This is a genomic window from Limosilactobacillus urinaemulieris (assembly GCF_014838745.1).
Classification (GTDB): domain Bacteria; phylum Bacillota; class Bacilli; order Lactobacillales; family Lactobacillaceae; genus Limosilactobacillus; species Limosilactobacillus urinaemulieris.
Map to the genome: position 1 here is coordinate 57,672 of NZ_JABUXR010000003.1, position 115,343 is coordinate 173,014.

At 40.1% G+C, this 115,343-nt stretch carries 103 protein-coding genes, 4 tRNA genes, 2 pseudogenes and 2 other annotated features (2 of these 111 cut by a window edge); of the genes and pseudogenes, 66 read left to right on the forward strand and 43 right to left on the reverse strand.

Annotation, left to right across the window (positions count from 1 at the left end; translation table 11 throughout):
* Window positions 1–438, forward strand: the 3' portion of a protein-coding gene (locus HUK45_RS02255) for a winged helix-turn-helix transcriptional regulator (RefSeq protein WP_191910905.1). 276 nt of this gene lie to the left of the window's left edge; only the last 438 of its 714 coding nucleotides appear in the window; the start codon falls outside the window, past its left edge; it ends in the stop codon at window positions 436–438.
* An 81-nt stretch (window positions 439–519) separates the two neighbouring features.
* On the forward strand, window positions 520–1,950 hold the full coding sequence (locus tag HUK45_RS02260) for a C69 family dipeptidase (RefSeq protein ID WP_191910906.1): 1,431 nt from the start codon (window positions 520–522) through the stop codon (window positions 1,948–1,950).
* Window positions 1,951–2,164: 214 nt separating this feature from the next.
* On the opposite strand, the gene HUK45_RS02265 is transcribed toward HUK45_RS02260, so the two are convergent.
* On the reverse strand, window positions 2,165–3,115 hold the full coding sequence (locus tag HUK45_RS02265; protein WP_098044465.1) for a ketopantoate reductase family protein: 951 nt from the start codon (window positions 3,113–3,115) through the stop codon (window positions 2,165–2,167).
* Between the two features lie 108 nt (window positions 3,116–3,223).
* Window positions 3,224–3,460 (reverse strand) — a binding site (T-box leader).
* Between the two features lie 542 nt (window positions 3,461–4,002).
* On the opposite strand from HUK45_RS02265, the gene HUK45_RS02270 reads away from it, so the two are divergent.
* Window positions 4,003–5,139 carry a 5-methyltetrahydropteroyltriglutamate--homocysteine S-methyltransferase gene (locus tag HUK45_RS02270; protein ID WP_191910907.1) on the forward strand — a complete coding sequence of 379 codons (1,137 nt, stop codon included), beginning with the start codon at window positions 4,003–4,005 and terminating at the stop codon, window positions 5,137–5,139.
* Window positions 5,140–5,242: 103 nt separating this feature from the next.
* On the opposite strand, the gene HUK45_RS02275 is transcribed toward HUK45_RS02270, so the two are convergent.
* A complete protein-coding gene (locus tag HUK45_RS02275) occupies window positions 5,243–5,479 on the reverse strand; it encodes a cytochrome b5 domain-containing protein (RefSeq protein ID WP_003716370.1) in 237 nt (78 codons plus the stop codon).
* Window positions 5,480–5,650: 171 nt separating this feature from the next.
* On the opposite strand from HUK45_RS02275, the gene HUK45_RS02280 reads away from it, so the two are divergent.
* Window positions 5,651–6,166, forward strand: coding sequence for a hypothetical protein (locus HUK45_RS02280; protein ID WP_191910908.1), 516 nt, complete (start codon window positions 5,651–5,653; stop codon window positions 6,164–6,166).
* Window positions 6,167–6,261: 95 nt separating this feature from the next.
* Here HUK45_RS02280 and HUK45_RS02285 read toward each other — a convergent pair whose 3' ends face one another.
* The gene (locus tag HUK45_RS02285; RefSeq protein WP_191910909.1) at window positions 6,262–6,918 is read right to left on the reverse strand and encodes an SDR family oxidoreductase; all 657 of its coding nucleotides are present in this window, start codon (window positions 6,916–6,918) and stop codon (window positions 6,262–6,264) included.
* Window positions 6,919–7,077: 159 nt separating this feature from the next.
* Window positions 7,078–7,386, reverse strand: a complete 309-nt coding sequence (locus HUK45_RS02290) for a winged helix-turn-helix transcriptional regulator (protein WP_191910910.1) — start codon at window positions 7,384–7,386, stop codon at window positions 7,078–7,080.
* Between the two features lie 113 nt (window positions 7,387–7,499).
* Here HUK45_RS02290 and HUK45_RS02295 point away from each other — a divergent pair, with 113 nt between their 5' ends.
* Complete coding sequence (locus HUK45_RS02295) at window positions 7,500–8,102, forward strand: nitroreductase family protein (RefSeq protein ID WP_191910911.1); 603 nt, start codon at window positions 7,500–7,502, stop codon at window positions 8,100–8,102.
* A gap of 64 nt (window positions 8,103–8,166) precedes the next feature.
* Window positions 8,167–8,598: a winged helix-turn-helix transcriptional regulator gene (locus HUK45_RS02300; protein ID WP_102167976.1), complete on the forward strand. Its 432-nt coding sequence runs from the start codon at window positions 8,167–8,169 to the stop codon at window positions 8,596–8,598.
* 59 nt (window positions 8,599–8,657) lie between these two features.
* On the opposite strand, the gene HUK45_RS02305 is transcribed toward HUK45_RS02300, so the two are convergent.
* From HUK45_RS02305 to HUK45_RS02325, 5 genes are all read right to left on the reverse strand, one after another.
* The gene (locus HUK45_RS02305) at window positions 8,658–9,356 is read right to left on the reverse strand and encodes a dihydrofolate reductase family protein (protein WP_191910912.1); all 699 of its coding nucleotides are present in this window, start codon (window positions 9,354–9,356) and stop codon (window positions 8,658–8,660) included.
* 88 nt (window positions 9,357–9,444) lie between these two features.
* Window positions 9,445–9,969 carry a DUF3278 domain-containing protein gene (locus tag HUK45_RS02310; RefSeq protein WP_191910913.1) on the reverse strand — a complete coding sequence of 175 codons (525 nt, stop codon included), beginning with the start codon at window positions 9,967–9,969 and terminating at the stop codon, window positions 9,445–9,447.
* Entirely contained in the window at window positions 9,966–10,160 is a 195-nt protein-coding gene (locus HUK45_RS02315) for a helix-turn-helix transcriptional regulator (protein WP_191910914.1), read from the reverse strand. The genes HUK45_RS02310 and HUK45_RS02315 overlap by 4 nt, the downstream gene beginning before the upstream one ends.
* A gap of 172 nt (window positions 10,161–10,332) precedes the next feature.
* Entirely contained in the window at window positions 10,333–11,463 is a 1,131-nt protein-coding gene (locus HUK45_RS02320; protein ID WP_191910993.1) for an MFS transporter, read from the reverse strand.
* A gap of 403 nt (window positions 11,464–11,866) precedes the next feature.
* The gene (locus HUK45_RS02325) at window positions 11,867–13,189 is read right to left on the reverse strand and encodes a C1 family peptidase (RefSeq protein ID WP_191910915.1); all 1,323 of its coding nucleotides are present in this window, start codon (window positions 13,187–13,189) and stop codon (window positions 11,867–11,869) included.
* A 159-nt stretch (window positions 13,190–13,348) separates the two neighbouring features.
* Between HUK45_RS02325 and HUK45_RS02330 the strand changes: the two genes are divergently transcribed.
* From HUK45_RS02330 to asnS, 9 genes are all read left to right on the forward strand, one after another.
* Window positions 13,349–14,029 (forward strand): NAD(P)H-binding protein, encoded by a 681-nt coding sequence (locus tag HUK45_RS02330; protein WP_191910916.1) that lies wholly within the window; start codon window positions 13,349–13,351, stop codon window positions 14,027–14,029.
* A 114-nt stretch (window positions 14,030–14,143) separates the two neighbouring features.
* Entirely contained in the window at window positions 14,144–14,758 is a 615-nt protein-coding gene (locus tag HUK45_RS02335) for a sugar O-acetyltransferase (RefSeq protein WP_191910917.1), read from the forward strand.
* 97 nt (window positions 14,759–14,855) lie between these two features.
* Window positions 14,856–16,037 (forward strand): acetyl-CoA C-acetyltransferase, encoded by a 1,182-nt coding sequence (locus HUK45_RS02340; protein WP_191910918.1) that lies wholly within the window; start codon window positions 14,856–14,858, stop codon window positions 16,035–16,037.
* A 147-nt stretch (window positions 16,038–16,184) separates the two neighbouring features.
* Window positions 16,185–16,685, forward strand: a complete 501-nt coding sequence (locus tag HUK45_RS02345) for a DUF2975 domain-containing protein (protein ID WP_191910919.1) — start codon at window positions 16,185–16,187, stop codon at window positions 16,683–16,685.
* A 13-nt stretch (window positions 16,686–16,698) separates the two neighbouring features.
* On the forward strand, window positions 16,699–16,902 hold the full coding sequence (locus HUK45_RS02350; protein ID WP_191910920.1) for a helix-turn-helix domain-containing protein: 204 nt from the start codon (window positions 16,699–16,701) through the stop codon (window positions 16,900–16,902).
* A gap of 147 nt (window positions 16,903–17,049) precedes the next feature.
* Entirely contained in the window at window positions 17,050–18,486 is a 1,437-nt protein-coding gene (locus tag HUK45_RS02355; RefSeq protein ID WP_191910921.1) for a PTS transporter subunit IIC, read from the forward strand.
* A 6-nt stretch (window positions 18,487–18,492) separates the two neighbouring features.
* Entirely contained in the window at window positions 18,493–18,999 is a 507-nt protein-coding gene (locus tag HUK45_RS02360) for a DUF1440 domain-containing protein (RefSeq protein WP_191910922.1), read from the forward strand.
* A gap of 68 nt (window positions 19,000–19,067) precedes the next feature.
* Window positions 19,068–19,323, forward strand: a binding site (T-box leader).
* A 64-nt stretch (window positions 19,324–19,387) separates the two neighbouring features.
* A complete protein-coding gene (gene asnA / locus HUK45_RS02365) occupies window positions 19,388–20,398 on the forward strand; it encodes an aspartate--ammonia ligase (RefSeq protein ID WP_191910923.1) in 1,011 nt (336 codons plus the stop codon).
* A 29-nt stretch (window positions 20,399–20,427) separates the two neighbouring features.
* Window positions 20,428–21,726 (forward strand): asparagine--tRNA ligase, encoded by a 1,299-nt coding sequence (gene asnS / locus HUK45_RS02370; protein WP_191910924.1) that lies wholly within the window; start codon window positions 20,428–20,430, stop codon window positions 21,724–21,726.
* Between the two features lie 313 nt (window positions 21,727–22,039).
* Here asnS and HUK45_RS02375 read toward each other — a convergent pair whose 3' ends face one another.
* From HUK45_RS02375 to HUK45_RS09495, 3 genes and pseudogenes are all read right to left on the reverse strand, one after another.
* A complete protein-coding gene (locus tag HUK45_RS02375; protein WP_191910925.1) occupies window positions 22,040–22,741 on the reverse strand; it encodes an EAL domain-containing protein in 702 nt (233 codons plus the stop codon).
* Between the two features lie 27 nt (window positions 22,742–22,768).
* A pseudogene (locus HUK45_RS09490) lies at window positions 22,769–23,284 on the reverse strand (GGDEF domain-containing protein); the annotation flags it as partial.
* A 15-nt stretch (window positions 23,285–23,299) separates the two neighbouring features.
* Entirely contained in the window at window positions 23,300–23,911 is a 612-nt protein-coding gene (locus HUK45_RS09495) for a hypothetical protein (RefSeq protein ID WP_235971934.1), read from the reverse strand.
* A gap of 258 nt (window positions 23,912–24,169) precedes the next feature.
* Here HUK45_RS09495 and HUK45_RS02385 point away from each other — a divergent pair, with 258 nt between their 5' ends.
* From HUK45_RS02385 to HUK45_RS02400, 4 genes are all read left to right on the forward strand, one after another.
* A complete protein-coding gene (locus tag HUK45_RS02385) occupies window positions 24,170–24,673 on the forward strand; it encodes an ABC transporter permease (RefSeq protein ID WP_191910926.1) in 504 nt (167 codons plus the stop codon).
* Window positions 24,673–25,995, forward strand: coding sequence for a glycosyltransferase family 2 protein (locus HUK45_RS02390; RefSeq protein WP_191910927.1), 1,323 nt, complete (start codon window positions 24,673–24,675; stop codon window positions 25,993–25,995). The genes HUK45_RS02385 and HUK45_RS02390 overlap by 1 nt, the downstream gene beginning before the upstream one ends.
* Window positions 25,988–26,782, forward strand: coding sequence for an EAL domain-containing protein (locus tag HUK45_RS02395; RefSeq protein ID WP_191910928.1), 795 nt, complete (start codon window positions 25,988–25,990; stop codon window positions 26,780–26,782). Before HUK45_RS02390 ends, HUK45_RS02395 begins: the two co-directional genes overlap by 8 nt.
* A gap of 102 nt (window positions 26,783–26,884) precedes the next feature.
* Window positions 26,885–27,751 (forward strand): NmrA family NAD(P)-binding protein, encoded by an 867-nt coding sequence (locus tag HUK45_RS02400; RefSeq protein ID WP_191910929.1) that lies wholly within the window; start codon window positions 26,885–26,887, stop codon window positions 27,749–27,751.
* A 37-nt stretch (window positions 27,752–27,788) separates the two neighbouring features.
* On the opposite strand, the gene rbsK is transcribed toward HUK45_RS02400, so the two are convergent.
* Complete coding sequence (gene rbsK, locus HUK45_RS02405) at window positions 27,789–28,718, reverse strand: ribokinase (RefSeq protein WP_191910930.1); 930 nt, start codon at window positions 28,716–28,718, stop codon at window positions 27,789–27,791.
* Between the two features lie 153 nt (window positions 28,719–28,871).
* On the opposite strand from rbsK, the gene HUK45_RS02410 reads away from it, so the two are divergent.
* Window positions 28,872–30,077, forward strand: coding sequence for a chloride channel protein (locus HUK45_RS02410; protein ID WP_191910931.1), 1,206 nt, complete (start codon window positions 28,872–28,874; stop codon window positions 30,075–30,077).
* 102 nt (window positions 30,078–30,179) lie between these two features.
* Here HUK45_RS02410 and HUK45_RS02415 read toward each other — a convergent pair whose 3' ends face one another.
* Both HUK45_RS02415 and HUK45_RS02420 read right to left on the reverse strand, forming a co-directional pair.
* Window positions 30,180–31,100: an L-lactate dehydrogenase gene (locus HUK45_RS02415; RefSeq protein ID WP_191910932.1), complete on the reverse strand. Its 921-nt coding sequence runs from the start codon at window positions 31,098–31,100 to the stop codon at window positions 30,180–30,182.
* 123 nt (window positions 31,101–31,223) lie between these two features.
* Entirely contained in the window at window positions 31,224–32,072 is an 849-nt protein-coding gene (locus tag HUK45_RS02420) for a DUF3737 family protein (RefSeq protein ID WP_191910933.1), read from the reverse strand.
* Between the two features lie 265 nt (window positions 32,073–32,337).
* Between HUK45_RS02420 and HUK45_RS02425 the strand changes: the two genes are divergently transcribed.
* Complete coding sequence (locus HUK45_RS02425) at window positions 32,338–33,498, forward strand: MalY/PatB family protein (protein ID WP_191910934.1); 1,161 nt, start codon at window positions 32,338–32,340, stop codon at window positions 33,496–33,498.
* Between the two features lie 55 nt (window positions 33,499–33,553).
* Window positions 33,554–34,576: a cation diffusion facilitator family transporter gene (locus HUK45_RS02430; RefSeq protein ID WP_191910935.1), complete on the forward strand. Its 1,023-nt coding sequence runs from the start codon at window positions 33,554–33,556 to the stop codon at window positions 34,574–34,576.
* 73 nt (window positions 34,577–34,649) lie between these two features.
* On the opposite strand, the gene HUK45_RS02435 is transcribed toward HUK45_RS02430, so the two are convergent.
* From HUK45_RS02435 to HUK45_RS02445, 3 genes are all read right to left on the reverse strand, one after another.
* Window positions 34,650–36,596 carry a mucin-binding protein gene (locus HUK45_RS02435; protein ID WP_191910936.1) on the reverse strand — a complete coding sequence of 649 codons (1,947 nt, stop codon included), beginning with the start codon at window positions 36,594–36,596 and terminating at the stop codon, window positions 34,650–34,652.
* A 128-nt stretch (window positions 36,597–36,724) separates the two neighbouring features.
* Window positions 36,725–36,796, reverse strand: a tRNA-Gln gene (locus HUK45_RS02440).
* A gap of 6 nt (window positions 36,797–36,802) precedes the next feature.
* A tRNA-Glu gene (locus HUK45_RS02445) sits at window positions 36,803–36,874 on the reverse strand.
* 178 nt (window positions 36,875–37,052) lie between these two features.
* Between HUK45_RS02445 and HUK45_RS02450 the strand changes: the two genes are divergently transcribed.
* On the forward strand, window positions 37,053–37,610 hold the full coding sequence (locus HUK45_RS02450) for a PepSY domain-containing protein (protein WP_191910937.1): 558 nt from the start codon (window positions 37,053–37,055) through the stop codon (window positions 37,608–37,610).
* A gap of 76 nt (window positions 37,611–37,686) precedes the next feature.
* Here the strand turns inward: HUK45_RS02450 and tpx are convergent, their stop codons facing one another.
* The 13 genes from tpx to rpmH all read right to left on the reverse strand — a co-directional run bounded on the left by tpx (window position 37,687) and on the right by rpmH (window position 52,631).
* Complete coding sequence (gene tpx, locus HUK45_RS02455) at window positions 37,687–38,181, reverse strand: thiol peroxidase (protein ID WP_191910938.1); 495 nt, start codon at window positions 38,179–38,181, stop codon at window positions 37,687–37,689.
* 64 nt (window positions 38,182–38,245) lie between these two features.
* Window positions 38,246–39,613 carry a branched-chain amino acid transport system II carrier protein gene (brnQ, locus tag HUK45_RS02460; RefSeq protein ID WP_191910939.1) on the reverse strand — a complete coding sequence of 456 codons (1,368 nt, stop codon included), beginning with the start codon at window positions 39,611–39,613 and terminating at the stop codon, window positions 38,246–38,248.
* 362 nt (window positions 39,614–39,975) lie between these two features.
* Entirely contained in the window at window positions 39,976–40,980 is a 1,005-nt protein-coding gene (locus HUK45_RS02465; RefSeq protein WP_191910940.1) for a DUF1002 domain-containing protein, read from the reverse strand.
* Window positions 40,981–41,199: 219 nt separating this feature from the next.
* Window positions 41,200–41,805, reverse strand: coding sequence for a signal peptidase I (lepB, locus tag HUK45_RS02470; protein ID WP_191910941.1), 606 nt, complete (start codon window positions 41,803–41,805; stop codon window positions 41,200–41,202).
* 75 nt (window positions 41,806–41,880) lie between these two features.
* Window positions 41,881–43,419, reverse strand: coding sequence for a UDP-N-acetylmuramyl-tripeptide synthetase (gene murE / locus HUK45_RS02475; RefSeq protein ID WP_191910942.1), 1,539 nt, complete (start codon window positions 43,417–43,419; stop codon window positions 41,881–41,883).
* A complete protein-coding gene (gene asnB, locus HUK45_RS02480) occupies window positions 43,420–45,327 on the reverse strand; it encodes an asparagine synthase (glutamine-hydrolyzing) (RefSeq protein ID WP_191910943.1) in 1,908 nt (635 codons plus the stop codon).
* A gap of 17 nt (window positions 45,328–45,344) precedes the next feature.
* Window positions 45,345–46,586 (reverse strand): carboxylate--amine ligase, encoded by a 1,242-nt coding sequence (locus HUK45_RS02485; protein WP_191910944.1) that lies wholly within the window; start codon window positions 46,584–46,586, stop codon window positions 45,345–45,347.
* Window positions 46,587–46,735: 149 nt separating this feature from the next.
* Window positions 46,736–48,634, reverse strand: coding sequence for a tRNA uridine-5-carboxymethylaminomethyl(34) synthesis enzyme MnmG (gene mnmG, locus HUK45_RS02490; RefSeq protein ID WP_206683753.1), 1,899 nt, complete (start codon window positions 48,632–48,634; stop codon window positions 46,736–46,738).
* A 10-nt stretch (window positions 48,635–48,644) separates the two neighbouring features.
* The gene (gene mnmE, locus HUK45_RS02495) at window positions 48,645–50,033 is read right to left on the reverse strand and encodes a tRNA uridine-5-carboxymethylaminomethyl(34) synthesis GTPase MnmE (RefSeq protein ID WP_191910945.1); all 1,389 of its coding nucleotides are present in this window, start codon (window positions 50,031–50,033) and stop codon (window positions 48,645–48,647) included.
* Window positions 50,034–50,220: 187 nt separating this feature from the next.
* Window positions 50,221–51,000 carry an RNA-binding cell elongation regulator Jag/EloR gene (gene jag / locus HUK45_RS02500; protein ID WP_191910946.1) on the reverse strand — a complete coding sequence of 260 codons (780 nt, stop codon included), beginning with the start codon at window positions 50,998–51,000 and terminating at the stop codon, window positions 50,221–50,223.
* A 176-nt stretch (window positions 51,001–51,176) separates the two neighbouring features.
* Entirely contained in the window at window positions 51,177–52,007 is an 831-nt protein-coding gene (locus HUK45_RS02505) for a YidC/Oxa1 family membrane protein insertase (RefSeq protein ID WP_191910947.1), read from the reverse strand.
* Between the two features lie 3 nt (window positions 52,008–52,010).
* Window positions 52,011–52,367: a ribonuclease P protein component gene (gene rnpA / locus HUK45_RS02510; RefSeq protein ID WP_098044945.1), complete on the reverse strand. Its 357-nt coding sequence runs from the start codon at window positions 52,365–52,367 to the stop codon at window positions 52,011–52,013.
* Between the two features lie 129 nt (window positions 52,368–52,496).
* The gene (rpmH, locus tag HUK45_RS02515) at window positions 52,497–52,631 is read right to left on the reverse strand and encodes a 50S ribosomal protein L34 (protein WP_003665227.1); all 135 of its coding nucleotides are present in this window, start codon (window positions 52,629–52,631) and stop codon (window positions 52,497–52,499) included.
* A 495-nt stretch (window positions 52,632–53,126) separates the two neighbouring features.
* On the opposite strand from rpmH, the gene dnaA reads away from it, so the two are divergent.
* The 14 genes from dnaA (at window position 53,127) to HUK45_RS02585 (ending at window position 69,937) form a co-directional block, all read left to right on the forward strand.
* Window positions 53,127–54,446 (forward strand): chromosomal replication initiator protein DnaA, encoded by a 1,320-nt coding sequence (gene dnaA, locus HUK45_RS02520; RefSeq protein ID WP_191910948.1) that lies wholly within the window; start codon window positions 53,127–53,129, stop codon window positions 54,444–54,446.
* Window positions 54,447–54,620: 174 nt separating this feature from the next.
* On the forward strand, window positions 54,621–55,760 hold the full coding sequence (gene dnaN / locus HUK45_RS02525; RefSeq protein ID WP_191910949.1) for a DNA polymerase III subunit beta: 1,140 nt from the start codon (window positions 54,621–54,623) through the stop codon (window positions 55,758–55,760).
* Between the two features lie 211 nt (window positions 55,761–55,971).
* Window positions 55,972–56,193, forward strand: a complete 222-nt coding sequence (gene yaaA, locus HUK45_RS02530; RefSeq protein WP_102168016.1) for a S4 domain-containing protein YaaA — start codon at window positions 55,972–55,974, stop codon at window positions 56,191–56,193.
* Between the two features lie 8 nt (window positions 56,194–56,201).
* On the forward strand, window positions 56,202–57,326 hold the full coding sequence (recF, locus tag HUK45_RS02535; protein WP_191910950.1) for a DNA replication/repair protein RecF: 1,125 nt from the start codon (window positions 56,202–56,204) through the stop codon (window positions 57,324–57,326).
* Complete coding sequence (gene gyrB, locus HUK45_RS02540; RefSeq protein WP_191910951.1) at window positions 57,323–59,269, forward strand: DNA topoisomerase (ATP-hydrolyzing) subunit B; 1,947 nt, start codon at window positions 57,323–57,325, stop codon at window positions 59,267–59,269. The genes recF and gyrB overlap by 4 nt, the downstream gene beginning before the upstream one ends.
* Window positions 59,270–59,355: 86 nt before the next feature.
* The gene (gene gyrA / locus HUK45_RS02545; protein WP_191910952.1) at window positions 59,356–61,869 is read left to right on the forward strand and encodes a DNA gyrase subunit A; all 2,514 of its coding nucleotides are present in this window, start codon (window positions 59,356–59,358) and stop codon (window positions 61,867–61,869) included.
* A 198-nt stretch (window positions 61,870–62,067) separates the two neighbouring features.
* On the forward strand, window positions 62,068–62,364 hold the full coding sequence (gene rpsF / locus HUK45_RS02550) for a 30S ribosomal protein S6 (protein WP_003716304.1): 297 nt from the start codon (window positions 62,068–62,070) through the stop codon (window positions 62,362–62,364).
* 36 nt (window positions 62,365–62,400) lie between these two features.
* Window positions 62,401–62,946, forward strand: coding sequence for a single-stranded DNA-binding protein (ssb, locus tag HUK45_RS02555; RefSeq protein ID WP_191910953.1), 546 nt, complete (start codon window positions 62,401–62,403; stop codon window positions 62,944–62,946).
* A gap of 32 nt (window positions 62,947–62,978) precedes the next feature.
* On the forward strand, window positions 62,979–63,215 hold the full coding sequence (rpsR, locus tag HUK45_RS02560) for a 30S ribosomal protein S18 (protein WP_003716302.1): 237 nt from the start codon (window positions 62,979–62,981) through the stop codon (window positions 63,213–63,215).
* A 332-nt stretch (window positions 63,216–63,547) separates the two neighbouring features.
* Window positions 63,548–65,572, forward strand: a complete 2,025-nt coding sequence (locus HUK45_RS02565; RefSeq protein WP_191910954.1) for a DHH family phosphoesterase — start codon at window positions 63,548–63,550, stop codon at window positions 65,570–65,572.
* 5 nt (window positions 65,573–65,577) lie between these two features.
* Window positions 65,578–66,030 (forward strand): 50S ribosomal protein L9, encoded by a 453-nt coding sequence (gene rplI / locus HUK45_RS02570; RefSeq protein ID WP_191910955.1) that lies wholly within the window; start codon window positions 65,578–65,580, stop codon window positions 66,028–66,030.
* 27 nt (window positions 66,031–66,057) lie between these two features.
* Window positions 66,058–67,458 (forward strand): replicative DNA helicase, encoded by a 1,401-nt coding sequence (gene dnaB, locus HUK45_RS02575; protein ID WP_191910956.1) that lies wholly within the window; start codon window positions 66,058–66,060, stop codon window positions 67,456–67,458.
* Between the two features lie 158 nt (window positions 67,459–67,616).
* Window positions 67,617–68,819 (forward strand): MDR family MFS transporter, encoded by a 1,203-nt coding sequence (locus HUK45_RS02580; protein ID WP_191910957.1) that lies wholly within the window; start codon window positions 67,617–67,619, stop codon window positions 68,817–68,819.
* Between the two features lie 128 nt (window positions 68,820–68,947).
* On the forward strand, window positions 68,948–69,937 hold the full coding sequence (locus HUK45_RS02585) for an asparaginase (protein WP_191910958.1): 990 nt from the start codon (window positions 68,948–68,950) through the stop codon (window positions 69,935–69,937).
* 262 nt (window positions 69,938–70,199) lie between these two features.
* Here the strand turns inward: HUK45_RS02585 and HUK45_RS02590 are convergent, their stop codons facing one another.
* Both HUK45_RS02590 and HUK45_RS02595 read right to left on the reverse strand, forming a co-directional pair.
* A complete protein-coding gene (locus HUK45_RS02590) occupies window positions 70,200–70,430 on the reverse strand; it encodes a hypothetical protein (RefSeq protein WP_191910959.1) in 231 nt (76 codons plus the stop codon).
* Window positions 70,431–70,507: 77 nt separating this feature from the next.
* Window positions 70,508–70,580 (reverse strand) — tRNA-Lys (locus HUK45_RS02595).
* Between the two features lie 167 nt (window positions 70,581–70,747).
* On the opposite strand from HUK45_RS02595, the gene HUK45_RS02600 reads away from it, so the two are divergent.
* Window positions 70,748–71,392, forward strand: coding sequence for an HAD family hydrolase (locus tag HUK45_RS02600; RefSeq protein ID WP_191910960.1), 645 nt, complete (start codon window positions 70,748–70,750; stop codon window positions 71,390–71,392).
* 45 nt (window positions 71,393–71,437) lie between these two features.
* Here the strand turns inward: HUK45_RS02600 and HUK45_RS02605 are convergent, their stop codons facing one another.
* Entirely contained in the window at window positions 71,438–72,145 is a 708-nt protein-coding gene (locus HUK45_RS02605; protein WP_191910961.1) for a MerR family transcriptional regulator, read from the reverse strand.
* A 114-nt stretch (window positions 72,146–72,259) separates the two neighbouring features.
* A tRNA-Lys gene (locus tag HUK45_RS02610) sits at window positions 72,260–72,332 on the reverse strand.
* A 250-nt stretch (window positions 72,333–72,582) separates the two neighbouring features.
* On the opposite strand from HUK45_RS02610, the gene yycF reads away from it, so the two are divergent.
* The 12 genes from yycF (at window position 72,583) to HUK45_RS02670 (ending at window position 85,774) form a co-directional block, all read left to right on the forward strand.
* A complete protein-coding gene (yycF, locus tag HUK45_RS02615) occupies window positions 72,583–73,290 on the forward strand; it encodes a response regulator YycF (RefSeq protein ID WP_191910962.1) in 708 nt (235 codons plus the stop codon).
* A gap of 13 nt (window positions 73,291–73,303) precedes the next feature.
* Entirely contained in the window at window positions 73,304–75,172 is a 1,869-nt protein-coding gene (gene walK, locus HUK45_RS02620) for a cell wall metabolism sensor histidine kinase WalK (protein WP_191910963.1), read from the forward strand.
* A complete protein-coding gene (locus HUK45_RS02625) occupies window positions 75,150–76,442 on the forward strand; it encodes a YycH family regulatory protein (RefSeq protein WP_191910964.1) in 1,293 nt (430 codons plus the stop codon). The genes walK and HUK45_RS02625 overlap by 23 nt, the downstream gene beginning before the upstream one ends.
* Before the next feature lie 15 nt (window positions 76,443–76,457).
* Window positions 76,458–77,300, forward strand: a complete 843-nt coding sequence (locus HUK45_RS02630) for a two-component system regulatory protein YycI (RefSeq protein WP_191910965.1) — start codon at window positions 76,458–76,460, stop codon at window positions 77,298–77,300.
* Between the two features lie 14 nt (window positions 77,301–77,314).
* Entirely contained in the window at window positions 77,315–78,121 is an 807-nt protein-coding gene (locus HUK45_RS02635) for an MBL fold metallo-hydrolase (RefSeq protein ID WP_191910966.1), read from the forward strand.
* 91 nt (window positions 78,122–78,212) lie between these two features.
* Window positions 78,213–79,454, forward strand: coding sequence for a S1C family serine protease (locus HUK45_RS02640; protein ID WP_191910967.1), 1,242 nt, complete (start codon window positions 78,213–78,215; stop codon window positions 79,452–79,454).
* A gap of 128 nt (window positions 79,455–79,582) precedes the next feature.
* A complete protein-coding gene (locus HUK45_RS02645; RefSeq protein WP_191910968.1) occupies window positions 79,583–80,080 on the forward strand; it encodes a phosphatidylglycerophosphatase A family protein in 498 nt (165 codons plus the stop codon).
* A gap of 455 nt (window positions 80,081–80,535) precedes the next feature.
* A complete protein-coding gene (rlmH, locus tag HUK45_RS02650) occupies window positions 80,536–81,015 on the forward strand; it encodes a 23S rRNA (pseudouridine(1915)-N(3))-methyltransferase RlmH (protein WP_191910995.1) in 480 nt (159 codons plus the stop codon).
* Window positions 81,016–81,278: 263 nt separating this feature from the next.
* Entirely contained in the window at window positions 81,279–82,361 is a 1,083-nt protein-coding gene (locus tag HUK45_RS02655; protein WP_191910969.1) for a YSIRK-type signal peptide-containing protein, read from the forward strand.
* A gap of 59 nt (window positions 82,362–82,420) precedes the next feature.
* Window positions 82,421–83,710: a mucin-binding protein gene (locus HUK45_RS02660; RefSeq protein WP_191910970.1), complete on the forward strand. Its 1,290-nt coding sequence runs from the start codon at window positions 82,421–82,423 to the stop codon at window positions 83,708–83,710.
* A 202-nt stretch (window positions 83,711–83,912) separates the two neighbouring features.
* A complete protein-coding gene (locus tag HUK45_RS02665) occupies window positions 83,913–84,461 on the forward strand; it encodes an NADPH-dependent FMN reductase (protein WP_191910971.1) in 549 nt (182 codons plus the stop codon).
* A 140-nt stretch (window positions 84,462–84,601) separates the two neighbouring features.
* A complete protein-coding gene (locus HUK45_RS02670) occupies window positions 84,602–85,774 on the forward strand; it encodes an iron-containing alcohol dehydrogenase (protein WP_191910972.1) in 1,173 nt (390 codons plus the stop codon).
* A 109-nt stretch (window positions 85,775–85,883) separates the two neighbouring features.
* Here HUK45_RS02670 and HUK45_RS02675 read toward each other — a convergent pair whose 3' ends face one another.
* The 5 genes and pseudogenes from HUK45_RS02675 to HUK45_RS02695 form a co-directional block, all read right to left on the reverse strand.
* A complete protein-coding gene (locus tag HUK45_RS02675; RefSeq protein ID WP_191910973.1) occupies window positions 85,884–86,750 on the reverse strand; it encodes a DUF4097 family beta strand repeat-containing protein in 867 nt (288 codons plus the stop codon).
* Window positions 86,747–87,091, reverse strand: coding sequence for a hypothetical protein (locus HUK45_RS02680; protein WP_191910974.1), 345 nt, complete (start codon window positions 87,089–87,091; stop codon window positions 86,747–86,749). The genes HUK45_RS02675 and HUK45_RS02680 overlap by 4 nt, the downstream gene beginning before the upstream one ends.
* Before the next feature lie 18 nt (window positions 87,092–87,109).
* Window positions 87,110–88,599: pseudogene (gene cls / locus HUK45_RS02685) on the reverse strand (cardiolipin synthase).
* A 156-nt stretch (window positions 88,600–88,755) separates the two neighbouring features.
* The gene (locus tag HUK45_RS02690; protein WP_191910975.1) at window positions 88,756–89,214 is read right to left on the reverse strand and encodes an NUDIX hydrolase; all 459 of its coding nucleotides are present in this window, start codon (window positions 89,212–89,214) and stop codon (window positions 88,756–88,758) included.
* Between the two features lie 12 nt (window positions 89,215–89,226).
* Window positions 89,227–89,652: an OsmC family protein gene (locus tag HUK45_RS02695; RefSeq protein ID WP_191910976.1), complete on the reverse strand. Its 426-nt coding sequence runs from the start codon at window positions 89,650–89,652 to the stop codon at window positions 89,227–89,229.
* Window positions 89,653–90,079: 427 nt separating this feature from the next.
* Here HUK45_RS02695 and HUK45_RS02700 point away from each other — a divergent pair, with 427 nt between their 5' ends.
* The 3 genes from HUK45_RS02700 (at window position 90,080) to HUK45_RS02710 (ending at window position 93,046) form a co-directional block, all read left to right on the forward strand.
* Entirely contained in the window at window positions 90,080–90,301 is a 222-nt protein-coding gene (locus HUK45_RS02700) for a transcriptional regulator (RefSeq protein ID WP_102168518.1), read from the forward strand.
* 103 nt (window positions 90,302–90,404) lie between these two features.
* Window positions 90,405–92,591, forward strand: coding sequence for an ATP-dependent Clp protease ATP-binding subunit (locus HUK45_RS02705; RefSeq protein WP_328797128.1), 2,187 nt, complete (start codon window positions 90,405–90,407; stop codon window positions 92,589–92,591).
* Between the two features lie 104 nt (window positions 92,592–92,695).
* Complete coding sequence (locus tag HUK45_RS02710; RefSeq protein WP_191910977.1) at window positions 92,696–93,046, forward strand: type II toxin-antitoxin system PemK/MazF family toxin; 351 nt, start codon at window positions 92,696–92,698, stop codon at window positions 93,044–93,046.
* A gap of 75 nt (window positions 93,047–93,121) precedes the next feature.
* On the opposite strand, the gene HUK45_RS02715 is transcribed toward HUK45_RS02710, so the two are convergent.
* Complete coding sequence (locus tag HUK45_RS02715) at window positions 93,122–93,403, reverse strand: hypothetical protein (protein WP_102168520.1); 282 nt, start codon at window positions 93,401–93,403, stop codon at window positions 93,122–93,124.
* A gap of 38 nt (window positions 93,404–93,441) precedes the next feature.
* On the reverse strand, window positions 93,442–94,020 hold the full coding sequence (locus tag HUK45_RS02720; protein WP_191910978.1) for a GNAT family N-acetyltransferase: 579 nt from the start codon (window positions 94,018–94,020) through the stop codon (window positions 93,442–93,444).
* 128 nt (window positions 94,021–94,148) lie between these two features.
* Between HUK45_RS02720 and cls (HUK45_RS02725) the strand changes: the two genes are divergently transcribed.
* From cls (HUK45_RS02725) to HUK45_RS02770, 10 genes are all read left to right on the forward strand, one after another.
* On the forward strand, window positions 94,149–95,627 hold the full coding sequence (gene cls, locus HUK45_RS02725) for a cardiolipin synthase (protein WP_191910979.1): 1,479 nt from the start codon (window positions 94,149–94,151) through the stop codon (window positions 95,625–95,627).
* Between the two features lie 33 nt (window positions 95,628–95,660).
* The gene (locus HUK45_RS02730) at window positions 95,661–96,428 is read left to right on the forward strand and encodes a sulfite exporter TauE/SafE family protein (RefSeq protein WP_191910980.1); all 768 of its coding nucleotides are present in this window, start codon (window positions 95,661–95,663) and stop codon (window positions 96,426–96,428) included.
* Between the two features lie 129 nt (window positions 96,429–96,557).
* Window positions 96,558–100,334 (forward strand): PD-(D/E)XK nuclease family protein, encoded by a 3,777-nt coding sequence (locus HUK45_RS02735; protein ID WP_191910981.1) that lies wholly within the window; start codon window positions 96,558–96,560, stop codon window positions 100,332–100,334.
* Entirely contained in the window at window positions 100,334–104,194 is a 3,861-nt protein-coding gene (gene addA / locus HUK45_RS02740; protein ID WP_191910982.1) for a helicase-exonuclease AddAB subunit AddA, read from the forward strand. The genes HUK45_RS02735 and addA overlap by 1 nt, the downstream gene beginning before the upstream one ends.
* Window positions 104,194–105,129 (forward strand): LacI family DNA-binding transcriptional regulator, encoded by a 936-nt coding sequence (locus tag HUK45_RS02745; RefSeq protein WP_191910983.1) that lies wholly within the window; start codon window positions 104,194–104,196, stop codon window positions 105,127–105,129. Before addA ends, HUK45_RS02745 begins: the two co-directional genes overlap by 1 nt.
* A 211-nt stretch (window positions 105,130–105,340) precedes the next feature.
* Window positions 105,341–106,687: an SLC45 family MFS transporter gene (locus HUK45_RS02750; RefSeq protein WP_191910984.1), complete on the forward strand. Its 1,347-nt coding sequence runs from the start codon at window positions 105,341–105,343 to the stop codon at window positions 106,685–106,687.
* Window positions 106,688–106,784: 97 nt separating this feature from the next.
* The gene (locus tag HUK45_RS02755) at window positions 106,785–109,037 is read left to right on the forward strand and encodes a glycoside hydrolase family 65 protein (protein ID WP_191910985.1); all 2,253 of its coding nucleotides are present in this window, start codon (window positions 106,785–106,787) and stop codon (window positions 109,035–109,037) included.
* A gap of 20 nt (window positions 109,038–109,057) precedes the next feature.
* Entirely contained in the window at window positions 109,058–109,720 is a 663-nt protein-coding gene (gene pgmB / locus HUK45_RS02760) for a beta-phosphoglucomutase (RefSeq protein ID WP_191336922.1), read from the forward strand.
* 184 nt (window positions 109,721–109,904) lie between these two features.
* Window positions 109,905–110,408 carry an Lreu_0056 family protein gene (locus HUK45_RS02765; protein ID WP_191910986.1) on the forward strand — a complete coding sequence of 168 codons (504 nt, stop codon included), beginning with the start codon at window positions 109,905–109,907 and terminating at the stop codon, window positions 110,406–110,408.
* Window positions 110,409–110,584: 176 nt separating this feature from the next.
* Window positions 110,585–111,925, forward strand: coding sequence for a glutamate--cysteine ligase (locus tag HUK45_RS02770; protein WP_098045200.1), 1,341 nt, complete (start codon window positions 110,585–110,587; stop codon window positions 111,923–111,925).
* A gap of 41 nt (window positions 111,926–111,966) precedes the next feature.
* Here the strand turns inward: HUK45_RS02770 and HUK45_RS02775 are convergent, their stop codons facing one another.
* Entirely contained in the window at window positions 111,967–112,686 is a 720-nt protein-coding gene (locus HUK45_RS02775) for a gamma-glutamyl-gamma-aminobutyrate hydrolase family protein (protein ID WP_191910987.1), read from the reverse strand.
* A gap of 129 nt (window positions 112,687–112,815) precedes the next feature.
* On the opposite strand from HUK45_RS02775, the gene HUK45_RS02780 reads away from it, so the two are divergent.
* The 3 genes from HUK45_RS02780 to HUK45_RS02790 all read left to right on the forward strand — a co-directional run.
* Window positions 112,816–113,682 (forward strand): aldo/keto reductase, encoded by an 867-nt coding sequence (locus tag HUK45_RS02780; RefSeq protein WP_191910988.1) that lies wholly within the window; start codon window positions 112,816–112,818, stop codon window positions 113,680–113,682.
* 122 nt (window positions 113,683–113,804) lie between these two features.
* On the forward strand, window positions 113,805–115,331 hold the full coding sequence (locus tag HUK45_RS02785) for a Y-family DNA polymerase (RefSeq protein WP_191910989.1): 1,527 nt from the start codon (window positions 113,805–113,807) through the stop codon (window positions 115,329–115,331).
* 2 nt (window positions 115,332–115,333) lie between these two features.
* Window positions 115,334–115,343, forward strand: the start of a protein-coding gene (locus tag HUK45_RS02790; protein ID WP_191910990.1) for a hypothetical protein. It continues 410 nt past the right edge of the window; the window shows 10 of its 420 coding nt (coding positions 1–10); its start codon is at window positions 115,334–115,336; its stop codon lies beyond the right edge, outside the window.

Consider the following 115,343-nt stretch of genomic DNA (forward strand, 5'->3'; position numbering starts at 1 on the left):
TATAAAGCACGAGTGGATGATCTAATTTCATTTCCGTTTAATGAACGGATCATTCAACCACTGCTTGAGCAACGACTGTGGCTATATCAGCAGTTAAAACTCAAGGAGTCTGCGCCTACTAAAAAAATAATTTCACCACAAGTAGTTTCAATTGGTTCATGGCAAATCGATCAAAAAAATTACACTGTCACTAAAAATGATTTGCCAGTTGAGCTTACTCCTAAAGAATTTCAATTGCTTGCCTACTTAATTGAACACCACGATCAAGTACTCAGTCGTGAGCAACTCGTAAATGGCGTATGGGGATATGACATTCTTGATACTTCCCGAATTGTTGATATTCATATCAGCCACCTTCGAGATAAACTTGAAGATGATCCCCATAAACCAGATCACCTATTAACGGTGCGTGGCTTTGGTTATAAGCTAGTAAAATAAGTTTTTTAGATTTCAGCCCTGAAAGTGTAAAATAAAAGAAGATAGAACTTTGGGATTATTACACAAAGGGGATCTGATTTAATGACTCGTTTTAAAAATTCTGCATGTACGTCCATTATGGTTGGCAAAAAAGCCTCAATGGATGGTTCAACTTTTATTGCCCGCAATGAAGACCGAGTAGTTGCAATCGAACCAAAACGGTTTATTGTTCAACCAGCAGTTTCCGGTCGAAACGAGACATATGTTTCACCATATAATAAGTTAACCGTCAAATTACCAGCAACCGGAATGCGCTACACTGCAACACCAAGCGGCGATCAAAGCATGGGTCCAAATGAAGAAGACGGTTTTAACGAAGAAAACGTTGGCGAAAGTGCTACCGAAAGTGTTTACGCTAACGATCGCGTTCTTGCCTATGATCCATACGTTAAGAATGGTTTAGCTGAAGACTCAATGACTAACCTTGTCCTGCCATATATCCATAGTGCTCGTGAAGGAGTAGAATACCTGGGTAAATTAGTGGCAGAGTATGGGTCTGCTGAAGGTAACGGTGTTCAATTTAACGACCAAAACGAGGTCTGGTACATGGAAATTGCTACCGGACACCATTGGGTAGCAGTCCGGATTCCTGATGATTGTTATGCTGTCGCTGCTAACCAAATTGCCATTGAAAAGATTAACTTTGCAGATTCAGATAACTATATGTGGTCCGATGGAATTGAAGAATTCGTTAATCTTCACGGTTTAAATCCGGACAATGATCAATGGAATTTCCGTCATATTTTTGGAACCAACACCCAATTTGATCATCATTACAACACTCCCCGAGTTTGGTTTGCCCAACGCTACTTCAATCCTGTTGCTGCCGCTAGCCAAACACCTGAGTCTTCAGAAATGCCCTTTATCCGGAAGCCAGAACGGAAAATTGCGGTTGAGGATATCCAATATATTCTGAAGTCTCACTACAATGAAACAAAGTACGACCCACTCGGTGACGGTAATGAGCATGATCGAAAAGTCTATCGGGCAATCTCCCTTTCGCGAACTGCCCAGTCGCATATTCTTCAAATGAGAAATAATGTCAATTCAAAGCACGCTGCCGTCCAATGGATCGAAATGGGAGTTCCCAGCTTCAATGCCTATGTTCCATTCTTTGCTAACGCGGACGATACTGATGTTTCCTACCGTGAGCTACCAAAAAAGATGGATTTAAAGAGCGCTTTTTGGCTTAATGAAGCTCTTGCAATGGTCGTTGAATCCCATTACAGCGAATTTAATCAAGCCGATCTCGACTTCCAAAAAGAACTTGGCGAATGGTGCCGGCGAAAGATTCACGAGGTTGATGAACATGCCAAAAAGCTTGACGGTAAACAACTCACAACTTACCTTACTGGTCAAAACCATGAGATTGCGAGCCACTGTAACGCTAAAGCAAAAGAATTATTATTCGACTTAATGACTCAGGGAACCGAGTTATCAAAGTTAACTTTCAAAATGGATCCAAACTTATAGGATAATCACAAAAAATGAGGGCGAGAAAAAACGTTAAGTTTTTCCCGCCCTCTATATATACTTATTAATCTCCGAACTTAGAGAGTCTAATCGCGGGAATTAACTGAGGGACTCGAGCCTAACTACGAACGACTCTGATGATTTCATCATCATTCATCGTTCTAGGTTAGTCAACCGTCCCTCCGAGAAAGTTAATTCCCAGCTCCATCTTTTATTACTTTCGATGTTCCCGGGTTGCTTCTGCAAGGTGAACCAGATTAGTTACAAAGTTATGGGTTTTTGCTTCATAGTGGTACTTCCGCCCAAGTTTTACAAAGTAGCCATTGATATAGTCAACCTCAACTGGTCGATTATGACTCATATCTTGATACATTGATGGGTAATGGTGAGGGTTACCAACTTTTGAAACATAGTTAACACTCTCCAGTTCTTCTGCCCGACTATTAACTAACTGGACTCCTGCCCGCTCACAAACGTCATAGGCTTCATCAATTAGTTGCCGAGATAATTCATCCGCCTTCTCAAAGGAAGCATATTCCCCCATCGTGATTTCAAACATCGTACATAAAGTATTAACAACTGAATTAAAGACTACCTTGGCCATTAAAGTGCCCATGAAGTTATCCTTTAATGTTGGGTTGAAGTTTGCCTTTTCTAATTCTGCCATTAGCTCATCTGTTTTGGCATTCGGCTTCTCGGTATAGTTTGCCCAATTGGTAGTCCCCATCCCTGGCTTACCAACAAACTCGACTTCGCCCGGACCAGTCAAGATGGTTGCCACAAGTGCAGTTCCAGCAGTTAGCTTTTCTTTAGGGAAATATTTAAGTAATTTCTCGACGTGCCCCATCCCGTTCATCGCGGTTAAACAATACTGATCTTTGAAGAAATGTTTACACCGTTCCAACATATCATCCAATTGCATTTGCTTCAGTTCAAAGAACACAAAGTCAGCATCGGTTGCTTGATATTCTTCTGGAGTATAGACGTTTACCGGAACGAGGTGCTTGTTTTGGTGTTCACGGGTAACGTATACCCCACCCTGTTCCTTCATCTTGTCATAATGTGGTTGCCAACCTTCCACAAAGTCAACTTCATTTCCTTGTTCTTGTAGCAATACACCAAAGCGGAGACCCATTGCTCCAGCACCAACTACTGTAAACTTCATAATATCCAACTCCCTTTCTCTAGCTCACCAATAAGTCTCAGTGATAAAGCGTTCATGCTGATCGGTAATTCGTGAATAAAAAAAGCGCCCAAAGATTGATTAATCAACCTTAAGGACGCGCCTGCGTGTTACCACCTTTTATTCGTTAATAGCTCACACCATTAACCTCAAATGTTCAGTCATAATAACTAAACACGGTAGCGATAATGGGCTACTCCCACCGCAGATTACTAACTTCATCCTGGCACTCAAAGTGATTTTCATTAGCATCTAGTTATCCTTTTTCATCAACCAAGGACTCTCTGCAAACCCGATCCTAACTACTCTTCTTGTCAACGTGTTTTATAATTATTATTTAATTGTATTTTAATCTAACTCGTTATTTATTAATTGTCAACGTCCTTTTTAAATCCCTACTTTTATACACTCATTCGATGCGTTTATCCTGTCAACGAACTAATTAAACTTAATTTTTAAAATAATGATGATTAATCATTGACATTAAAATGAGAATATTCTAATATAATGACGATCAAATTTACAAATTGCATTGAAAAGATGAGTAGTCTTAGAAATCCAGCACAGAGAGTTGCGTTAGATGAGAAGCAATCTGGAGGACTTTGACGAAGATGGTCTTGGAGCATTTACGAACGATGAGCTAATCTAGTTAGTTGTTCACGATTGACGACCGATAAAACGTCTAGGTTTACCTTCGGGTGTACCTACTGAGGATTAGGTTGTGAGACCTGATCAAAATAGGGTGGTAACACGTTATTTCTAAATGATTGAAATTGACGTCCCTAGGAAAAGTTAAACTGCTTTTCCTAGGGACTTTTTATTTGCTCTTATTTCCTGAACTTATCTAAAAAAGAAAGGATGTATTCAATATGACTCAATTTACAACTCGCACTACTTCACCATTCCGTTATGATATTGTTGGTAGTTTTCTTCGTCCGCAAAAGCTAAAGGAAGCTCGTAATGATTTTGCCCAAGGAAAGATTAATCAAGAACAACTCACAGAAGTCGAAAATCAATGTATTACCGAACTAGTCAATAAGGAAGAAGCAGCTGGCTTAATCGCTGTTACAGATGGTGAATTCCGGCGAAGCTATTGGCACCTTGATACTTTCTGGGGATTCGCGGGAATTAAGCATACAACTCAGGAACATGGCTACCTCTTCCACGATGAGGAAACCCGTAATGACTCTGCACAAGTTGCTGGGAAGATTTCCTTCAAACCAGGTCATCCTGATGTTGAAGCATTCAAATTTCTGAAGAGTCTTACAGATGGTAAAGACGTCACTCCTCGACAAAGCATTCCAGCGCCGGCTCAATTCTATGCCGAATTAGTTCGTGGTGATGAAAACATTGCTGCTTTACGGAAGTACTACCCTACCGATGATGAACTCTTCCATGATATTGCAAAAGCCTACCACGATTTAATTCTGGCACTCTATGATGCAGGTTGTCGCGATGTTAAGATTGATGATTGTACTTGGGGAATGGTTGTCGATGATGAATTCTGGGCAACAATGGCTAAAGCTGGTTTTGACCGGGAAGCACTCGAAAATACCTACCTTAAGTTAAATAATGATGCGATTGCAGACCTTCCAGATGATCTAACCGTCACTACTCATATTTGTCGTGGAAATTACCACTCAACTTGGGCTGCTAAGGGCGGTTATGGACCAGTAGCCGATCACCTTTTTGCAAAGGAAAACGTTCAGGCCTTCTACCTCGAATATGACTCTGACCGCGCTGGGAACTTCGAACCATTAGCAAAGGTTCCTGATGATAAGTATGTCGTTCTCGGTTTGGTAACCTCTAAGAGTGGCGATCTCGAGGATCCTCAAACAATTATTGACCGAATCAAGGAAGCTGCTGAATTCCATCCCCTCGATCACCTCTGCCTAAGTACCCAATGTGGTTTTGCATCAACCGAAGAAGGAAACATCTTAACCGAAGATCAAGAATGGGCAAAGATTAAGCTTGTTAAAGAAGTTGCAGAACAGGTATGGGACTAGAAAGTACAAAGCCGTTAGCCTATAACATCAACTCCAGAATTATTTTAAAAAATTAAATCCCTGACAATCGTTACTTCTAGCGTTTGTTAGGGATTTTTATTTTCTATACTAACTTACCAACAACAGGCAAATCTTTTAATACCTTATCTCCATGAGGCGACTCATTATACAAAACATCTGTTAGATCCTGACCGGCCTCATTACCGTGGTGTTTACCACCTTTCCAAGCAGCCTTATTCGAGACATCATAAACTGTTCCAGAAATGGCAACATATGCTGGTTGACCATTTTGTCCATTAAACTTTGCTAATTCTTCGCGAGTAAAAGTCTTTTCTGCCATCAGCTACTGCCTCCTTAGTCAACAAATTTAATTATTTCATTTTCTAATTTGACTATAACACTATTAGGCCTTAAGCACTAATGTTTCGCTTCTGAACAACTACATCACCAAACACCTTTAAAAAAATTTAAGCTGTTATAATGAAGATAATGGTTTGAAAGGAGGTCGCCCATGAAGAAGTTCTTATTGCCAATTTTAGTTAGCATGATGACATTCCTTATTACTATAACTATTACAGATAAACCCGTTCAAGCAATGTCGCAAAAGTCATTAAATAACCGTGTCTACCTTGTTACTTTTATCAATTCAAATGGTTACACAACTGCGCATCAATACGTCTTCTTTACTACTAATGGCAAATCCGCTTACGTTAACGTTACTGATACTGATCAATCAGGCAAACCAGTAATTAACAAGGATTCCACGAAAGAAGAAAAGGCTGCCCCACGAACAATTAATCGCTATCTCGCTGACCGGACAATCCTTAACAAAGCTACTAGCAAGAAATATTACAAAATTAAGAACAATAAGGTTACAATCGATAATGGACTAGTAACAAAGAAGTCATCCGGAAAGATTGAAAAGGGTGGTAACCTTGAGAAATTCACTGTTAATTTCCCTGATGGTACTCAAAAATATGACCGCGTTTTATTCCAGATGGCCCAAAAAGACTATCAATATCGATAATATTACCTAATTTCAAAATAAGGCATCAGCAATCTTTTTTACAGAAGATTATTGATGCCTTATTTTATTTAACTAATTATCGTTAGTCCTTTTCATTAAAGCCAATTTGGCTTATCACCGTCAGTATTAGGTTTATTAACACCGAAATCCTTACGAGCATATGGAGCGGGATCAGAAATAATTTTTGCTACAAAATTACCAATTGATTTTCGTGAAACCTCAGTCCCCTTAAACGCTTCTCCTCGTTCTGTTGTCTCGTAATCAACCTCATCCTTATTTGTTAACCATGCTGGACGAATAATTGTGTAATCAAGATCAGAGGCGGAAATAACATCAGCCGCGCTCCGGTAAGTTCCAAGATAACTATCCTTTTGACCGCCACCAAGTTCAGCATTATTCCATTCACCAAATTTACCGGGAACTTCATCATAGATCCCAATTGATGAAATCCAAATTAGCTGCTTTACTCCATATTTATCCATTGCCTTAACAATATTTTCAGCTTGCTGTTTAATCTCGGGGTTCCGCAAATTAGCGTAAACAACATCTGCTTGTGACACAGCAGCGTCTAACTCGTCCGTCTTCAAGGTATCGCCCTTAATAACCTTTTCCCGACTTTCATCTATGTTTTTTAAATGTTGCGGGTGACGAGCAAAAAGCAATAGTTCTGCATCACTATTCTTTAATAACGCGTTAATTGCGTGTTGAGCGATTTGACCAGTTGCGCCTAAAATTAGTACTTGCTTTGTCATTTTATCTTCCTCCTCGTATTCTATCCTTTGTTCATTTTTAAGTATAAGGAAATTGAAGCTTATTAAAAGTAAGCACTTTTGTGTAAGGTAGTTACCCTCAAGTAACATTTACTTGGCGCTCAATCAAAGGCGGTATTTAAATTTTTTTACTAATCCAGACTAATCGCTACTTCTCCACTCTTGTAGCCCTTCAATTACTGGCTTAAGCTTTTTACCACGTTCAGTCAAAGAATACTCAGTTTTAGGTGGAACTACCGGATAAACTGTTTTACTAATTAGGCCATCATGCTCTAGTTCCTTTAACTGTAACGCTAGCATTCGCCGTGAGCACTCAGGGATTAGCTTTTGCAATTCATTAAATCGGCATCGAGGATGTTCTAAGAGACGAAAAATAATTACACTTTTCCATTTTCCTGAAATTTGTTTTAAGGTGGTTTCGATCGGACAATCTTCAACTTGTTTAGTCATCACTTTATCCCTCCTTTAATAATTACTAGGTGAAATAAAATTCCCCTCTTGTGTCATCAATCAATTATACTTATTATTAGTAAGTAATCAAACAATGAACGGAGGAATTACTTATGGAATCAGCATTTAACCAATTAACTGCCCAACGGCGTTCAATCTACGCTCTCGGCGATCAGCTAACTAACTCCCCAGAGGAAATTTATGATCTAATTATAACGGCAATCAAAAATTCGCCAACCGCCTTTAACAGCCAAACTGTTCGGGCTGTCGTCCTATTTGGCAAGTCTTCAGATAAAGTTTGGGACATTGTCGAAGCAGCATTAAAGGAAGTTGTCAAGGATCCACAGGCATTCGCCAAAACCCAACAAAAGATTGCTAGTTTTCGGGCTGGCTTCGGGACCATTTTATTCTTAACCGAAACTGATACTGTTCATGAATTGGAGAAACAATTCCCAGCTTATGCAGACAACTTTGCCGACTGGGCAGAACAAGGAATCGGTGGCACTCAGCAAGCCGTTTGGACTGCTCTTGCTGAACAACAGATCGGGGCTAGTCTTCAACACTACAACCCACTGATTGATGATGCAATTCACCAAGCATTCGACCTTCCTGATAGTTGGCAGCTTCGTGCTGAAATGCCATTTGGCTCAATCGAAGCATCCGCTGGCAATAAGGATTTTCTCAATGATGGTGAGAAATTTAAATTAATCAAGTAATATAATTAATTCTCTCTTTAGCGGTTTCATAATATAATGAAATTACTGAAGGGAGGATTTTTTTATGGCTAAACAGGTAAAAATGTTTAATACGGGTGCTGATTATGCTCTTTCCCTAATTGGTGGCAAATGGAAGCCGGTTATCCTCTACCTACTTGCTGGTCATCCCCGACGCACTGGCGAATTAGTTAAGCAATTGGGAACATCACATAAAGTATTGAGTGACCAGCTTCGTGAACTTGGCGATGCCGGTATAGTCGCCCGAAAAAGCTATAATACCATCCCGCCCCACGTTGAATATCGTCTAACTGATGAAGGGGAAAACCTTTATGCTGCTCTTCGATATTTAAATTACTGGGGTGAGCAACAAGTTAGTAATAAACAAGACGTTAAAATTATGTGTACAGACAAAATGAAGGAGCTTGGCGAAGATGGCCTGTGTGTAATTACCAAGCAACACCTTCATCACTGGAAGCAAGAAATTGTTAAAAAGTAATCAATAAAAACAGCGGAAGTTCTAACAACTGGAGCTTCCGCTGTTTTACGATAGTTCACCTAATCTCGATCGTAAATTAGGTGAACGCCACCATCACCTAGCTTTTTCGTTTGGGTAACATGGAAGCGTTGATTAACAAATTCCCCTAACGTGTTAAAGGTTCCCTTCTTCTTCGAATCACCTGAAATATACGGAGCAATTACTAATGAAATCTGGTCTACTAATTCAGCTTTAAGGAAGGCACCATTAATTAGCGCACCTCCGCCCAGAACCATTGTTTTAATATCAAAATATTTTTTCAGCTTAACCAGTGATTCAGCAAAGTTGATCTCTCGTTCACCACAAACTAAGTACGGGATCTCCATTGATTGAAGAAAGGCAAGGTAGTTTCTTGATGCTTGCTTGGTAATAACCTCAATTGCCCGGTTCTTTCTCCCGGCATACGGAAAGTAGTTTTTCTCCCACCCGGCACGGCCACGGCGATCATAGCTAACATCCCAGGTTGCTGATTTAATTTCGCTTGGTACCCAATCACGGTATTCTATCCGTTGACCATCATATTTACTTAGGTCCGGCTTCCCCTTAGCAGCATACATTACGATTGTATTGCTTCCATTGGCGTTCGCACTCCCTAACTTAAATAATTGATCATCATAGTAGTCACCGGAAATCTTATCGCCAGGAAGGCCATCCCAATCACCATCGATCTTTCCATCAATGGACATGTACATATGAATAATTACCTTTGCTCGTTCCATTTTCAGTCACTCCTTTAATGTTAGTTTACTCCTGTTGTAGATTGTTTAAAACGGCCAATGTTTCATATGAAATACTGACCGTTATTTATTATCCATTGAATTTTTTTAAGTTCTTCCAGGCAATTACCCCTGCCAGTACTCCAGCAAACAAACCAACAAGTATGGATACAATAATCACATTAACGATCAGTGCGTAGCTCCATTTGACTGAATAATTCTGGTAAATAATTATTAAACCAATACATTCAATCAAGGAAAAAACAATTCCTGTAATAATACCACGTCTAATGACTATTTTTCGTTTTTCTTTCAGTTCGCCCGAATCAACCTCATTTACTAATACTTTTTGCCGAATAGCAATAATGTAAAAGTACCAAGTAACAATAATAAATAAGGCAAATAAACTAATAATCGCGAACCAAAAGGCTATCTGGTAGGTAGTAACTAATGCCAAGAGAACCGCGATACATAGTAAAGCTGGCGTAACTAAAGTTAAGATTAAATAAGCTGAATTACCAAGGTGATCTAGTTGCTTTTCTTGGTATTCATCAATTGGGCCACTGATTCCGTATGAAAATTTAAGAAGACTATTACGTAGTTTTTCTTTTGTCATTTTGATTTCTCCCAAAAAAGTGAGTTTAGATCTGTTTTTAATGCAGTTGCTAACCGGCAACATAAGTCTAGTGACGGATTATATTTATCACTTTCAATCAGACTAATTGTTTGGCGCGCAACCCCGATCTCTTTTGCCAATTCAAATTGTGATAATTGTTGCTTCTTCCTAAACTGACGGACACGATTCAATAATTACTCACTCCTCTATCTGTCATATATAAATGACATTTGTTGGTATTATCTTACTAAGGTCATTTCATTTTGTCAACTATATATGACAAAAAATAAACTGGTGAGAAAATTAGTTTTTTCTCACCAGTCATTACTAGCCTTTCAACATTAAATAATTCAATTGTAGAAATTAATGATTGCCGACCGCACTATTCAACTTTCGCCGATTGAAGAAGTAAATCAAAAGAATCAGAGGAACAGTGACAAGCATTACTGGATAGAACCATTTAACTGGCATTGTACTATCAATAATCCCACCAAGAACCGGACCAAGCGTCATTCCAATATCTAGCCCTAAAAAGAAGGTCGAACTAGCCAGTCCTCGTTCATTTTCTGGTGCAAGCATCATTGCCGTAGACTGACAAACTGAATAGATCAGGCCATAACCAAAAGCCATTCCTGCAGCCGCTAACGCCATTTCAATATTAGTCTTCATTACCGTTAGCATAATGAGGTAAAAGACCGTGGCAACAGTACTGGTAACTAACCAGGGACCAAAACGAACAGTATCAAATTGGTTCCTTAAGAATAGCCGAATTGCCAATAAGACAATAGCATAGATTAAGAAGTACGAACCAACAGCAATCTGTAAATGACGCTGTTCAGTATAGGCAACAATGTCCGCTTGCGTTGCAAAGTACGGAATCGCAAATAATGCCGTTAAGGCGGCAACTGGTAGCGAATCTCGCTGAATAATCTTCAAATGAAACTTTTTGGCCTTTTGTGCTTGTGGTTCTGGTTTAGCTCGGTTACCAACGAACTGAACAGTAATTACCACCATCAGTGCTGATAAGGCCGAAATAATGATGGCATCTCGATAACCAATTACCCGGTAAAGGTTAATTGACACCGCTGGAGCAAAGGCCATTGCCAAAGCGTTCATCAGGCCATAAAAACTCATTGCTTCCCCAACATGGTTAAAAGGAACCAGGTATGAAAGCCAGGTAGTCATACATACGGTACAAAGAACATACCCCAAACCATTAATCAATCGAAAGAACAATAGTAAGCCACTATTAGGAGTAATTACATAGCCCATTACCCCAAGGAAACACAACGCGCCGCCAATGAATGATAGTGAGTACTTCGAAAAGTGGTCGGTCAAGTTCCCCGCGATCGGTCTGAGGAACATTGCGACAATACTCATCATCCCCACAATAATTCCAGCAAAGGCACTTGAAGCTCCTAATTCTTGTGCATAACCATTAATTAACGGGTTGCAGTACATATTACTAAAAATGAAGAAAAACGATGCTGCCATTACTAGGACAACATCCTTAGTAAAGATTGATTCTTTTTTCTGCTTTACCACGATTTAACCAACTTCTTTCTCTCTAAACTTCTCTTATAGCAATAATCATACCGCAAACGGTAGTTAATTTTTTAAAGAAAAATAAATCGCCAATGAGTTTTCTCATTAAGCGATTTATTCAGTAGCAAATTATCTTTTATTATTTTTAATGTACTAGATCTAGTGTTCTACTATCACAGAGTCTAGATCTGCTCGCCAGGGACTTGCTAGAGTTAGCGGTTCTAATGCAGCAGAGTCTAGATCTGCTCGCCCTAACCTTCCTCAAGCTAACGACCTCCACCTCCGACGGCAAGTCGTCGTTCGGTGGAGAAATCGTTAGCCACCGGAAGATCTTAACGGGCTCGCACTCTCTTTATTGCAACGAATCCCATGCTTTCAGGGTGACGGGTTCGCTGTCGGCGAGTTTTTTGAGGTCGTCGCTAAGGTATTTCTTGTTGATTACGGCTTCGTAGGTGTACTCTTCAAACCAGTCCTGGGTCATTACAAAGTAGCCGTTATCACCGTTATCCTTACCCCAACTGTTTTCAATCTTCCACCGGTTTGGCTCGCCATTTTGAAGGTTAAAACCAGTTAATGTCATGGCGTGAGATACCATTGCTTGCTTCGATTCGAGGCGATCCTTCTTATCCATTACGAAATCAACATCTAACAACTGGGCACGTTGGAACAACTTAGCATCCATTAAGCCGCGCTTTCGGTCCATTTGTTGAAGGACATCATTACCAACCCAAACGGTTTCACCTGCTTTTAATTGGTTCATTGCTGTTTCTTGAAGATCCTTAAATGGAACATTAACAAACTTAATTGGAATTCCCCCAGCAACACTATCTTGAGTTGGCATTGCATAAACCTTGTTATATTCGTGATCAGGTGCGTTAGTGATTACAACATAATCATTCAGGTTCGTATCAAAGTACTCACGATAGAACTTCAGTGGCGTAAGACCAAGAACTTGGTGGAATTTCTTATCATCGTCACGAAATTCAAGATCAAACTTTGTCGGTGGTTCACCAAAGGAGTAAGCAGCAACCTTATAAACATCAGCCATCATTCGTTGTTGTGCTTCTGCTAACTCCTTTTCGTCAGCACCATCATTAACCATGTGCCGTAATTCTAATGCATCTTTCCGCATTAAGTAATTCATTACTTCAGCAACGTCACTAGTATCACGAGTGTTATGTGTATCCGGCATTACGTATTCTGGAACAACACCGTACTTTTCAATGATTGAGGCTGCATTAGCCCATTGACCACCATCATTTAAGGCAAAGCTCAAGTAGAAATCAACGGTCCGATCATGAAGGGGCTTCTTCGCGGTTTCAATAATCTTTTGGAAATACATGTTTGCCCGTTCAATCCGGTCCCAGAAGAATAAGTAGTTTTGAGAAAGTTCAAAGTCCTTAAAATTGTACTTCTTAGCAAACTTGTGCCGCATCGTATTCAGGGTCGCAAATGACCAGCACCGACCACTATGGCGCTGGTTACTTGGCTTCCCTGTTTTAATCTCGTAAGAAAATGCTCTATGAAGGCGTTGACTAGCAATCGGGTCCTCACTGGCATTTTTAATTCCGTTCTTTTGAACCGCACGAGCAATTACTTCCGCATCTTTTCGCGTATGAAAAACTTTTTGATACTTCTTAACCATTTCTGTGGTCAAATGCTTTTCTTCTGTCACGATAATCCCTTCTTTTACTAAATTTTCGGTGACTATTACTCTTTAATCATAACTCACTTTTTCGTTAACCGTCTATTAATTGACCTAGAAGTGTTATCGCTTTCTTGAATTAAATCAAACCGTTAAAATTAGAATAGTAATACCAAAGGAGGAATTACCATGAGTAAAGTATTTATTGCTGGTGGTTCAGGTCGGGTCGCTACTGAACTAATTAAAGACCTTGTTAAAGATGATAATGAGGTCGTTGCTGGTTCTCGTAACCCAGAAAAGATCGTTAAACTTGAAGGAGTTTCTGCAGTCAAGCTTGATCTTCACGCAGATGTTGACGCAATTGCTAAGATTATGGATGGGTGCGATGCAGTTTACTTTGTTGCCGGCTCCAGAGGAAAAGATCTCCTTCAGACAGACGCATTTGGTGCCGTCAAAACAATGATGGCCGCCGAACGAGACGGCATTGAACGTTACATTATGCTGAGCTCAATGTACGCACTCCAACCGCAAATGTGGTCTAAATACAAGGCACTAGCTGCGATTACCGACTATAATATCGCTAAGTTCTTTGCAGATAATTACTTGATCCACAACACTAACTTAGCTTACACAATTATCCAGCCTGCATCCCTCACTGACGAGCCAGGAACGGGAATGGTTACACTAGGCGAAGGTGATGATACCACTAACCCAATTCCAGATGTTGCTAAGGTTCTTGCTGATACGCTCAAATATAAGAATACGATTGGTCATATTATCATGATGCGTTCAGGAAAGACTCCAATTGAGGACGCCTTGAGTAACATCGGTGATCCTGTTGCTTACAATGATGCTGGCTTGGCTGACTAAATTTCTAAAAGTCTATCTTAGCGAAAGCAAAATTATTAGTAAAACTAGTAATTTTGCTTTTTTGGTATAATAAATGTATCCGCTTACATAAATAATTAATTGGAGTTGATTAAGATGGATAACCGTAAATTAATGCATTCTGGGGATATCTATTCACCAGAAGATCCCGCAATCCTTGCTGAACAAACTCAAGCAATGTTACCAATGTATGAATACAATCAAACTTTACCTACTGAAGGGAAGAAACGGCAGGCACTGCTCAAAAAGATGTTTGCGGCGGTTGGTAAGGATTGCTATATCGAACCACCCTTTCACGCAAATTGGGGTGGTCACCACATTAAACTTGGTAATCACGTCTACGCAAACTTTAATCTAACAATTGCTGATGATACCTATGTAACCATTGGCGACAATACAATGATCGGTCCAAACGTCACTATGTCGTCCGCTGCTCATCCAATTTTGCCCGAATTACGAAAGCACGGTTATCAATATAATCTTCCCATCAAAATTGGTAGCAATTGTTGGCTCGGTGCCGGAGTAATCATCCTTCCTGGAGTTACTATTGGTGATAATTCTGTTATCGGTGCTGGAGCAGTTGTTACTCGCGATATTCCAGCAAATGTTGTTGCAATGGGAGTTCCAGCAAAGGTCTCTCGTCAAATCTCTGAACATGACCGTAAATTTTATTACCGTGATCGACGAATTAATTCTCAACTTTTAAAATAAGATTAATGATTCACAAAGTCGGTGCTAAAAGCTTGCGAGGGGGATTTTTTCTCGCTAAACTAATACAGTAATTTTATTTTATGGGGAGAAATAATTGATGGAAAAAGTTTTTATTGTTGCAGCTCAACGGACACCAATTGGTAAATTCGGTGGTGCTCTTTCATCAAAGTCTGCAGTTGAATTAGGAGCAACTGTAATTAAAGATGCAGTACACAAAGCCGGTATTCCTAATAAACAAGTTGATCAGGTATTAATGGGAAATGTTCTTCAGGCCGGTACTGGTCAAAATCCCGCTCGTCAAGCTGCCATCGCTGCCGGGCTAGATCAGTCAACTCCGGCAATTACAATCAATGATGTTTGTGGTTCCGGATTATCTAGCATTATCCTTGGGGTTTCACTAGTCCAATCTAAACAAGCTCAAGTGATTGTTGCTGGCGGAATGGAAAGCATGTCCCGAGCGCCATACGTTCTTTTAAATGCCCGTCATGGTTATAAATTCGGGAATGGTGAGTTAGTTGATACCATGCAAAATGATGCCCTCCAAGATGCTTGGGGTGGCTACGCGATGGGGATTACGGCCGAAAACGTTAATGAACGTTACCACATTGCCCGCTACCAACAAGATGAATTTGCTCTCCGGAGTCATCAAAAAGCTGTTCAAGCTCAAGAGGACCACGCATTTGATGATGAAATCACTCCGGTCAACGTCACTGTTCACCATCAAGATACGGCAATCGATACTGATGAAGCACCACGGGCTAATACTTCTTTAGCCGCACTTCAGGGGTTAAATCCCGCTTTTAAAAGGAATGGTTCCGTTACGGCCGGAAATGCTTCTGGATTAAATGATGGGGCAGCTGCGGTTGTCCTCGCTAGCGAGTCAGCGGTTCAAAAATACCACCTTACTCCGCTTGCGGAATGGCAAACTTCTACTACTGTCGGTCTTGATCCCGCGGTAATGGGCCTTGGACCGTATTATGCTATCAGTAAGTTATTTGCCCAAACTGGTCTTGATAAAAATGCCATTGATCTTTTCGAACTAAATGAGGCGTTTGCTGGTCAGTCAATCGCTTGTGAACAATTATTAAAGCTAGATGATCATAAGGTTAATCCCCGCGGTGGCGCAATCGCCCTTGGTCACCCTGTTGGTTGTTCTGGAGCCCGAATTGTTGTCACTCTTGTCCATGAAATGCAAGATCTGCAGAAGCAAACCGGTGTCGCTTCTCTCTGTGTTGGTGGCGGAATGGGAATCGCTGCTTTAGTAAGCCTACCTAATTAATATCTAAATACGGAGCCTGGAAAGGAATTTGCTTTTTCAGGCTTTTTTTATGATCAATTTATTGTTATTCAATATTAAATTATTGCTTTACAGTAATTTATTATCGTTTTATAATAAAACCACAATAAAATGAAAGCGGTGTCAATAATGAAAAAGGTTAATCAGTTTCTTCTTGGAGCTATTCAAGCATTGGTTGATTTGGGAATTATTTCAAACGGTCTTTTAGGAATTGGGTTTCTAATTGTCGGTCCAATTTATATTTTCACTAACGCTATCTCTTTCAAACAGATTGGTAATAACTGGGCAATTGAACTTCTCCTCTACTTCGATATTTTACTTTTTATGGCTGTTTTCTTGTACGGTTGCCTTGCTTTGCATCACATCCTCAACAATATTAATCTTCAGAAATACTTTGCTCCTGCAAACATGGTAGCTTTACGTAAATTAATGTTCTCGTTCCTTATCCTTACCATCCTTGACGGAATTAACACGGTCGTTAACCATTTTATTAATATAACAACACAGCTCGACTTCTTCCCGTGCGGTAATTATTACGCTTACTTTATTTCACTAATTATTTGCTACCTCGTTTACTTTATCTTTAAGCGTGGATTGACTTTACAAAATGAAAATAACAGTATTATTTAGAGGGTGAAAGTAGATGATTAAAGTTAATCTTGGAGTTGTTATGGAAAAGCAAGGAATCTCTTCTAAAGAATTGGCTAAGGAAATTGGGATCACACCAGCTAATCTCTCAATCTTAAAAACGGGCAAGGCAAAGGGAATCCGTTTTGCAACCTTAAATAAGCTCTGTCAAATTTTGCATTGTCAGCCTGGAGATATTCTAAGTTACGACCAGAACTAATTAATAAGCGTCTAAGCAAACTCTTTTCCTCTTTTGTTGTACAATAAAAAAGGATGATGACTAGTAAACCTATTTTGTTAATTATTAAGCTTATCTAGTAGTTGATTCTGCTATTATCTTTACGCTAAATAGAAAGAGGATGGCGTCTTGCTTTCATCTATAAGTCATTTTTTTAATGCTTTCGGCGCTACGGTTGTTGTACCAATTATGATCTTTATCATTGCCCTTTTTCTTAAGGTTAAATTAAAGACCGCATTAATGTCTGCACTATACGCCGGGGTTGGCTTAACCGGATTTTCTTGGATTATTAGCGAGTTTACTCCGGTTGTCACTAAAATTATTCATCAAATGGTTAATAATGTTGGTATCAAGCTTCCAGTGGTTGATATTGGCTGGCAAGCAGGTTCTTTGGCGAGTTTTAATTCTTCAGTTGGCTTGGCTTTTTTTGTATTCGGTCTGATTGCTGAATTTCTTCTTTTCGCACTCGGCATCACAAAAGTTTTTATGCCGTCTAACTTGTGGAATAATTTTGGCTTTATGATTTGGGGAACCCTTGCCTATTATGTTACCCATAATTTTTGGTTATCAATGGGGCTATCATTTTTCATGCTTCTTTACACTCTTGAACTAGCTGAAATTCAAGCCGATCGTTGGTCATCTTATTATCAAATTAAGAATACAACGGTCTGTGCTGCCCAAAATATCGTCCAAACAGTTCCGGCAATCTTACTAGATCCGTTATGGAACATGCTTGGTTTCAATAAAGTTCACTTAACTCCCAAGACCTTTCAACGGAAGTTTGGTGTCTTTGGTCAGCCAACCACTCTTGGGGCAATCCTTGGTCTGTTAATCGGAGTTCTCGGTAACCTTAACCGGCTCAGTAGCTATCATGCCTGGGGACAGATTTTCCAATTTGCCGTTCAATTAGCGGCCGTAATGACTATTTTCCCGTTAGTTACAGATGTCTTTGCTAAGGCATTTAAACCACTTGCTAAAAGTATTGACCAGCAACGAAGAGCGGCTGCTGATAAGCAGGCAATTGCCGATCCAATTAACGACCGGAAGCGCTGGTTCCTCGCTGTCGATGACGGTGTTGGTTATGGCGAATCAGCAACAATTATTTCAGGAATTATTTTAATCCCAATTATGGTTGTAATTGCCTTTATTTTACCTGGTAACCGTACTTTACCAGTGGTCGATCTAATCGCCCTGCCCTTCATGGTAGAATCAATCGTTGCTATCACTAATGGAAATATCCTTAAAGTGATTGCTAACGGAATTGTCTGGTTCAGCATTGGATTATACTGCTCTAGTTGGCTAGCTCAGATCTATACCGGAGCTATTTCACATTATGGAGCTGCCATTCCTGCTGGGATTGTTCTTGTAACAAGTTTTAACCTAATGGCACGACCACTTAATGCATTGGTTTTTGCTGCTTTTATTTCACAAGATCCAGTTTGGATTGGTTTATGTATTTTGGTTTACCTATTACTACTATACTGCCTTCGTCGCTACCGACCACAAATTTGGCACTATCTTAAACGAATGGCAGATAAGAATACTATTAAGCCATCAAAGGAGTGATTTAGAATGTCAAAATTAAATTTAAAGAATACTTTGATTGCCGGAACAGCTGCGGGAGTAATTTCTGGCCTTGTTAAACTCGGGTGGGAAAATATCCTTCCACCACGGACTCCAGAACGGGACAAGGTTAATCCACCGCAAACCCTGCTTCAACAACTCGGGGTTCCCGCTAAACTTACTCAAGCTACCTATACGTACTCTGGTCAGCAACTTCCTTGGGTATCATACCTAGTTCACTTTGGCTTCTCGATTTCATTTGCGACTACTTATGCTGTCCTACTAGAAAAGAAAGTTAAATTCTTGACTCTCGGTGAAGGGATTCCGTTTGGGATCGCTGTTTGGATCGCTTTCCACTTAGTAATTATGCCTGCAATGAAAACAGTCCCTAGTGCCAAGGAGCAACCTTTTGAGGAACACCTTTCCGAGAGTCTTGGCCATGCAATCTGGATGTGGACTAACCACGAAATTGCTGACGAAGTATTGAGACAGTTAAAGAACCGCACAAAATTTTAACTACTAAGAAAAAATTTTAAAAGTAGTTGCAATTTCTAAAAATTCGGTTAAAATACAATTAAAGAATTTCAAAAGCGATGAAAAAGACGAGTAAATAATTTTCAGTCTAACAGTGAGTCGGTGATAGTGGGAGACCGATAGCACCTGGATTATTGAAAAACCCTTTTTCCATGCTACTAACCCAAATAACCTCGTTTAAAGTAGGCTTAGTCGTCACCGGCACGTTATCTCACCGGAAAAGTATTTATGTACTTGATAAGATGGTCTAAAAGTATTTTAGACAATTTGGGTGGTACCGCGGAACAAAAGCCTTTCGTCCCTTAGATGTTGGGGATGAAGGGCTTTTTTATTTATCTCCGATTCTAAGCATATTAAGGAGTTGCTAATTATGAGTTTAATTATTCCAAAGGACTACGATCCAAAATTGTCAATTCGTGATACCGAAGCTGCCATTCGTTACATCCGAGAAAACTTCCAGGATGAATTTGGTCAAGAATTACACTTGCAACGGATGTCAGCACCAATGTTTGTTGATAAGAGTACCGGGTTGAACGATAACCTTAACGGCATTGAGAAGCCTGTTTCATTCGAAATGAAGGATCTTCCTGGTGAAACCATCGAAATCGTTCACTCCCTTGCTAAGTGGAAGCGAATGGCACTCAAGAAGTATGGCTTTGGCCTTCACGAAGGACTTTATACCAACATGAACGCCATCAGGAAAGATGAAGATTTGGATAACTTCCACTCGATCTACGTGGACCAATGGGACTGGGAAAAGATTATTACTAAGGAAGAACGGACTGAACAAACATTAAAGTCTACCGTTCGGCAAATCTTCAAGGTTATTAAGCGGATCGAAAAGGAATTATGGTACCTTTATCCTGATGCTGTTTACCAATTACCAGATGACATTCACTTTGTTACCACCCAAGAGCTTGAAGACCGGTGGCCAGATCTTACTCCAATGGAACGAGAAGATAAGATTGCCAAAGAAATGGGCGCTGTCTTTGTAATGAAGATTGGGGACAAGTTGAAGCGTTCTGGTAAACCTCACGATGGCCGGGCACCCGATTATGATGACTGGAGCCTTAACGGTGACATTATTTTCTGGTATAAGCCACTGCAAAAGAAGCTTGAAATTTCCAGCATGGGGATTCGGGTTAGTCCAGAATCAATGAAGTACCAACTCGAACAAGCTGGTGCTACCGACCGGGAAGAATTACCATTCCATAAGATGTTGCTCAATGGCGAATTACCATATACAATTGGTGGAGGAATTGGTCAATCTCGGCTCTGCATGCTCTTACTTGGCAAGGCACATGTTGGTGAAGTTCAAGCCAGCATTTGGCCAGAAGACATGCTCAAGAAGTGTGAAGCTGCTCATATTCAAATTCTATAAAAATTAATTGATTAAGGGAGAGTATTAAAGTGGAAACAATTACAATTAGTCAAGCCCCAGAACACGTTGGGGAAACCGTTAAGATTGGCGTTTGGTTAACTGATAAGCGGTCTAGTGGGAAGATCGCTTTCTTACAATTACGTGACGGAACTGGTTTTTTCCAAGGGATTATCCGGAAAAATGATGTTGATGAAGCTAAGTTTGATTCTGCCAAGCACGATCTTCACCAAGAAACCAGTTTTTGGGTAACTGGTGAAATCGCTGAAGACAAGCGTTCTAAGTTCGGTTACGAAATCCACATCAAGGACTTCAAAATCGTTAGTGAAAGCGAAGATTACCCAATCGGTAACAAGGAACACGGGATTGAATTCTTACTTGATCACCGTCACTTATGGCTCCGTTCTCGTAAGCCATGGGCATTGATGCGGATCCGGAGTCGGGTTAAACTTGCCACAATGGAATTCTTTGACAAGCACGGCTTTACTCAATTTGATGCCCCAATCCTTACCTCATCAGCACCTGAAGGAACAACTGAATTATTCGATGTTAAGTACTTCGACACTGATGCCTACCTATCACAATCAGGTCAATTATATGGTGAAGCTGGAGCAATGGCGCTTGGCAAGATTTACACGATGGGCCCAACTTTCCGGGCTGAAAAGTCAAAGACCCGGCGTCACATGACTGAATTCTGGATGATCGAACCAGAAATGGCTTGGATGCACCAAGATGAAAGTCTCAAGATTCAAGAACAATACGTTGCTTACCTCGTTCAAGACTTGATTGACCACTGTGCCCAAGAATTAGAAATGGTTGGTCGTTCAGTTGAAAGCCTGAAGCCATTTACTGAATTACCTTACCCACGGATCACATACAAAAAGGCAATCGAAATGCTTCAAGAAGGTGGCTTTGATTCTAAGTACGGTGATGACTTCGGTTCACCTGAAGAAACGTACTTGGCAGATCAATTTAACAAGCCAGTCTTCATCATGAACTATCCACGGGCAATCAAGGCCTTTTACATGCCTACTGATCCAGAAGATGACCGTCAAGTTATCTGTGCTGACTTACTTGCACCAGAAGGCTACGGTGAAATCATCGGTGGTTCTGAACGTTCATACGACTATGAATACATCACCAACAAGCTTGAAGAAAACGGCTTAAGCAAGGAAGACTACGGTTGGTATGATGATCTGCGAAAGTTCGGTTCAGTACCTCACTCCGGATTCGGAATGGGTCTTGAACGATTCCTTTCCTGGATTACTCTTCAAGAACACATTCGGGAAAACATTCCGTTCCCACGGATGATTAACCGGTTACGTCCATAATAATTAGAGTGCTCAACAGCAAAGGACTTGCGGAAAGCTAGCAATTTCTCCTGACGAAGGCGACTTGCGCCTAGGAAGGAGGTTGCTAGCTCTAGCAAGTCTCTGGCGAGCCGATCTCGACCATGTTGTAGTAATAAAATTTCTCCCGACTGAATGCTGAAAGCATCTGGGAGGGGGTCTATAGGGGCTTCCCTGCGAACATATTTCGACCATGTTGCAGTAAAAATAGTTTCAGAGCATAATCTTGCTATAAAGTTAAAAGCATCAGAAACCGACTTGTTAGTCGATCTCTGATGCTTTCTTCATATTATATTTAAATTTCCGCTGAACCCTTACCCCAGTAAAAGCCTTGCTGAAGAACAGTTGGGTTACCAGCAAAAGACTCCGCAAGCTGGCGATCAGCAATTCCCTCAATTACAAAATCGAGGTGGTGATGGGTAGCGAAGGTTAACCAGGCATTTATAAAGTCATTTGTTGTCTCATGATCTTCATTTTTAAATACTAATAGTGAAAGTTTAATTCGCTGAATAGCTGATAATTGACGAACAATAAACGCATAGCTATTACTTCCAGCACAAACGTCATCAATTGCTAATTCAAACCCCATCTTTTTTAACCGGAGAATCTCTCCATCAAGGTAATCAAGACTGTGGATTGTCTCTCGCCTTTCCGTAATCTCGATTGCTACTTGAGAGCCATATTGTTCATGAATCTCTTCAAGGAACCGCCAAATACAATCAAATTCCATTTGGCAGGGCTCAAGATTAATATAAATTTTGCGTTGCGGATGGTTAGTTAAAGCAGTGGCAAGTGATTTCTTACTAATGGTGATCCATTGATCGTTCCCTTCTTGGGTGGTCAACCCTTGCAAGAATTCCATTCCCGGAAATACTCCTGAAGAGTTCCGCATTAACATTTCATACGTATCCACTTTGGCGTTCATCTCGTGGTCAACCTGAAAAATCGGCTGAAAGATATTATGTAATTTCTCACTACTAGTTATAATTTTTATCACTCATTCACTTTACTTTTTATTGTCTTATCAATTTATTGCGACGTTCTCTTCTGGCATACTATGGTGATCGGTCACGATCCAACCACGCCCATTATTCTTTACACTATACAACATTTTATCAGCACGCTTCAAGGTCAAATCGAGCAATTCACCATTCAAATGATTAGTTAAACTACAAGAAAAGCTAATTGTGATTTTGACTCCTTCTTTAGTAACGATGGGTCGCTCACTAAATTGCCGTTCAATCGACTGAAGAAGCGCATAGACTTCCTCAATTGAATGATTTGAAACAACGATTGTAAATTCTTCACCACCAAACCGATAAACATACCCGTGATCAGGAAAAGCCTCATGAATTTCTTTACGAAATACCGTTGAAAAGTAATTAAGAACTTCATTCCCTACAAAGTGACCGTAAGTATCGTTAATTCGCTTAAAATGATCAATATCAAGTCCGCCAATCACAATACTATGAATATCCCGATTCTTGGTTAATGCACTAATTTCCTGACTAAGAGCCCGATAATTAAGTAATCCGGTGAGATCATCCCGCTCACTTTATCTTTGCAGAAGTTTTATCTTTTCCTCATTTCTAATTTCACTTTCATACCGCTGACTCTCAAAAATTAATATTATCAAGAGACCAAGCGTCGCCGCAGCAACATTAACAACGGTAAAGTTATTATCAATTCCTAATGAGATAATTTCAACCAAGCTTAAACTTAAAATTGCCAAGGGATAGCGAATCCGAATTGAGATTCCTTTCCATTGCACTAACATCCCACAAATTAGCAGAAAGATTGCTGATTCGCCAAGCCAAATCCACCAAGTATTTAGCGATTCAATTCCCATAAGAACTTCAACCGTATTCGCAAATAGCGGCGTAATCGCTAAGAGTCCCCACCAAAGCTTGTTTTTACTATTACGAAAGACCATTGTGACTGAAACAACCTGCATAAAGGCAACTTCATTAATATTAAATAGGGATAGCTGTAATAGACAGAACTCCTGAATAAAATATGTAATCATAATCGCCGCAACTAATCCGCAATTTGCTAGTTTATTTCCCTGAAACGATTCCCAATACCGTTCAAAGTAAATTTGACTAATAATCATACAGATAACAATTATTGGCAAATAAATAACTGCGCTAAAAAGTTGGATCGCCAAATTAACTTCACCTTTTCATTGTAATTTTTGATAACTTTCAAATTTTACTGCTCCTGGCTAATTTAATCTAGGAAAATCTCGGGAATAAATTCATATTCCACTTTAATCTTTGTAAAATAATCGACTGTCTATCAACGTTTATCTTATTAGCCATTTTATAGTAATTTTGTGATATAATCTTTTGCGGAAAATTTCTATTCATTTAACTAGGGGGAACGGTAATGATTATTATGGGGATTTCATTACCAATTTAATTTTATGAATACTAGCACACGTAATAATTATCGGGACCATTTCTTTGAACATGGTCACTGGGGAATTAAAATTCGCCAAGTACTGGTTGCACTAGCTTGTTGGTTAATCCTATTCATACCAATTATCATTACAAGCGCTACCTATTTAGCTTACCTGACTCATGGACGACACGGTCATTTCTTTTGGCATTACGCTGAAGGATTTCAGGAACTAAACTTCTTGGTAATCTTTTTAACCTTTGCTTTAGGAATGATCGCTGTTTTTTGTCTAGCAATGGGATATATCCAGTTTCAACGATCTCGCGGGTTAGTTAATAAGTGGCCGCTATTTGACATCACTAAAAATCAGTGGGAACGGCAAACAGCAGAGAAGTTCATGACCGCTCGTTTTGGTACTGAAAAGCAACGTCAAAATTTACGAAACTACACGGTAAAGCCTGAGCAAAACCTTACCAAGAACCAGCTTAAAAAAGTTATCGCCAATAAAAATATGGAGGCTGACAGTTAATGGTTTCTAATATTTTTGACGCTGCTTTGAATACTGCTACACCTTGGGAAAGCTTTCTCTTTGTTATCACCCTGATTCTTTGTCTCTACCCAATTTTGGGCGCAATGTTCTGGTTTTTCGGTGCGGTATCATACATGCTTTTCCGTCATCATGAGGAACTTCTTCCTGATACGAAATTAGAAAACGAACCATTCATTACGATCATGATTCCGGCCCACAACGAAGAGGTTGTCATCCAAAGCACCCTTGAATATCTCTTAACCAAGCTTCATTACCATAACTACGAAATCTTAGTAATGGATGATGGAAGTACTGATCGCACCCCAGAGATATTGCACCAAATGCAAAAGTCATTTCCCCGGCTCCGGGTAATTCGGATCGAAGAAAATCAAGGCAAAGCCCATGCCTTTAATATTGGCATCTTTTTTGCTAAAGGAGAATATATTCTTAGCAACGATGCCGATACAATCCCAGAACCAGATGCATTAATTAAGTACATGCAATATTTTACTAGTCCAAATAGGGTTAATTATGCTGCAATTACAGCTAATATGGATGTTTATAACCGCTCAACGCTCTGGGGAAAGTCACAAACCGTTGAATTTTCAAGCATTGTTGGGATTATCAAACGTAGCCAAACTGCCGTAAACAACACAATGTATGCCTATAGCGGAGCGAATACAATGTATCGACGAAACTTTTTAATTAACGTCGGCGGTTTTCGCCAGGACCGGGCAACAGAAGATATCAGTATTGCCTGGGATCATACTTTCATGAATGTTGTTCCCAAGTTCGCACCTGACATTGTCTTCCACATGAACGTTCCGGAATCGTTCCGTGATCTTTACCGCCAACAAACTCGGTGGGCCCAAGGTGGAACCGAAGTCTGGTTAACCAATTTTCCTAAGATCATCGCTCATCCTTGGCGCTTTCGCTTTGTTATCCCAATGTTAGTTGATACGACCCTTTCAATCGTCTGGTCTTTTTTCTTTTGGATTACAAGCTTAATTTTTGTTAGTTTAATGACGTCATTTTTCCTTACAGGTAATTACGAACGAGTCTGGCACGGATTTGTAATGAGCATGATTTTCGTTAGTTTCCAGTTAATTGCCGGCCTTTTCCAAGTTTTAGCCGCGTTAATTCTTGACTTTAACGGAACCAAACTACGCTACTTTGCTTTCTCGCCCCTTTACCTCCTCTTTACATGGCTCGTCAATCCCTTAACAATCGTTACCACCTTTGTTAAAGCAGTTAAGACGGTATTGGGCCACGGAAGCGGTAAATGGATTAGTCCAAAACGAAAGGTTAGTTCTGATGAATGATTTAAAAATATTTTTCTGGTGGATCTTTATCATTTTTACCCTCAGTTGCTGTTTACTTTGCGTTGAAGCACGGATTCGTTACAGGAATAAAAAGGGAATCGATCAGGATCAAGGATTTTCAAACAAATACAAATACTTTGGCCAACCAATTTATAATCACCAGCAAAAGATTCAGGGTTATGAATTGCTTCTCCGTGAATTTGATTCACAAACACAGCGTTGGCAACTACCATCCAATGTGAATAACTTTCCATTAAGTAAAATTGTTCACACTGTTCAAAAAATTGATCCCAAAATTATTGCCAATATTAGGTTCCTTTCTCTGAATATGACCGTTAGTCAAATATCTGATTTCCGTGCAGCTTACTTTTTTAAATGGCTTCTTGGGGTAATCAATCACCACCAATTATTAATTGAAATTGACGCTACCGATCTTTGCCAGGCTAATTTTGTTCAACGCTATAGAGTGTTAAAGATATTAAAGCAAATCGATCATCCTCATATTAAAATAACGATCGAAAACGTTGATTCTTCTAAAAAGACCTACCGGATTATTAAATCCTACCTTCCATATACTGATTTTCTTAAATTTGATATCCACTCGTTTAAGAAATCGCCTTCCCACTGGATTGACATTACGCTTGCTCAATGGCAGCGATTCGCCAGCAAAGAAGGAACTACCCCAATCGTAGGTAAAGTCGAAAATGCTGCTCAAGTCGCTCTAGCCGATCAGCTTAATATCAACTTGCGTCAGGGATATGCTTATGGAGAGCCGAAAAGAATTTAAATATTAGAGAGTGATAAAAGTTATAAATGACTTCTATCACTCTTATTTTGTTTGCTTTTCGTAACTTTAAAAGTTACAATTGTTTCAGAAAGGATGATTATCATGAAGTATTTAATTACCGGTGCTACTGGCCATCTCGGTCGTCTTGTTGTCCAAGAACTTAGTAAGCAGGTCCCTATCAACAATATCCGCTTAGGTGTCCACACTCCCGCAAAAGCAACTGATTTCAAAAGAGCAGGGTACGAACTTGCAACAATCGACTATCAGAACACCGCAACAATGAACCGCGCATTTCAGAACATTGATGTTTTAATCTATATCCCTAGTCTTACTTACAAGGTTCAAACACGAATTAATGAATTTGAAAACACCCTTACGGCGGTAAAAGAAGCTGGCATATCAACGATTATAGATGTTAGTTTCATCGCCGACCAAGCGAATAATCCATTTCAGATAGCTGGTTACTATGCCTACCTTCCAGCCCGCTTAGCTAGTACCGGACTCCAGTATGCAGTTATCAAGAATTCCCTCTATGCTGATCCGCTAATTCCCTATCTTCCCGAACTCATCAAACGCCAAAATATTATTTACCCAATTGGTGATCAAGCAATGAGCTTTATCAGTCGTCAAGATAGCGCTGAAGCAATTGCAAATGTTGCTGTAAAACCGTATCTCTATAATCATGGACAAAATTACCTTTTAACAATGAAACAAAATTACAATATGGTTGAACTAAGTCAGATTATGACTACCGTAACTGGTAACAAAATTGGTTACAACCCAGTATCAATTAGCAAGTTTGCTGATCTTTACCGTTCTGAGGGCGATGGTGATGAACTAGCTTCCATGTATAAAGCAGCGGCAATGGGATTGATGAATGATGTTACTAATGATTTCCAACATATTACGGGACATGAGCCCCAAAATATGAAAAACTTTTTAATAAGTAATTATCAACCGAATCATTAAAAAACAAAGTCTGTGGGACTTCAACTTCCCTCAGACTTTATTTTTGCGATCCTAATGCTTTCTCAACTTCCTCAGCAAGCGGAATCGATGGCATTGCGCCCATCCCCTGTACAGCTAAACTGGAAGCTCGCTGGGCGTATGTTATTGCCGACTCAAAGTTTCCCAGATTAGGACTTAACTGTGAGCTAAGTGCACCGATAAACGTATCACCCGCTGCTGTGGTATCAACTGGCTTTACCTTAAATGCCGGAACTAATCCATGGTGACCATCTGCCGTTACGTAAAAAACGCCTTGCTCGCCTAAGGTAATAATTGTGTTTTTTACCCCCTGTGACTTAAAGAACTTTGCATTCTGAAGCATTGATGGTTCATCATTAACCGAAATTCCCGTTAATAAGGAACTTTCAGTTTCATTCGGAATAATAATGTCGGTATACTCCAGCAATTCCGGAAGCAAGTCTGTTGCGGGAGCTGGATTAAGAATTGTTATTACATTTTGCTGCCTGGCAAGCTTGAAAGCAGCTAGCGTGACTTCTTGTGGTGTTTCCAGTTGGGCAACAATAAAGTCGGTGCCGGCTAATTCCTGCTCCAAATCATTAAGCTGGACCGTAGTCATTGCCTGATTAGCACCCCCATAAACCATAATATCGTTCTGGCCATTTTCATCGACCGTAATTACCGCACTGCCAGTTCCGTTATCCGGATCAACAGCAATCTTACTCGTGTCCACGTTATTTTCTGCTAATGTTTTGACCATTTCCTGTCCATCATTATCGGCACCAACCGCACCAATAAACGAAACTTTCGCTCCAGAGCGAGCTGCTGCAACAGCTTGATTGGCGCCCTTACCACCCGGTGCATAGCTTTTCTGCTTGACCGCAACTGTTTCTCCTGGTTGAGGGAACCGCGTTACTTGATAGATTGAATCAACGTTAATACTACCAAGAATCATTACCCGATTTACCATTTTTCCCACTTCTTTCCTAGATCTAATTACTATTATTATACGAATTCCAGCAATTACTCCACAACCAGTTGACTCTAACTTCCTTAAAATCAGCTATTAAGATATAGTAGAAGTTAAACTAATAGATTTTTCATTACTAATTAAGGAGCTACTATGAAATTCAAACTAGAATATTGGAAAATCAATATTGGAATATATGCCATTATCTGGAGTTTAATAATCGGGATCCTAACAGCGGGATATTTAAACTTGGTAAACTGGGTCATTAACATTATTTGGAATGAATTTTTTAGTTCTCCAACCGAATTTAAAACCTGGTACCCATTTATTATTTGTTTACCATTTGGCTTCCTAATCGGCTTCCTTAGTCATAAATTAGGCAATTATCCATTAACAATTGAGGAAGTTCTTACCACGGTCCGAATGCGGGGCAAGTTAGACTATCACAATTGGTGGAAGTCATTCACTTTAGGATTACTTGTTCTTGGCGCTGGTGGAAGTGTCGGTCCAGAAGCCTCCACCACTGTACTAACTAGCAGTATGATTAATTGGCTTGGTGACCGGTTAAGGTGGTCGATCTTTTGCCACCACAATGGTCAAGAAAATAATATCTGGCAAGATCGGCTTAATCGCCATCAACTAGAATCAGCGCCACTTTTTAGTCAATTATTTCGAAGTAAAAAGCAAAAAAATCTAATAGTATCTTTTCTTGTCATTATTGGCATTCTGGGAGCTGCCATTGTCTTCAAACTATTTCCTGAAGAGGGGGTCTTCGGCATTCACCACCACACAATTAACTGGCAATGGGAAAACCTGCTTACTGCTATTCCGATAATGATTGTCGGGATTGCCTTTGGTTGGTTATTTATCCGGCTTGAAAATTGGTCAGCATTGATCATTAACGTTAAACTAAGCAAAGTTTGGCAAGGAGGTATCTTTGGCTTAATTCTAGCAACTTGCTCTTTACTAAGTAATGATATCCTTTTTTCGGGTGAATTTAGAATTGTTCCTTTTAGTCATGAAGCATTAACTTTATCTGTTCCTCTTTTACTGTCGATTGCTTTTGTTAAAGCAGTTGTTACTAACCTTGGTTTTGCGATGGGCTGGCGTGGTGGAACTATTTTCCCGGCAATTTTTTCAAGTTTAGCCATCGGTTGTGCATGTGCACTAGTACTTCCCGGCGATGTTCGCGTTAATGCCGTTATTGTCTTAGCCACTAGTCTCACTGTCATCCTGGGGAAACCCCTGCTAACTAGTATCCTTTTGATTCTCCTAGTCCCAATTGAATTAACTCCGGTAATAATTACTGTTTCAATCGCTACTAACTGGTCAGTTAAAAAATTTCTCCCCAGCTCTTAAAAATTAATAAATCCTCCCTATTCTTCTTTCAAACAAAGATTAGGGAGGATTTTTAATTTCAGTTACTAATTAAATAGTACTCGCTTCACAAGGACTACTCTCTTATAGGCTTTCATTGTACTTTTGCTTAATAAAATTAGCAGAGTTCTGTAACTTTTGCAATTCTTCTTCAGTCAAGTCTAATTGACTTTGCTCAACGATTCCTTGACGGCCGACAATTGCAGGGTAAGAAAGGTAAACACCGTATTCTTCACGGAAATTCGATACAGGAAGTTCAGTTCGTGCATCACTTAAAATAACGTTAACTAACCGTACTGCGGCCGTAGCAACCCCATAGCTAGTGTACTTCTTTCCTTTGAATACATACCAGCCACCAAGCTTAGACTCCTTATCCAGTTCCGGTAAATCAATGTTCCGTTCTGCAGCAAGTTTAGTAATTGGCTGATCAAGGACCCGAACGGTTGACCAAGCGGTAAATTGTGAATTCCCGTGCTCACCAAGGTTGTACCCACTAACAGAACGCGGATCGACATTAAATTTATCCGCAACGACCCACTTCATCCGAGCAGAGTCAAGTAACGTTCCTGTTCCGATGACTTGATTCTTCGGCAGTCCCGTCAGTTTTTGGTATAAGGATGTAATCACATCAACTGGGTTTGAGATTACAACGAGCTTTCCAGAGAAGCCACTCGCCTTGATCTTTGGAGCAACATCCTTAACTGCGTCCCGCGTAAATGGCAATTCAACAAACCGGTCAGCTTGTGGCTGATCCTGAAGCTTGATATTCCCCACTGCTGAAACGACTACTTCAGCATCCTTTAACGCCGAATAATCATTAACCACAATATTGGTATGGTATGGCAAATTAGGCATTGCGTCCTTTAAATCAAGGGCATCGGCATTTACCTTATCCTCGTTGGAATCAATTAATACCAAGTCATCAGCAAACCCGTTAGCAACAATGTAGTGGGCAACCGTTGAACCAACGTGCCCCATCCCAATAACGGCAACTTTTCGTGACATTCGGAAAACTCCCTTCACACATTAAAATAAGATTAAAATTAACTTATATTAATGATACCACCTTTAATAATTCAGATCATTTAAAAACTGAAGCACTACAAATATGCTCCAGTTTTCTCTACACTATCCTTGATTATTTTGAATAATTTTAATCTTGCTTTGATCAATTTTCGGATCATCCATAATAATTTCATCGGCATGATCAACCTTAATTTGACCACTGATTGGGTTCTTAATGCTCATGATTGATCCCTTAATTTCCGCATCAATATTGCTGCACAGTTCAAAATCAAGATCAGTTCGGAGTGTCCGACAATTCTTCATTGTCAAATGGTCAACATAACATAATCCTTGATCACTCTCAATCGTACAGTTAATGAAGGTGATGTTCTTGGTATTCCAAGCGAGGTACTCACCGCTAATCTTCGAGTCATAAATGGTAACATTTTCGCAATTCCAAAAGGCATCCTTTGAAACTAACCGTGAATTATGAACCTCAACATTCTTAGCGCCATCAAAAACATAGTTACCTACCAGATCAAGGTGATCAACATAAATGTTCTCACTGTTCATCCCTAGATAATCTCCATTGGCATACACATCATGCATTTTAATGTTCTTACAGCTCCACATCGTCTCTTCAGCGTCAGAGAAGTGAACGTTATCAAGGATAATGCCGTCACACCGCCGGAATTCCTTTGGGGCTTGAATAGTGCTGTCAGTAATTTCAATGTCATTGGTATACCAAATCCCGGAACGCGACATCTCTTCAAAAATCGTGTCCGTTACCTTAATGTGATCAGAATACCAAAGTGGATACTTCCAAGTGAAAAGAACACCATCTAACGTTAAATTAGCTGTCTCCTTTAGGGGTGATTCACCCTTCCCAAATGTGGTGTTAATTAATTTTGTGTCGTGAATCCCGTAGAGTGGTCGTTCACCATCATAATAGTCATCTTTAATTTCTTGCATGTTAGTTATTCCCCTTTGCGATCCTCTTCTTATCAAGATCTCCACTAACTAAGAATAATCCTATAATATTAATTAGTGCAATTAATATCCTTATTTTAAAATAGCACTAACTAATTAAAAGTAAAAATACTTATACCTAATTACGTTATATTCGGTTCTTGAATAACTAATTGTCGAGAAGCATTACCTAGGGCGTCAATATAAATTGATGTACAATCAAGGATGAAGCAATTTTAGTTTAAGGATAGATAAAGGAATGATGATTATGAAGTACGATTTTGACACAATTCTTGATCGCCAGCATACTAATTCAGAGAAATGGGATGTTAAACCAGGCGAATTACCAATGACAACTGCTGATATGGACTTTAAAACGGCTCCTGAAATCATGCAGGCAATGAAGGATAAAATTAATGCCGGTGCTTTCGGCTATGAATACCCTAGCCAAGAATATTTTGACGCCGTTGCTCACTGGTATAAGACTGAACATAATGCAGATGCACAAACCTCCTGGATGCGTTTTGCTACGGGAGTAATTCCTTCGATTACTGCTAGCGTTAATCATCTAAGCCATACGGGTGATAATGTTCTCCTGATGGAACCAGTCTATAATACCTTCTATAATTCAATCCTAAATAGTGGTCGTCACGCCCTAGCAAGCCAATTAAAGTATGATCGTTCTACCTATACTTATTCCGTTGACTGGGATGACCTCGAAGAAAAGATGAGCAACCCGTTAACGACCCTGATGATTCTCTGTAATCCACACAACCCAACCGGTTATGTTTGGTCTCGTGATGAGCTAATGCGGATTATCAAATTAGCACAAAAACACGGTGTAGTTGTTATTAGCGATGAGATTCACGGTGACTTAGTTTTAAAGGGTCCTGACTATACACCAACTTTTTCTCTTCCCGAAGAATACCGCCAAAACCTAGTTACCCTAGTTTCAACAAGTAAAACATTTAACGTTGCTGCCCTTCACGCTGCAACAGGAATCGTTGCTAATCCGATCCTGCGTGAACGCTTTACCCGGGCAATTAATAAGTATGAAGTTGCTGAACCGAACCTTCTTGCCATTCCTGGTACCATTGCTGCCTATACTCAAGGTGCCGACTGGCTTCACCAACTCAAGAAATACTTACTGGGTAATCGAGAATACTTAGAACAATTTATCAGCGATAATTTACCTCAGCTTCACGTTGTTCCTGGTACAGCTACCTACCTTGTCTGGATTGATGTTAGTGAAGTCACCAATGATAGCAATGCCCTTGCACAAAAGATCCGTCAAGAAACTGGGTTAATTATTAATCCAGGAACTTACTACCATGGTAACGGTAATGAGTTTATCCGGATCAACATTGCTTACCCGCTTGTCCAAATCAAGGATGGGTTAAGCCGGTTAGCTAAGGCAATTAAAAACTAACTTCTTGAATTAGCGTTATGATAGAAGTTAATCGTATTTTAGGGAGTATCTAAGTTTGAGTAAGCTAAAAAAGCATATTAATCGTGAAATGGATCTTTGGGAACATAATCAAGCAAACGAGTTAGCAAAGATTCGTGCATCACAGCGTCACCTGATTTACAACTTAATTGCCTATGTTTCAATTTCAATTATTGAATATTGGTTAGCTGAAATCAGTAAGTCGCAAACTTTACGGGCCGATGCATTTAACAACTTATCTGGAATTATCTCAACATTTCTCTTAATGATGGGACTTCATATTGCACAAGACATTGACGATGATGATATTGCTGGTGTGGAAATGCCGGACGAAAATGAAAGCATTCTTGGTGGCGATCAACGGATGCAGTTTATTTGCTGGCGATATGAAACTGTCTTTTCCCTAGTAACCGCTGTTATCATGGTTGTGATTGCATTTGATGTTATTCTTGACGGAATTAAAGCTCTGTTGAATCCTGCTAGTCGGGTGGTTCCCCAACCAATTGCTCTTGTTGGGGCCGGAATTGCTTCGGTGATCATGCTTGTCGTCTGGTACATGAACCGTAAAGCTGGTCAACGACTACAAAACGCTGCCCTCCTAGCTTCGGCCCAAGATAGTCTTGCCGATGCCTTTACTAGTATTGGAACCATGGTTGCGATCGCTGGGGCCCTCCTCTTTGACCTGGCATGGCTTGATGGGGTTACCAGTATCATCGTTGGTTTCTTTATCCTCTATTCTGGATTAAAAATCTTCTTCCAGACGAGCTTAAACCTGGTCGATTATTTTGATCCAAAAGCCGAGCGGGAATATAAGCAAGCAATTTTGAAGGTCAAAAAAGTGAAAAACGTCGCTGAACTAAAAGCCCACTATAACGGGAATGTCGTTTCTCTCGATGCTACAGTTTTGGTTGATGCCAAAATGACCATCTTGGAAAGTTATCAGCTTTCTGAAAAGATTGAACGAACTCTGCGAAAGAAATTTGGAATCGTTGATACTGATATTTCCTTTATTCCCGCTCCCGGAACATTCTCTGATAAGGACGTTAAGGGGCACTTCTAATTTGTGATGTTTCATATGAAACAAAAAATGAGGTTCAATTTTGAACCTCATTTTTTTGTTATCAATATAATCTTTAGAAATTATCTCGTTTTCCTTTGAATCCTAGCAAGCTAAACAATGCTCCAAGGACAGCAAGCCCAATCAATCCTGTATGACGCTGATTACCGGTCTGTGGCAATTGACTTTGCGTTGTTGGAGTGTTAGTCACTACCTTGTCCTGGCTTTGTACAGGCCAGCTTGTTTTATTAACTAATAACTGATTATTAACCTGCTTGTCAGGGACAACCTGTTCACCGGGAGTTCCAGGAATTACCTTAACACCGTCCGTTGGTCCTTCTGGAGTTTCATTAGTTCCTGGCTCAGGAGCTGGGGTCTCTCCAGGAGTAGTCGGAGAAGTAGGAGTTTCTGGAGCAACTGGTGTGGTTGGTTGCTGAGGAGTTGTTGGCTTCTCCGTTGGCGTACTTGGTTGTTCTGGTGTCGTTGGCGTTTCTGTTGGCGTTGTCGGCTGTGCTGGTGTACTGCTATTCTTAGTGTAGTAAACAGTGATCGTAGTGTGTTTATTGGACTTAGCATCGACCAGCATTTGATCGATTAGCTTCTGATTGTCATCAACCAACCGGTACCCCGGAATCGTTGGTGAAACCACGTCAAATAGCTTTGACTTAGCTTGTTGTTCGTCTAAGTCTTGTGCCAAAATTTTACCGTGCTGATCAATTGCGTAGTAAGTCGTCGGCTGTTCAGCAACCACTTGTGATTTAGCCTTTGATGCTGCATATACGGCAAATGTGGTTGGAAAAACCGGGCTTCCTGGATTTGCTGGTTGTCCAGGGTTATCAGGAACAACCGGTATACTAGCGTGTTTAAGAATTACCTGGTAAGTTGTTTCCTTTTGTGGGAAATTAGCTACCTCTGGATAGTTGTCACTAACATACTGGTAGCCCATGCTTAGATAATCTTTAATTCTATTGCTTTTCTCATAATCAATTGATGCTCCCGGCTTACCACTTACTGTATCTGTAGAAAGAATCTTGTTGTTATCATCCTGATCAATATATTCGATCGCAACTGTTACCTCTTCCACAGCGTTCTTTTTGTAGACAACCCGAACAACCTTGTTAGGCTGCTCGGTAGTAATGGTAGCACCATCAACTTCTTCATTTACTGGTGTATAACCAGCAATTTCTGGTGCCTTAACCTTACCGAATTGGTGTGACTCAGTCTTCCACTTTCCGGGAGTAATCACTTTACCTGTCACGCTATCAACAATTCTTTCTGTTTTTTCAAACGTGAATGACGTTACCGTATTATCTCTTAATTTTTTGCCGTCTTGATCAACGTACTCTACCGTTTGTGAACCAGGAAGAGTCGTATTAACTGTTTTGGTACCATGGGTAAAGTAAACGTTAAAACTAAAAACATGGTTAGCTTCAGTAAACTGTAACTGCCTCCCCTCATTAAATACTGGGGTGAAGTTATCAGAAACATACTGGTAGCCTTTTTCACCAAGACTATTTACCTTGGTATTAATTAAGTTTTCTCCCTGAGATTGTTGAACATGCGTACCAAAGTAGCCCTTAAAACTGTCTTGTCCCAAGCTTTGGTTATTAGTCTGATCAATATAATTAATTGTGACATGACCAACTTTATAGTAAGGAACAATACTTACATCTTGATTAGCATCCGGGTGGAGTGTTTTATTTGTCCCTTCCTCTTGGTACTGAATTGTTCGGTCAATTGTAACCGCCTGGTCTGATTGGACTTCGCCATTATTTCCCAATTGATTCTGAACGGCTTTAATTGCATTTTGCGTTTGTTCTTGATTATTCTGTTCTTGATAATTTGAATTTTGCGCAGGTTGATTAGTTTGACTTACTGTATCGGCCTTAACGTTATTGACAGCACTGCCCATAAAGAAGAGCGTTGTTCCTAACATTACCGAAACAGTCCCAATTTTCAGTTTCCGTAAGCTAAATCGCTGTTTAACCTTGACCGGATTCTGTCGGTCCTTTACAAATTTCATTATTATCCCTCCTAATAATAACCAATGGATGCATCTAGCTTAATTTTAATATAATTATTATCTAAATTCATCTTTGAAACAAAAAAGACACCTGCTAAATCATAACGACTTAGCAGGTGTCTACTGTATTGGGCTAGCTGGATTCGAACCAGCGCATGACGGTACCAAAAACCGTTGCCTTACCGCTTGGCTATAGCCCAATAAAGTGACCCGTGCGGGATTTGAACCCACGATACCAGCGTGAAAGGCTGGTGTCTTAACCACTTGACTAACGGGTCATACTATAACACAGCACAAATAATAATATCAAGTCTTTCTCTAAATTACAAGCATCTTTTTAAATTTATTTGCTTTTCAACTAACTTAAGAAATAAGCAAGAATTGCCACACAATAATCTTCATTTTTATGAGGTATTCTTAGGTTAATCGAAAATAACATTTAACTAGGAGGTTATTATGAAAAAGCAACCATTCAAGAAGCAACTCACTCATTTGCTAGCAGTTACTGTCTTAACCGCCAGTTCTTTAGGTGGTATCGCACTCGTCACAAACACAGCTGTCTCTGCCGCTACCGTCTCAACCAGTAAAATTAAACTTAACGAAAAGGATGCTGTGAAAAAGTTCCACAAGCAGTTTAAGAACGTTGAGGTTGATGAAATTCAATTAGAAACCAAAGGAAACAAGTTCGTTTACGAAATTTCTGGTGCGGATAATCAAAAAGAATATTCAGCTGATATTGACGCAAAGTCTGGTAAGGTTACCAATACCAAGTCAGAGACGTTAGAAAACGGTGAGCAAAAGACTAATCTTGATTTAGATAAGGCCATTAGTCGGAAGCAAGCCAATAAGATCGCTGAAAAGGCCGCTAAAAAAGGACAAGGGCAAGCCTGGACTCTTGAAAACGACAACGGCACCCCGGTATGGGACGTTGAAGTCGTAAACGGTCAGAAGTCAACTGAGGTTAAGGTTAATGCTCAAAACAAGAAAGTAATTAGCGTCGAAACTGATGACTAAAAATTTGTTTAAAGAATAAAAAGGCAATCTCAGATCGGTTAACTACCAATTGGGGATTGCCTTTTTGGAATCTTTTTTATAATAACTTCTTCAGCTCTGCTAATGCCTGATCGTAATCGGGCTCATCAGTCAACTCTTTGACAATTTGCCGGTATACTACTTTGCCATCCTTATCCAGGATCCAAACTGAACGAGCCAGGACCCCTTCATCCGGGATCAGCAACTTAGATTCGTAACCAAAGGATTCCTCCCTGTCAGATACCAGCTGCATATTTTGCACACCCTCAGCAGCACACCACTTTTGTTGTTCTTCAATGGTATTGGTTGAGATCGTTAAGAAGTTAACATCCGGGAATTGATCCATCGTTGAATTGAACTTCTTTGTCTGGATACTACATACTGGAGTATTGATGTTAGGAACAACACTTAATAACGTTACCTTCCCAAGTAATTGCCGAGTCTTGATCTTGTCATGATTCTTATCAAAAACCTTAAAGTGTGGAAACTCATCGCCAACTTCTGGCTGATTACCAACTAGTTGTCGCGGTTCACCATTAATTGTGATTTCCATTTTTCATCTACTCCTTACTTCTGTTAGTTGAACTAAGTATAACTAAATTTAGCTAAAGATTCATTTATTTTAGCTCTTTAATTTTTTCCTGCCGCTTTCGGACTAAGCAAATTCCAATCCCAATGATAAATCCAACAATAGCAAATGGAATCCACGAGAAACCCAGTGAAAATAACGGAAAATACTGATGAGCAAATGCAATCATTGCTTGAGCAATTGGTGTCTTTTTCAATCCTGCTGGTAAATTATTTACCAAATCAAAAACAGCTGGAATAAAAGTTAACCCTGTCGTAACTCGGTAAACAATTGGGGCGGTCTTAAATAGCGGTGATGTTATTCCCAAAATCGTTAACGTAATTGCCAAGGGATAAAGGAAAACCAATACCGGAGCAGACCAGGCAATAATCTTATCTAGCCCTAAGTTAGCTACTAGAAACGAAAAGAGGCAATTAAGCAGTAAGAACGCCTTGTATGAAACCCGCGGAAATAACCGGTGAAGGTCCTCTGAAAAAGCAGCGGCGAGTCCCATTGCCGTCGTTAGACAAGTTACGGAGGTTAAGGTCGCCAATAGCGCATCCCCGACAAAGCCCATATAATAGTGAGCAATTTGCGCAAGTGTCGTTCCCCCATTATCAGCAACCTTAAACTGGTGAAGACTAGATGCTCCAAGCCAAATTAGACAGATATAGATTACGGCAATCCCCATAATTCCAATTGTCCCGCTTTTGGCTGTGATCCATGAAATTTTCTTCGTATCCGCAATCCCTAATTCCTTAATTGCGCTAATTATTGCAACCCCAAATGCAAGGCATCCTAAAATATCCATGGTGTTATACCCTTGGAGGAAGCCGCTTGAGAATGCATGAATCGAATAATCTGCCGTAACTGGTGTCGTCCAAGCGCTTCCCATTGGGCTGATGAAAGCAAGGAAGAAGATAATAAACAAAAGAACTAAAAAAATCGGGTTAAGAATTTTCCCAATTAAATCCGTAATTTTAGCTTCAGTAACGGTCAAGCCAAAAACAATTGCGAAAAAGAGCCCCGTATAAATCAATAATCCAACAACATTACCACTTGCAGAAAGATGCGGGGCAAAACCAATTGTGTACGGAACGGTAGCAGTTCGGGGCATTGCAAATAGCGGCCCTAGAGTAGCCTGAACCAAAATAAGAAAGATTAATGCATAGTAGTGTCCATTAGGTCGTGCCAGGTCATAGATACCATTAGAGCGGGTAATGCTAATCGCCAATAACGCCATTAACGGTAACAGGACGCCAGAAATTAGGAAGCCACTACTCGCACCTAACCAGTGAGCTCCCGCTAATTGACCTAAATGAACCGGAAATATTAGGTTCCCTGCACCAAATAAAACACCAAAAATTAGGGAGGCAATTACAATTGTTTGTCGCCCCGTGATCTTCGTCTCTGTCAATTTTTATTCCCCCAAAAATGAATCACTCTTAATCATTAACGATTGAAAAAAGCGTCCTTTAAGCATTAATGATTAAAGGACGCCAGAGCGTGTTACCACCTTTAATTTACAATTATTATCACTAATAATGTCTCATTCCGTACATAGATACGCTGACGCTGTAACGGGCGCTCCCGATCAAGACTTCATTTCGTCGCCCTGACCACTCATAGGTTACCTTCACCTAAAACTAGTCATCCCTGCTTACACTCATTCAGGGTCGCTAATGCTGACCAGTAAAAGGTTACTCCCCTACTCACTGTGTTTCTAACCGTTAACTACCGATTATTAATATACAAAAGCCGTTCCCGTTCGTCAATCCTTTAGTTGAAAAATCTTTGGATCCAGTTCACAAAGCGATCCCACCAAGACTGGGCCTGTTGCTGGGCAGCTTTACCATCCTTTGAATTTAAGAACTGCTTTGCCTTATTCATCATATCGCCCGTGGAATTCTTAACATTATTGATCGTATCAGTAACGTGAGAACTATAATCCTTGCTTGAACTGATTGGCGCGTTATTAAATTGAACCAACGCATTAATAATCGTGGTCGTGTGGTTCTTGGTTTCGTTATAAATATTTTGCTTCTTTAGGTTTTGGTTTAGGATGTTTTCAATCTGAACCTGAGTTGGTTGTTCTCCTTGTCGCTTTTGCTTATTAATTTGTTTAGTTGTATCACCGACAGCAGCCATTAACTTTCCTGGATAACTACTATCGCCCTTGTTGGCGTTGATTGCATCATTAGTGGCGCTTAGCATTTGGTTAGCTGATTGGGTATTTTGATTATTTAGGTTAATTCCATCCTCACTCAGCGCCTTGTATACTCCCGTAAGCGCCGATTCTCCAGATACCGGACGATTAGCCGAGACCGTAATTGTCACATCCGTTACCCCGGCCATTTGCGCTACCATTGCATACTGCTGGGCCGTCACCTTGGTAATGTTGCTCTGACCATTGAACTTCTTAACGTTCACTTTTACCCCGGATCCTGGATCGGTCGGCACAATTGATACTGAACTGACCATCGCTGCGTTAGTTGTCGAATCGTTAGCGTTAATATACTTTTGGTAATCGCTAGCGGTAGCCGTAAGCGTTGTGAAATCACTGTTAACGCCCAGAATATTACTCAGCTCATCCTTATCTGCAGCTCCTGCTCCATAGACAACATATGACTTATTCAATGTATGTGTTTGGGTGGAAGATGCAGAACTAGTACTTGTTGCTACCTGATCATCCGCATGAACGATAACCTGAGAAACAGGAGTAGCTACTAAGGCCATCGTTAACGTCGATGTTAATAGAATTGTTGATAATTTCCTTGAACGCATTGTTATTCTCCTATTAGGCGAAGCTAGGAATTAACTCGCCCTCTTTAATATTTCAAATACAGTAGGCAGGGCGATGAACTAAGCAAGCTAATTCGATCCCCTTTTCTTACTTCAATTAGGATAAAAAAACTGTCCTAAAAATTCTAGCCTTTAACCAGAATCTTTAGAACAGTTTATGAATTTTTACTTTTTCTAATTTAACTAGGTTGATACTGCGCCTTAATTTGCCCAGTAATGTTTCCACTCCTGGTTAACGTTATAACGAGTTGTGGCAGTTCCGGTCCAAGAAGGTACTTTAACAACACCATCAATCTTACTCTTTGGTACAAATCCCCAATAACGCCCATCATTAGAAACGCTTCGGTGATCACCAAGAACAAAATATTGACCCTTTGGTACCTTCGTTGCACCACTATCTCGTAACCAGTTATTTTGAACTGAGATACTCTTTAGTGTCCAATTTCCGGTCCCAGAAGTTCGTTGAGTATTATTAATGTAACTTTGGTTAACCTTTCGTCCGTTAACATAAATATTACCATTTGCGGAACGAACAGTATCACCAGGAACACCAATTACCCGCTTAACATAGTCTGTCTTCGTAGCCACTTGTGGATCTACTCCGTTGGCATCAAAGACAATAACACTCCCACGATGGATCTTTGCGGTTTTCAAGCAAAAAACCCGTTCATTATTTTGTAAGTTAGGTTGCATCGATGGCCCATCAACCCGCACAATTTGGAATAAGAATTGTTTGATCAGTAAGGCAATTAACAACCCAATTACGATTGGAATTACCCAGCTCATCGTTTGACGAAATGCTTTCATTACCTATTATCCCTCGATTTCAAAATCATTATCAAGCTAAGAAAAGTTTACCATAAAAGTAATTATCATACTCAACTATTTATCATACTCTTTCATTAGCTTTTGTGACAATTGGTAATCACCAACATAAGGAATATCTCGGCCCTTTTCGTGCATGAATTGTTCTCGGCCTTTAGCAGCCATAAACATTGCATCGCCAGGCTTTGCCATCTCAAACGCCTGCTTAATTGCTGCCACCCGATCAACATTGATAATTACCTCAACGTTTGGATTAGTAATATGTTTCTTGATCGCTTCATCAATGTGATGCGGATCTTCAAAGAAGTTATCTTCGCTCGTTAAAATTGCAACATCAGCATATTCAGAAAGCGCCCGACCAATATCTTTCCGACGTGATTCTGCTTTACCACCAGCAGCACCGATCACAACGATCAACCGGCCATTAGGATATTCATGCTTCATAAACTTAAAGCTTTCGGACAAGCTCAAGTAATTATGAGCGTAATCAACACAGGCAACCATTCCAGCATTATTTTTCAAAAATTCCATTCGACCCGGAACTTTAGTTTCCTTCAATCCCTGAGCGAAATCATTAGTGTCGTCTTTAAGTTGTGCACTCACTGTAATTGCAGCTAACGCATTACTGTAGTTAAAGTGTCCCGGAATCATGACGCGGAATTCGCCAGTAACTTCGGGCAAGTTATCATTATGCGTTGATACGTCAAAGTAACCATGATCCTTGCCGTGGTAACGATAATCCGCATCACTTTTATCACTACCGAATGTAATTAACTTTTTCCCTAATTCGTGAGCCTTTTGAGCTAGCAACTCGTAATAATCCATATCCCGATTCAAAATTACAGTATCGCTATTCACGATAATCTGACTCTTGCACCACAAATAATCATCAAAGGTTGGGTGTTCTACAGGACTAATGTGATCTGGAGAAATATTCAGGAAAACACCAATATTAAAGTGAAGGCCATAAACACGAGACTTCTTATATGCTTGGCTAGAGACCTCCATTGCCAAATATTTCATCCCGTTATCAACGGCTTCTTTCATCATCCGAAAAAGATCCAATGATTCTGGTGTGGTCAGGTGAGCTTCAATAAAGTTTTTACCATCTACACATTCATCAATAGATGAGAATTGTCCTACTACTGGACCAAACTCATGAGCCAGGATATGACGAGTAAAGTAAACCGAAGTGGTCTTTCCCTTAGTCCCCGTAAACCCGATTAATTCGAGCTTTTCATCAGGACAACCATAGAAATGACGAGCAATGACTGCCATTGCCTTTTGAACATCAGTAACAATAATTTGTGGCGTTGATTGCACTTCTTGATCTAACTTGTCAGTATAAACAAGCTCAGAGATCGCTGCAGTTGCCCCTTCCTTAATGGCACTTGTCAAATATTCAGGATTGAATTTTAACCCCTTACAGAAAAACAGGGTGCCATCACTGACTTTCCGCGAGTCATAGGATAGGTCGGTAATCTCAGCGTGAGCCGCTTTTCCTGGCACAGTATAATACCAGTCACCGTCAATAATGATTTCCTTATAAAGACCATTTCCTTTTAGTAAATCAGTGATTTCTTTTAGTGTGAGCATTTATTCAGCCACCTCGTCAAGCTTCTTAACTTCTTCAGGGATAAAGTCGTCGATAAAGTATTGCTTGTACCATACCAAGAAGGTGTAAATAGTCCAAATCTTCCGTCGACCATCAATCTTGTCGTTGAAGTTATCATCAAGCAACTTCAAAATCTTATCTTGATCAAAGAATTCCTTAACAAAGTCCTGTTCAAAGAGTTCACGAACTTCTTCGTAGTACTTCTTTTCTCGTAACCATGCCCGAACTGGAACGGGGAAGCCCATCTTTGGCCGAGTTGCCCATTCTTCTGGAAGGTGACGGTTAGCGGCCATCCGGAATGCCCACTTGGTTCCGTGGCGGTTAAAGAGGTACTTGGTTGGTGTATGACCAGCAACCCGCATTACTTCACGGTCCAATAATGGCACCCGAAGTTCTAGCGAGTTAGCCATACTCATCTTATCCGCCTTTAAGCAAATATCGCCAGGCATAAACTTGTGAATATCAAGGTATTGTTTCTTGGCAACTTCATCAATATCCTTGTCTTCGACGTTCTTCAGAATTGGATCGATGATGTCATCAATCGTTGGTCCGCAATTATACTTTTCTTGAAGAACGTCAGCTGCTTCTTCTGGTGAGAAGATGTAGGCTTGACCAATAAACTTAGATTCACGAACTGGTGCTAATGCCCGGAACATGTGTAACTGACCGTGGAAGTGCTTGCCATCAAGCCACTTGGCAATCTTGTACCGCTTTTCTTGTGGTAATTCACGGAGTTTATCAGTAAACCACCGGATCAGCATTGAATTAGAGTTAAATCCGTAATCGATGTAACCCGCGAATAATTCATCAGCCCCTTCACCAGAAAGCATCGCCTTGTAACCATTTTCTTTGGCAAGGCGAGTTAAGAAGTACAACGGAATAACTGATGGGTTTGAATCAGGTTCATCTAAGTAGTATTGGATCAATGGGAATGTATGGAAAGCTTCCTCGTTTGTCAGCTTAGCATCGGTATTCTTTAAGTTAAGCTTAGAAGCTAATTCCCGCGCTTGCTTAGTTTCATCGTAGGTACTATCAAACCCAATTGAGAATGTATTATCTGGCCGCATCATTGCAGTCACGTAACTAGAATCAACCCCTGCTGAAAGGAATGAACCAACCTTGATTCCCTTATCAGCAAATGAGTGGGCCTTAACCGAATCCGTTACGATATCTTCAATGTTATCGACTGCCTTATCGAAGCCTTCATCTTTAGGATCAAAATCAGCATCCCAGTATTCCTTCATATTGAATTGACCATCTTGATAGTGGAAGCAGTGTCCTTCTGGCAACTTGTAAATTCCCTTGAAGAATGTTTCCTGAGTTGCTGAATACTGGAACGTCATGTAAGGCTTTAAGGCGTTCTTGTTTAGTTCCTTGTCAAAATGCGGGTGATCAATAAATGCTTTAATTTCAGAACCAACAAAGAAAGTCCCGTTCATCTTCCCGTAATAGAGCGGTTTGATTCCAAAATGGTCCCGGGCACCAAACATATCCTTGTTTTTAAAGTCCCAAATTACGAAGGCAAACATCCCCCGAAGCCGTTTCAGGACATCGTCACCCCATTGCTCATAACCATGCAAAATTACTTCGGTATCTGCATGGGTCTTGAAAGTATGACCTAAGTCGATTAATTCTTCCCGTAATTCCTTAAAGTTATAAATTTCACCATTAAATTCAATGGCCATACTATTATCTTCGTTAAAGATTGGTTGATTACCACTCTTAACGTCAATAAAACTTAACCGCCGAAATCCAAGGGCAACGTTTTCATCTACGTATTGGCCCTCTGAGTCAGGTCCTCGGTGAATAATTCGGTTCTTCATTTTACGAATTAGGCTATCTTTAACCTTTGGATCTTCGTTATCAACGAATGCTACAATTCCGCACATATTAAATACTCCTTTACTTAGCGTTGAACAAAGTATTTTTGATAATTTTTATTAATTAGCCAGAAAGAATAATGCATTAACAAGCGTTGTTTTAAGCTATCATTCTTGTCAAAGGCAGTCGTTCCCCACTGTCCTGCTTCCAGTAACTTCTTGGCTTTTTCTTTATATTCATTTTCTTTAGCGTACTGATAGAAAACCTTCTTCGGTGCATTTAACCATAACTTGTTTCCTTCAGCATAATCGGTACCAGTGAACGGCTTATGATCAATTACATCATCAACCACATATTTAGCCAGATTATAGCCATTTAAAGTACAGTAGTAACTACTCCGTCCCTGACGAAGGTTGATTTCAAAAATCTTAAATTGCTTATCTCGCCGATCATACTTCATATCAAAATCAGCAAAACCAACGTACTTTACTTCTTCCAAGAACTTTTGAATCGTCTTGTAAATTGCCATGTCTTTTTCTGGCAAAATCACCATATAGTTACCCACCGCGACTGGTGATGGATCTTCTAACAACGGGTGTGCAAGGCTAATCATCCGAACATTATGGTTAGAGTCAACATAGGCATTAACAGTCCGCATGTTAGAGTCATCACCAGGAATAAAGTCTTGCGCAATCATCTTCCCGGTATAACCTGCCTTGTAAATCTTCGGCATCAATTCGTCAAACTGTTCACGACTATCCAAAACATAGGCTTTCTTTCGTCCTTCAAACTGAACGTCAAGCCATTCCACACTATCAGAAGGCTTTAGGGCAATTGGAAAATCAAATGGTAATTCAATTGCCTTACCAGATTCGACTTCTTCTTTAGTAATGATCTTTGTCTTTGGGTATGGCAACCCGTACTTTTCAGCCGCTTCATAGAAGGTTTCTTTCGTTCCTAGCTTATTAAACAATTCTGCATCAACATACGGACAAATAAAGTGTTCCTTTAACTCATCCAAGTGTTTAGCTATTAATTCAGTATAACCATCCCCACAAGAAAGCAGCAGGTACTTCTTCTTTGGATCAAGGTTAGCTGCAATCTTGCGCATTGTTTCAATGAAAACTGGATCTTCGTTGAAACCTTCAATAACATGAACGTCCACTAACTTAGTATAACGGGTTGGCGCCATATGCATTACCCCATAGGCGATACTCTTAATACCATATTGTTGATAGAATGACCGCGCCATTCCGTAACAATTAAAATCTGTCCCTAAAAGGATTGGTTGAAAATCCTCGCGGGTCTGATTAACTTTTTCACTCATCTCTACTTGCCTCGTTTGCTTTTTAAATCAATCTTCAGTATAGCGATTCTCAGAATGTTTGTAAATGGAATAAAATGAGGCGTAAGTCAAACTTAACTTTAACTCCGTCTCACTTTATCTTCTGTAATTTAATTTCCCGGGAAATGATCTTATTTCCGAATATAAACACTTAAAATTGCTAGGTCGGCTGGATTTACCCCACTAATTCGTGAAGCCTGAGCAAGCGTTTCTGGACGAATCTTCTCAAGTTTTTGCCGTCCCTCAGTTGCCAAACCATCGATTTTTTCATAATCAATATTGGCAGGGATTCGCTTTGCTTCCATCCGCTTTAACCGGGCAACCTTTTCCTCTTCTTTCTTAATGTAACCGGCATACTTTAATTGAATTTCTACTTGTTCAATCACGTGACGATCAAGCTCTTTGGCTGGCGCCGGAATAAACTTCATTAACGTTTCATAATCAACATATGGACGTTTAATAAAGTCAGCCGCTGTAATCGCATCTTTCAACCGATTATCGCCGTGTGCTTCAATGAATTGGTTAACTTCATCGTTATTTGGCTTAAGCTTTTCATTCTTTAACCGAGCAATTTCATTTTGAACTTGCTCTTCTTTTTGTTGCATCTTAGCATAACGTTCATCACTTACTAAACCAATTTCGTGGCCCTTGCCCATTAAACGGAAATCGGCATTATCATGACGAAGGATTAGGCGATATTCAGCCCGACTAGTTAACAGTCGATATGGTTCCTTGGTTCCCTTAGTTACTAAGTCATCAATCATTACTCCGATGTAAGCATCTGAACGCTTAAGGACAAATGGCTTCTTGCCAAGGGCCCGTAATCCAGCATTGATTCCGGCAATTAGGCCCTGGCCAGCAGCCTCTTCATAACCTGAAGTTCCGTTAGTCTGTCCGGCTGTATAAAGGTTCTTAACCAGCTTCGTTTCTAGGGTTGGGTGAAGTTGATATGGGGCAACGACATCATATTCAATTGCGTATCCAGGACGCATTAATTGGGCATCTTCAAGTCCCTTAACGGAATGCAAAATCTTTTGTTGAATTTCTTCTGGCATGGAAGTTGATAATCCGTCAACATACCATTCATCAGTATCCCGGCCTTCTGGTTCAAGGAAGATTTGGTGACGACTCTTATCCGCAAATCGAACAATTTTATCCTCAATTGAAGGACAATAACGTGGACCAACGCCTTTAATTACTCCAGAAAACATCGGTGCCCGATCAAGGTTATCCCGAATTAATTTGTGCGTCCCTGGATTAGTGTATGTTAACCAGCAGGAAATTTGCTCACTTAATGACAAGTAGTGATCGTCTGGTGTATCAAAACTGAAGTGGTGAACCGCCTTATCACCAGGCTGTTCCTCAGTTTCGTCATAGTGAATCGTATTTCCGTTAATCCGTGGCGGTGTTCCAGTTTTAAATCGTTCGAGATCAAAGCCTAATGATTCCAAGTTTTCAGAAAGTTTTACTGCTGACTTAGAATTATTTGGTCCCGATTCGTATTGGAGCTCACCGATGATAATCTTCCCCCGGGCTGCAGTTCCCACGGTTAGAACAACTGTCTTAGCGTGGTAACGAGCACCAGTGTTAGTGATTACCCCCTTACAAACGCCATCCTCAACAATTAGCTGGTCAACGGTTGCTTGGCGCAGGTCCAAATTTGGTTGTTTTTCAATTGTTTCCTTCATTGAGCGGTGGTATGCGTGCTTATCAGCTTGTGCCCGTAATGCACGCACAGCAGGGCCTTTACCCGTATTGAGCATTCGCATTTGAACGTAAGTCTTGTCGATATTATGGCCCATTTCGCCACCAAGAGCATCAATTTCCCGAACCACGATTCCCTTAGCTGGGCCCCCAACTGACGGATTACATGGCATAAATGCGACCATGTCAAGGTTAATGGTGACTAAAAGCGTCTTATTTCCCATCCGGGCAGCGGCAAGAGCGGCCTCGCTTCCCGCATGACCAGCCCCAACAACAATTACATCATAATTGTCGCTATCATACTGAATTGCTTCACTTGTCTGCATTTTCTTCCTCCTACTTTCCTAAACAGAACTGGCTAAAGAGTTGATCCAGTAATTCATCTTGGTAACTATCACCGGTAATCTCACCAAACAGATCCCAGCAACGAGTCATATCAATTTGGACTAAATCAACGGGCATCCCTGCCGCAATCCCCTTTAATACATCACCAAGGGCATCATCGGCCTGGTGTAATAATCCGATATGCCGGGCGTTCGTTACCATTACACTATTTTGGTTATTTTCAATTCCTTCTTCAAAGAACATCTTACTAATCGTTTCACCTAGTTGGTTCATCCCTTCGTTCTTTACAATTGAAGTTTCGATTAACTTATCGCTGCCAACTAATTTCTTCAGTTCATTTCGGTCAACCTTATTTGGCAAATCAGTCTTATTCAAGATTACAATCCGTTGCTTGTCTTTAGTTGCTTCAAGAAGTTCTCGATCCTCAGTAGTTAACCCTTCTGAATTATCAATTAGTAACAGAATCAAATCAGCAGCATCTAAGGCTTTTCGACTTCGTTCAACCCCGATCTTTTCAACCTGATCCTTAGTGTCCCGAATTCCCGCAGTATCAATTAATTTCAACGGTACTCCGTTAACATTAACGTACTCTTCAATTACATCACGGGTTGTCCCGGCAACGTTAGTAACAATCGCCTTATCTTCATGCAATAGTGAGTTTAGCAAACTAGATTTTCCAACATTGGGCCGGCCAATAATCGCGGTCGCAAGTCCTTCACGAAGAACTTTTCCCTGCTTTGCCGTTTTCAGCAACGCTTCAATCCGTTGACGAATTTCCGTAGCCTTCTCTTTCAGCATTTTCGTTGTCATTTCTTCAACAGCATCATATTCAGGATAATCAATGTTAACTTCTACCTGAGCTAAAACATCCAGGATATCTTTCCGTAACTTCCGAATTAAATGAGAGAGGTTTCCATCAAGCTGATTTAAGGCAACCTTCATTGATTTATCTGTTTTTGCCCGAATTAAATCCATAACGGCTTCCGATTGCGATAAGTCAAGCCGCCCATTTAGGAATGCCCGCTTAGTAAATTCACCTGGTTCGGCCATTCGTGCACCATAGCTCAGTACCAACTGAAGGATCCGGTTAGTCGCAAGCAACCCACCATGACAATTAATTTCAACTACATCTTCACAGGTGTATGTGTGAGGAGCCCGCATTACTGAAACCATTACCTCATCAACTTCTTCACCATTATCGGGATCAATAATGTGACCATAATTGATGGTATTAGTCTGTACCTTATTCAGATCTTTGCCACGATAGATCTTTTGTGCAACTGCGATCGCATCATCGCCACTAACCCGAATGATCGAGATCCCTCCTTCACCAACCGGGGTCGAAATTGCTGCAATTGTATCATTATCAGTATTTGCCACCGTCCAGACTCCTTTCTAATAAAAAAAGTGCCCCCACGTTATTCACCAGTCAATCTGATAATCACATGGTCAAAGCACTTTCACTACTTTAACAAGTATCTTAAATTGTATAACCGCAATTATTTTAATTTCATCACATTAAAATGTCAAATAAGAAATTTCACCCTTTGACAAGACTGCAAGCAGCCTAATTTTTCGGTGCAATTACAACGCTCCGGTATGGCTCGCGTCCATGAGAATAAGTCTTAACATGATCATTTTCCTGCAGTTCTTGATGGAGCTGTTTTCGTTCTCGAGCAGGCATTGGATCCAGAAAGACTGCCTGACCAGTTGAAACAACTTCCATTACAGAACGTTCTGCCAGCTGGTGCAATGATTCTTCACGCCGTTGCCGATAATTAGCTGTATCTAAAATTACCATTGTCTTCTCTGCACCATGATAATTCATAAAGGCGTTACTTAACTGCTCCATTGCATTAATTCGTCGACCATGATGACCGATAATTCGTCCAGACTGCTCACTTTGTAAATCAATCCTTACCTCATGAGAACGAACATCGCTCACAATTGGTTTAACTTCAATTCCCAAGTTTGCAAAGACGTTCTTTAAGTAATCCGCAAGCTCCTGACTAACTTTTTCCACCCGCTTAACGTTTTCTTCATGGCGGCGCTTCATTTCAGCAGGATCAACTTCATTGTCTGGTGTTGATTTATGGTAAGTTTTTGGTTGCTGCTGAACCTTGGTTTGTTGGTTTACTTTATGGTGACCGTGATTTTCCTTATTCTGTTCTTTCTTTTGGGCCTTTTTAATAGATACTTCAACGATCGCTTCTCGACGACCAATTCCTAAGAAACCATGACGCGGTCGTTGGATAGTTTTTATTTCTAACTGATCTACTGCTACCCCAAGTTTCTTACTAGCAGAGGCAACTGCTTCCTCAACAGTTTCTCCTGTATAACGTCCCATTCAATTTCATCTCCCAAAATAAATACTCGTTTTATTTTACAACAGAACCATAAGCCGCGACAAATCGGTTCTTATTTACGCCAAAAAGAAAATGACTGAGAAAAAACGTTTTGTTTTTCCCAGTCATTCTCTCGTCTGTGTTTTCCAATTCTTATTAAGTCTAATCGTAGAAAATACTACTTCCGACGACTGCTGTATGCACGGCGTTTAGCCTTTTCAAGTTTGCGCTTCTTTGCCTTTGCCTGCTTTTCCTTAGCTTCTCGTTCACGGCGAATCTTAAATGGGTTTTGCAATAAGAGTGTTTGAACTACCTGGAAGGCGTTTGAAACTACCCAATACAAAGTAATTGCAGAAGAGAATCCTAATGCCATGAAGAATACCATAATTGGCATAAACCACGTCATTGCGGAAGTCATTGCATTTCGCTCAGGCATTGAAGCCATTGATAACCATGAACTTAAGAAAGTAAATAGGGCCGCCAGAATTGGCAAAATATAATAGGGATCTGTGTGTCCTAATTGGAGCCACAGAAATGTCCCGTGCCGTAACTCTGGTGTTCGCCAGATAGCTTGATAAAGGGCCCACATGATTGGCAATTGGATAATCATTGGCAACATTGAAGCCCAAGGATTAACTCCTGCTTCTTTATAAAGCTTACTGGTTTCTTCCTGCATCTTCACCATGGATTCACGATCCCGTGATGAGTACTTCTTTTGAATTGCCTTCAACTTAGGAGCTAACTCCTGAGTTTTCAGCATTGACTTCGTTTGGTAGAACATCAATGGCAAGAGGAGGACCCGAATAATGATCGTGAAAATAATGATCCCCATACCATAGCCACCACAATTATTTGATAGCCAAATGATAAACCGAGAGAAGTTATAAACTATGTAGTGATCCCACAAACCAGTACTGTGACTTGTAACTGGCTTATTTGAACAAGCTGCAAGAAAAAGCGTCAAACTTCCAATTGCAGCAAGACTTAGGACACTCTTTACCTTTTTCATTGATTAACGATCCTCACTTTTCTCTTCTAATAGATGCGCCCTTTTAAGAGCATGGACAAGGTTTTTCTTTGTTTCCGCCATTTCCAGGCCATCTGCAGCTGGACGAGCAATTACTAAGAAATCCACGTCTTGCCGTAGATAAGGTTTTACTTCAAGAAGTGTTTGGCGAATCCGGCGTTTAACCCAGTTTCGGTGAACCGCATTTCCAATCCTTTTCCCCACGGAAATACCAACTCGAAAATGCTTTTGACCTGGTTTTGCCATTTGATAGATGACAAATTTATGGTTGGCAACGGAATTATGAGTTTCAAATACTCGTTGAAACTCACTTTCCTTTTTTACCCGATATGATTTTCTCATAATAATGTAGATCTCCAGCCTTATTAAATATAAAAAGGGCCGGACATTGCAGCTTCAACGAAACGATAGCTCGTCAAGCTGACTGCCCTGCCCTTGCAATAAAAAAAGCCACTATAAAAGTGGCCGTAATTATGCAGATAATACTTTTCTGCCCTTTTGACGCCGACGTGCTAATACCTTACGGCCGTTACTGGTGCTCATACGCTTACGGAAGCCATGGACACGTGCACGGTGACGCTTCTTTGGTTGAAACGTGCGCTTCATACGATGCACCTCCTATTCAATCTGAATGGTTTGGTTTTTATAGTCTAAAAAGACGATCTCTTCAAACATACTCTGGAAGTATAACATACTTTTCTCAAATATTAAACGTGAAATTTTTTTAGATTTTTTTGTTTATCCACAGAAGAACAAAAATAATCCACAGCGTTGTGTATTTCTTCTTCCTGTGGATAAGTTATTAACCGTGATTTCACAGCATTTTTCAACAATTCACATCCTGTTATCAAAGTTATCCACAGCCCTGTGTAAAACTGTTCATAAGTCTGCTTAACCCTTTTGTTATAGCATTTAGTTATCCACAAGAATAGTGGATAACTGCCATTTTTTTATTTTATCCTCAATTTCCACATTCTTTTTTTTAATTTACACACAGTGTTGTGTAAATATTTTTCAATTATCCACTCACCTGTGGAAAACTTTTTTTCATAATGATAAAATGTCGTTTGTAATTTAATAACTATTAGGAGGGGAACTATTTTGACTGAGCTCGATTCTCTATGGGAAGCGATCCAAAATTCATTTCGTCAAAGCAAAAGCCAAGTTACCTTTGACACATTAATTGCTCCGGCAAAACCACTCTCTCTCTCTCAAAATCAATTAGAAGTTGAAGTACCCACAAAAGTTCATCGTGATTTTTGGGAAAAAAACTTAAAGGCAGAACTAAAACAGTACGCCCAAACGGTTACTAATCAAGAGATTGAACCGCACTTTGTTCTTGAGGGAGAATTCGATCCTTATCAAAATGATCGACCAGCGGAATCAAATAATTTTGAAATGGATACGCCACTTAATCCACACTACAACTTCAAAACTTTTGTTGTTGGTGAAGGAAACAAAATGGCCCATGCTGCTGCCTTTGCAGTTGCCGAAAGTCCCGGTGGTCTTTATAATCCGCTTTTCATTTATGGGGGAGTGGGATTAGGAAAGACTCACTTAATGGAAGCAATCGGTAACCATATGCTTCAACTCAATCCGGCAGCAAAAGTTAAATACGTTACTAGCGAAGAATTCACTAATGATTTTATCCACTCTATTCAAAGTAACTCTACGGAGAAATTCCGTGAAGAGTACCGCAATCTGGACTTATTATTAATTGATGATATTCAGTTTCTTGCTAATAAGGAAGGAACCCAGCTTGAATTCTTCAATACTTTCAATGCTCTACACGACAATAAAAAGCAAATTGTCATGACCTCTGATCGAATTCCAAACGAAATTCCAGAGTTGCAGGATCGTCTTGTTTCACGATTCCGTTGGGGGTTAACGGTTGAAATTACCCCACCAGATCTAGAAACCCGAATTGCTATTTTGCGGAGTAAGGTTGAAGAAGATCACATCAATATTGGAAATGACACCTTGAACTACATTGCAGGACAGATCGATACCAATATTCGTGAACTTGAGGGTGCACTAACCAAGGTTCAGGCATTCTCTAACTTAAGCCAAGAACCAATTACGCCGCATCTCGCATCACAAGCTCTTCGCGGACTGCAAAGGACTACTAAAACAACAATTACAATCACGTCAATTCAAAAAAATGTTGCTGACTTTTACAATATTACCCAAAGCGATATTATTGGCAAGAAGCGGGTCAAGCAAATTGTTGTTCCGCGTCAGATCGCAATGTACCTTTCTCGTGAATTAACTGATTATTCATTACCAAAAATCGGGAAAGAATTTGGCGGAAAGGATCACACAACCGTTCTTCACGCAATTGATAAAATTGAAGAAGAGCTCCAAACTGATAATGAACTTCAAGATCAGCTAAATACATTAAAAGCAAAATTAAAAGCGTAGCTGTGGAAAACTAGGAAGTTATTCCCAATTTTATCCACAAGTTATCCACAAGCAAATAAGTTGGTTTTTCTTAGCCGAATTGAGTTATCCACAATATTAACAGGCTCTACTACTTCGACTATATTTTAAAGTATTAATATAAATATATATAAACCTACCAAAGGAGCATTGATAATGAAATTTACCATCAATCGTTCAGCATTTATTAGTCAATTAAATAATGTTCTTCGAGCAATCTCATCTAAAACTACTATTCCAATTCTAACTGGGTTAAAAATGGTAGTAGCTAACGATAGCATTACACTAACTGGTAGTAATTCAGATATTACAATTGAAAGTGTTATGGCCGCTAGCAATGAAGATTATGAGTTGAAAATTGACGAACCTGGTTCAATTGTTCTTCCAGCCCGGTTCTTTAGTGAGATTGTTAAGAAACTTCCAGATAAACATGTAACTATTGAAATTACTAGTGGTTTCCAAGCGGATATCACTTCAGGAAGTGCCAAATTCCAAATTAATGGACAAGACGCTGAAAACTTCCCTCACTTACCAGAAGTTGAGGCAAATAATACAGTTATTCTTGCCAATGACATGCTTAAAGAAGTTATTCGACAGACCGTAATTGCTGTCTCTAAACAAGAAAGTCGGCCAATCCTTGCTGGGATCCACGTAACGTTGCGTGATGGATTACTTACAGCAGTTGCTACTGATAGTCATCGACTCGCACAACGGAAAGTGCGATTAGATGGTGTTGGCGATGTTAATTACGATGTTATTATTCCAGGGAAGAGTTTGGATGAACTTTCCGGAATGATTAGTGACGTTGATGATGACGTAAAGATGCAAGTTACTGATAATCAAGTTTTATTTATTTTTGGTAATACCCACTTCTACTCCAGATTGTTAGAAGGAAATTATCCAGAAACGAGTCAGTTGATTCCGGATACATCAGATACGACAGTGGAATTAGATGCCGGAACTTTCTTATCTTCAATTGACCGGGCTTCATTACTTTCACATGAAAGCAGGAATGATGTTGTTAAATTAACCATTAAGCCTGGCGAAAAGCTGGTTCGGATTAGCGGTGATTCACCAGATATCGGAATGGTAGAGGAAGATGTTGCCACATCAGCGGTTGAGGGAAATGATTTAGAAATTTCCTTCAATCCTAATTACATGAAGGATGCATTACGATCCTTTGGTCAATCAACGGTTAAGATTTCATTCACTTCTCCACTACGTCCATTTACGTTAGTTCCAACGGAAGATACAGAAAACTTTGTTCATCTGATCACGCCAGTTCGGACATTTTAATGACAAGTAAGAGGATTATGATAACTAGTTTGTCATACCCCTTTTTTATTTTAAAAATTTGCTAAAATCGTGTTTTAAGCAAATTAAGCGTTTTTAACTTGATTTTGACAAAAAAGACTAATAACCACTAAGAAGCCTAAAAAGGCTATCTGCGCGTTTTTAACCTCTTAAATGTGGTATAATAGTATTTGTGAAAAGTAGGTGATTAAGTGTGGAAACCAAGACCATAAAAATAGATCGGCCTTTCATCACCTTGGGACAACTGCTCAAGGAAGAGGGAATTATCCCAACTGGTGGTGCAGCTAAATGGTTTTTGAAGGAGCATGATGTTCGGATTAATGACGAACTTGAGAATCGTCGTGGCCGGAAATTATATCCGGAAGATGTTGTTATCATTCCCGAACATGAACCAATTATGATTAAGAGTAAGTAGGAATTTGCATGATTCTTTCAGAATTGCACTTACACAATTTTCGTAATTACGAAGATTTGACAGTTCATTTTGCTCCTGGGGTTAATGTCCTGATTGGTCACAATGCTCAGGGAAAAACGAATATGTTAGAGGCGATTTATGCATTGTCATTAACACGGAGCCACCGGACCCATAACAACCGAGAACTCATTAATTGGCAGCATAAATCAGCGACCATTAGCGGAATTGTTCAAAAGACGAGTGGACGCGTTCCGCTAGAACTAGAATTTACTTCTAAGGGAAAACGAGCTAAAGTCAATCATCTTGAGCAGGCTCGATTATCTACATATGTTGGTCAACTAAATGCCATTTTATTTGCGCCGGAGGACTTGTCCCTAGTTAAGGGAGCACCAGCACTGCGGCGCCATTTTATGGATATGGAATTTAGTCAGATGAGTAGTAAGTATCTTTATAATGCTGGGCAGTATCGAACCTTACTGCGCCAAAGAAATAAGTATTTGAAGCAGTTAAAATACGGTCAGCAACACGATAAGGTTTTACTTGGAGTACTTTCTGATCAGTTGGCTGCATACGGTGCAGAGGTTATCATTGCCCGTTATCAATTCTTGCAGCATTTGGAAAAGTGGGCTTCACAGCTTCACGAGAAAATATCCTTGAATGCTGAACAATTAAGATTAGACTATATTACCCAATTGAAGCTGAGTGAGGAGACGACTGTTGAGCAGGCATATCAAAACTTGCTTGGCCTTTATCAGTCCCATGTAGATTGGGAAATTGAAAAGGGAACCACAATGTATGGACCGCAACGGGATGACATTCACTTTATAGTTAACGGGAAAAACGTTCAGTCGTTTGGCTCACAAGGCCAGCAACGAACAACGGCATTATCTGTTAAGTTGGCGGAGATCGACTTAATGAAGGAGCAGACGGGGGAATATCCGTTACTGCTTTTGGATGATGTCCTATCTGAATTAGATACTATTCGTCAGACACACTTATTAACTGCCTTTCAAGATAAGGTGCAAACCTTTCTGACAACAACAAGCTTAAATGATGTTGCACGGCAGTTAATTCATCAACCAAAAATCTTTGAAATTGAACATGGTACTTTGAGCAAGGGGGAAACACAGTGAGCGACGAGCAAAAAGAAACAAAAGCTGAGTTAGCGAGCGAGTATGATGCCAGTCAAATTCAGGTTCTTAAGGGGCTTGATGCAGTACGAAAACGGCCAGGGATGTATATTGGTTCAACCTCGGCTCAAGGACTACACCATTTAGTTTGGGAAATTGTCGATAACGGAATTGATGAGGCCCTAGCTGGATTCTGTGATGAAATTAACGTGGTTGTTGAACCAGATAATAGTATTTCTGTTACCGATAACGGCCGGGGAATTCCTGTTGATACCCAAAAGGAAACCGGGAAACCAGCCCTTGAAACAGTATTTACTGTTCTTCACGCCGGTGGTAAGTTCGGCGGTGGCGGATACAAGGTTTCCGGTGGATTACACGGTGTTGGTGCTTCAGTTGTAAACGCCCTTTCTACAGAACTTGATGTTAAGGTTTCACGTCAGGGGAAGCGTTACTACATGGACTTTGATCATGGTCACGTTAAGACCTCAATGAAGGTAATTGATGAAAACGTGCCGGAAGATGTTCATGGGACAACCGTTCACTTTAAGCCGGATCCGGAAATTTTCCGCGAAACAACTACATACAACATTAAGACTTTAACAAACCGTCTTCGTGAATTAGCATTCCTGAACAAGGGACTGAAAATCACAATTGAAGATAAGCGTGATAAGGAGTCAGAGCGGCAAGAATTCCATTATGAAGGTGGGATTCGACACTATGTTGACTTCTTGAATGAAGGGAAAACCACTCTCTTTGAACCACCAATTTACGTTGAAGGAAAAGAAAACGGTATTACTGTAGAAGTCTCTCTTCAATACACTGATTCTTACAGAAGTGATTTATTGACGTTTACCAACAATATCCATACTTATGAAGGTGGAACGCACGAAACTGGGTTTAAGATGGCCCTAACTCGGGTAATAAATGACTATGGACATAAGTCAGGAGTCTTAAAAGGAAATGAAACACTTTCCGGGGATGATGTGCGTGAAGGATTAACCGCGGTTGTTTCTATCAAGCACCCGGATCCGCAATTTGAGGGACAAACTAAGACAAAACTTGGGAACTCTGATGCACGAACGGCAACTGATCATGTTTTTGCAGCGACATTTAACCGATTCTTACTTGAACACCCTGATGAAGCACGGCAAATTATCGAAAAGGGGCAACTAGCTTCTAAAGCTCGGGTAGCAGCAAAACGGGCACGTGAAGTTACCCGGAAAAAGAGTGGTCTGGAAATTAGCAACTTACCAGGTAAGCTAGCTGATAATACTAGTAAGGATCCAAATATTTCTGAGTTGTTCATCGTCGAGGGGGACTCAGCTGGAGGTTCTGCTAAACAGGGACGTTCTCGGTTGACTCAAGCAATTTTGCCAATTCGGGGGAAGATTTTAAATGTTGAAAAGGCGACCCTTGACAGAATCTTAGCAAACGATGAAATTCGGTCGCTGTTTACAGCGTTAGGAACTGGCTTCGGCGAGGACTTTGATATTACCAAAGCTAATTACCATAAGCTGATTATTATGACCGATGCCGATGTTGATGGTGCTCATATTCGGACGTTACTATTGACGCTCTTCTACCGGTTTATGAAGCCAATGATTACCCATGGCTATGTCTACATTGCCCAACCACCTCTATACCAAGTTCGTCAAGGAAAATTTGTAAAGTACATTGAATCAGACGAAGAGCTTGACCGGGTTGTTAACTCACTTCAACCAAGTCCTAAACCTGTTATTCAACGTTACAAGGGACTTGGTGAAATGGATGCTGAACAGCTTTGGGAAACAACGATGGATCCCGAAAAACGTCACCTTCTCCGGGTAAACCTTGATGATGCCAAGGCGGCAGAGGAAATCTTCCCAATGTTGATGGGGAATAAGGTTACACCGCGGCGTGAATTTATCGAAAAGAATGCTAAGTTTGTAGAAAATCTTGATTTATAAGATTGGTGTGTGAACCGAATTAAGCTTGTTAACTATTAGCGCTTTTTTCGGGCATCATACTCAAATTTAAAGGAGGAACAACGATAGTGGCTGAAAACGATCTATCAAATAACCGGATCACGGACGTTAACCTGACTAGTCAGATGAAAAATTCATTCTTAGACTACGCCATGAGTGTTATCGTTTCTCGGGCACTCCCGGATGTGCGTGATGGGTTGAAACCAGTACAACGACGGATCCTGTACGGGATGAATGAATTAGGGGTTACTCCTGATAAGCCATATAAGAAGTCTGCCCGGATTGTTGGGGATGTTATGGGGAAATTCCACCCCCATGGTGATTCTTCAATCTATGAAGGGCTAGTACGGATGGCACAGGATTTTAGTTACCGGTACATGTTGGTTGATGGTCACGGTAACTTTGGTTCAATTGATGGTGATAGTGCCGCTGCTATGCGGTATACCGAAGCCAAGATGAGTAAAATTGCCGTTGAAATGTTACGGGATATTAACAAGAATACTGTTGATTTTCAAGACAACTATGATGGAACCGAAAAGGAACCGACTGTGCTACCAGCTCGGTTCCCCAATTTACTTGTTAATGGTGCTTCAGGGATTGCTGTTGGAATGGCAACGAATATCCCAACCCATAATTTAGGGGAAGTTATTAGTGCAATTCACGTACTGATGGATAATCCGGACGCTACAACTGAAGACTTAATGAAAGTCTTGCCAGGACCAGATTTTCCAACTGGTGGTGTTGTCATGGGCAAGTCTGGAATTCGGAAGGCTTATGAGACCGGTCGAGGGACAATTGTTGTTCGGGCTAAAGTCGATATTGAAGAACGAAAGAACGGTAGACAACAAATTGTTGTTCACGAAATTCCTTATATGGTTAATAAGGCAAAGCTGATTGAACGGATTGCTGATTTAGCTCGGAATAAGGAAATCGAAGGGATTACTGACGTTAATGATGAAACCGACCGTGAAGGAATGCGGATCGTAATTGATGTACGTCGTGATGCTAGTGCTGAAGTGATCTTGAATAATTTGTACAAGATGACTTTGATGCAGACAACCTTCAATTTCAATATGTTAGCAATTGTTAATGGTGCACCAAAGATCCTTAGCTTGAAGGAAATCCTTCAGTATTACCTAGAACATCAGGAAAATGTTGTTCGGCGGCGGACAGAATTTGATCTGAAAAAAGCCGAAAACCGTGCTCATATTGTTGCTGGGTTACGAATTGCTTTAGATCATATTGATGAAATCATTAATATTATTCGGAACTCCCAAACAAGTGAAATTGCGAAAAATCAGTTGATGGAAAACTATGGACTATCGGATCGTCAAGCCCAAGCAATTCTTGATATGCGGTTAGTCCGGTTAACCGGTTTGGAACGAGAAAAGATTGAGGCCGAATATAAGAAGTTAATGGCAGCAATTGCCGATTACAAAGACATTCTTGCTCACCAAGAACGGATCAACCAAATTATTTACGATGAATTATTAGAAATTCAAAAGAAGTTTGGTGATAAGCGACGGACAGAACTTCAAGTTGGTGATATTACTAACATTGAAGATGAAGATTTGATTGAGGAAGAGTCAATCATTGTGACCTTAACGCATAATGGTTACATTAAACGGTTGCCGGTAGATGAATTTAAGTCTCAACACCGTGGTGGTCGTGGTGTTAAGGGAATGGGTGTTCACAAGGATGACTTTATTGAACAATTAATTTCTAGTGATACTCATGACTTGCTCCTCTTCTTTACCAATTCAGGAAAGGTTTACTCCATGAAAGGGTATGAAATTCCAGAGTATGGTCGGTCTGCTCAAGGAATTCCAATCATTAACTTACTTGGAATTGATAACAAAGAGAAGATTAGTGCTGTGATTAACGTTTCACATGAAACTAACGACGATGATAAGTTCCTCTTCTTTACCACTAAGCAGGGAACCGTAAAACGGACACCAGTTACCGAGTTTAAGAATATTCGAAGTAATGGGTTGAAGGCGATTAACCTTCACGATGATGATGAGCTGATCCATGTCGATATAGTTAAGGATCAACAAAATATGATTATCGGAACACACCACGGTTATGCCTTAAGCTTTAACTCATCTGTTGTCCGGTCAATGGGACGTTCAGCAGCAGGAGTTCGTGGAATTCGCTTACGGGATGACGATTATGTCATTGGTACTGCACCACTTGATGATGATAGCAACGTCCTAGTAATTAGTGAATTAGGTTACGGTAAGCAAACGCCTGCTAGCGAGTACCCAATTAAGGGTCGTGGCGGTTTAGGTGTTAAGACCGTTAACGTAACGAAAAAGAATGGTCCTCTGGTTGGCCTAACAACTGTTAAGGGAGACGAAGACATTATGCTGGTCACAGACCATGGTGTGATTATTCGTTTCGGTGTTGAAACAGTATCGCAAACTGGTCGATCAGCACTAGGAGTTCACCTAATTAAGATGGATGATGGGACGCATGTTGCGACAATTGCGAAGGTTGAAAAGGAAAGCGATGAAGATGACAATTCTTTATCAAATGAAAATTCAACTGAAGAAGCAACTACGGAAGAAAAAACTGAATAAATAAAGTAGAAATCCTGATTTGTTACGTCTTTATTAAGTAGACCGCAAATTCAGGATTTTCTTGTTACCTGTTCCTTGTTTTAAACCAATGTCTGTGGTATATTTTATTCTTGTGAGTATACGTAACAGACGTCTACTCTCCTTGTTCTTCTTAATCTTTACGGGAAGAGCCAGAGTCCATAAGGAGGTGTAACATTCATGGAAACACGTAAATATGAAATTACTTACATCATTCGTCCTGATATGGAAGAATCTGCAAAGAGCGACCTTGTAGCTCGCTTTGACAAGATTCTTGAGGACAATGGTGCAACCATCGCTGATTCCAAGGATTGGTCAACACGCCGGTTTGCTTACCCAATTGACAAGTACACTGAAGGTACTTACCACGTGGTAAACCTTACTACCGACACTGACGAAGCCTTAAACGAATTCGATCGTTTAGCTAAGTTCAACGATGATATCCTACGTCACATGATCATCAAGCGTGAAGCTTAATTTGATCTTCAATTAATAGAGAGGAGACGAGATCTAATGATTAATCGTGCAGTACTTACTGGACGCTTAACAAGAGATCCTGAGTTGCGGTACACAACCAGTGGAACAGCTGTTGTATCATTTACTTTAGCTGTTGATCGTCAATTCCGAAACCAAAATGGGGATCGGGATGCTGACTTTATCAATTGCGTCATTTGGCGTAAGTCTGCTGAAAACTTTAGTAACTTTACTCATAAGGGATCCTTAGTTGGTATCGAAGGACGGATTCAAACCCGGAATTACGAAAATCAGCAAGGTAACCGAGTTTATGTTACCGAAATTGTTGTCGATAATTTTGCACTGCTTGAACCACGCCAAAACGGTGGTAGTCAACAATATGGCAACCAACAATCATTTGGTGGTCAAGGTCAACCGCAGTACAATAATAATCAACCGCAACCTGGAAATAATGCTCCTCAATCTAATTCGTCTAATGGCTTTGGTGGTAATAATAACCAACCAAGTCAACCAGATAACCAGTTCCCTAATGGTGGGGACGATGGTCAATCCATTGACTTATCTGATGACGAATTACCATTCTAAAGAATTCTTTAACCAGATAGGAGGGTAATTTCATGGCACAACAACGTCGGGGCGGCCGTCGTCGTCGTAAAGTCGACTTTATCGCCGCAAACCACATCGACTACATCGATTACAAAGACACTGATTTATTACGTCGGTTTATTTCTGAACGGGGTAAGATTTTACCACGTCGGGTTACTGGTACTAGCGCCAAGAACCAACGTAAGTTAACTATCGCTATTAAGCGTGCACGGATTATGGGTCTTTTGCCATTTGTTGCTGAAGATTAATTCCGTAAAATAAGAGGCTGAGAAAAAACGATTCGTTTTTTCTCAGCCTCTCTCTGTAACTAATAGTAACCGAACTTACCGAGTTTAATTGCGGGAATTAACCCGAGCCTTCGAGTCTAACTACGAACGACTCTGATGAATTCATTATCATTCGTCGTTCTAGGTTAGCCAACCAGGCTCTTGAATGGGTTAATTCCCAGCTTTATTTTTAAAAGATTTTTCATTCCGTAAGTGTTGAGATGCAGTCAAATAGACCAATGTGATATTATAGATACTGATTGTTTAACAAAAATTAATAATTAACGAAAAACGTTAAAATCAGGAGGACCAGTATGAGAGATCTTATTAGTCGAGAATACTGGCGAGAGCTGTTTAAACAGCCAGCAGTTCGGTGGAATTTTATTTACATTTTAATTTTAACGATTCTTAGTCTAGTACTGGGATTTTATATTAATTGGCTTCTTGGGATTGCGATCCTAGTGGTGGCTCTTTTTGGTAGTCAGCTTAGTATAAGTCGTTTACGAACGATCGTCGTTGATGCTCATGAGTACTTAGCAGATCTAACTTATCGGGTTGAGCAGGGACAACAGGAAGCGTTGCTTGAAATGCCTTTAGGAATGATCCTGATGAATAAGCAGGGCGAAATTCAATGGATTAATCCTTATATGGCTAAGTACTTTGATCTAAAAATTGTTGTTGGGAAGAAACTTAAAGAAGTTGATAACGAGCTTGCCAAACTAGAAAATGAGCATCGGAATGATAAGCAGCCGACGATCGTTACGTGGCAGGATCGTCAATTTGAATTCTTGGTTCAAAAAGATAATCATGTTATCTACATGATGGACGTGACAAGCTATGAAGAAATTAATAAGCGTTATAAACAACAGCAAATCTTCCTGGGAAACATATATTTAGATAACTATGTTGAACTAACCCAGGGGATGAGCGATTCAGATGTTTCTAATTTACATAATTATGTGACGTCAGAAATTAGTAAGTGGGCAGCAGAGAATCACTTATTAATGAAGATAATTGACGATGATAATTACCTAATTATCGGACATCAAATTTCATTGAACCGGTTGGAAGAAAAGAAGTTTAAGATTCTCGATATTATTCGGGAAAATACTTCAAAACAGAACTCACCAGTAACGTTAAGTGTTGGAATTGCTTATGGTGAAAATGATCTGGTAAAATTAGCTGATACTGCTCAAAACAACCTTGATCTTGCGCTAGGACGAGGTGGCGATCAGGTTGTTGTCCGCGCTCAGGATTCTGAAGCACGGTTCTACGGCGGAAAGACCAATCCAATGGAAAAGCGGACACGGGTTCGAGCGCGAATGATTAGTCAGGCCCTTCAAGAACTAATGGCCCAAGCAGATCAAATCTTTGTAATGGGACATAAGAATCCTGATATGGATTCGCTGGGTGCTTGTTTAGGAATTCGCCGAATTGCGGAAATGAATAACTGTGAATGTTGGATTGTCGTTGATGACGAGCAGGCTCACTCTGATGTTCAGCGTCTCCTGAAGCAAATGGATAATTTTCAGGAAATCAAGGAACATATTATTACCCCTGAAGAGGCTCTTGAGAAAGCCACTCCTAATAGCCTTCTGGTGATGGTTGACCATGCTAAGAAAGGAATTACGATTGCTCCAGAGCTTTATGAACGTTTACAAAACCGTCTTGTGATTATTGATCACCACCGGCGCGGTGAAGAGTTTCCTGAAAATCCATTATTGGTTTATATCGAGCCATATGCATCATCAACTTGTGAGTTAATTACAGAAATGTTTGAATATCAACCACGAGAAGGTAAAGGGTTGAATAAACTGGAAGCTACGGCAATGCTGACGGGAATTCAAATTGATACTAAATCGTTTACCAAAAGTGCGGGAACCCGGACATTTGATGCGGCAAGTTACTTACGATCTGCCGGAGCTGACGGGATGATGATCCAAATGTTCATGAAAGAAAATGCAGATAGTTTCATGAAACGTAATCACTTAATCTCATTAGCAGAGTTAAATGGTTCAATTGCGATCTGTGCTGGAGAGGAAGACCAGATCTATGATCCGGTAACAGCTGCTCAAGCGGCAGATATGCTTCTTCAGGTTAACGGGATAGAGGCCTCGTTTGTTATTACTAAACGAGCTGATGGAATGATCTGTATCTCCGCACGTTCAATGGGTGACGTGAATGTTCAATTAATTATGGAAAAAATGGGTGGCGGTGGTCACCTAGCTAATGCTGCAACCCAAATTAAGGGGAAAACAATTGCGGAAGTTAAGCAAACTCTGATTGACCAATTGGCTAAAACAGAGGATGATGGAAATAAAGAATCAACTGAGGAGTGACTAAGATGAAAGTTATTTTTATTCAAGACGTTCGTGGTCGCGGTAAGCGTGGGCAAGTAAAAGATGTTCCCGATGGCTATGCGCAAAACTACCTCATTAAGCGAGGACTCGCAAAGCAGGCTACCCACGCTGCAATGAGCCAGTTAGCTGGTCAACAACGTGCAGAAGAAAAGCACGCTGCTGAAGAATTGGCTGAGGCTAAAGAGTTGAAGAAGGTTCTTGAAGATGACAAGACCGTTGTCGAATTGAGTGGAAAGGCTGGAACTGACGGCCGGATGTTTGGTTCGATTTCAACTAAACAAATTGCGACTGCATTACAAAAGCAATTCAACGTCAAGATTGATAAGCGGAAGATTGAGCTTGCAGCACCAATTAAGGCGTTGGGTTATGTTAACGTGCCAATTAAACTGCACCCACAAGTGATGGCTGAAATTCGGGTTCACATTGCCGAAAAGTAAGCTCATTGATTAAAGGAGCGTATCGTCATGGATAATGCACCAGTGCAAGAAGAGCCACGTGACATCGATGCGGAAAAGGCAGTTCTTGGAGCTGTCTTTTTAAGTAAGGATGCCCTGGCTGATGCAATGGAATATTTAGAACCACGCGATTTCTACCGTAAAGCCCACCAAATAATCTTTCAGAAGATGGTTGATTTAAATGATGAAGATCAGCCGATTGATGTGGTGACGATCCGGAGTGCGCTGGACAAGGATAATCAGACTGAAAATATTGGTGGAGTTGCTTATATTGCTGAAATTGCAACAGCAGTACCAACAGCAGCCAACGTCGCCTATTATGCTAAAATTGTTCATGATAAGGCAACAAGACGACGGTTAATTAATACAGCAACCAAGATTATTAATAATAGTTATGCTGATAATGATAGTGTGTCGGATCTGCTTGATAATGCTGAACAGCAAATCATGCAGGTTTCTCAAGACAATACCCAAAGTGGTTTTCAAAACATTAAGGATGTCCTAGAAGCTTCTTTAAAACACGTTAATGACTTATCGAAAAACGATAGTGAAGTTACAGGATTATCAACTGGTTATCAGCAACTGGATGAAATGACAACTGGGTTGCATAAGGACGAGTTAGTAATTATTGCTGCACGGCCTGCTGTTGGGAAAACTGCATTCGCACTAAATATTGCTCAGAATGTTGCGACTAGTTCAGATACTGCTGTGGCAATCTTTAGCTTGGAAATGGGAGCAGAATCTCTTGTTAACCGGATGATCTGTGCTGAGGGAAACATTAACGCCAACCACTTGCGGACGGGGCAGCTAACTCAGGATGAGTGGAACAGCCTCTTTATCGCAACTGGTGCTCTTTCTAAGGCTAATATTTATATTGATGATACTGCTGGAATTAAGGTTGCAGAAATTCGTGCACGGTGTCGTCGACTAGCTAAGGAGAAGGGCAATCTTGGGCTAATTGTAATTGACTACCTTCAGCTAATTGAAGGGACAAATCCCGATAACCGACAACAAGAAGTTTCCGAAATTTCACGGCAATTAAAGAAGCTTGCTAAGGAATTAGAGGTGCCAGTTATTGCCCTTTCTCAGCTTTCTCGTGGAGTTGAACAGCGGCAAGATAAACGACCGGTACTTTCAGATATCCGGGAATCCGGATCAATTGAACAGGATGCGGATATTGTTAGCTTTCTGTATCGTGATGACTATTATGATCACGATGAAGATGGTGATGGCGAGGATAATCAAAATAATTCACAACAGGATAATGATGACGATGGCTCAAACGTGAGTGAAGTTGAAGTCATTATTGAAAAGAACCGTAGTGGTCCACGGGGAACCGTGAAGTTATTATTTGCCAAGTCATATAATAAATTTGCTTCTGTTTCGTATATTCCAGAAGATAACAACTAATCGAATAATAAGGGCATCTAAGAGAGATCGTAGGGGCCCTTTTGTGCGTTTTTAAAAGAATGTAGGTTTCTATCAACCATTTGATAATAAAAAGAGTTATAGTCAAGATGATAGATCTGTCTTATTAAAAAGGTGATTAAGGAAAGAGGAGGCGTAAGATGAACCGTCAAGGAATTGAATTAAAATGGTTGCTATTGGGAATGTTTTTAGGGAGTATCGGTAATAGTTTTGTTTGGCCGTTAACTACCATTTACATGCACCAACAGCTTCATGAATCATTAACTGTTTCAGGGATTGTCCTGCTTTTGTATTCCGGTGCTAATGTTGTGGGGAGTTATATCGCCGGAACATTATTCGATAAGAAGAATCCGCGGCAATTAATGCTTGGCGGGACAGTTACGGCAACTGTAATCATGGGATTATTGATTGCATTTAATGGTTGGCCAGTTTATGGAATCCTATTGACTGGCGTCGGCTTTATGAATGGTTGGATAATTACCATGGTGAACTCTTACGGAACCCAGTCTGGACAAGATGGTCGGTATGTTTTTAACATGTTGTACTTTGCCAATAATTTAGGAATGGTGATCGGAACAACAATTGTCGGTCCGCTTTATCAGTATGCTCATGGTAATATTTCACCAATGTTCTCAATTACGACAGTTCTTTATGTCCTTTTTAGTGCCGTTGTCTTTTTCTTTTTTAAGGATAATGAGAGTAGTCGAAGGAGTAATCGGGAAGTAGATGTGGAAGTTGAAGATGGTGAGAAGCAAGTGAAGATGCCGGTTAGTAACTTAATAATTAGCTGGACCTTCTTTGCAGCCTTAATGATTATTTGGACAATGTATGAACAATGGGCAAGTAACCTTTCTGTCTTTATGACAGATCAGGGAATCTCAATGACAAAATACAGTCTGTTGTGGACGCTTAACGGGGTCTTAATTGTGATTATCCAGTTAATTATTACTTGGATTAATCGGTACCATTCAAACTTATATTTGCAAGTATTTCTTGGACTCTTCACAGTAGGCTTTTCCTTTGTTCTATTGTTATTTGCTAAGTCCTACATTTGGTTTGTTTTAGCAATGACAGTGCTAACTATCGGAGAAGCAACGGCCTTTCCGACTATGCCAGCGATTGTTAATGAACTATCACCGGTTAACATTAAAGGGAAGTATCAGGGAATCCTGAATGCTTTTTCGTCACTTGGAAAGGCAATTGGACCATTATTTGGCGGAATTTTGATTGAACTTTCCAGTTATCGGATTTTGTTCGTCGTTTGTGCGGTAGCTGTTTTTGTTACCTTGGCAATTGTCTTCATTGTGGTTAAGTCTAATCAATCACGAACAGTTCATTATTAAAAATATTACCCGGGAAATGATTTGGAAGTATGAAGCAAGTCTCTTAGTGCCTGCTAGTACTTCCTTTTTCTGTAGAATGAAATTATGTTGTATAATCAACGTTAAATAAGACGATGGAGCAAGAACAAATGAAAAAGATACTATTACTTTCAACGGGAGGAACCATTGCATCAGTTGCTTCAGATTCAGGATTAGTTCCTCGAGAATCTGGTGAAGGGTTAATTCAGATGCTTGGTCAACTTCCGTATGAAATTGAAGTCCGCGATATTTTACAGCTAGACTCATCAAATATTCAGCCCGAAGAATGGGAGTTTATTGCTAAAAAAATTTATGAGTACCGAAACGATTATGACGGCATTGTCGTTTCGCATGGGACCGATACAATGGCCTATACGGCGTCAATGCTCTCATTTATGTTGCAGGGAATTAACTTGCCAGTAGTCCTTACGGGAAGTCAAGTACCGATTAACGTAATCTTGAGTGATGCTCCAGATAACTTACGGTTGGCATTTGCGGCAGCTGCAACGTGTCGGCCGGGCATTTATTTAGCCTTTAGCGAGAAGGTAATGTTGGGTTGTCGGAGCGTGAAGGTACGGACAACGAACTTTAATGCTTTTGAAAGTGTTAATGTTCCACCAGTTGCGACAGTAACGTCGGATGGCTTAGTTTTTAATCCGCAACAAGCCAACTTTCCCCATGCCGATCACTGTACATTAAACACGAAGATTGATCCTCATGTATCCCTAGTTAAGTTATTCCCTGGATTTGACCCACAACTCCTATTTGCGATGGTTGAAAATGGTTGTAAGGGAATTGTAATTGAAGGGTATGGGCTTGGTGGAATGAACTTCATTCGTCGCAACATGGTTGGTGCGATCGGTGAATTAATTAAAAATGGGATCCCCGTAATTGCAACAAGCCAGTGCTTATACGAGCGGAGTGATTTAACTAAGTACGAGGTTGGACGCGAGGCTTTGCTAAAGGGAGCAATCAGTGCTCATGATATGACTTCTGAAAGTACCATCACCAAGTTAATGTGGGCCTTAGGACAAGAAATGGATGTTCATCAAGTTGCAAAGTTCTTCGATCGGAATGTTGTTGGTGAGGTTAGTCTTTGATAAAAAGGATCTAGTTATTTGAAAGATGCTCGAAATTAATTTTCAAGCACTTAGATAGAAATTAAGAAGGAAATCACCTAAGATTATTTTCATTCTGAACTAATCTTAGGTGGTTTCCTTCTTTGCTTTATATATAGAACAAAATGGGACCCGTAGTAAATACCACAAGTTCTACTTTAATTTGGCTTAAATACATATGAGTGAAAACAAAAGTCTGGCGTTGATTTGTTGCAATGCTGGTAACGGTAGTTTTTAGGTTTTGCTAATGCTTAAATTGAAAAAAGGTAAGAATAATAACCGTAATTATTCCAATACCAATATATAGTAATCCTAATGCACGGTGGTGAAGTTTAATGTAATTATCTTTATCCTTTTTGTTAAGAAGCTGACCGTATAACAATTGAAAATAAGCTGAATTTCCTTTGTAAATTTGAAAGCCGATATAGATAATTCCTAATGCGATGAGGAGAAACACCAAGTAAGCGATTAACATAGTAATCACCTCGTAAATGCATATTATTAATAAGTATAACAAAAAAGGCCACCGAATAATCGGTGACCTTTTAATAATGGGCAGTCAGGGGATCGAACCCTGGACCCACGGATTAAGAGTCCGTTGCTCTGCCAGCTGAGCTAACTGCCCATGTCATTGACAACAGGTATTATCTTATCAATCTTTAATTAGATTTGCAAGGATTTTTTTGAAGAAAGTAAAATTATCAGTTTCCAAGTTTAAGGGGAAATGATTGAATATCACTATCAGTATCTGTAAAGTAGGAGTTAAGAATATAAAGCAAGGGAATGACAATAATGAAGGGTGCAATTCTTAGTTTAAACAAAATTATCTTAGATACCGATAAACTTCAATTCCAAGCGTGGCGAGAGCTAGCAATGTACGAGTTTGGAATGGGATTACCAGGAAAAATGGCTAGTCAAGTTGCTGGATTAGATCGTCATCAAGCATTAGCAATTATCTTGAAGCATTTTAACCAAACTGATGCTAATGAGGATGAGTTACTTAACGAGCAGTATGAAATGTACAGTAAGGTAATTAATGGAATCGGTGAGGAGCAGCTTTATCCGAATGCCAAACGCTTACTAAATAATTTCTATGATCATTATGTCGATATTGCTGTTAATGATGTTGATGGACATGCAAAGGAAATTTTACAAAAATTAAAGGTTGATGACTTCTTTGATGCCTTTGTCTCACCATTAGACGACGAGAATCCATATTTAAAAGCAAGCCAAGAGTTAAACGTTCAGCCAGCTGCTTGTGTCGGGATTGGCTCTAACGCTAAGCAAATTGAACAAATGAATGCGACTAACGTTATTTCAATTGGCGTTGGCAACGCTGATGAACTTAAGGCAGCTAAGTACCAAGTAAGTCAAATTGGTGATTTGAAATACCCAATGATTCGTAAGGTATGGGAAGATAATGAGTTAGATGAATAAGTAATAAATCCCCGAATGTCAGTTTTAGGGCATTCGGGGATTGCTTTATCGGTACTCTTCAATGCAGAAGTTCTTTTGTTGGCAATGGGGACAGGTTAGTTTCTTCATATTTGGGGTATGAACGGCCAAAATCCACTCTCTAAATAAAGGAACAAATTCAGAATGACAATGAGGACATAGATATAATGAGTGTTGATAGTAGGAATAAGTAATCTTTCCGCAGATAATAAGAGAGAAAATAAATCCTAAAATAAACCACCAAATTGAAGTACCTTGATAAACAACATATATTAGACTTCCCCAAAGAAGAATATCAACAATGAGTCCCCATACAACTAATTTTAATCGTAAATGATGAAGTTCTTTGGTCATGTTCATACTAGATAACACCTCTTCTTGTAATTTGGTTGAAAAATTATCCATTGAGTTGAGCTGTTTCTTTAGATATTTTAATCCTTCAAGCTGTGATTTAGTTTGGTGAAGTTGCTGTTGTAGCAGGTTGGTTTGCTTATCAATTAAAGATGATAGAACATGAGCTGTTTGTTTATTTTCAATTAATCTTTGGATATCTTTAAGCTTAAATCCTAGTTTGCGGTAAGTAATAATTTGCTGTAGACGTAGCAGATCTTTTTCATCATAAGCTCGTCGATTACTCGGAGTCCTTTTGGCATGGAGTAATCCCTTTTGATCATAGTATTGAACTGTTCTAATAGAAGTATGACATCGTTGAGCTAACTGTCCGCTAGTAAGCACTGGCTATTCCTCCTTTCTAAATAGTTTTATCTTACGTAATGACGTTGGGTAACAATCAAGAACAAATTTAAAAAAGAAAAAGACCACCAAAATAGTGATCTTGTAAACCTCTGATGGGCAGTCAGGGGATCGAACCCTGGACCCACGGATTAAGAGTCCGTTGCTCTGCCAGCTGAGCTAACTGCCCATATATCTTGTTCAATCAGAACATATATAAATGTATCATCATTCTTTAATACTGTCAATAATTTATTGGAATTTAAATTGATCTTTTACTGATGTGGTATAATGTTAAAAGAGTAACTGGGCGATCTATTAGTGAATTTTCGCCCTTTTAGTGGATTAATTAAAATCATAAACAAAACTGAAAATTACTAGATTTTCAGTCCTTAATAACAATAATAATCAACTGTACCTATGTGGAGGTAAGTATTGATATGGCAAAAAAAATCTTAGTTGTTGATGACGAAAAGCCAATTTCAGATATCATCAAATTTAATCTCGAAAAAGAAGGCTATGAAGTAGTCGTTGCCTTTGACGGGGAAGAAGCCCTAGAAAAAGTTGAAGGAGAAAATCCTGATTTAATTATTCTGGACTTAATGTTGCCTAAGATTGACGGCCTTGAAGTAGCTAAGCGAGTACGGGCAAAGCACACTACCCCAATTATCATGGTTACTGCTAAGGACTCTGAATTGGATAAAGTCCTTGGGCTAGAACTTGGTGCTGATGATTATGTTACCAAGCCATTTTCTAATCGTGAATTAGTTGCTCGGGTAAAAGCAAACCTTCGTCGTCAAGCGGCAGTTAAGGCACCCGCTGAAGAGGATAATAATACTGATATTCAAGTTGGTGACTTAGTAATTCACTCAGAAGCATATACAGTTTCAAAACGTGGTGAAAATATCAATTTGACTCATCGTGAATTTGAGCTTCTTCACTACCTTGCGGAACATATTGGACAAGTAATTAATCGTGAGTATCTATTACAGACGGTGTGGGGATACGATTACTTTGGTGATGTGCGGACTGTTGATGTTACGGTTCGGCGATTACGGGAAAAGATTGAAGATAACCCAAGTCATCCTCAATGGTTAATTACTCGTCGTGGTGTTGGTTACTACTTAGCAAATCCTGATCAAAATTAGAGGCTAGCCAGTTGTGAACAGCAAATTAAAATTTTATCAGTCAATCAAATTTAAAATCGCCCTCGTTTTCGCGTTAATGTTAATGTTAACGTTGGAATGCGTTGGGGCGGTTTTTGTGCGTCAATTGGAACATCAGAATTTAAATACGTTTAAGCAAACAATTGAGCTTCCTTCTTACGTGGATAATTCGTTAAGTGAACAGTTAGTAAATACTAACCATAAGAAGGCTAATCAAAATATCCGGAAAATTTTGGCTGAAGTTAACAATAACAATATCTCAGAAATTCGGGTAATTGATAGTCAAGGCGTCGTTCGCGGAACCAGTAATTTCGATAATCGAAATATGATTGGTCAAAAAACTACCGAGCAAATGGTAAAGGCAACGCTGGTTAATAACCGTTCTCACACCGAAAACGTCTATGATAATAGCAACCATACACGTTACTACGTTAATATTATTCCGTTAGTAGACAACAGTAATAATAACGTGGTTGGGGTTGTCTACCTTCGTGCCAGCTTAGAGAGTGTTTACTCAAATATTAACAGCATCACTTTAATTTACCTTTCTGCAGCGTTGATCACGATCGTAATCGGACTATTGCTAGCAATTATTATTTCCCAGGAAATAACTCGACCGATTGAAGAAATGCGGAAACAAACTCTTCGAATTGCTCGTGGTGATTTTTCAGGGCAAGTTCGGGTAATGGGAAACGATGAATTAGGTCAATTAGCTGGGGCAGTTAATAACCTCTCAGTTCGGGTTGAAGAGGCACAGGAGTCAAGTGATTCTGAGCGGCGGCGGTTGGATAGCGTTCTATCACACATGTCTGATGGTGTTTTAGCAACGGACCGGCGAGGCAACGTAACGATTGTTAACAATATGGCACTCCAGTTATTAGGGGTAGAACATGAAGATGAGCTAATCGGAAAATCAATTATTGATGTTCTTGATATTCGTCACGATTATACTGTTCGGCAGCTTGTTAATAGCGAACAGAAAGAAATGATTCTTGATATGTCAAATTCAGGAAGTAATTTGATATTGAATGCTTACTTCTCACCAATTCAGCGAGAATCCGGATTTGTTAGCGGACTAGTCTGTGTTCTTCACGACGTTACTAGTCAGCAAAAAGAGGAACAGGAGCGAAAAGAATTCGTTTCTAATGTTTCCCATGAATTACGGACGCCATTAACCAGTGTTAAGAGTTATGTTGAAGCATTGAGTGACGGTGCGTGGCAAGATAAAGAAATTGCGCCCCAATTTTTAAAGGTTGTTCAGGATGAAACTGAACGAATGATTCGGATGATTAACGACCTACTGAGCCTTTCACGGATGGATGCCGGTACCACAAAGTTAAACCTCGAGTACGTTAATATTAATGAGCTTTTTAACTATATTCTGAATCGGTTCGATATGATTATTAAGAAGGAAGAGGACCCGAAAAAGAAAAAGTACACGATCGAACGCTTCTTTACCAAGAAGGATCTATGGGTTGAAATTGATACCGATAAGTTTACCCAAGTTATTGATAATATCATGAATAATGCGATTAAGTATTCTCCAGATGGTGGTGTAATTACTGCCCGGTTACTAGAAACGCACAACCATGTTATTATGAGTATTTCTGACCAGGGCCTTGGAATCCCACGAAAGGATTTAGGCCATATCTTTGACCGCTTCTTCCGGGTTGATAAGGCACGAAGCCGAAAACAGGGAGGTACAGGGCTTGGCCTTGCCATCTCCAAAGAGGTTGTAAACATGCTCGGTGGTCAGATTTGGGTTGATAGTGTTGAAGGTAAAGGTTCAACTTTCTACATTTCCTTGCCATACGTACCATATGAAGAGGGGGACGAGTGGGATGATCAAAAAGATCAAAACTAATTGGTTAGCCATTGCGTTAACCATTGTAGTAGTAATTAGTTTATTCTTAACTGCTGCAATCTGGTCTAACCCTATACAATACGAGCGAACAAGAGATAGTTCGAACTCACGGAGCCTCAATACACCCCAGTTAATCGGTGATCTATACTTACCGACTCAAGTAGTACACGTTGATGCTAACCAGCAACAATTTTTACTATATAGCTCACGGAAAAATTTAATTACGACTATTCGACACCAATTACGCGGTTATCAGTTGGGACGTGCTAGTCTGGTAAAAAGTGATAATAGCGACGTTTACCTTAGCTATCTTCACCAGCCTAATTCGCTAATGGTAAGTTATCCGGATAGTATTACGGGAACAATTTTTAACGAAACCTTTTCGCAGTCGATTGATACTAGTCGGGTTAAGCAGATTGACCATATTTTAATTCCATTAAATAATCCACGGAATATTTATTTACTAAATGATCGCGGTTATAAAGTCTACCGGGCACGGATTAGTCAAGCAAAGAAAAATAGTAGTTTAACTTCCTTAATTAAGGGGACGTCAAAGGTAGAAGTTGATCATAAGATCATTCACGGTCAAACGATGCTTCTTTACCCAAAGAGTTTTACGTTACCGGTTTTTGGCTACCAGGTAACAGCGCAAAATATTGATACCTTAAGTCAAAATCTTATTAGTACAAATAAGCAGTCTTCAATTACAACTGAACATAAGGGAAACACAACTGTTTATCGTGATGGCGAAAATAAACGGGTAATTTATAATCATCAAAATGGTACTGTCCGTTATGAGAACTACGTAAGTCATGATGATGTGCCAAAATCTAGTCAGCTATATAGTTATTTCTTTAATCGAATCGCTAAAACCGGAATTCCAATGGATAATCTCCGCTATGATGGGATTAGTGATCACCAGCGGAACATTAATTACCGGAGTTATGTCGAAGGATTTCCAATTTTTAACTCTGCTGGGTATGGTGATATTCGGATGTCATCAAAGGTTAATGGAATGAACAAAACCTGGTTGAGTTTATACAGCATTCAAGTTCCATTGCCGATTAACCATAAGCCAGTTCGTCTTCCTTCAACGACGACGGTCTTTAAGCAGCTTCGGGCAAGTAACCGGCTTAAGGATATTAAAGGAATCAGGGTTGGTTACCTTTGGAAAGAAAATACAAGTGATAACAGTACTGTTAAATTAACGCCAACCTACTTTGTTGACTATCATGGACAGTGGGTTGACTACACCGAATTACAGAAGTAAGGGGGGCGTTGGAAAATGGACTTTAAACGAATTCAATGGATCTTTTTCTTTGCTTTCTTGCTCTTTGATGTAATTATTGCGAGTTCATTATTGGTTGAAAACCGCTTTATCGTAACGAATAATCAAAGCAGTCGCTCATCTGTAATCTTGAAGGAAATGAAAGATGATTCGATTAGTTATGGAAAAATAAATGGCGGTCAGCAAAAAGGGTACTACCTTTCAGGCTACCGTTCTACTGAAGATGGTGCGTTAGATGCTGCATCGACCCGTCTTCATAATCAAGAAACACACTTTTCAAGCAATACCTTGACGAGTGAATTTAATGATCCAATTAACGTCAATATTGAAACACCTAATGTTCGGTTAAATGAGCTAGTTCATAACAGCCATCAGATAGCATTAGGGAAGCATTACCAATACAACCCAAATCTTTCAACAAAACGTGTAATTGTTTACACACAAATGGTTGAAGGACGGCCGGTAATGAATAATGATGGACAAATTCGCTTTCGAGTAAATTCGAATCATGAAGTAACGAGCTATACGCAGACCTTTTTGGAGGGCGTACGAATTCTTCGCCCAGAGACTGCCACGATTAGTCAAAAACGAGCTGTTGTTTGGCTGTACAAACATAATCAGATTCCAAATAATTCACGAATTCGGTGGGTTCAGTTAGGGTATTCAAGATTACTAAGTACAAATACTAACAACCGGAATGTTTATATTCCAACCTGGGTTGCGGAGATTAAAACGAAGAACTCGGGGGCAGTTGAGCGAATCTCAATTAATGCTTTTAACAGTACCATAATGAAAAATACAACTACTAGTGTTAATACTGAAGCACTAAATCAGAAGTAAAGGAGTAATCTGAGGTGACAGAACAGGACCCATTACGTTACAGTATTTTAGCGAGTGGGAGTACAGGGAATGTAACTTACTTGGAAACCAATGAGCACCGAATCTTGATTGATGCCGGATTAAGTGGCAAACGAATCGAAAATTTAATGGCGAAGATTGATCGGTCACTAACAGATGTTGATGCTATTTTTGTAACGCATGAACATACCGACCACTGTCATGGAGTTGGAGTGCTTGCCCGGCGTTATGGAATGGATATCTATGCAAACCAGGGAACTTGGGATGCAATGGCCAATAAAATTGGTAAAGTTCCGTTAGAACAAAAGCATATTATTGCACCAAATAGTGTTAAGGATCTAGGAGACATTGACGTTGAAAGTTTTGCTGTTTCTCATGATGCAGCGGAACCTCAATTCTATCAGGTTCACCATAATAACAAGACCTTTTGTATCATTACGGATACTGGTTATGTTTCTGACCGGGTTGAGGGGACGATTCGAAATGCAGACGCCTACCTAATGGAGTGTAATCATGATACGGAAATGCTACGGATGGGTCCATATTCTTGGCCGTTAAAACAACGGATCCTAAGCGATACGGGACACCTTTCTAATGAAGAGGGAGCGGATGCATTGATGGATGTCCTTGGCTCGCGGACTAAGCGCATCTTCTTAGGTCACCGGAGTCAGCATAATAATATGCGTTCGTTAGCTCACCTAACCGTTGCAACAATGATGGAGAGACATGATTTTGGTGTTAACCATGATTTCCAACTTGTGGATGCAGAGCCAGATAAGCCAAGTAAACTTTTAACAGTGTAATAGTCATCAAAAGACAGATGAAAATTCAAGCTTTTTTCATAATTTAACGATATATTGAACTTGATAATTATGAGATTGGGGGAGTTATTCGATGAGTGACCAAAAACCGCGAGATACCAAAAATAAATTTTGGCTAAAGGTGGCTGGAGTTGGCCTTGTCGCTGGTCTAATCGGTGGCGGGCTTTCGCTAGGAATTGGTAATGTGATTGAAAATCATGTTCAAACTTCTAGTACGAACGTTCCTGCAGGATCAAACAAGTCTGGAGGAACCAAAGTAAATAAAAATAAAGCGAACTTAAGCAACCAAGCGACGAAGGCTTATGATTCTACAAAGGATGCTGTTGTAAGTGTTATTAATAAACAGGAAGTTCAGTCATCCAATCAAGGAATTATGGGGATGTTTGGTGGTCAAACTAGCGGTGACTCTTCTAATTCAGATAGTTCACAAAACTCTGGTAAACTCCAGACAGCCAGCGAAGGATCCGGGGTAATTTATAAGAAGAGCGGTAATTCTGCCTATATTGTTACTAATAACCATGTTGTTAAGGGCTCAAATGCTTTGCAAGTAATTCTAAGTAATGGGCGCAAGGTAAATGCTAGTCTTGTTGGTTCAGATTCCGCGACTGATTTAGCAGTTTTAAAGATAAACTCAGCTAACGTTAAAACGGTTGCTGAATTCGGGAACTCAAACTCAATTGCGGCTGGTCAAGACGTCTTAGCAATTGGTTCACCAATGGGTAGTGAATATGCTAATACCGTGACTAAGGGGATTATTTCTGCAAAGAGTCGGACGCTAAAGAGTGGTACAGATGGGACGTTAACTTCTGTCATCCAAACTGACGCAGCAATTAATTCAGGTAATTCTGGTGGTCCGTTAATTAACATGGCTGGTCAAGTAATCGGAATTAACTCAATGAAGTTAGCCGGGAGTAGTGATGGTTCTTCCGTTGAGGGGATGGGCTTTGCTATTCCAAGTAACGAAGTAGTTAAGATTATTAACCAGTTAATTAAGGACGGTAAGATTTCTCGGCCGTCACTGGGGATTAGTATGATTGACTTAAGTCGGGTAACAACTGATCAACAGCAGTCGGTTCTTAAATTACCATCAAATATTACTAAGGGTGTTGTTATCATGGATGTTCAGAGTGGCTCAAATGCGCAAACAGCGGGCCTTGAACAGTATGATGTTATTACCAAACTTGGCGATACTAAGATCACTAATACTAGTTCGCTGAAGTCAGCACTATATAAGTATAAAGTTGGCGATACGACTAAGGTAACTTATTACCGTGATGGTCAGTCTCATACAGCGACATTGAAGCTGGCAAAATAAATTAAGTATGAAGCAGGAGAAAAGACGGTTCGTTTTCATCCTGCTTTTTTATTGAAAATTGAAGTAGGTTGTCCCTAATGTTATTTGCATTATAATAAAACCATTAATAAAAGTGGGGAGAAATGACGATGAATAATCCTAAATTTAAGTATCCTGATACTAAGGCCTATGATTTTGTAGTAGACCGGCTTGCAAAACGTGGGGTAACCCAATCAGATTTGGCAAAGATTGTTTATGAAACTCAGCGTCAGTATGAACCTGAAGTTACACTGAAAGAGTGTGAAGATGCTGTTGTTGACGTTATGCATAAGCGAGAACTAATGAATAACGCAATGGTAATGTTGGAATTAGATCGGTTAACAGAAGAAGGACAAGTCGATGAGCCACTTGCTTCAATTATTAAAAATGATGCTGGAGTATTTGGAGTAGACGAAACAATCGCTCTTCAAATTGCAACGATTTATGGAACAATTGGAACAACAAACTTTGGCTATTTTGACCGGGTTAAGTCTGGAATCATGAAGAAGTTCGATACATCGGATTTGCATGTTAATACTTTTATTGATGATCTGCTTTCAGCAATTGTAGCAGCAGTTTGTGGAAAGATTGCTCACAAGTATGCTTAACCTAAAGAAATAACGAATGATAGAACTATTCAGCTAGTTAAACATTCAGCTAACCACGGATCGTGATTTAGGAACCACTATCCGTGTTATTTTTTAACCAAAATTGGCTGTGAATTAGCTTGTGGAAAAGTTAGTGAAAAAATCCGTGAAATTATTTTACTATTGTAAAAGTGCTTTGATAACAGTCATTAACAGGTGTGTAAAACTTATCCACAAGCTAGAGATTGTGTTGTGGATAAGTGGATTAACTAAGAATCAGCAAGATTAGATCGTTGTCATATCAGATAGTTTGAGCGTTACTAACGAACGGTTGTTTTTGTTGATAACTGTGGATAAGTAAAAAATCGGTAAGCGCATTCATACTAATTTTTCTACCGAACATTCGGAAAAAAGGAAACTATAATCAATTGCCTGTGGATAACTCTGTGGATAAAATGTTGAAAGTGGTGGATAAGTTGAATATTAAAATTATTGGTGTTGGCAAATTAAAAGAAAAGTATTTTAAAGCAGGAATTGCGGAATACTCAAAGCGACTTGGGCGTTTTTGTAAATTCCAAATTGTCGAAGTTCCGGATGAAAAGGCACCAGAGTCACTGAGTCAAGCAGAAATGGCTGAAGTAATGGCGAAGGAAGGCGAACGAATTCTGGAGAAAATTAAGGATAAAGAATATGTTTATGCCTTAGCAATAAAGGGAAAGGAACGGACTTCAGAAGAATTTGCCAAGGAGATTAACCAATTAACCACGTATGGTCATAGTGATATTACCTTTGTGATTGGTGGTTCTTTAGGTCTTAGTCCGGAAGTCTTAAAACGTGCAAATACTCAAATTTCATTTGGTCGCTTTACCCTGCCTCACCAGTTAATGCGGCTGGTATTAACTGAACAAGTTTACCGGGCATTTACCATTATTAATGGGCTACCTTATCATAAATAATAAAAAAGTTCACAAACAATCAATTTTTCGTTTGTGAACTTTCTTTGATCAAATCCTTAAGAAATATTATGATCCAACTTAATAATATTTCCCTTGTGATGACGCTATAGTAATATGTTACATAGAGATTACAAGGATATTACAATAATGTATCTAAAAGCGGATAAATATAGGTTTAACCCCCTATGAAATAGTGCGGATAGATAGGAAGTAACTTTGTAATAATGCTACTTTTTATTACTAACTCATAGGAGGATTAACACATGTTATCAAAGAAAAATATACAAATGATGATTCGCAAAGGTCAACCGCAAAAACAGCGGTTTGGTCTTCGAAAATTAAGCATTGGTGTAGCATCCGTACTTTTAGGATTAACTTTCCTTGGTGCGAGTAGTGCTTCGGCCGATGAAACAGTTAATCAAGGAGAACAAGCGGTTCAAACGGAGCTAGCAACGCCCCAACCAGTAGAAATTACCGGGAATGAAAGTGCGAGGCAATCGGACAATGATGAGGTAGCGAGTAGTAGTACAGCAGAAGCGACACCAGTTTCGGGTGAAGTTACTTCGCAAGTGGTGGCAAACTCAGCAAGTGCAGTACAAGATCAGACGCCACCTAGTACACAACCAGTAACCAGCGCTACTCCAGAAATTATGGGGGGGGGAACGGTAGGCTCAACTAGCGACCCTGCTTCAGATATCTCACAACAGAATGGGGTAGAAATTAAGTTCCATGATCAAGATGACTATAATAATGTCCTTCCTGACTATGTTTATATCCCTGGAAAAAATCCGGGCGATAAAATCATGATGGATGAAATTCTTAATTACCTGCCTGCAGGATTAGAAATCGTGGGAAATCAACCTCAAGAATTTGAAGTGACTGGTGAACCTTTACAAAGTATCTCAGTCTACGTAAGGCACATTATTGAAGAAAAGACAGAAAGTAAAGATGTTGAGCAGATTATCTATGGTCACTATGGGACTAATAAGGAAATCCTCAACCACCAAGTAGTGACGTTTACCAGGGTTGTAAGGTATGACAAGTACACCAACCAATATGTTGTTCAAGACTGGCAACCAAGTCTAACGTTCCAGGACTACATGGTTGTTCCTAAAGATGGTTTTTCAGCTAACCAATCAGTGGTTAAGGGGACAACAGTGAATAGTGATTCTAATACGGTAACGATCGATGTCATGATGAAGAAAAATGAAGTCAGGACAGAAACAAACACGGTCACTCGGACAATTATCCTGTACTTACCAGATGGAACAACAAGAGAAATTGTGCAGACGGTAGTGTTTAATCGTGATATTATTACTAACCCGTGGACAAATGAGACAACATAGAGTGGACCACGGATAAAGATTCATTTGATAGTTACCAGGCAGGAGAAGTTGACGGGGTAATGCCAGACCGGACAGAGCTCAGTCAAGTTACGGTTAAGCCAGGAACTAATAGTTGGGTTGAAGAAATTAGGTACCCTCAAAATGAAGTAACAACGGGGACTCGTGATGTCACACGGACAATCAAACTAATCTTACCAGATGGTAGTATTAAATATATTCGCCAAACAGTAACGTTTACTCGGCAAGTGACTACGAAGGCGAATGGGGAAGTCGTTTATGGCGAATGGGATCAACCAGGAAAGATGCTTAGTAGCTATTCACCGGAAGAGATTGATGGTTACAAACCAGGTGTAGAATATATTCCGAATGTAGTAGTTAATCCTGAAACTAAGGACTTTGAAGTTGAAGTTCGTTATGAGGCAGCGTACTCAATTACAACTGAAGAAAAGGTAATTAATCGGGTAATCTACCTCCATCACCCGAACGGGACGGTTGAACCAATTAAACACTCAGTAACGGTAACTCGCGAAGTAAGAACAAATTTACAAACGGGTGAAAACGAGTACGGCGATTGGACAAGGGCTCACTTTGCGGAATTTGTTGTGCCAACGGTTGAGGGACATGTTCCAGACATTGAAAAGATTGCGCTGATGGAAGTTAATGGGGAAACAGAGGATCAGATCCACCACGTTAACTACCTTGCCCACCAAGTTGATGCTGATACTAAAACGGTTAACCGGGTGATTAAGGTTACAATGCCGGATGGAACCGTAAAGACGATTACCGTAACATTTGTTAAACATACTACTAAGCACCCAGTAAACGGTGAAATTATTAGTGAAACTGAATGGCAAGTTGTTGATGGGAATGGAACATGGGCTGAATTTATCCCAGAAAAGATTGATGGTTACACACCAAGTCAGGAAAAGGTGGAAGCCGTAACACCGGATGTTAATACTGAGAATGTGTTGGTAGAAATTAGTTACAAGCAAAATGAAAAGCCAACAGAACCGAACACACCAGTAGAACCGGACAAACCAATTACTCCTGATAAGCCGATGGATCCAGATAAACCGGTTAGTCCTGAGCAGCCAGGCACTTCAGATGGACCAGTAGACTCAGACAAGCCAGCAGGATCCGACGAGCTAACTGGTCCAGGCAACTCCGGTCAGCAAGGGAACAAAAATTCAGCTTCTGCAACTACTAATGCGGCAAAAGCAGCAGCGACAGCAACTGTTCAGTTAACTTCCGCAACAATAGTTGAACAAGCTGACGTAAAAGAAGTTGAGAATAATGCTAAAAAGACAAGTCAGAATAACCAGCAGTTACCACAAACTGGCGAAAAGTAGAGTTCCGGACTAATTACTGGAACAATGCTCGTCTTGGTAACCCTCCTTCTCCAATTACTAGCATTTGGCTTAGTGAAAAAGAAGGGAAAGACTGAATAGTAAAAGAATAGGGCTAGGAATTAACTTTCTAGCCCCATTCTTTTGTTTTAAAGGCTAAATATAGTTATGATGAAGGCGAAGACAATTGATGGGAGTGATTTCAATGAAAAAGGTTGGAATAGTTGTTGGTAGTACACGTCCTGGTCGGCGGAGCAAGCAAGTTGCTGATTGGTTACAGAAACAATTAGCGGTAAGCACAAAGCTGGAATTTAATGAAATTGACTTAAGAGCAATCGACTTACCATTTTTAGATGAAAGTAAAATCCCGGCACTTGGTCAGTATGAACATAGCTATACACGTGAATGGAGTAACTTGATATCGAGTTATGATGGCTTGATCTTTGTCTTTCCGCAATATAATTGGGGCTACCCGGCAGTACTCAAGAATGCACTTGACCACTTGGCAAACGAGTGGAAGAATAAGCCAGTCAGTTTAGTAACGTTTGGCGCTCACGGTGGAGCTCAAGCACAGATAGCAATGCGACTAGTGATTACCGGGTTTCACATGAAACAATTGGCAATTAACCCGCAATTAAAGATTAGCCCATCCGATTCAGTTGCGGAGATTGATCGAATTCTCCATACTTATGATCCGGTTGCTCAATTATTACGGGCAGAATTTGAAAAGGATTTAACAAAAAAGACGGAATAAATAAGCCCAAAATTCTTGTAATAAAACAAATGAGGTGATATGTCTATATTCTCATTGTTATTAGGCAATTCTAATTTGCAATGATCTTCACAATGATTCATAATGTAAGTGCATACAAGCAATCTAAGGAGGCTATTGCAATGAATAGACAATTTGACTTTCTGATGCCTAGTGTTAATTTCTTTGGCCCAGGTGTAATTGAAAAGATTGGTGATCGTGCTAAGATGCTGGGGATGCACAAGGTACTGGTTGTTACCCAAGATAACTTGGCTGCGATCGATAATGGACCAGTTAAACAAACTCTAGCATCATTAGAAAAAGCTGGTGTTGACTACGCTGTCTTCACTGGTGTAGAACCTAACCCAAAGATTCGGAACATCAAGGCTGGTAAGAAGATGTACGAAGATGAAGGTTGTGACTCAATCATCACTGTTGGTGGTGGATCAGCTCACGACTGTGGTAAGGGAATCGGAATTATTTTGACTAACGGTGACGATATCACTAAGCTAGCCGGAATTGAAACCTTAAAGAACCCACTACCACCACTAATGGCTGTTAATACTACTGCCGGAACTGGTTCAGAATTAACCCGTCACGCGGTTATTACTAATGAAAAGGATCACTTGAAGTTCGTTGTTGTTTCATGGCGTAACATTCCATTGGTATCATTTAATGATCCAATGCTGATGCTGGATGTTCCTCAATCAGTTACCGCTGCTACTGGTTGTGATGCCTTTGTCCAAGCAATCGAACCATACGTTTCAGTTGATCACAACCCAATTACTGACAGTCAATGTAAGGAAGCAATTCAATTAATCCAAACTGCATTGCCTGAAGCAGTTGCTAATGGTCATAACATTGAAGCACGGACAAAGATGGTTGAAGCAGAAATGCTTGCCGGAATGGCATTTAACAACGCTAACTTAGGTTATGTTCACGCAATGGCTCACCAACTTGGTGGTCAATATGATGCTCCACATGGTGTTTGCTGTGCATTATTGCTTACTACCGTTGAAGAGTACAACATTATTGCTTGCCCAGAACGGTTTGCAGAATTAGCTGAAATTATGGGTTACGATACAACTGGTTTAACTACCATGCAAGCTGCTCAAAAGTCAATTGACGGAATGAAAGAAATGTGCAAGGCTGTTGGTATTCCAGCATCAATTAAGGAAATTGGTGCTAAGCCAGAAGACTTCCCATTGATGGCTGAAAACGCATTGAAGGATGGTAATGCATTCTCCAACCCACGGAAAGGTACTAAGCAAGAAATAATTGACCTTTACCAAAAGGCTTATGATGGTATCTACTAATAATTAGGTAAGATAACACAACTAAAAACTTAAACAACTCCTAAAAATGGCTTCAGAGTTCGGTAAGACCGAATTTTGAAGCCATTTTACTATCTGTTTCATATGGAAGTTATTTAATAATGTTATTACCACTGACATTTTTGAGATAAATGACGTTTGGTTCAGTGGTATGTTGTTCGAGTGAACCACCGCTACGATGTTTCCGCTTTAACTTATTGTTACCACTCTTGGTAGTAAGTTTCGCACCGTCAATGGTCGATTTAGTAATCGAATTATCCCCACTTTGGTTAGTAACCGAATAATGACCGATAACAGTTAATCGTCGACCATTAAAGTCACCAGATGTTAGCGAAGAGGTTCCCTTGGTTAATGAAACCTTATTTAAGTTAATGTCGCCACTAGTTGAAGCAAGCTTTGTGTTGATAAGTGCCGAGTTCCGAATAGAAATATCCCCGCTGGTAGTGGTAATTTCCCCCTGATCAAACTCGCAATTAAGAACGTTAATATTGCCACCATTACTCTCTAAATTAATTTTTTTGGCAAGAATTCGATTAAGCAGGAGCTCATTATTGACGTGCCCCTCTATGTTAGTAAGATCTGCCTTTTGGGGAATAGTAACAATGCAACGGTCTTCATCAGTATTGTTAAGTAACTGAAATTTAGCCAATTTCGAATGGGTAACTGGTGTCTGGGAGATTTTTAGGACACCATCTTTAACTTGAGCATGAACTGCATGACTTTTATTTCCGTAATAGGAAACGGTAAAGTGGTTTCCCTGCTTAATAATTACGTCAGCTGAACTAGCAGTAACCTTAATTTTATTAAATGACTTTCGGGTAAGAACATCATGATTAGCTGTTGATTCTTCAATTGGGGTCATTGGATCGAATGGTTGTTTATGACCTAAATAAGCGATTCCAGAAATGATTAATCCGCAAACAATAATAATGCTTCCCCACTTAAATGCGCGTTTCATTGTTTATTACTGCCTCCCAATCGCTTTTTAATAGCACTGATTACCCATTTTATTGCTTTGATTAGCCATTTAATGACCCAGACAAGAATAGGAATAATAATAATCAGAAGGCCAAGCTCTATAACTAATAACCCAAAATAGAAGAAACTTGTCCAGATATTGCTTGACCAGTACCCCATCATTTCAACAAGCGCAATGTTAGCGAACGAAAAGCCGGTAATGAGGAAAGAAAGGATAGTTATGATTGCAATAGAAACTGCTGGAAGAATTGCTAGTACACCAACGATTATTAGAATTGCAATCAGAACATCTTTAATGCGCTTGGCATTTTCCGTGTTCATTTTAATTCCTCCCGTAAATTAGAAAATTGGAGCTAGAAGGTGAGAGAATTGTTGCTTAAACTTTAGCCACCGTGATTGTTTTGCAAAGTACTCTTCTGTCATCGGTGTACAGTTAAGCAGGTCATCTTCAAAAATCTTTTTAAGTTCACTGGAGAGCTGTGAATTATAGGTAAAAGCATTTACTTCAAAATTAAGCTTATAGCTTCGGTAGTCCTGGTTAGCTGAACCGACAGATGCAATGTTGGAACCACTAACCATTGTCTTAGCGTGGATAAAGCCGTTATCATAGCGGTAAACCTTAACACCGTTTTGAACAAGATACTTAGCATAGTACTCGGTCATTCGGTAGACAAAGGGATGGTCAGGCATGCATGGGACCATAATTCGAACATCGACACCACTTTTGGCAGCAATGATTAATGCTTCAAGAATTGAATCTTCTGGGATTAAGTAAGGAGATTGGATATAAACATATTTTCGTGCAGTGGCGATAATTCCCTCGTACCCTCGCCGAATTGCGTAATTTTGGTTAACTGGACCAGAGGAGACGATTTGCATCGGGACTTCATTTGGATCGACTGATTGGGGATGCTTAATAGTAAAGTTCTTGAGTTCATCATCAATAGAAAACTTTGGCTTATGGGTTTTGCGGCAGGTAGTGTTCCAATCCATTGCAAAACGAATCTCCATCATGACTGAAGCTTGACCAACCACTCTTAGGTGAGTATCACGCCAGTAACCAAATTTAGGACTATCGCCAAGATACTGATCACCAATATTAAAACCACCAATGTAGCCGATCCTGTGATCAATAATCACTAATTTTCGGTGGAGGTGATAGTTAAGTCGTGGAGAAGTATACCACTTAGATGAACTTGAAATAAATGCTTGAGCTTCACCGCCGAGAGCTTCTAGTGGTTCAAAAAACGATGGCTTGGTTCCACGAGAGCCACTAGCATCATAGAGGACACGAACCTTGACCCCTCGTTTAGCAGCACGAATTAATGCGTCAAGTATTCGTTTGCCAAGGTGATCAGCATAAAAAGTATAGTACTCAACATCAACTATTTTTTGGCGTGGTTGATATCGTCAATTAGTTGTTCGAACTTAGCATGACCGTCAGTAAAGACTTCAACACGATTATCAAAGGTTAAGAGCGCCTCGTCATTATTAAGGTTTAAATTGGCAAGCATTCGTGCCCGGGGTTTTTGATTGCTTTGCGGTAATAACTCGTGTTTTTCTAGTAGTTGATGTTGTTTCTTGAGGAAAGAGTTTTGATATTTAGCTTGTTCTTCTTGAATTGTAAAAATATCATCATGTGATAGTTGACGACCAACGAACATGTAGAGAATAAAGCCAACTATGGGAAATACAGATAGGACGAGCAACCATGCCCAAGTAGCAGCAATATCTCGCCTACTCCGAAAAACGGTCCAGATAGCAAATCCAATGTTAATTAGCCATAGTACTTCAATGATGCGCCGGATAATGTCCCAGGTCCAAATCATAATTTCTCTCCTTATTGCTCTTACTACATAATAAGACTATTCTAGCATAATTAACGCTGAGGGTAAGTTAATGGGATGGGGAGCAAAATGAAGAAAAATAAATCATCCTCGCATTCTGGATTAAACAGAGTACGAGGATGACTTATCTAGTAATTTCTATAATTGTTCGACATAATTTTTAATCAGCTGCCACATTTCAGCATGTTGATCATTGAAGAACTTGGGTGGTTCTTTTGTAAGATCAAAATACTGAACTTTAACAGTTTCGTCGGGCTTAGTATTAAAGTGCTTTTGAGTAGCCAATTTAACGAGGTAGAAGGCATTAACTGGTTGAACTTGATCACCGTTTGGATAGGTATAAAAATCTTGATCCTGAAGTTTTAACAACTTCACGGGAGTAATTTCAAAACCAGCATCTTCTTTGAATTCTCGTTTCACAGTGTCACTAAACGACTCACCGTATTCCATATAACCACCGGGGAATCCCCAATCGCCAGTATCAGCACGTGCTTGAAGAAGAACTTGCTGATCGTGGTTAAGTAATGCTCCTGAAGCACTGGTCATGATTAAGGGCTCATGACCAACCATGCTCCGGATCTTTTTAATGTATGGCATTATCCTAGCACCTTATTCCCGTACAAAATTATTGGCAACAAATTTCGTACCAAATTCAAGGGTGTTCCTTACTGGACATTTCTTTTCGACATCGGCAAGAAACTGCTTAATATCTTCGTCAGATTCGTCCGAACGAAGATGAGGTGTAAAGCGGATTTCAGTAAATTTCCGTCGACTTTCTCCAGGAGCGACATCTTCGCGGTCGAGATCACCGTCAATGTCGATCCAGAAAGCTTGTAAGTCGAAATTCCGCTTGTCCGCTAAGGCTTGGGCTGTAATTGCAGTACAAGCACCAAAAGAAGTTAAGAGAATTTCTACAGGATTCATTCCTGTATTAGTACTATTTGGTTCATCAAAGGTAATTTCAAATCCTCGTGTTCCAGCAGATACCTGCATTCCAGTAGTAGTTTTTGTGGCTTTTACTTTAAATGTACTCATTTGCTTATCCTCCCTTTATTTGGTAGCAATCTAAACTTTTGTCCAACTGTTTCAAGTATGCCTGAATCGGTGATGGTACGCAATAAAAATGCCTAGCCAAATTAATGGCTGTTCCTTAGCAAATTCTCATAAAAAATAAAAGGATCATGACAAAGTAGCATGATCCTTTTACTGAATTGGAATGAGTAAAGTAGTAATTCCCAGACGCTTGGGGAACATCCGGGAATGGAATGTTAGCACACAAAAGAAAAGGGATTACAAGGATACTAAATTATTCATTCTTCAATTGATTAAGAGATTACTAATATTCTAATTCATTTTTAATTAAAGTCAATAACTTTTAAATATTTTTTTGAATTTTTTGATACTCCACACTTGTGTTATACCACAAATGTGATATAATTATTAGTGTAAAGGAAGTGAAGATATGCGGATTAATATTAAACAGTACTTGGAAGTCCATAACTTAACGATTTATCAGGTATCAAAACGTTCCGGATACGGCTACACCACTTTACATAAATCCTTTAATAAGCCACAGTCGAGCGCAACGCCACTGAATTTAAGGGATTTGGATGCTTTAGCTCAGGCACAGCATAAACATATGTGGGAGGTCCTGAAAGAATTAGAGGAACACTATTTAACATAGATAATGCGTTATATTAGCTTCGAGATATGAAAGCACCTATAATAAACATAACAATAAATTTTTTATTAATTTGATTAAAGGAAATTAAGGGAGGAATGTACTTATGGCACAAAATCCAATGAACCCATTTGACGGAGACATGAACGACATTTTTAACCAATTAATGGGTGGAATGAATGGTCTTAATTCTGATAACCGCCGCTACCTCATTAATGGTAGAGAAGTTACTCCTGAAGAATTTGCTCAATATCGTCAGACTGGAAAGTTACCTGGTGGAGCTGCTCCACAACAACCAGGTCCACAACCTAATGAAGGTAAGGAAAGCATCTTGTATAAGTTAGGACGGAACCTAACTGAAGAAGCTCGTCGTCACGAACTTGACCCAGTTATTGGACGGAATAAAGAAATTCAAGAAACTGCTGAAATTTTAAGTCGGCGGACTAAGAATAACCCAGTATTAGTTGGTGATGCTGGTGTTGGTAAGACTGCTGTTGTAGAAGGACTTGCTCAAGCAATCGTATCTGGTGATGTTCCAGCAGCCATTAAGGACAAGGAAATTATTAGTATTGATGTTTCTAGTCTTGAAGCTGGTACTCAATACCGTGGTAGTTTCGAAGAGAATATGCAAAAGTTGATTGATGAAGTTAAGAAGGCTGGAAATATTATCCTCTTCTTCGATGAGATTCACCAAATCATTGGCGCTGGTTCTGCTGGTGATGCTGATGGCTCTAAGGGTATGTCTGATATCATGAAGCCTGCATTATCACGGGGTGAAATTACCGTAATTGGTGCAACTACTCAGGATGAATACCGAAACACAATCATGAAGGATGCAGCTTTGGCACGGCGGTTTAACCCAGTAACAGTTAACGCTCCAAGCAAGGCTGATACAATCGCTATTCTAAAGGGAATTCGTGACTTGTACGAACATCACCACAACGTTAAGTTACCAGATGATGTACTTCAAGCTGCAGTTGACTACTCAGTTCAATACATGCCACAACGATCATTACCTGACAAGGCAATTGACTTGGTAGATATGACTGCTGCTCACTTAGCTGCTAAGCACCCAGCACACGATGCAAAGCAAATTGAAAAGGACATCGAAAACGAAAAGAAGAAGCAAAAGGAAGCAGCCAAGAAGGAAGATTACAAGACTGCTCAAGCCGCTAAGGAGAAGATTGCTAATCTTGAGAAGCAATTAAAGGAAGGCTCCGAAAACGACAAGGTTACTGCAACCCCTGAAGATGTTGCTAACGCGGTAGAACAAATGACTGGTATTCCAGTTTCTAAGATTGGTGCTAGCGATGTTGAACGGTTGAAGGACATGGACAAGCGGCTAGAAGGCAAAGTCATTGGTCAAGATAAGGCTGTTGAAGCAGTAGCTAGAGCTATTCGTCGTAACCGTGCCGGATTTGATGAAGGCGACTCACCAATTGGTAGTTTCCTTTTCGTTGGTCCTACTGGTGTTGGTAAGACTGAATTGGCAAAGCAATTAGCTCTCGACATGTTTGGTAGCAAGAATGACATTATTCGTTTGGATATGTCAGAATACTCAGACCGGACAGCTGTTTCGAAGTTAATCGGTGCAACTGCTGGTTATGTTGGTTATGATGACAATGGCAATACCTTAACTGAAAAAGTTCGTCGTCACCCTTACTCAATCATCTTGTTGGATGAAATTGAAAAGGCTAACCCGCAAGTTATTACCCTCTTGCTCCAAGTCCTTGATGATGGTCGCTTAACTGATGGTCAAGGAAACACAATCGACTTCAAGAACACGGTAATTATCGCAACCTCAAACGCTGGATACTCCAATGATGCTCCAGTTAAGTTAGGTAACGACAACGATGAAGAAGACTTGATTAAGAAGTTAACTAATTACTTCCGTCCAGAATTCTTGAACCGGTTCAACGCAATTGTTGAATTCCACAGTTTGACTAAGGAAGACTTGAAGAAGATTGTTGACTTGATGTTAGCTGACGTTAATAAGACCTTGGCTAAGAAGGGAATGGACGTTAAGGTTACCCCAACTGCAAAGCAATACCTTATTGATGAAGGTTATGATGAAGCAATGGGTGCTCGTCCACTTCGTCGGGTTATCGAACGTGAAATTCGTGACAAGGTAACTGATTACTACCTTGACCACCTTGATGCAAAGCACTTAGTTGCTGAAATGAAAGATGGTAAGTTAGTAATCGTTGATGCCAAGGATGACAGTGACCAATACAAGTCAGAAAAAGCTGACAAAGGCGAAGATAACGATAAAAAAGCTGAAGACGACAAATAGTCATTAGGCTTTGGTGAGGAAAGAAGATAGGGAACTTGTTTCCTATCTTTTTTCTTTTTAAAATAAAACTATAACGATGATAAACCTAAGGAGAAATTTACCGAATGAAGGCAAAAGAAGTAAAACGAGGGGACATTTTTTATGCCGATCTTTCACCGGTAGTGGGTTCGGAACAAGGGGGACAACGACCGGTTTTAATTGTCCAAAATGATATAGGCAACCACTTTAGCACGACCGTTATTGTGGCACCAATCACCACGCACTCGCAAAAGAAGCCAATGCCGACACACGTTCCGCTGACGGCTGAAGTAACCGGGATTCCCCGAAATTCAGTTGTTTTGCTGGAACAAGTTCGGACGATTGATAAGCAACGACTAATGGATCGGATTGATCACCTTGATGCTTCGGTAATGAAAAGGGTTAATCGTGGATTGCGAGTGAGTCTTTCTTTGTAATTAAAATGACGGGGTTGGAAAAGAATTTCATTTTCTAGCCCCGTCGTTTTATTCTTTTATTATTTTAAGTGCTAATTAAGCAGCGTTCTTTTTTAGTTGGTTAATCTTAATTTCAATCAATCCAGCCCGTTCGCCGAGATCAAAAAATTCTTTTTGAAGCCTAAAGAGGCGACTTTGGATTGCTGTACTAGTAGGCAGCCACTGTTGGTTTAAGTACATCTTCCAGAAATCATCATCTGGCTTTAAGCCAATCCGCTTACTAAGCTGTTCAATTTCTGGATGAATCTTTTGGATCTTATTGACTAGTTCATTGTGTTGGCGAACTAAATGACCAAGATCATTTTTTGCGTACTGCATAAAATCCCTCCTATAAGTAAAGTTATATCTTACACTTTCTATTTTAGCAGTCCTTTCATAAAGTCGTTAGTAATTCTTGTAACTTTATAACCATGATCGAGATTTAGTTCAAAGGCAAGCCGTTTTGGGTCGTTTTTATCATTAACTGTAACGTTGCCACAACGAACGAAGCCCAAATTGTGAGCTAACCTTTGCATTGGTTGGTTCTTTTCGTGAGTATCAAGGCGGAAGTTATTACGTCCTTGGAGTTGACCAACAGTAATTAAATTGCTAAAAAGAAATTTAGCAAGGCCCTGACCGCGATAGCTACTGGAAAGAGCAACCCGATGAATTGTGGCGTATGGAGCATGAGGATGGCTCCACTGGCCGTTGCTAATATTCCGGTATGAAGGCTCAGGAGCAAGTTGGAGAACCGCGGTTCCAGCAATGTGGTTATTTACTATGAGAACCCAACTTATTTCCTGGGAAATATCACGACTAATCATTGCCCGATCAGGATGACCATCTTGCCATTGTGGATTGCCAGCATTTTTAAGTGCTTTACGAGCCTCTTCAATAATTTCCATAATGGTGTTTAAATCTGCTAATTTAGCACGCCGAAGATAAATTGTTGACATAGTTAGGTTAACCTCAATTCATTAATAAATTGGTTTTATTATAAAACAAAAAGAAAATCTTCAAAGTGGCCGTTGGTTATCCAATTTTAATGAGTTAGAATTAAGGAGACAAAAAGGGGGTGCCGCAATTGATACTAACGTGGAGTGTTATTAAATGGCTGTTGCTAGCAATCGTTGTTATTAACGAAATTGCGGCACTATTTACAGTCTTTAGAGAAAAGCGGGATATTGCTGCGACTTGGGCATGGTTGCTCGTGCTGCTTTTATTACCGGTAGTTGGCTTCATCATTTATGCATTTCTTGGTCGAAAGCTGCCACAGCGGCGGTTAGAGAGGATTAAATCGCAGACACAGTTAAAACTAAAGCAGGCAGTTGATCGGCAAAAGGTTCAGTTTCAAAATATGCCGAAGCCTAAGCATTCAACTGCTCAAATGTATCGACGGACAGTAATGCTTTTTCAAAGTCTAGATAACGCCTTCTTAACCCGTCACAATAATGTCAAAGTTTATATAAATGGTGATAAGCTTTTTCAGCAACTTTTTGCTGACATCGAGGCAGCCCAAAAGAGTATTAATATTGAATTTTATACAATCTATAATGATCAAATCGGGAATGAATTGCGAACCCTGTTAGAGCAGAAAGCAGCAGAGGGCGTTGAAGTTCGTGTACTTTATGATTCGTGGGGTTCGATGGGGGTTCGTGCTGATTTCTATAACGGCCTTCGCAAACGTGGTGGCTATGCAACACCATTCTTGATGACCCACAGCAACTTTATTGATTTTCGGCTAAATTATCGTGATCACCGAAAGATTGTTGTGATCGACGGTAAAATTGGTTATGTTGGTGGTTTTAATGTTGGTGACCAGTATCTCGGGCGGGTAAAGAAGTTCGGCCCGTGGCGTGATACTCACCTTCGAATCATTGGTGGCGGTGTATATAGTCTGCAACAGCGGTTTATTCGTGACTGGAATGCGTCAGTCAAACATCAAGAAAGCCGAATTAAGCACTTTCGGCGGTTTTTCCCTGAAATTAAATTAGATAAAAGTCAACTTATGAATGAAACGTCGCTGCAGATCGTTTCTAGCGGTCCGGAATCACCACAGGAAAACATAAAATTAGGTTATTTGCGGTTAATTAACGCTGCGACAGATCATATTTGGATTCAAACGCCATATTTAATTCCAGATGATAGTGTGATTGATGCGCTTCAAGTGGCTGCTCATTCGGGAGTAGATGTCAGGATAATGATTCCATGTAAGCCGGATCATTCGTTTGTTTATCGAGCAACTCAATACTACGCTCGGGTGCTGGCAAACCATGATATTACTATTTACTTTTACGAAAAAGGCTTTTTGCATGCCAAAACGATCATGATCGATGGCAGAATGGCAAGTGTTGGTTCTGCAAACCTTGATTTCAGAAGTTTTAAGTTAAATTTCGAGATTAATTCCTTTATTTACGATCGCGATATGACGGATAAGCTCGAGCAGATCTTTGTCAATGATATCCGTAGTTCAAGGGTGATAACTCCAGAGATGTTTGCTAGCCAATCGCGGTGGTTAAGGTTTAAACAGACATTTTCACGACTGCTATCGCCGATTTTGTAGGATTTTATTAGTTAACTTGATAGGGAGAGAGAAATGGCAGGAATTCCATCGATTGGAACGTTAATTTACTTATTACTTGGTGGTGTTGTGGCAGGAATTTTAGCTTCAGCGGCTTCTTTTGCTTCGCTGGCATCGTACCCACTGCTCTTAAGTGTTGGTGTAGCCCCGGTTTATGCTAATGTGACAAATGATGCAGCGCTGATTTGGAATAGTCTTGGTGCGGTATTTGCGTCTGGAAGGGAACTTCATGGTCATTGGCGTCAGGTATGGATTTACGGTTTCTTTACTGTAATCGGCTCGATTATTGGCTGCTTCCTTTTACTTGCTTTTCCAGGGAAGGTTTTTGAACGAGTGGTGCCGTTCTTTATCTTAATTGCGGGTGCAATGATTTTAATTTCAGGGAAGCACCAACCTGACTTAACTAAACAGAAACCCCAATGGCTAAAAGTTTTGTATATCTTTCTTCTGGTAGTTGTTGGAGGGTATGCAGGTTACTTTGGTGCCGCAAGTGGGATTGTGATTCTAGTATTATTAACATACTTGACTGATGAGGACTTTCTAGTATCAAATGCAATTAAAAATGCGGTTTGTGGTTTTACTAACCTTGTTGCCTTAATAATCTATTCGTTTACATCAAAAATTTATTGGTGGGACGCGATTCCAATGGCAGTGGGAATGTTTATTGGTGGCTACTTAGGACCAATTGTTTTACGTTATGTACCTGCTAAGTTGATGCGCTGGGTAATTGCATTGCTTGCTTTAACTCAAGCAGTCATCTTCTTTAAGCAGGCATACTTATAAGAAATATTATTGTTGGGAGTGGAACGTTACTATTAATGGACTGCTCCCTTTTTAAATAATTCACTTAAACGTTTGTTCGATTCTTGTGGTAAAATGAAATTTGAATTTATGTAAAAAGGATGGATCACCATGGGAACTCTAGGCTTTGTTTTAGGCACTCGTGCAATGGATCATGAACAGGTAATGATCGATCAACTGGCTGACCAAATGAGGCAGGCCTCAGCTAAAGACCGGTTTTTCTATTTGGTTCCTAACCATATTAAGTTTGAAACGGAAATAAATGTTTTGGCAGGTTTGCGAAAGCGGATGGGTCTTGATAATGATCAACGCTTCGCCTCAGAAAAGCTTCAGGTACTATCCTTTAGCCGGTTGGCATGGTTTCTCTTGCGTGATACACCAACATTTCAAACACCACGAATCTCTAAGATCGGGATGACAATGCTGACGTCTCAAGTAGCTCAGGAGCATGCAAAAAAATTACACCTTTATGCGAGCGAAATTAAACGACCTGGTTTTATTCAGAAGCTGACGGAGCAATTAGAAGAGCTCAAAAGTGCCAATATTTCAGCAGACGATTTTTCAATGATACTGGGTCAAATTCAACAAGATCAATCATCAGGGGCTAACCGCGTCTGGCTAACTAAGATGCATGATATTGAGATTATTTATCATGCTTATGAGGACCAACTTCGGCAAAATTTCCTGGGAAATAATGAACTTTATTCACAGTTGGTTAAGTATTTGCAAACTGATAAAGAAGTTCGGCATATGCACTTCTTCATTGATCGATTTGCGCAATTTACTGCAAGTGAACAACGGATCGTTGATGCTTTAGTAGAAAACGGGGCAGCTACCATGGTCTCACTAGTTCTCGACCGAGGTTATCCTGATCAGAATCACCCTAGTCCGAGTGAAATTCCTGCTGAAAATGATTTGTTTTATTCCTCGGCAATGGTTTACCGACGTCTCTGGAAGTTAGCTCAGCAGGATTCACAACGGATTCAACTCCAGCCGAATGTGTGGTTTGCAACACAACCGCGAGTTAACGATGATCTTCAAATGGTTGATCATTACTTTAAGCGATATGCGGCAGGCCCAATTTCAACAACGGAAACTAGTCAATTGACAGTCCCTTCAACGATTCAATTTTATACAATGGCAAATCGTCGTGAAGAATTAGAAAAAGTAGCCGCCAAAATTAGACAAATGGTTGCTACTGGTAAGTATCGTTATCGAGATTTCTTAGTTTTGACTCGTCACCTCGATGGTTATCAGAATATGATTGCACCGATCTTTGCACAAAATCAGGTGCCGGTTTTTGATGATCATGAACGCAAAATGGATCAGCATCCGCTTGTAATCCTACTAAGTACGTTGCTTAGTATTGACCAACGAGGGTATCAATTAGGAGATATTATGCAGCTGCTGAAAACCTGGTTATTGGTACCACGATTAGCGACTGGTGATTTAATGCCAATTAAGACTTTTCAAGAAGCAGTATTTACTACCGAAAATTGGTGTTTAAAGCAGGCAATTCGCGGAAAACAGGACTGGATAAAATCAGAGTTATGGATTGTTAAAGATGCTGGGGAACAGCCAAAAAAAGCAACCGGTTCACGGGTAGAGCAATTGAACCAGCAATTATCGATTGTTCATAATTACGTTGCTGAAACAATTGTGCCATTCTTGAATCAGCTAAAGGATGCAGAATCAGGTCGAGAGCTAGCAACGATGCTTTTTAACTTCTTGCAACAAAATGGGGTTACTGAACGACTATACCAATGGCAGCAATACCAGAGCACTCGTGATCTTGATTTGGCACGTCAGCCGCAACAAGTTTGGGAAAAGTTTTGTCAAATTCTTCAAGAATACGTTGAGATCCTTGGGGAGGATCGTTTGGACAAAGAGAATATTGACGATTATCTTGAAAAATTTAATGAGATTATCCAAGCTGGATTTTCAGCAGCCCAATATTCCCAAATTCCGGCAACACTTGACCAAGTGGTTGTTTCTGAAACTGGAATTGTGCAAAGCCAAAATAAAAAGGTTGTCTTTATGATCGGCTCAACTGATGATGTAATGCCAGAAGTCCGCGAAAACGATGGATTACTGATCGATCAGGATAAGCAGATCTTAGCTCCGTACTTAGATGATGATTTCCAGTATTTACCGGCTGATATGATAACAGAGTTGAATAATGAACCATTTGTGCATTATTTAGGAATGCTTTCCGCAAAGCAACAGTTAATTTTCACAGCACCACAAGCAACCAATGATGATAAAGAGTTAACAATTTCACCATACATGCGTGATTTAGCTGTTTATCTCCAGCAGCCAATTGTTAATTCACCATTAGTAACTAGTAAGGTCGGCAGAGAAAATGCTCAACAGTTTATCAGCAGTCCAGAAGCTAGCCTAAGTCAGTTAGTGCGCGTAGGTCGTCAAGTACGGGATGATCAAAAATCAATTGGTACTCCAGTTCAGATGCCAACAACCTGGAAAAAGGTTGAACAGGATTTGATTTTATTAGCCAAACAGTGGCAATTAGGCTCTAATGCTGTTGATAATGCTTTAGGAAAGAAGCTTCAACAGCGCCTCGAAATGGTAAGTCAAGGATTTAATTACCATAACGTTGTGGATGATATTGGAGCAACGTTAGCCCAAGCATTATATCTCCATGCGACCCCCAATAAGGGTGGACAACGGGTTTTATATGCCTCAATTTCACAGTTGCAAAACTTCTACATTAATCAGTATGAATATTTCTTAAAGTACGGTTTACAACTTCAAAAACGGGATCGGCTTGAAATGTCCGCTGATCGGATCGGGACCTTCTTTCATAAAGCAATGGAGGCGTTTATTAATAATACCCGTCAACAACAAGTTGAATTAAAGGGGTTAGTATCTGATTCACAGGAACTAAGAAAGTTTATTGATGAGGCACTACAGGTGGCTGAAAAAAATCAGCCTGATTTAGTTCGACTAACAGACTCATCAGCCCAAGCGAAGTTTCAGTATCACCAGTTACGTACTATTGTGACGACAATGCTTGAAACAATGTGTCGGCAAGCTCAGTATACTGCGGCCCGACCTTTTAAGACTGAAGCACAATTTGGACGGATCGGTAATCCCAACCAGGTTAATTTGAAAGCACTAGATTACCAATTAACTTCTGGGGACCGGATTTATTTGCGTGGCCGAATTGACAGAATTGATCGTCTTCCTAAGGAGCAGTTAACTGATCTCTTACAGCCAAGTGATTTTCTTACCGTTGTTGATTATAAATCAAGCAACCATACCTTTGACCTTACATCAGCGTACTATGGTATCTCTTTGCAGCTATTAACCTACTTAAACGGTCTACAAAACAATCTGCAAGAACTAGACGAGCCAACAGCGCGGCTTGCTGGGGCATTATACCTGCACTTAAGTAATCCCAAATTTGATTGGAAACGAAACCAACATAAGGAATTAGAAGAATTACAGTTGAGCTCTCATGAATACAAGGGAATCCTCTTGAATGAGCCAGCGATCCTCGATTCACTCGATCAGAAACTTCAAGATAATCAGTCGGCCTTGTATCCACTAAAAGTTACTAAAAAGGGTGGCATTTCTGCTAAAAAAGACGCGCTTCTTGTTACCTCTGATCAGTTGCACTGGCTTCAGGAATGGAACAAACAATTAATTATTGATGCGGGAGATAAAATTCTTGAGGGACAAGTTAAACTAAATCCTTATCGGTTAATTGAGGGAAGTAAACGAGCAACGGGACTAGATTATAGCGACTTCAAAGATATTTACCAATTTGACAATATGTTAGATCAGCAACGTTATCGTCAGCTTGATCCGCAGAAAGCAAAGGAAGACTTTGATAATGCGAAGAAAGAAGGAGGAGCTAAAGAGTAATGGCAACATTTAATCCAACACCGAGTCAACAACGGGCGATAGATGATCGTGGAAAGAATATTCTTGTTTCTGCCTCAGCAGGGTCAGGGAAAACAGCGGTCCTAGTTGAACGTGCTATTAAATTAATCAGAGAGGGAATTCATGTTGATCGAATGTTGATGGTGACCTTTACGGATGCCGCGGCAAAGAGTATGCAGGATAAGATTCGTGAAGCACTCCAAGAAGCAGTGCGTCAACCAGTGCATAACGCGGAAGAACAGCAACAGCAGCGTCAAATGGTTAATGAAATTAACCGGTTAGCTACGGCTGATATTAGTACCATTCACGCCTTTTGCCTAAAACTAATTAAACGTTACTATTACTTAATCCATTTAGATCCTCAGTTCCGATTACTAACAGATGACACTGAGCGTCTCCTTCTTCAAGAAGAAATCTGGCAACAAGTTAGTGAAAAACTATATGAATCATCACTTGAGCAAGCTAATGACGAGCGAGCAAGCTTTAGTGAACTGGTGACTAATTTTTCTAGTGACCGTGACGCACAAGGGTTAGATGAGCTGGTTTTGAAGTTATATGAAACTGCAAATGCTCAGCCAGAACCAGAGAGCTGGTTGCAAGAACTAGCTGGTAATTATTTCCTGGGAAATAGTTCAATTACGAGTACTAAATTTTATCAAGAACAGTTGAAACCAGTTGTTAAGGATAATTTGGAACAGTTAATGAACGACTATGCCGAATTGAGTATCCGAATGGCAGACCTTGGTTATGATAAACCAGCTGAAATTATCAAAAGCGATCAGGAACAAATCAGTAATTTGATCACAAGTTTGGAACAAGGCGAATGGGGAGATATCCGCGCCGCATTTCAAGGAGTTAAATATGCTCGAATGAGTGGCGGAGCAAAGAAGAAGGATCCTGAATACGAGACCTACCAGTCCTTAATAAAAACACGAAACGGACTTAAAGAGCAACTGAAATCTTTAGTGGCAGATTATTTTGAATATGATGAACAACAATTCCGCCAAATTGCTAATCATGCGGCTAAAATCCTAAATGAATTATCAGCGGTTACAATTGAATTTTCACGAGCTTATCAACAAGCAAAATTGAATCGTCATGTTTTAGAATTTAGTGATTTAGAGCACTATGCTTATCAAATCTTAACGCCGCCTGCGGATCAGCCAGATTGGGTTACTCTCGTTAATGAATTACGTGAACACTATCAAGAAATCATGATTGATGAGTACCAAGATACGAACCCGCTTCAAGAAAAGATCCTGATGCAGTTAGCCAGTCCAGATCAGCAAAACTTATTTATGGTTGGCGACGTGAAGCAGTCAATCTACCGTTTTCGTGAGGCAGATCCGACTCTTTTCCTTACAAAATATGAAAATTACCGTAAAGGAAAAGGCGGTGAATCGATTGTTCTAGCAGAGAATTTCCGGTCAATGCAAAATGTGACTGGCTTTACAAATGTTTTATTTGAACAATTGATGGATCGTCAGGTTGGCGAGATTGATTATGATAAGGACGCTCATTTGAAGTATGCCGCAACTTATTATGATGAGAATCCAGATAACCAGGTTACTCCTGCTGAGGTATTACTTTATGATGCCAACGCTAATCCTAATCTTCCCCAAGAAGACGATAAGCTAGCTGGAGAACTACGAATGGTTGCCATGCGAATTAAGCAGATGGTAACCAATAAAGAATTAATTTACGATAAAAAGACACAGCAAATGCGACCAGTTCAATATGGGGATATTGTTCTCCTTGAGCGAACAAAGAACATTAATAATACTTTAATGGAACAATTCAACGAGTTGGAAGTTCCATTGACAGTTCATGATGTTGAAAGTTATTTTCAGGCAACAGAAGTTAGGGTAATGATGGCATTGCTAAAGATTATTGATAACCCTAAGCAAGATATTCCATTAGTTGCAGTTCTTCGTTCACCGATTGTTGGCCTTAGTAATAAAGAGTTAGCTTTCATTCGTCTTCAAAACCGTCGAACAGACTTTTATACGGCATTAATGACGTGTCAGAGTAACTTTGAAAATCACCGCCTTCAGCAATCATCAGCATTGAACTCAGAGCAGTTAACACGTCTTCAGCAAAAACTAACTACTTTTATTGAGCAGTTAACTGAATTTCGTCAGGTAGCTCAACAACAAACCTTAGTTAATTTAATTTGGCATATTTATCAGGAAACTGGTTACTTAGACTATGTTGGTGCAATGCCGGGTGGCCAACAACGACAGGCCAATCTTCATGCACTATATGAACGGGCGCATACTTATGAGCAAAGTAGTTTTAAGGGGCTTTACCAGTTCACTCGCTTTATTGAAAAAATGCAGGAACACGATCAGGATCTTGGGGTGGCACCAACACAATTAGACACGAATACCGTTAATGTAATGACGATTCATGGGAGTAAGGGTCTTCAATTTCCGGTTGTTTTCTTGATTAATACAAACCACCATTTTAATAATGCGGCAGTTCGGGAAAATGCAGTTGTTGACCCGAATTCTGGAGTTGGTATTAAGGTAATGGATCAACAACGGCTAGTTTATGATACGCCCCAGCGACAAATTATTTTGAATAATATTCAGCAGGGAGAACGGGCAGAAGACTTGCGGGTCCTCTACGTTGCACTAACCCGAGCAGAACAGCGGCTAGTCATTACGGCATCGTTCAATGAAACACGGCGGGGCCAAAAACTAATTGAAGCATGGAATGGTTGGCAAAAAGCATTCCAAAGTAGCCAGCAATTGCTTGGTTCGCAGTTGCGGATAAGCGCAAAGTCCTTTATGGATTGGATAGGTTTAGCCCTGGCGCGGTATTCTGATCGGTTTAATGCCACCAAGTTAAGTATTTCGGGGAATGACATAACAGATAAGGGAATTGTTTTGGAAGAGAGTCCTCTTAATACGGGAAAAGGGTTCACCGGAATGGTGCCAGAACCATTTTTCGTTGCCAAAACTTTGACTGCTACTGATGTTGAGCAACAACTGAAAGAATTAGCTAGTCCAATCAATGTAACAGGTGAAGTGGATACGCAATCACTCAAATCCTTGTCAGCAGAGGAAATTAATCGAGTACTTGCTTTTCGTTATCCGCATGAAGTCGCAGCCAAAACGACGGCCTACCAATCAGTTACGGATGTAAAACGGGTATTTGAAGATCCAGATAATCGTGAAATGGGTCAGTGGGATTATGAACAGCAACGGAAGGTGAAAAACCGTGGACTTTATTTAAGAAATGATTTTGCGACACCACAGTTTATTCAACAAGATGATCGGTCGCCAGCAGCAACAGAGGTTGGGACCGCCACCCACCTGGTATTTCAAAAATTGCCACTAGATAGTGAAAAAATCACAGTAGAACAAGTTCGTAATGAGGTCCGGCAACTAGTTAAGGAACACCTAATTAACTCTGCAGTAGCACCGTTTATTAATATGGAAGGAATTGCTGCATTTTTCCAAACAGATCCAGGACGACAGATTATCGCCAATGGGCAAAACTATCATCGGGAAGAACCATTTGCGATGATAATGAATGGTCATGAACTATTTAAAGAGGTTCAAGCAAGGGATGATGAGCGGATCCTGGTTCATGGGATTATTGACGGCTATTTAGAAACGCCTAAAGGAATTACTTTAGTCGATTATAAAACCGATCATATTAATCCTCAGTATCGAGAATTTGAATTAGCTAAAATTACTGGTCGTTATCGTGGTCAGCTGGAGTTATATCGACAAGCATTAAATATTATGAAGCCAATACCGGTTGTTCAGATGGGACTCTACCTGGTAGAATTAGGTGAGTTTATTCCATTTGAAATCGAGGGACGGCCGTAATGGTAACAATTAAGGACATTGCAAAAAAAGCGGGAGTATCCGTTTCAACGACATCACGGGCGTTGAATGATAATCCGCGAATTAGTCAGGAAACGCGAGAACGGGTTAAGAAGATTGCGGCAGAGTTAGGGTATCAACCTAACTACACTGCGCGGAACCTTACTCGTGGAGAATCGAATATGGTGGGGTTAATTTTTCCAGTTACGGAAGATACGGCACCAGCAAACCCATTTCATATTGACCTCATGCGGGGAGTTAGTACGGCACTTCAGCCACTACACTACGAAATGGTAGTAGCAATCGCCGCAACTCAAGACGAATTGCTTGAAGAGGTTCGTTCAATGGTTGATCAATCTAAGGTCCATAACTTTCTGGTTTTTTATGCAATGAGCAATGATCCCATAACAGCTTATTTACGGCAGAATAACCTTAACTTTGTTATTATCGGTCACCCAATGGATCATTATCCGGATCGATTCGTTGATAACGACAATATTGCTGCCGGGAAAGCAGCAACAGAACAACTGTTAAAAAACCATCATTTAACTCATCCAGCTTTTCTTGAATCGGTTGATCCATGGTTGTTTGAGCGAGAACGAGCAGCTGGTTATGATGAATGCATGAGAACTCATCATTTAAAAGCAGTTGTTTGGCAATTGGGTACGAATGCTGATTCGTTGGATGATTTTCTTAATAACCATCCCGAAACAGATGGTTTATTATTCTCTGATGATCTGTTATTTGTTCGCTTTTCTCATGAATTGCAAAAGCGCTCGTTACCAGTATTTTGCTTTAACAATAGTCGGTTAATGGGGATGCTGACAAATAGTGATGGGCGGATTGATTTGCGTCCCCGTGAGTTGGGGAGAGAGGCGGTTAAGTTGCTTTTCGATCCAATGAAGCACCACAGTTATGTCACATTTCAAGTTAATTAATACGAGAGCACATTAGTTAAAATTAAAGAAAAATTAGGCTGAAATCACTGGTATTTCAGCCTTTTTGTTTTTGAATAAAGAAAACCCTTCCAAAAATTTTGTGCAAACGGTTGCACAAAAGTGAGGAATCTGGTATATTATTAATTGTGAAACGTCATGAAGCGCTTTCATGACGAGAAGCATTAATTTTAAGATAATTAGGGGTGTAATTATGAGTCAAGAAAAGCCAGCGGGCGCAGGCTTGCCAACACTCTCCAAGAGTACGATTTGGATGATCAACTTTGGATTCTTGGGTGTTCAGACTGCCTTCACCTTGCAAAGTTCACAAATGAGTCGGATTTTCCAAACCATTGGTGCCGATCCTAACAACCTGGGATGGTTCTTTATCCTGCCACCTTTAATGGGACTTGTTGTTCAACCAATCGTCGGTTACTATTCCGACCGTACTTGGGCACCAAAGCTCGGTGGTCGGCGTCTCCCATACCTTCTTTTAGGGATGATTGTTGCTGTTATTGTTATGTTACTGTTGCCGAACTCAGGTAGTTTTGGCTTCGGGTATGGTTCACTAGCTGCCTTGTGGTTTGGTGCTATTACCGTTGCCTTCCTTGATTTGTCATCTAACGTTGCAATGCAACCATTCAAGATGATGGTTGGGGACATGGTTAACGATGACCAAAAGAGTTATGCATACGGTATTCAAAGTTTCTTATCAAACACCGGTGCCGTATTAGCCGCTATCTTCCCATTCCTGTTTACTTGGTTCGGGGTTAAGAACATTGCTCCTAAAGGGGTTGTTCCTGATTCTGTTAAGGTCGCTTTCTATGTTGGTGCTGCTTTGCTGGTTATTACTAGTTTGTTCACTGTTTTCCGTGTTCATGAATATGACCCAGCAACTTACGCTAAGTACCACGGAATTACTGAAGAAGATAACAAGGAAGGTGGAAACTGGTTCACCTTGCTAAAGACTGCTCCTAAGGCATTCTGGACTGTAACCCTTGTTCAATTCTTCTGCTGGTTTGCTTTCCAATACCTCTGGACATACTCAGCAGGTGCGATTGCTAAGAACGTTTGGGATACTACTAACGCTACTTCAGCAGGTTACCAAGCTGCTGGTAACTGGTACGGTGTTTTAGCTGCCGTTCAATCAATTGCCGCTGTTGTTTGGTCATATGTTTTAGCTAAGGTTCCTAACAAGTACCACAAGCTAGGCTATGCTGGTAGTTTACTTCTTGGTGCATTTGGTTTCGTTTCTGTCTTCTTTATCCACGACCAATGGACATTAATTATTTCCTACATCCTTGTCGGGATCGCATGGGCCGGAATGAACACTTACCCATTAACCATTGTTACTAACGCATTGTCTGGTAAGCACATGGGTACCTACCTTGGACTTTTCAACGGTTCAATTTGTTTACCACAAATCGTTGCCTCATTGCTTAGTTTCGCATTGTTCCCACTCTTTGGTCACTCACAAGTTAACATGTTCATCCTCGGCGGAATTGTGTTAGCTCTTGGTGCTCTTTCAGTTGGTACAATTAAGGAAACCTACGCTGAATAAGGCGAATAAGCTGAATAATAAAGTAAATTAAACTAGAATAGGACTGTGACGGGAATTAGCCACAGCCCTATTGTCTAAAGAAGGAAGGAATTGAATTATGAAACAAACATTTGAAATTGCTCCATGGCACGTTGCAACTCATAAGTGGGATCCTGAAGATAAGCGTCTTCAAGAATCAATGACTAGTTTAGCTAACGAAAATTTGGGTATGCGTGGCTTCTTTGAAGAAGGATACTCAGCTGATCACATGCAAGGTGTATACCTTGGTGGTGTTTGGTTCCCAGACAAGACCCGTGTTGGTTGGTGGAAGAATGGTTATCCTAAGTACTTCGGTAAGATGATCAACGCAGTTAACTTCATGAAGCTAATTATTAAGGTTAACGGTGAACAACTTGACCTTGCTAAGCAAACACCAAAGGACTTTAAGCTTGATCTTGATATGAAGCGTGGTGTCCTAGAACGTGAATTTACTGTTGAAATTGGTGGTACCGAAATGTACTTCAATTTTGAACGGTTCGTAAGTGCTACCCAAAAGGAATTAGTTGGTCAGCGTCTTCACATCAAGAACCGTGGTACTGGTGATGCTAAGGTAGAAATTACTAGCATGATCGATGCTGACGTTTACAACGAAGATGCTAACTATGATGAACAATTCTGGAATGTTCTTAACAAGTCTGCTAATGGTGAACATGCCGAATTGACTTCCATGACTAAGAAGAATGACTTCGGTACCCCACAATTCACTGTTGGAATGAAGACCACTTCCAAGACTGACCTTGACCATGTTGGCGACGGAACTGACGAAAAGGATGCTTACAACACCTTTGCCGGAACTGTTGCTGCTGGTAAGGAAGTTAACTTTGAAAAGCGGACAGTTGTTGTAACTTCACGTGACTTTGATTCTCAAGAAGCAATCGAAAAGCATCTTGATGAATTAAGTGAAAAGCTTGATGACCAAAGCTTTGACGATCTTCTCGAACCTCATGTTCAAGAATGGGCAGATCGTTGGGTTAAGTCTGACGTTGAAATTGATGGTGACGATGGAGCACAACAAGGAATTCGGTTCAATCTTTTCCAACTCTTCTCTACTTACTACGGTAATGATTACCGTCTTAACATCAGTCCAAAAGGATTTACTGGTGAAAAGTACGGTGGTGCTACTTACTGGGATACTGAAGCTTACTGTATTCCAGTTTACCTTGGGGTAGCTAACCCTGAAGTTGCACGGAACCTGTTAATGTACCGTTACAAGCAATTAGATGGTGCCTTTGTTAACGCTAAGCAACAAGATCTCGATGGTGCATTATTCCCAATGGTTACCTTCAACGGGATTGAATGTCACAACGAATGGGAAATTACTTTTGAAGAAATCCACCGTAACGGGGACATTGCTTTTGCTATTTACCTTTACACTAAGTACACTGGCGACAAGTCATACGTTCTCAACGAAGGTGCAGAAGTCTTAACAGAAATTTCTCGTTTCTGGGCAGATCGTGTTCACTACTCACAAAACAAGAATAAGTACATGCTTCACGCTGTAACTGGTCCTGACGAATACGACAACAACGTTAACAATGATTGGTACACTAACCTTCTTTGCCGGTGGACTCTTAAGTACACTCTTGAAATCTTGGACGAAGTTGACGATAAGGTTGCTAAGAAGCTTAACGTTTCCGAAGACGAAAAGCGTCGTTGGAAGGGAATCGTTGATAACATGTACCTTCCTTACGATAAGGAACGTGACATCTTCCCAGAAAATGATGGCTTCATGGACAAGGACTTAACACCAGTTTCTGAAATTCCAAGCGATCAATTACCACTTAACCAACACTGGTCATGGGACCGGATCTTACGTTCACCATACGTAAAGCAAGGTGACGTTATCCAAGGTCTTTGGGACTTCATTGATGACTTTACTAAGGAACAAAAGAAGAACAACTTCGACTTCTATGAACAATTTACGGTTCACGAATCAAGTCTTTCAGCTTCTGTTTACTCAATCATTGCTGCTAATATTGGTTACGAAGACAAGGCTGTTGAATTATATGAACGTTCAGCTCGTCTTGACCTTGATAACTACAACAACGATACTTCAGATGGTTTACACATCACTTCAATGACTGGTTCATGGCTTGATATTGTTCAAGGATTCGCTGGCATGCGTGTTCGGGGTAACGAATTACACTATGCACCATTCCTTCCTAAGAAGTGGAACTCATACCAATTCCGTCAAATGTTCCGTGGTCGGATCTTGAAGGTTAAGGTTGACAAGCACGGTACTAAGATTGACTTGGTATCAGGTGACCCAATTACCATTGATCTTGACGGTAAGAAGCTTGAATTGAAGTAATTACTGGAGGAATTTCGATAATGAAGTTTGAAGATTTGAAAGGTTTTGCTTTTGACCTTGATGGTGTAATCGCTGATACTGCCCGTTTTCACGGCCAAGCATGGCACCAACTTGCTGATAAAGTTGGCACAGAATGGACTCCTGAACTTGCGGACAGTTTAAAGGGAGTTAGCCGGATGGATTCCCTAGAATTGATCCTGAAGGCTGGTGGTCACGAGAATGATTACTCTCAAGAAGAAAAAGAAGCACTGGCTACCGAAAAGAATGACAACTACATTAAGTTAGTTGAAACATTGACTCCTGCTGATATTCTTCCAGGAATGAAGGACTTCTTGGATGAATTAAAGGAAAACAACTACCATATTGTTTTGGCCTCAGCTTCTAAGAATGCACCTAAAGTATTAAAGTACTTACAAATTACTGATTACTTTGAAGGAATTGTGGATCCTGCTAAGTTAACTCACGGTAAACCTGACCCAGAGATTTATAGTGAAGCAGCTAAGCTAATGAACCTTCCTGCTGACCAAGTAGCAGGATTAGAGGATGCTCAAGCAGGAATTGAATCAATTAATCGTGCTGGTGAACTTTCCATCGGCTTCGGCTCAGAATTGAAGGATGCCGATGTTAAGTTTGCTGAAACTGGTGATGTTTCGCTGGCAGCAATTAAGAAACAAATGAACTAATGTTAACTCTCTATCAAATGAATAATTAAGAATATTAGTTCAGTTGGATAATTGGGAGGAGGATGGATGGTATTAACAGTTAAATCCATTCTTGCTAAAAGCGAATATCACTGCATAATTAAAGGAAATGCAACGTTGAAATTCTTCGTTGTGTTTCCTTTTTGATTAGATTGAGGAATGAACGATGAAACGACAAAGGATAATTAAATTTCTAGGATTAGCAGTGGTTGTAATTGGAATTGGAATAGGAGTAGGAGGAGCTGTTAATATTGTGCTAAAAGATAGTCATAATGAGAAGACAAAAACCGTGCAGGAGACCAGTCAGAAGTCACGACTAAGGTTAACCGATCAACAGTTAAGCATTTTAGTAGGTTTAGCGATGGATCCAAAGTGGTTAACAGAACAGCTTAATAGTAATCAACTAGTCTATGGTGTCGTTAAACCATCGGATACCGTCCCAAAAGGAATTGGAGAAAATGAAAGCTTCCTAATTGCAGCGGGTGAGAGGCAGAGAATCATTTACTTTTCAGTTAATGAAGATCAAACTGTTGAGATTAAAGATAGTCAAAATAACCAAATAAGACGAAAAAAGGAAGTAACGGTAAGGCAATTAGTAAGGAGGTTTTATCAAACTTCGAAACAGCAACAACAAGTTAATGAGTTGGTTAGTGAGTTACGAACAGAGTAAGATAAGCGTTAGTAATTGAATAAATACTTAAATTTTATTTGTACTATTACCTAAACAGCAGCCTAGTTCAGTAGTGAACTTAATAATCTTTAGTATTTATGATTGAATATTGCCTTAGAGGAACATAACATGTATATTATTAGAAAATAATGAGAGAGTTATGAGGAGGGACAGCAATGTTCAGTCAAATTGGTCAATTAATCTTTGATAATGAAGCTGTTGCAAAGACTCAGGACTTTACAATGGGCCTTGAAATCGAAATGCAACGGGTAGATGAGAATGGTAACATTAGCCAGGAGCCATATCCATCGGCAATTGGTGATGAAAAGACCAATCCATGGATTACCAATGATTTTTTGGAAACAATGTCTGAAACGGTAACGCCGTCTGCTCAACACGCGCTTGATGCAATGCACTATTTATACGTTATTAATAATTCGTTGCGTTCTGCACTAGCTCCTGGAGAATTACTTTGGCCCTTATCAATGCCACCACGGTTGCCAAAGGATAAGCGGAAATTGCGGCTTGCTAAGATGGGCCCCGAAAAAGAGGCGTATTTAAAGGAATGGGCAAAGCGTCATGGCTACTCACAGGGAACTCCCTGTGGTGCTCACATCAACTTAAGTATTGATCAACACGTTATTGCACTAGTTCAAAAACATTTCCCGGGAAAGTTTAAAGATGAGCGGGAAGTCCGTAACTACCTTTACACAATATTAGCGCAAGGTTTTGTTCGCTATCGCTGGTTTATCACTTACTTGTTTGGTGCTAGTCCAATTGCGGAAGCAAACTACTTTGAAAATGGTCAAGGACCTCAACACCCGCTTCGGAGCATTCGCCAAAGCAAGTACGGATTCGGTACTAAGTTTACTGGCGACTTTACCAATCTTGATCGATACATTGCGCGAATTGAAAAGGGAGTTAAGGATGGCGTCCTGACATCAGACTATGAGTTTCACGGCTCAGTCCGTTTTAAGGGTAATCGCAATCTTAAGGATTTACCGAAAAACGGAATCGAATACCTTGAATTACGAATGCTCGATCTTGATCCAAGTAGTTCAGTTGGGATTCGTACGGGGACGTTACGGTTTATCCGGCTGCTTGCTAGTTACTTCATCATGCACCCAGCGTTAAATGAAGAGGAAGTTAATGATATTCTAAAAAACGCTGATAAGATGAATGAAGTCGTTGCGGAAGAAGATCCACGGGAAAACTGCAAGTACCAAGCAACTGCTCGGGCACTAGTGAAGAGTCTTGAACGGTATGCAAATCAAATTCAATTGGGACCAGAATATGCTGAAGTACTTGAAGATTTAGAAGATCGGGTTGAAAATCCACTGACAACACCAAGTGCTAAACTGCTAAACTACGTCAAAGATGGTTCGTTAACGGAATATGCACTTCGTCGAGCAAAACGTTATCAAGTTGCAGCTCAGGAATCGATTAATCCGTTTAAGGGATTTGAAGATGGGAAAATTTATAGTTCAGACGAGTTACGAAAAGCGTTAAGTAGATAAATAAAGAGAAGAGGCAAGTTTTTCTTGCCTCTTCTCTTTATTTATTCTTGTGCTCGTTGAATTAAATCAGCGAAAAGCGCTTGTGAATAATCGTAGTGTTTAAACATATTTTCTGGATGCCATTGAACAGCCAGAACCCGATCATTATCGATCGATTCAATAGCTTCGGGAATTTGGTCATCAGCACGTGCGGTTACTCTTAGGTCGCTCCCAATTTGATTAAGTGCTTGGTGGTGGCGAGAGTTAACGTAAGGACGTGAGCCCACCAGATTGAAGATTCGACTATCTTGTTTCACGTTAACGTGGTGAGAAGGAAAGTTTCCCGGAGCATTTTGGGAGTGCTTTAGGGTTTGTCGAGGATCTTCTGATAAGTCTTGAAAAACAGTTCCGCCGAGAGCAACATTGATTACTTGCATTCCGCGACAAATTCCCATTAATGCCTTATTTGCTTCTAGCGCGGCTTTAACTAACGCAACTTCAAATAGATCGCGTTTAAAGTATGTAGATCCTAATTCTTGATGCGGTTCTTCACCGTAAAAAGTGGGATCAACATCACTGCCACCCGCAAAAATAATCCCATCGAAAAGATCAAGATAGTTGGGAATTAACTCAGGATCCACACTAGGAAAAATTACTGGGAGGCCTCCTGATTTAACAATTGCTTCGATTAGTGGCCGAGGAGCATAAGCAGCGTTACGCTCATTAATGATATTAGTAGCCTCAGTTAAAGTGTCTGCTGGAATTGCAATTCGTGGTCGCATAGAAAACCTCCTTGAATTATTTTAATAGTATTATAATAGAATTTTAATAAAGTAGAAAGAGACATTTTAAAAATTACCCTAAATGAGAGAAAGACTATATAATAGTAAGTATGAAAGAAGTGAAAAAGAATGATTGAATTAACTGATATTAACTCAAAGATGAATTTGAATAACGGGACCCAAATTCCGTGTGTCGGTTACGGGACATTCCGAACTCCCGCTGACGTTGCCGAAAAAGCAGTTGCGGATGCAATTAAGGTTGGCTACCGTCACATTGATACGGCTGCTGTATATGGCAATGAAGAAGCTATTGGTAAGGGAATTAAGGATTCTGGAATTGACCGGGAAGACCTCTTTGTAACCAGCAAGTTGTGGAACGACAATCGGGGTTATGAATCGACAAAGAAAGCCTTTCAAGAAACTTTGGATCGGCTTCAAATGGACTATCTTGACTTGTACTTAATTCACTGGCCAGCAAACCAAAAGCAATTCGGTACTGATGCAAGTAAAATTAACGCTGAAACCTGGCGGGCAATGGAAGACCTGTATAAAGAGGGCAAAATTAAGGCAATCGGTTTAAGTAATTTTATGCCGCATCATATTGTTGACTTAATGAAGATCGCAACGGTAGCTCCAGCTGTTGACCAAATCGAGGTTCATCCTGGTTGGCCCCATACTGAACAGGTAAAGTATTTACAAGCACATAATATTCTGGTAGAAGCTTGGGCCCCGCTTGGCGGACAAGGAGCAAGCGTAATGACTAACCCAACAATTCTGCAAATTGCTGATAAGTACGATAAAACGCCTGCACAGGTTAGCTTGCGGTGGATTATTCAACAGGGAATCGTGCCACTGCCAAAGTCAATCCATGAAAACCGGATGGTTCAAAATACCGAAATCTTTGACTTTACACTGACTGACGAGGAAATGAGAGCAATTAGTCTTTTAACTAACCTGGGTGGTCAATGTGCAGATCCAGATGATGTTGATTTTTAAGAGCTAATGTTTGACTAGATGATCCTAGGCTTAATTGCCGGGATCATTTTTTTGTATTTTTATCGACCGTTTGTTCGATTGAGATGTTATAATAAATAAAAACAGTGAAAGGAAAATAGCTGATGAATGATCAACAGAGAATCTATATGGCGATTGACCTGAAATCATTTTATGCATCGGTTGAGTGTATTGCTCATCATTTGAACCCGTTAAATGCTAACTTGGTTGTTGCAGATCGGTCACGAACTAATAAGACAATTTGTTTGGCAGTATCACCAGCTTTAAAGCAATTTGGAGTTCCCGGACGGCCGCGCTTATATGAAGTTCAACAAATTGTTGATCGGTTAAACCGGGAGCGGGCAAAGAAAGCAACGTGCCACCACCTCTCAAAACATAGTTCAATTTATCGGGGAAAGTTGTTAAAGTCGCCTAACTTGCGGGTTGGTTTTCAAATTGTTCCGCCACGGATGCACTTTTATATGGAAAAAAGCGCGGAAGTCTATGGAATATATCTACGGTTTATCAAACCCGAGAATATTCATACCTATTCGATTGATGAAGTAATGATGGACGTTACAGATTACCTTCACGATCATCAGGTGTCGCCCCATACTCTGGCAAAACAGATTATCCAACAAATCCAGTTAGAGACTGGAATTACTGCAACAGCAGGGATTGGTACAAATCTTTACTTAGCAAAAGTTGCGATGGATATTGTTGCTAAACGAATTCCCGCTGATCAAGATGGTGTCCGGATTGCCCAAATGAATGAGTATCAATATCGTCGCTATCTTTGGGCACACCAGCCCTTGACAGATTTTTGGCGAATTGGGCGAGGCTATGCAAAACGATTGGAAAAATTAGGCTTGCATACCATGGGTGACATTGCCCGTTGTTCGCTTGGTAAATTATCGGATCCGTTCAATGAGGAAATCCTCTACCGCGAGTTTGGGAAGAATGCTGAGTTGCTAATCGATCATGCTTGGGGGCATGAAACGGCAACTATCGCAGATATTAAAAACTACCATTCAGAAGAACACGGGATTTATTCCAGTCAAGTATTGATGAAGCCATATAAGTATCATGAAGGGTTAGCCGCGGCTCAGGGGATGGTCGACTCGGTTGCATTGAGTATGGTTAAGCGGCATGTAGTCAGTGCTGATTTTGGTATTGTCATCAACTACGATCCGCAGAGCCTTCAGTATGCACCAAACTATCAGGGGCCGGTAGTTGAAGATTTCTATGGCCGAAGAACGGCTAAGCCCAGTCACGCGCATAAAAAGCTTGATCTACCAACAGCAGCTAGCTCAGAGTTAAGGCAAATCTATAAAGAGTTGTATAAAAAATGCACTAATCCTAGCCTACTAATCAGGAAGATAACATTAATTGTAACTCACATGATTGATGAAGATGTTGCAGCGAAAACGCCACACTTCAAACAAGTTAATCTTTTTGAGGATCCGCAAAGGGAGATTAAGCAAGAACAAGTAGCGGCGATTAAGCGGCAACGTGACCAAAAAATCCAAACGACAATTCTTAAACTTCAGCAGAAACTAGGTAACAAAAACGTTATTCTTCACTTAGCAGATCTGAAAAAGGGATCGATGACTAAGGAACGGAATGATCAGATTGGGGGCCATCAAGCATAATAATGAATGAAA

What these genes read in the sequence shown, in the direction of transcription:
- HUK45_RS02260 (WP_191910906.1), top strand. Translation starts at nt 520, where the DNA reads ATGACTCGTTTTAAAAATTCTGCATGTACGTCCATTATGGTTGGCAAA.
- HUK45_RS02265 (WP_098044465.1), bottom strand. Translation starts at nt 3,115, where the DNA reads ATGAAGTTTACAGTAGTTGGTGCTGGAGCAATGGGTCTCCGCTTTGGT.
- HUK45_RS02270 (WP_191910907.1), top strand. Translation starts at nt 4,003, where the DNA reads ATGACTCAATTTACAACTCGCACTACTTCACCATTCCGTTATGATATT.
- HUK45_RS02275 (WP_003716370.1), bottom strand. Translation starts at nt 5,479, where the DNA reads ATGGCAGAAAAGACTTTTACTCGCGAAGAATTAGCAAAGTTTAATGGA.
- HUK45_RS02280 (WP_191910908.1), top strand. Translation starts at nt 5,651, where the DNA reads ATGAAGAAGTTCTTATTGCCAATTTTAGTTAGCATGATGACATTCCTT.
- HUK45_RS02285 (WP_191910909.1), bottom strand. Translation starts at nt 6,918, where the DNA reads ATGACAAAGCAAGTACTAATTTTAGGCGCAACTGGTCAAATCGCTCAA.
- HUK45_RS02290 (WP_191910910.1), bottom strand. Translation starts at nt 7,386, where the DNA reads ATGACTAAACAAGTTGAAGATTGTCCGATCGAAACCACCTTAAAACAA.
- HUK45_RS02295 (WP_191910911.1), top strand. Translation starts at nt 7,500, where the DNA reads ATGGAATCAGCATTTAACCAATTAACTGCCCAACGGCGTTCAATCTAC.
- HUK45_RS02300 (WP_102167976.1), top strand. Translation starts at nt 8,167, where the DNA reads ATGGCTAAACAGGTAAAAATGTTTAATACGGGTGCTGATTATGCTCTT.
- HUK45_RS02305 (WP_191910912.1), bottom strand. Translation starts at nt 9,356, where the DNA reads ATGGAACGAGCAAAGGTAATTATTCATATGTACATGTCCATTGATGGA.
- HUK45_RS02310 (WP_191910913.1), bottom strand. Translation starts at nt 9,969, where the DNA reads ATGACAAAAGAAAAACTACGTAATAGTCTTCTTAAATTTTCATACGGA.
- HUK45_RS02320 (WP_191910993.1), bottom strand. Translation starts at nt 11,463, where the DNA reads ATGGCAGCATCGTTTTTCTTCATTTTTAGTAATATGTACTGCAACCCG.
- HUK45_RS02330 (WP_191910916.1), top strand. Translation starts at nt 13,349, where the DNA reads ATGAGTAAAGTATTTATTGCTGGTGGTTCAGGTCGGGTCGCTACTGAA.
- HUK45_RS02335 (WP_191910917.1), top strand. Translation starts at nt 14,144, where the DNA reads ATGGATAACCGTAAATTAATGCATTCTGGGGATATCTATTCACCAGAA.
- HUK45_RS02340 (WP_191910918.1), top strand. Translation starts at nt 14,856, where the DNA reads ATGGAAAAAGTTTTTATTGTTGCAGCTCAACGGACACCAATTGGTAAA.
- HUK45_RS02345 (WP_191910919.1), top strand. Translation starts at nt 16,185, where the DNA reads ATGAAAAAGGTTAATCAGTTTCTTCTTGGAGCTATTCAAGCATTGGTT.
- HUK45_RS02350 (WP_191910920.1), top strand. Translation starts at nt 16,699, where the DNA reads ATGATTAAAGTTAATCTTGGAGTTGTTATGGAAAAGCAAGGAATCTCT.
- HUK45_RS02360 (WP_191910922.1), top strand. Translation starts at nt 18,493, where the DNA reads ATGTCAAAATTAAATTTAAAGAATACTTTGATTGCCGGAACAGCTGCG.
- asnA (WP_191910923.1), top strand. Translation starts at nt 19,388, where the DNA reads ATGAGTTTAATTATTCCAAAGGACTACGATCCAAAATTGTCAATTCGT.
- HUK45_RS02385 (WP_191910926.1), top strand. Translation starts at nt 24,170, where the DNA reads ATGAATACTAGCACACGTAATAATTATCGGGACCATTTCTTTGAACAT.
- HUK45_RS02390 (WP_191910927.1), top strand. Translation starts at nt 24,673, where the DNA reads ATGGTTTCTAATATTTTTGACGCTGCTTTGAATACTGCTACACCTTGG.
- HUK45_RS02395 (WP_191910928.1), top strand. Translation starts at nt 25,988, where the DNA reads ATGAATGATTTAAAAATATTTTTCTGGTGGATCTTTATCATTTTTACC.
- HUK45_RS02400 (WP_191910929.1), top strand. Translation starts at nt 26,885, where the DNA reads ATGAAGTATTTAATTACCGGTGCTACTGGCCATCTCGGTCGTCTTGTT.
- rbsK (WP_191910930.1), bottom strand. Translation starts at nt 28,718, where the DNA reads ATGGTAAATCGGGTAATGATTCTTGGTAGTATTAACGTTGATTCAATC.
- HUK45_RS02410 (WP_191910931.1), top strand. Translation starts at nt 28,872, where the DNA reads ATGAAATTCAAACTAGAATATTGGAAAATCAATATTGGAATATATGCC.
- HUK45_RS02415 (WP_191910932.1), bottom strand. Translation starts at nt 31,100, where the DNA reads ATGTCACGAAAAGTTGCCGTTATTGGGATGGGGCACGTTGGTTCAACG.
- HUK45_RS02420 (WP_191910933.1), bottom strand. Translation starts at nt 32,072, where the DNA reads ATGCAAGAAATTAAAGATGACTATTATGATGGTGAACGACCACTCTAC.
- HUK45_RS02425 (WP_191910934.1), top strand. Translation starts at nt 32,338, where the DNA reads ATGAAGTACGATTTTGACACAATTCTTGATCGCCAGCATACTAATTCA.
- HUK45_RS02435 (WP_191910936.1), bottom strand. Translation starts at nt 36,596, where the DNA reads ATGAAATTTGTAAAGGACCGACAGAATCCGGTCAAGGTTAAACAGCGA.
- HUK45_RS02450 (WP_191910937.1), top strand. Translation starts at nt 37,053, where the DNA reads ATGAAAAAGCAACCATTCAAGAAGCAACTCACTCATTTGCTAGCAGTT.
- tpx (WP_191910938.1), bottom strand. Translation starts at nt 38,181, where the DNA reads ATGGAAATCACAATTAATGGTGAACCGCGACAACTAGTTGGTAATCAG.
- HUK45_RS02465 (WP_191910940.1), bottom strand. Translation starts at nt 40,980, where the DNA reads ATGCGTTCAAGGAAATTATCAACAATTCTATTAACATCGACGTTAACG.
- lepB (WP_191910941.1), bottom strand. Translation starts at nt 41,805, where the DNA reads ATGAAAGCATTTCGTCAAACGATGAGCTGGGTAATTCCAATCGTAATT.
- murE (WP_191910942.1), bottom strand. Translation starts at nt 43,419, where the DNA reads ATGCTCACACTAAAAGAAATCACTGATTTACTAAAAGGAAATGGTCTT.
- asnB (WP_191910943.1), bottom strand. Translation starts at nt 45,327, where the DNA reads ATGTGCGGAATTGTAGCATTCGTTGATAACGAAGATCCAAAGGTTAAA.
- HUK45_RS02485 (WP_191910944.1), bottom strand. Translation starts at nt 46,586, where the DNA reads ATGAGTGAAAAAGTTAATCAGACCCGCGAGGATTTTCAACCAATCCTT.
- mnmG (WP_206683753.1), bottom strand. Translation starts at nt 48,634, where the DNA reads ATGCAGACAAGTGAAGCAATTCAGTATGATAGCGACAATTATGATGTA.
- jag (WP_191910946.1), bottom strand. Translation starts at nt 51,000, where the DNA reads ATGGGACGTTATACAGGAGAAACTGTTGAGGAAGCAGTTGCCTCTGCT.
- HUK45_RS02505 (WP_191910947.1), bottom strand. Translation starts at nt 52,007, where the DNA reads ATGAAAAAGGTAAAGAGTGTCCTAAGTCTTGCTGCAATTGGAAGTTTG.
- rnpA (WP_098044945.1), bottom strand. Translation starts at nt 52,367, where the DNA reads ATGAGAAAATCATATCGGGTAAAAAAGGAAAGTGAGTTTCAACGAGTA.
- rpmH (WP_003665227.1), bottom strand. Translation starts at nt 52,631, where the DNA reads ATGAAGCGCACGTTTCAACCAAAGAAGCGTCACCGTGCACGTGTCCAT.
- dnaN (WP_191910949.1), top strand. Translation starts at nt 54,621, where the DNA reads ATGAAATTTACCATCAATCGTTCAGCATTTATTAGTCAATTAAATAAT.
- recF (WP_191910950.1), top strand. Translation starts at nt 56,202, where the DNA reads ATGATTCTTTCAGAATTGCACTTACACAATTTTCGTAATTACGAAGAT.
- rpsF (WP_003716304.1), top strand. Translation starts at nt 62,068, where the DNA reads ATGGAAACACGTAAATATGAAATTACTTACATCATTCGTCCTGATATG.
- ssb (WP_191910953.1), top strand. Translation starts at nt 62,401, where the DNA reads ATGATTAATCGTGCAGTACTTACTGGACGCTTAACAAGAGATCCTGAG.
- rpsR (WP_003716302.1), top strand. Translation starts at nt 62,979, where the DNA reads ATGGCACAACAACGTCGGGGCGGCCGTCGTCGTCGTAAAGTCGACTTT.
- HUK45_RS02565 (WP_191910954.1), top strand. Translation starts at nt 63,548, where the DNA reads ATGAGAGATCTTATTAGTCGAGAATACTGGCGAGAGCTGTTTAAACAG.
- rplI (WP_191910955.1), top strand. Translation starts at nt 65,578, where the DNA reads ATGAAAGTTATTTTTATTCAAGACGTTCGTGGTCGCGGTAAGCGTGGG.
- dnaB (WP_191910956.1), top strand. Translation starts at nt 66,058, where the DNA reads ATGGATAATGCACCAGTGCAAGAAGAGCCACGTGACATCGATGCGGAA.
- HUK45_RS02580 (WP_191910957.1), top strand. Translation starts at nt 67,617, where the DNA reads ATGAACCGTCAAGGAATTGAATTAAAATGGTTGCTATTGGGAATGTTT.
- HUK45_RS02585 (WP_191910958.1), top strand. Translation starts at nt 68,948, where the DNA reads ATGAAAAAGATACTATTACTTTCAACGGGAGGAACCATTGCATCAGTT.
- HUK45_RS02590 (WP_191910959.1), bottom strand. Translation starts at nt 70,430, where the DNA reads ATGTTAATCGCTTACTTGGTGTTTCTCCTCATCGCATTAGGAATTATC.
- HUK45_RS02600 (WP_191910960.1), top strand. Translation starts at nt 70,748, where the DNA reads ATGAAGGGTGCAATTCTTAGTTTAAACAAAATTATCTTAGATACCGAT.
- yycF (WP_191910962.1), top strand. Translation starts at nt 72,583, where the DNA reads ATGGCAAAAAAAATCTTAGTTGTTGATGACGAAAAGCCAATTTCAGAT.
- HUK45_RS02625 (WP_191910964.1), top strand. Translation starts at nt 75,150, where the DNA reads ATGATCAAAAAGATCAAAACTAATTGGTTAGCCATTGCGTTAACCATT.
- HUK45_RS02630 (WP_191910965.1), top strand. Translation starts at nt 76,458, where the DNA reads ATGGACTTTAAACGAATTCAATGGATCTTTTTCTTTGCTTTCTTGCTC.
- HUK45_RS02640 (WP_191910967.1), top strand. Translation starts at nt 78,213, where the DNA reads ATGAGTGACCAAAAACCGCGAGATACCAAAAATAAATTTTGGCTAAAG.
- HUK45_RS02645 (WP_191910968.1), top strand. Translation starts at nt 79,583, where the DNA reads ATGAATAATCCTAAATTTAAGTATCCTGATACTAAGGCCTATGATTTT.
- HUK45_RS02655 (WP_191910969.1), top strand. Translation starts at nt 81,279, where the DNA reads ATGTTATCAAAGAAAAATATACAAATGATGATTCGCAAAGGTCAACCG.
- HUK45_RS02660 (WP_191910970.1), top strand. Translation starts at nt 82,421, where the DNA reads ATGCCAGACCGGACAGAGCTCAGTCAAGTTACGGTTAAGCCAGGAACT.
- HUK45_RS02665 (WP_191910971.1), top strand. Translation starts at nt 83,913, where the DNA reads ATGAAAAAGGTTGGAATAGTTGTTGGTAGTACACGTCCTGGTCGGCGG.
- HUK45_RS02670 (WP_191910972.1), top strand. Translation starts at nt 84,602, where the DNA reads ATGAATAGACAATTTGACTTTCTGATGCCTAGTGTTAATTTCTTTGGC.
- HUK45_RS02675 (WP_191910973.1), bottom strand. Translation starts at nt 86,750, where the DNA reads ATGAAACGCGCATTTAAGTGGGGAAGCATTATTATTGTTTGCGGATTA.
- HUK45_RS02680 (WP_191910974.1), bottom strand. Translation starts at nt 87,091, where the DNA reads ATGAACACGGAAAATGCCAAGCGCATTAAAGATGTTCTGATTGCAATT.
- HUK45_RS02690 (WP_191910975.1), bottom strand. Translation starts at nt 89,214, where the DNA reads ATGCCATACATTAAAAAGATCCGGAGCATGGTTGGTCATGAGCCCTTA.
- HUK45_RS02695 (WP_191910976.1), bottom strand. Translation starts at nt 89,652, where the DNA reads ATGAGTACATTTAAAGTAAAAGCCACAAAAACTACTACTGGAATGCAG.
- HUK45_RS02700 (WP_102168518.1), top strand. Translation starts at nt 90,080, where the DNA reads ATGCGGATTAATATTAAACAGTACTTGGAAGTCCATAACTTAACGATT.
- HUK45_RS02705 (WP_328797128.1), top strand. Translation starts at nt 90,405, where the DNA reads ATGGCACAAAATCCAATGAACCCATTTGACGGAGACATGAACGACATT.
- HUK45_RS02710 (WP_191910977.1), top strand. Translation starts at nt 92,696, where the DNA reads ATGAAGGCAAAAGAAGTAAAACGAGGGGACATTTTTTATGCCGATCTT.
- HUK45_RS02715 (WP_102168520.1), bottom strand. Translation starts at nt 93,403, where the DNA reads ATGCAGTACGCAAAAAATGATCTTGGTCATTTAGTTCGCCAACACAAT.
- HUK45_RS02720 (WP_191910978.1), bottom strand. Translation starts at nt 94,020, where the DNA reads ATGTCAACAATTTATCTTCGGCGTGCTAAATTAGCAGATTTAAACACC.
- HUK45_RS02730 (WP_191910980.1), top strand. Translation starts at nt 95,661, where the DNA reads ATGGCAGGAATTCCATCGATTGGAACGTTAATTTACTTATTACTTGGT.
- HUK45_RS02735 (WP_191910981.1), top strand. Translation starts at nt 96,558, where the DNA reads ATGGGAACTCTAGGCTTTGTTTTAGGCACTCGTGCAATGGATCATGAA.
- addA (WP_191910982.1), top strand. Translation starts at nt 100,334, where the DNA reads ATGGCAACATTTAATCCAACACCGAGTCAACAACGGGCGATAGATGAT.
- HUK45_RS02745 (WP_191910983.1), top strand. Translation starts at nt 104,194, where the DNA reads ATGGTAACAATTAAGGACATTGCAAAAAAAGCGGGAGTATCCGTTTCA.
- HUK45_RS02750 (WP_191910984.1), top strand. Translation starts at nt 105,341, where the DNA reads ATGAGTCAAGAAAAGCCAGCGGGCGCAGGCTTGCCAACACTCTCCAAG.
- HUK45_RS02755 (WP_191910985.1), top strand. Translation starts at nt 106,785, where the DNA reads ATGAAACAAACATTTGAAATTGCTCCATGGCACGTTGCAACTCATAAG.
- pgmB (WP_191336922.1), top strand. Translation starts at nt 109,058, where the DNA reads ATGAAGTTTGAAGATTTGAAAGGTTTTGCTTTTGACCTTGATGGTGTA.
- HUK45_RS02765 (WP_191910986.1), top strand. Translation starts at nt 109,905, where the DNA reads ATGAAACGACAAAGGATAATTAAATTTCTAGGATTAGCAGTGGTTGTA.
- HUK45_RS02770 (WP_098045200.1), top strand. Translation starts at nt 110,585, where the DNA reads ATGTTCAGTCAAATTGGTCAATTAATCTTTGATAATGAAGCTGTTGCA.
- HUK45_RS02775 (WP_191910987.1), bottom strand. Translation starts at nt 112,686, where the DNA reads ATGCGACCACGAATTGCAATTCCAGCAGACACTTTAACTGAGGCTACT.
- HUK45_RS02780 (WP_191910988.1), top strand. Translation starts at nt 112,816, where the DNA reads ATGATTGAATTAACTGATATTAACTCAAAGATGAATTTGAATAACGGG.
- HUK45_RS02785 (WP_191910989.1), top strand. Translation starts at nt 113,805, where the DNA reads ATGAATGATCAACAGAGAATCTATATGGCGATTGACCTGAAATCATTT.